Source organism: Massilia sp. DD77 (assembly GCF_036961685.1).
In the GTDB taxonomy this organism is placed as follows: domain Bacteria; phylum Pseudomonadota; class Gammaproteobacteria; order Burkholderiales; family Burkholderiaceae_D; genus Telluria.
Genome location: NZ_JBAMDH010000023.1, coordinates 1 through 98552 on the forward strand (window position 1 = coordinate 1; position 98552 = coordinate 98552).

The window sequence follows — 98552 nt, forward strand, 5'->3', positions numbered from 1 at the left end:
GGGGTTTAGCACAGTTGCGGAAGCTAGCCCTTGGCCTGTAGAGGCATCAGTGGCGTATGTAGAAGAGCTTGCACTAGCCTGCGCAAGGGCAGATCCAGATTCAGCATTGAGGTATCAGGCGAAGAAGGATTTCTTGTTCTCTGAACATATTGACCGGGTCAAGCAAGCGCAATCTGGGACAAGATATCCTGACATGAGGAAATGGGCGCATTACACGATACGAGACGCTAGTTCCAAGGAGATAGCAGAAGAGTGTCGCTCGTTTCTTACCGAGTCTAATTTCGCAGTCAAGCAAGCCGATCCTAACGAGCGGGGACTGACATCCGTTAAGGAGCATAGACGTCAGCTAAGGGTCGGATCCGGTCCTTCGTGAAAGTCTGCGATCTTTCACACTTGGCGACCTGCTATGCTGAGCTCAACGGCCGCCTTCGGCCACAAGCGGTCAGTCGAGCCGCTGCGTATTGTCTAACTGGTTTTTGAAAGGCTTGCGATGAGTGGACCACTGCCATTGAAAGAACTACTTGACGAGTGGCATCGGTGGGCCGAATGGGTCTCCTCTGAGGACCGAGATGAAACGAAGAGCGATGACCTTACTGGTTGGTTTGAGTTCAACTGGGTCGTTGAGCACGACCCTGAATTGGCTTGGAACGCAATTATCGAGGCCATTGATCAGCCAAGAATGGAGCGGTATTTAGGCACCTTGGCTGCGGGGCCTCTAGAAGATTTGTTAGACCTACACGGCCCGGCCTTCATCGATCGGATCGAGCGATGTGCTCGGTCGAATACTCGTTTCGCCAGAGTACTTGGAGGCGTGTGGCAGTCTGCAATGCCTGACTCGATTTGGAAGCGCGTGCAGGCTGTACAAATTTGTTGAGCGACCGTCCGCTTTGGGTCGAGAACAGACGCCGGTATAACATCGCCAAGCGATAGCCGCATACCATGCGCACTGATGGTCCGAGTCACACCACACTTGCCGTCAGGCGCCTGCTTGCTCCACCTCGACCGAGGCCCCCACCACGGCCCCGCGCACGCCATTGCGCCCCTCGCGCTTGACCGCATACAGTTGAATATCGGCGGTTTCGATCAGGGCGTCGAACTTGTCCGGCATGGTGTCATGCAGCGTGGGCACGCAGGCGATGCCGAAGCTTGCGGTGGCCGATACGTAAGCGCCGCCGCCGATCGGCGTGGGCGTGTTGGCGAAGGCGTGGCGGATGCGTTCGGCCAGCGATTGCGCTTCGGCCAGCTCGGCCTGCGGCAGCACCACCAGGAATTCCTCGCCGCCGTAGCGGATGACGCTGTCGTCCGTCTCGCGCGCCATCGACTGCAGCAGGCCGGCAAACCCGCTCAGCACCTGGTCGCCGGCCGCATGGCCGTAGCTGTCGTTGATGCGCTTGAAATGGTCGATGTCGCACATGATCACCGACAGGGCGGTGCCATAGCGGCGCGAACGCGCCAGCTCGGCGTCCAGCAGGCCGCTTTGCAGGACGCGGCGGTTGTAGCAGCCGGTCAGGGGGTCGCGGTCGGCCAGCTGCTGCAACAGCATGGAGGAACGGAATTGCTCGCGCTGGGCCAGGTTGAAACGGCTGGCCGCGATATAGCCGAGGGCATTGCCGAGGATGAGCATCAGCACCAGCGCCAGCAGGTCTTCCGGCAGCAGCAGGTCCTGGATCACCAGCATCGCCGCGAATTCCACGCTGGCGCCCACGCCGATCGCCACCGCATACATGAAGCGGTTCGGGAAGTTGACGTAGACCGCCATCAGGATCAGCGCGAACGACATGAGGTTCCAGGCCATCGCACTGGGCTGGTACCAGCACAGCACGGGGAAGACGGCCAGGCCCAGCACCAGGACAGCGCAGGTGGTCCGGATCGAGACGCGCACCGAGTCCGGATTGCGGGTAACGGCGATATAACCGGCCAGCGCGCCGATGCCGACGACCACGCGCAGCGCGACCATGACCCATGCGGTGGCCGTCAGGCCCAGGGTGGTGAGGTCGGTGACGCCGAAGACGATATAGAAGAACGCCGAAAACAGCAGGCTGGCCTTCAGCTGGGCATTCCGTTCCGGCAGGAAGTGGCGGACGAAGCGGTCTTCGAACTCTGGATCCGCAAACTCGGCGCGCCGGCGATCGATGGTCAGGCGAAGTGGTGACAGGTGTGAAGACGGCACAGGAACTTTCGGCAGTTGAAGCCGACTACGCGGCAAATCTGGAAGCGGGCCAGTATCGGCCGCACCATTCTAACTCAAGACCATATTAAAATTGCCATTCAGAAACGAGCTATCGTGCGCGCCGGGCCAATGCGTGGCGCGCGGGCGACGGCGCCCGCCCAGGCCCGCTACGATAGAATTGGCAACAAGGCTGATCGACCGATTCGCCAGGCGCAACAAGGAAAGGAAACGACATGGCGAAGAAAGAAGAACTTGACGAGGAAACCCTGGCATTCATCCACTGGTGCATCGAAGTCGAGAAGTTCCTGGTTGCCGGCGGCGCCACCGTGCAGCAGGCGCAGGAGCATATCGAAGAGCAGGTCGAATGGTTTACCGACCAGTTCTACGACGGGTTGACGCCGGAAGAAGCGGCCAAGGAAGCGCTGGCCTGAGGCGCACGAAGACCGGCGCACCGGCGCAAGCCGGCGGCCGGTTGGCCGAATGGCCTGGGCAGGCAAGGCGGGCCCAGGCCGATGGAGCGCGGTGTCCGGCCGCTCAGGCCGCGGCTTTCTCCAGGTGCGGCAGGGGCTGCGGCACGGCCGCCTGCGGCGCGGCCGGCACGCGCGCCAGGTGCACCGTCTGCGCCGGCAGCGCCAGCCTGACTCCCTGCTCGGCCAGCATCGCCACGATGCGCAAGTAAATCTCCTGCTGCACATCCATGAACACCCGGTAGTCGGCGGTATCGACGAAGTACACCACCTCATAACTGAATGCCGGCGCCGCCATGCCCTTGAAGTGGGCGCGGTCGAAGCGTACCTGCGGCTGCCCCGCGACAATGGCTTCGATCAGGCCGGGCAGGGCGCGCAGGGTAGGCTCGGGCGTCTCGTGGCTCACCTCCAGCCCGAACACCACGCGCCGCGCTTCCATCCGGCGCAGGTTGTGGATGCGGCTCTTGAGCAGGGCGGCGTTCGAGAACACGATCTGCTCGCCGCCCAGGCTGCGCACGCGCGTGGTCTTCAGGCCCACGTGCTCCACCGTGCCCATGGCGTTGTCGACGATGATGAAGTCGCCGGTCACGAAGGGCTTGTCGAGCACGATCGACAGCGATGCGAACAAATCGCCCAGGATGCTTTGCATCGCCAGCGCCACCGCGATGCCGCCGATCCCCAGGCTCGCCACCAGGGTCGTGATGTCGACCCCGAGGTTATCGAGGATCATCAGCACCACCACCGCCCACAGCAACACGCGCAGCAGGAAGCCGATCGCGGCGGACGAGGTGGCGCGGCCCGGATCGTCCGCCTGCTGGGCGCGGGTGGAGGCCAGCCAGCTGCGCAGGCCATGGTCGCCCCAGATCGCGCATTGGACCAGGATGGCGGCGATGGCGGCGCGGCTGATGAAGAGCTGGGCCTTGTCCGGCAGCGTCAGCAGGCTGGCGCCGGCGTACAGGCCGAGGATGGCCAGCACCAACAACCGGGTCGAGGACAGCGCCGCCACCAGCACGCCGCGCGGGCGCGAGGCCCGTTCGGCGGTCCGGCTGCGGATGCGGCGCACCAGGATGGACTTGACGGCGTCCAGGCCCGCCGCCACGGCGACGGCGGCAAGCAAGGCGATCAGCCAGTCGGTCACGGGATTGCCGAGGATGATGTGGTTCATGATGCTCTCTTCAGGTCAGTGGCGCATTGCAGGCGAGGGTGGGAGCGCCCGGCCGCCAGGCGAAAGGGGAAAGACGGGGAGCCGGCCCAGCGCCGGCCAGGCCGCATGCGAACGGGCCGGCCGGGTGTCCGCCTCTAAGTGCATTTGTACAATAGCATTGTAAATCGGCATCGACAACCCGCGTCACGATTGCGCCGTGCGGTGGAGGCGGAAGGGCGGATGTCGAAAAATTGCCGCAGCATGAAAAAAGCTATTGCAAAACTTCAAGCAAGCTTCGTATAATGCGGCTCCCCGGGCGGTTAGTTCAGCTGGTTAGAATACTTGGTCGACATCCAAGGGGTCGCAGGTTCGAATCCTGCACCGCCCACCAGACTTCCATATCGCAAGTTCTCGAAACTTGCAGAGAAAAGACGCAGCGGTGTGTCTCTTCTGTGCCGGGCCAGCAAGGTCCGGATTCCTCGCTCTCTCCACTATGCGAAAAACGCAACAGACCCGGCTACTCGCCTGATTCTTCTGTTGCGCCGTTGTCGTTTGCACGCTATACTAGCCGGCTTCGGTATGGGTCTATCTTTTTTGACCCATATTTTTTAGTAGTTCAACTACCCCCGCCCAATCGTAGGTGGGAATGGAGAAAAAATGAGCCTGGGCCTTCTCGGTCGCAAGGTTGGCATGATGCGTATCTTTACGGATGACGGCGATTCGATCCCTGTCACCGTCCTGGACGTGTCGAACAACCGTGTTGCGCAAGTCAAAACTCCTGAAACTGACGGTTATACCGCTGTTCAGGTCGTCTTCGGTCAGCGTCGCGCTTCCCGCGTGAACAAGGCCGCCGCCGGTCACTACGCCAAAGCTGGCGTCGAAGCCGGTACGATGCTGAAGGAATTCCGCATCGATTCCACCAAAGCCGCCGAACTCAAAGCCGGCGACACCATCAACGCTTCGATGTTCGAAGTGGGCCAGAAAATCGACGTGCAAGGCACCTCGATCGGTAAGGGCTACGCCGGTACCATCAAGCGTCACAACTTCGCCTCGGGTCGCCAGACCCACGGTAACTCGCGTTCGCACAACGTTCCTGGCTCCATCGGTATGGCGCAGGATCCGGGCCGCGTGTTCCCAGGCAAGCGCATGACCGGTCACATGGGCGACGTTACCGTCACCACCCAGAACCTGGAAATCGCCCGCATCGACGCTGAGCGTCAACTGCTGATGGTCAAAGGTGCCGTTCCTGGCGCCAAGAATGGCCAAGTGGTTGTCAAGCCGGCGATCAAAACCAAAGCCAAGAAAGGAGCTTAAATATGGAACTTCAGCTCCTGAATGAGCAAGGTCAAGCTGGCGCAGGCGTTGCAGCTGCCGACACCGTGTTCGGCCGTGAATACAACGAAGCCCTGATTCACCAGATCGTGGTCGCTTACGCCGCCAACGCACGTAGCGGCAACCGCAAGCAGAAAGACCGCGAAGAAGTCAGCCACACCACGAAGAAGCCATGGCGCCAAAAGGGCACCGGCCGCGCTCGTGCTGGTATGTCGTCGTCGCCTCTGTGGCGCGGCGGTGGTCGTATCTTCCCGAACACCCCGGACGAGAACTTCTCGCACAAGGTCAACAAGAAGATGTTCCGTGCAGGTATCTGCTCGATCTTCTCGCAGCTGGCCCGCGAAGGCCGCCTGAACGTGGTTGAGAACCTGTCGATCGAAGCTCCGAAAACCAAGCTGCTGTCGCAAAAGCTGCAGGGCATGGGCCTGGAATCGGTCCTCGTGATCACCGACACCATCGACGAAAACCTGCTGCTCGCCTCGCGCAACCTGCCGAACGTGCTGGTCGTCGAGCCGAAGGCGGCTGACCCGATGTCGCTGGTGTTCTACAAGAAAGTCCTGGTCACCAAAGCTGCTCTGGCCAAGATCGAGGAGATGTACGCATGAGCGCCGCAATCAAATTTAGCGAAGAGCGCCTGATGAAGGTGCTGCTGGCTCCGATCATTTCCGAAAAAGCGACCTTCGTCGCGGAAAAGAACGAGCAGATCGTGTTCAAGGTTCTGCCGGACGCGACCAAGCCAGAAATCAAGGCTGCCGTCGAGCTGCTGTTCAAGGTCGAAGTGGAATCGGTGCAAACCGTGAACCGCGAAGGCAAGCAGAAGCGCTCGGGCCGTTTCAACGGTCGCCGCAACCACACCAAGCGCGCTTTCGTGTGCCTGAAGCCAGGCCAGGAAATCAATTTTGTCGAGGAGGCTAAATAATGGCACTCGTTAAGATGAAGCCAACCTCCCCAGGCCGTCGCGGCATGGTGAAAGTTGTGACCGAAGGCCTGTACAAAGGCCGTCCGTTCGCAGCCCTGGTTGAAAAGAAATCGAAGACCGCCGGCCGTAACAACAACGGTCACATCACCACCCGCCACATCGGCGGTGGCCACAAGCAGCACTACCGCCTGGTTGACTTCAAGCGCAACAAGGACGGCATTCCTGCCAAGGTCGAGCGTATCGAATACGACCCGAACCGTACCGCGCACATCGCTCTGCTGTGCTACGCCGACGGTCACCGTGCGTACATCATCGCCACCAAAGGCATGGCTGTGGGCGACACCGTCATGAACGGCTCGGAAGCGCCGATCAAGGCCGGTAACTGCCTGCCGATCCGCAACATCCCGGTTGGTACCGTGATGAACTGCGTCGAAATGCTGCCGGGTAAAGGCGCACAGATGGCCCGCACCGCCGGCGCCGCTGTGGTCCTGATGGCCCGTGAAGGCACCTACGCCCAGGTTCGCCTGCGTTCGGGCGAAGTGCGCCGCGTGCACATCGAGTGCCGCGCCACCGTGGGTGAAGTCGGCAATGCCGAGCACAGCCTGCGCAAGATCGGTAAAGCCGGTGCGATGCGTTGGCGCGGTGTGCGTCCGACCGTCCGTGGTGTCGTCATGAACCCGATCGACCACCCGCACGGTGGTGGTGAAGGCCGTACGGCAGCAGGTCGCCATCCGGTGTCCCCATGGGGCCAGCAGACCAAGGGCAAGAAGACGCGTTCGAACAAGCGCACTTCGTCGATGATCGTCTCGCGCCGCGGCAAGAAATAAGGGATAAAACATGACTCGTTCATTGAAAAAAGGGCCGTTCATTGACGCCCACCTGGTGAAAAAAGTCGAAGCCGCGCAAGCGACCAAAGACAAGAAGCCAGTCAAAACCTGGTCGCGCCGCTCGACGATCTCTCCTGACTTCATCGGTCTGACGATCGCTGTCCACAACGGCAAGCTGCACGTGCCGGTGTACGTCTCGGAGAACATGGTCGGCCACAAGCTCGGCGAATTCGCGCTGACCCGTACGTTCAAGGGCCACGCCGCTGACAAGAAGGCGAAAAAATAATGGAAACTAAAGCTATCCTCAAAGGCGTGCGCCTGTCGGAACAGAAGGGCCGCCTGGTTGCTGACCTGATCCGTGGCAAGAAAGTTGACGCAGCACTCAACATTCTGCAGTTCAGCCCGAAGAAGGGCGCGACCATCATCAAGAAGGTGCTCGAGTCGGCAATCGCCAACGCCGAGCACAACGATGGCGCGGACATCGACGAGCTGAAGGTCACCCAGATCTACGTCGAAAAGGGCCCGATCCTGAAGCGCTTCACCGCACGTGCGAAGGGCCGCGGCGATCGCATTTCGAAACAATCCTGTCACATCTACGTGACTGTCGGTAACTAAGGGGTCATACGATGGGTCAGAAAATCCACCCAACCGGCTTCCGCCTGGCGGTCACCCGTAACTGGGCATCGCGCTGGTACGCTGGCAACGGCAACTTCGCCGCGATGCTGAAGGAAGACCTGGAAGCGCGCGCTTTCCTGAAAAAGAAGCTGAAGAACGCTTCGGTCGGCCGTATCGTCATCGAGCGTCCTGCCAAGAACGCACGCTTCACGATCTACTCGTCGCGTCCGGGCGTCGTGATCGGCAAGAAAGGCGAAGACATCGAAGTCCTGAAGACTTCGCTGGCGAAGATTATGGGCGTGCCTGTGCACGTCAATATCGAAGAGATCCGCAAGCCGGAAATCGATTCGCAGCTGATCGCCGATTCGATCTCGCAGCAGCTCGAAAAGCGCATCATGTTCCGTCGCGCCATGAAGCGCGCGATGCAGAACGCAATGCGCCTGGGCGCTGTCGGCATCAAGATCATGTCGTCGGGCCGTCTGAACGGCATCGAAATCGCACGTACCGAATGGTACCGCGAAGGCCGTGTGCCTCTGCACACCCTGCGCGCCGATATCGACTACGGCACCAGCGAAGCCTCGACCACCTACGGCATCATCGGCGTCAAGGTCTGGGTCTACAAAGGCGACCGTTCGGTCACCGGCGAAGCCCCAGTCATCGACACCCCGCCGGATGAGAAGAAGCCACGCGGCCCGCGTCGCGACGACGGCAAGCCGTCGCGCGGCCCGCGCCCGGCTGGCGGCGGCCGCCCAACCTCCGCTGCGCCTAGCGTCCGTGCGCGTCCTGCCGTCAAGGCAGCGACCCCGGCTGCTGCGCCAGCTGAGAAAGCAGGAGAATAAGAATGCTGCAACCATCGCGCAGGAAGTATCGTAAAGAGCAGAAAGGCCGTAACACCGGCATTTCGCACACCCGCGGCACCGCGGTCTCGTTCGGCGAATTCGGTCTGAAGGCAGTTGCCCGCGGCCGTATCACCGCACGCCAGATCGAAGCGGCACGTCGTGCGATGACCCGTCACATCAAGCGTGGCGGCCGTATCTGGATCCGTATCTTCCCGGACAAGCCGATTTCGAACAAGCCGGCTGAAGTCCGTATGGGTAACGGTAAGGGTAACCCGGAGTACTACGTCGCTGAAATCCAGCCAGGCAAAGTCCTGTACGAGATGGACGGCGTCGCAGAAGAACTGGCGCGCGAAGCGTTCCGCCTGGCCGCTGCCAAACTGCCGCTGGCAACCACCTTCGTGGTGCGCCAAGTCGGCCAATAACAGGAGTTGAATATGAAAGCATCGGAACTCCGCGGCAAAGACCAGGACGCCCTGCAGAAGGAGCTGAATGAGCTGCTGAAGGCCCAGTTCGGCCTGCGCATGCAGCTGGCTACCCAGCAGCTGGCGAACACCGCGCAGCTCAAGAAAGTACGTCGCGATATCGCGCGTGTGAAGACTGTGATGAACTCGAAGGAAGCCAAATGAACGACACCACTAAAACGGCGCTGAAGCGTACGCTGGTCGGCAAGGTCGTGTCCGACAAAATGGACAAGACGGTGACCGTCCTGATCGAGCGTCACGTGAAGCACCCGCTGTATGGCAAGATCATCGTGCGCTCGAACAAGTACCACGCGCACGACGAGACCAACCAGGTCAAGACCGGCGACACGGTCGAGATCACGGAAGGTCGCCCGATCTCGAAGACGAAGGCCTGGACCGTGACTCGTGTTGTGCAACAAGCACAAGTCATCTAAGCCTTAAAAATTTGTCTTGCGTGGCCCGCTGGTATCTGGGATACTAGCGGGCTTCGTTCATGTGTTGCCGCAGTATGTCCCCGCGATGTCGGCGGCCTGTGTAGCGAAAGTTATTGGAAAGTCCAATCACCCAAACGTCATGCTCCAGCAGGGGCGTGCCGACGGGACCAAGACTGACCGCAGGCCCACGGTTTTCCGTGGGGTTTTCTACGGCTTAAGTTGGGAAAGAAAATACTATGATTCAAACCGAAAGCCGGCTCGAAGTGGCCGACAATACCGGTGCCAAGGAAGTTCTGTGCATCAAGGTGTTGGGCGGCTCGAAACGCCGTTATGCGAGCATTGGCGACATCATCAAGGTCACCGTCAAGGTGGCTGCGCCGCGTGGTCGCGTCAAGAAGGGCGAAATTTACAACGCCGTGGTTGTGCGTACCGCTAAAGGTGTGCGCCGCCAGGACGGTTCCCTGGTCAAGTTCGATGGCAATGCCGCTGTCCTGCTGAACGCCAAGCTGGAGCCGATCGGCACCCGTATCTTCGGACCGGTCACGCGCGAACTGCGTACCGAGAAGTTCATGAAGATCGTGTCGCTGGCACCTGAAGTTCTGTAAGGAGTCGACATGGATAAGATTCGTAAAAACGACGAAGTCATCGTTCTGGCCGGGAAAGACAAGGGCAAGCGTGGCGTCGTTCAGAAGCGTGTAGACGCTGAGCACGTCATCGTTGAAGGTGTCAACGTCGCCAAGAAAGCGACCAAGCCGAACCCGATGACCGGTAACACTGGTGGTATCGTCGACAAGACTATGCCGATTCACGTCTCGAACGTCGCGCTGTTCAACGCAGCGACCGGCAAGGCGGATCGCGTTGGCTTCAAAGATGTGGATGGCAAGAAAGTCCGCGTCTTCAAGTCGAACGGCGAAGTAGTGAAGGGGTAAGAACAATGGCCCGTCTCCAAGCAATTTACAAAGAAAAAGTCGTCGCCGAGCTGACCGAGAAATTCGGTTACAAGTCGGTGATGGAAGTGCCGCGCCTGACCAAGATCACCCTGAACATGGGCCTGTCGGAAGCTGTCGCTGACAAGAAGATCATCGAGCACGCAACCGGCGACCTGACCAAGATCGCTGGCCAGAAGCCGGTCGTCACCAAAGCGCGTAAGGCAATCGCAGGTTTCAAGATCCGCGAAGGCTACCCGATCGGTACGATGGTGACCCTGCGCGGCGCCCGCATGTACGAATTCCTGGACCGTTTCATCACCGTGGCCCTGCCGCGCGTGCGTGACTTCCGTGGTGTCAGCGGCAAATCCTTCGATGGCCGCGGCAACTACAACATCGGCGTCAAAGAGCAAATCATCTTCCCGGAAATCGATTACGACAAGATCGATGCGCTGCGTGGCATGAACATCTCGATCACCACGACCGCTAAGACCGACGAAGAAGCCAAAGCGCTGCTCGCCGCCTTCAAATTCCCGTTCAGGAACTAAGAGCATGGCAAAACTTGCACTGATTAACCGCGAACAGAAGCGTGCAGACCTGGTGGAGAAATTCGCCGCAAAGCGTGCAGCTCTGAAAGCGATCATCAACGACCAGTCGAAGTCGGAAGAAGAGCGTTACGAAGCACGTCTGAAGCTGCAGGCGCTGCCGCGCAACTCGGCCCCGACCCGCCAGCGTAACCGCTGCGCCATCACCGGCCGTCCACGTGGCACTTTCCGTAAATTCGGTCTGGCCCGCACCAAAGTCCGTGAATTCGCCATGAAAGGCGAAATCCCGGGTATCACCAAAGCCAGCTGGTAATAGGAGAATAAGCAATGAGTATGAGCGATCCTATCGCCGATATGCTGACCCGCATTCGCAACGCACAAGTTGTCCAGAAAACCACGGTCGCAATGCCGTCGTCGAAAGTCAAGGTTGCCATTGCCAACGTCCTGAAGGACGAGGGTTACATCGAAGATTTCGCCGTGTCCACCGAAGGTGGCAAGTCGGAACTGAAAATCGGTTTGAAGTATTACACCGGCCGTCCGGTCATCGAGCGCATCGAGCGCGTGTCCCGTCCTGGCCTGCGCGTCTACAAGGGCAAGGATGAAATCCCGTCGGTCATGAATGGCCTGGGCGTGGCAATCGTCTCGACCCCGCAGGGCGTGATGACCGACCGCAAAGCACGTGCTACCGGCGTCGGTGGCGAAGTGCTGTGCTACGTGGCTTAAGGAGTAGACATGTCTCGAGTAGCTAAGATGCCAATCGCCGTCCCGGCAGGTACCGATGTCGCGATCAACGCGTCGTCGATCACCGTCAAGGGCCCGCTCGGCACCCTGACCCAGTCGCTGAACGGCCTGGTCAAAGTGGAAAACAACAACGGCACGCTGACCTTCGACGTGGTGGACGATTCGCGTGAATCGAACGCCATGTCGGGTACCCTGCGCGCCCTGGTCAACAACATGGTTACCGGCGTCACCAAGGGCTTCGAGAAGAAGCTGAACCTGGTGGGCGTGGGCTACAAGGCAGCTGTGCAGGGCAACGCCCTGAACCTGTCGCTGGGCTTCTCGCACCCGGTGCTGCACGCGATGCCGGAAGGCGTCACTGCCGTCACCCCGACCCCGACCGAGATCCTGATCAAGGGTATCGATCGTCAAAAGGTCGGCCAGGTTGCCGCAGAAGTGCGCGCTTACCGCTCGCCTGAGCCTTACAAGGGCAAGGGTGTCCGTTATGCGGACGAAGTGGTGAAGCTTAAAGAAACCAAGAAGAAATAATCGGAGCTGACGATGGACAAGAAACAATCGCGTCTGCGTCGCGGACGTCAAACTCGCATCAAGATCGCCCAGCTGGGCGTGAACCGTCTGTCGGTTCACCGCACCAACCTGCACATCTATGCGAACCTGATCAGCCCGGACGCAAAGGTGCTGGTGTCGGCTTCGACGCTGGAAGCAGAAGTGCGCGCCGAACTGGCTGGCAAGAGCGGTGCAGGCGGCAACGCTGCCGCTGCCGCCCTGGTTGGCAAGCGCGTCGCCGAGAAGGCACTGAAAGCAGGAATCACCGAAGTTGCGTTCGACCGCTCGGGTTTCCGTTACCACGGCCGTGTGAAGGCGCTGGCGGAAGCCGCGCGTGAAGCCGGTCTGAAGTTCTAAGGAAGAATCGTCATGGCAAAAATGCAAGCGAAAATGGCAAGCGACAAGCCGGATGATGGCATGCGCGAGAAAATGATCGCGATCAACCGCGTGACCAAAGTGGTCAAGGGTGGTCGTATCATGGGTTTTGCAGCGCTGACCGTTGTCGGTGACGGCGATGGCCGCATCGGCATGGGCAAAGGCAAGTCGAAGGAAGTTCCTGTCGGCGTGCAAAAAGCGATGGAAGAAGCCCGCCGCAACCTGATCAAGGTGCCCCTCAAGAACGGTACGCTGCACCACACCGTTACCGGTCGTCACGGCGCCTCGCGCGTCATGATGTCGCCGGCCAAGCCGGGTACCGGCGTGATCGCTGGTGGCGCAATGCGCGCTATCTTCGAGGTGATGGGCGTGACCGACGTGGTCGCCAAGTCGACCGGTTCGTCGAACCCGTACAACCTGGTTCGCGCTACCCTCGACGGTCTGTCGAAGATGAGCACTGCTTCCGATATCGCTGCTAAGCGCGGCAAGTCGGTTGAAGATATCCTGGGTTAAGGGGAACAAACATGGCAAACACTGTCAAAGTCAAGCTCGTCAAGGGCCTGATCGGTACCCGTCAGGATCACCGTGCCACCGTGCGCGGCCTGGGTCTGCGTCGTGTCAACTCGGTCTCCGAGCTGCAGGACACCCCGTCCGTGCGTGGCATGATCAACAAAGTCGCGTACCTCGTTAAAGTTGTTTCGTAAGCCGCGGCTTACGTACGGAGAAATCAATGGAACTCAATACCATTCAACCAGCTGACGGCGCCAAGCACGCGAAGCGTCGCGTTGGCCGCGGTATCGGCTCGGGCCTGGGCAAGACTGCCGGCCGCGGTCACAAGGGTCAGAAATCGCGTTCGGGCGGCTTCCACAAAGTCGGCTTCGAAGGCGGTCAGATGCCTCTGCAGCGTCGTCTGCCGAAGCGCGGCTTCAAGTCGCTGAACGCTACGTTCAAGGCTGAAGTGCGTCTGTCGGACCTGAACGCCCTGGCTGTCGGCGATGTCGACATCCTGGTGCTGAAGCAGGCAGGCATCCTGCCGGTCGTGGCACGCGACGTGCGCGTCATCCTGTCCGGCGAGATCACCAAAGCGGTGAACCTCAAGGGCCTGAAGGCGACCGCCGGCGCGAAAGCGGCGATCGAAGCAGCTGGCGGTTCGGTCGCTTAATTGCGACCTGCCTGATCGGAGCAAAAATTGGCGACTAATTCACAACTTGGTAAAAGCGCCGCTTCCGGCTTCCCCTGGGGCCGGCTGTGGTTTTTGCTTGGCGCATTGGTCGTGTACCGCATCGGTGCTCATATCCCGGTTCCCGGGATTGACCCGGTGCAGCTTGCGTCGCTGTTCAAGCAGAACGAAGGCGGCATCCTGGGCATGTTCAACATGTTCTCGGGCGGCTCCCTGTCCCGCTTTACCGTGTTCGCTCTCGGCATCATGCCCTACATTTCGGCTTCGATCATCATGCAGCTCGCATCGATCGTGTCGCCGCAACTGGAGGCGCTGAAGAAGGAAGGTGAAGCCGGCCGCCGCAAGATCACCCAGTACACCCGTTACTTCACGGTGGCACTGGCGCTGTTCCAGGCGTTCGGCATCGCGGTCGCGCTCGAGGCGCAGCCGGGACTCGTGCTCGATCCGGGCATGGGCTTCCGCTTCGTCACGGTGACGACGCTCCTGACCGGCACCATGTTCCTCATGTGGCTGGGCGAGCAGATCACCGAACGCGGTCTTGGCAACGGTATCTCGATCATCATCTTCGCCGGTATCGCAGCAGGTCTGCCGTCGGCCCTGGGCGGTTTGTTCACCCTGGTGTCGAATGGTTCGATCGGCAGCTTCTCCGCGATCCTGATCGTGCTGCTGGTGGCTGGCGTGACCTGGGCTGTCGTGTTCGTCGAACGCGGTCAGCGCAAGATCCTGGTCAACTACGCCAAGCGCCAGGTCGGCAACAAGATCTACGGTGGCCAAACCAGCCACCTGCCCTTGAAGCTGAACATGGCAGGCGTGATCCCGCCGATCTTCGCTTCGTCGATCATCCTGTTTCCAGCAACGATCGTCGACTGGTTCACGCGCGGCAAGGACTCCAGTGGCCCGGTTATCGGGTTCCTGAAGGATCTCGCAGCGTCGATGGCGCCGGGCGAGCCGATCCACGCGTTGCTGTATGCGGTGGCGATCGTGTTCTTCTGCTTCTTCTATACTGCGCTGGTATTCAACAGCAAGGAAACGGCGGACAACTTGAAGAAGAGCGGTGCATTCGTTCCGGGCATCCGTCCGGGCGAGCAGACTGCCCGCTACATCGACAAGATCCTGATGCGCCTGACCCTGGCCGGTGCGGTCTATATCACCCTGGTGTGCCTGGTGCCGGAGTTCATGACTGCCAAGTGGAAGGTTCCTTTCTACTTCGGCGGCACGTCGCTCCTGATCATCGTGGTGGTGACGATGGACTTCATGGCACAAGTGCAGAACTACGTCATGTCGCAGCAATACGATTCACTGCTGCGCAAGGCTAACTTCAAGGGCGGAATTCCGACGCGATAAGCGGGGAGTGCATAGAGCGAATGGCAAAAGACGACGTCATCCAAATGCAGGGGGAGATTCTCGAGAATCTCCCGAACGCGACCTTTCGCGTGAAGCTGGAAAACGGGCACGTGGTGCTGGGGCATATCTCGGGTAAAATGCGGATGAATTACATCCGCATTCTCCCGGGCGACAAGGTAACGGTGGAATTGACCCCGTACGACCTTTCCCGGGCCCGCATTGTGTTCCGCACCAAGTAAAAAAATCATCAAGTAAACGAACCGAAGAGAGTGCAAAATGAAAGTTAACGCTTCAGTCAAGCGGATCTGCCGCAACTGCAAGATCATCAAGCGCAAGGGCGTGGTCCGTGTGATCTGCGTCGAGCCGCGTCACAAGCAGCGTCAAGGTTAATACGAGGAATATCGAATGGCACGTATTGCAGGGGTTAACATCCCAAATCATCAGCACACTGTTATCGGCCTGACGGCGATCTACGGTATTGGCCGTCCGCGTTCGCAGAAGATCTGCGACGCAACCGGTATCGCGACCAACAAAAAGGTCAAGGACCTGGACGATAACGAACTCGAGAAGCTGCGCGACGAAGTTGCGAAGTTTGTCGTGGAAGGCGACCTGCGCCGCGAACTGTCCATGAACATCAAGCGTCTGATGGACCTGGGCTGCTACCGCGGCATGCGTCACCGTAAGGGTCTGCCAGTGCGCGGCCAGCGTACCCGTACCAATGCACGTACCCGCAAAGGTCCGCGCAAGGCCGCACAATCGCTCAAGAAATAATCTAGGAACCTGACCATGGCCAAGCAACAAAGCAGCGCGGCAGCAGCTCGCGTACGCAAGAAAGTCAAGAAGAACGTTGCCGAGGGCATCGCCCACGTGCACGCGTCCTTCAACAACACGATCATCACGATCACCGACCGTCAGGGCAACGCTCTGTCGTGGGCAACCTCCGGCGGCGCCGGCTTCAAGGGCTCGCGCAAATCGACCCCGTTCGCAGCGCAGGTTGCTGCCGAAGCTGCTGGCAAGGTCGCTCAGGAGTCGGGCGTGAAGAACCTGGAAGTGCGTATCAAGGGCCCAGGCCCGGGCCGTGAGTCGGCTGTGCGCGCGCTGAACAACCTGGGCATCAAGATCACCGAGATCCAGGACGTGACCCCGGTTCCGCACAACGGCTGCCGTCCGCCGAAGCGTCGTCGTATCTAATACGACACGCTGGAGCGCTCGCTCCGTTGTGTTGCAAAGATTGCCGGTGCAGTTGCCCGAAATAGGGTATACTGCCCGGCTCTTGTCGCCTGCCATTTCGTTTGGCGGGCGATTTGTTTAAGCCACGTCCGGCCGATTGCGGATCGGACTAGCGCCTGGGTGCACTGCACCGCTGGGGCGTGATCAATTATTCATAAAGGTATCTAACGTGGCACGTTATATCGGACCAAAAGCAAAACTGTCGCGCCGTGAAGGCACTGACCTGTTCCTGAAGAGCGCACGCCGCTCGCTCGATTCGAAGTGCAAACTGGACATCAAGCCAGGCCAGCACGGCGTCAAGTCGGGTGCCCGCACCTCGGACTACGGCAACCAGCTGCGTGAAAAGCAGAAGGTCAAGCGCATGTACGGCATCCTGGAACGCCAGTTCCGCCGCTACTTCGCCGAAGCGTCGCGCCGCAAGGGCAACACCGGCGAAACCCTGCTGAAGCTGCTGGAGGCGCGTCTCGACAACGTCGCTTACCGCATGGGCTTCGGCTCGACCCGCGCCGAAGCGCGTCAGCTGGTGAGCCACAAGGCCTTCACCGTGAACGGCAACGTCGTGAACATCGCTTCGTACCAGGTCAAGACCGGCGACGTCGTCGCTGTGCGCGAAAAGGCCAAGAAGCAGACCCGTATCCAGGAAGCCCTGTCGCTGGCTGAACAAGTCGGCATGCCGAGCTGGGTGTCGGTCGACAGCAAGAAGATGGAAGGCACCTTCCGTTCGTTCCCGGAACGTAACGAGATCGCTGCTGACGTCAACGAAGCGCTGATCGTCGAACTGTACTCGCGTTAATTGACATTTTGGGTGGCGCGAGCCGCCCACAATGTCATCCCCGCGAAGGCGGGGACCCAAGTTTGCTGGCTTAGCTACGAACTTGGGTTCCCGCCTTTGCGGGAACGACGGGCGTGGTGGTGCGGCCGCAGCAACCTAGGGTTGGCGCCGCAACGAGTCCTGAACTTACACCATTCCCATCGCAATCCGAATCCGTATCACCGCCTGCCACCCGCAGGCGTTCTCATTAATGCCATCAGCCTTATCGGTGTAACGAGCCGAGGGTATTGAAAAGGACATTTCATGCAAAATAGTCTGTTGAAGCCACGTATCATCGATGTCGAAGCACTGGGCGCCGGTCACGCAAAAGTCGTGATGGAGCCGTTCGAGCGTGGCTATGGTCACACCCTGGGCAACGCGCTGCGCCGCGTCCTGCTGTCGTCGATGGTCGGCTATGCCCCGACCGAAGTGACGATCGCCGGCGTCGTGCACGAGTACTCGTCGCTGGACGGCGTGCAGGAAGACGTGGTCGACCTGCTGCTGAACCTGAAGGGCGTCGTGTTCAAGGTGCACAACCGTGATTCCGTCACCCTGACCCTGAAGAAGGAAGGCGAAGGCGCCGTCCTGGCATCGGACATCGACCTGCCGCATGACGTGGAACTGATCAACCCGGATCACGTCATCGCTCACCTGACCGCCGGCGGCAAGCTGGACATGCAGATCAAGGTCGAGAAGGGCCGCGGCTATGTGCCTGGCAACGTGCGCCGCCTGTCGGAAGACACCAACAAGACCATCGGCCGCATCATCCTGGACGCTTCGTTCTCGCCGGTGCGCCGCGTGTCCTACGCCGTCGAATCGGCCCGTGTCGAGCAGCGTACCGACCTGGACAAGCTGATCATCAACATCGAAACCAACGGCGTGATCACCCCGGAAGAAGCGATCCGCCAGTCGGCACGCGTCCTGGTGGACCAGCTGAACGTGTTCGCCGCCCTGGAAGGTACCGAAGCCGCCGCCGAAGCACCGTCGCGTGCTCCGCTGGTCGATCCGATCCTGCTGCGTCCGGTGGACGACCTGGAGCTGACCGTCCGTTCGGCGAACTGCCTGAAGGCCGAGAACATCTACTACATCGGCGACCTGATCCAGCGTTCGGAAAACGAACTGCTGAAGACCCCGAACCTGGGCCGCAAGTCGCTCAACGAAATCAAGGAAGTCCTCGCATCGCGCGGCCTGACCCTGGGCATGAAACTCGAAAACTGGCCGCCGGCTGGCCTCGAGAAGTAATTCCGTCGTTTTGCTGTACCCCGCCTGGACGCTTTGTCCGGGCGGTTTTAACCCCCGAACCGGTCCGCGGTCACGCGCAAGCGTGAACGATCGAAGAACTGGAATTGAAAACACTCGAAAGGATTTACCATGCGTCACCGTCACGGCCTTCGTAAACTGAACCGTACCTCGTCCCACCGTCTGGCAATGCTGCGCAACATGACCGTTTCGCTGCTGCGTCACGAGGCGATCAAGACCACCGTGCCGAAGGCAAAGGAACTGCGCCGCGTTGTCGAGCCGATCCTGACCCTGGGCAAGACCGACACCCTGGCAAACAAGCGCCTGGCTTTCGCTCGCCTGCGCGACCGCGAAATCGTCCAGAAGCTGTTCGCTGAACTGGGCCCGCGCTACGCCAACCGCAACGGCGGCTACCTGCGCATCCTGAAGATGGGCTTCCGCGTTGGCGACAACGCACCGATGGCCTACGTCGAGCTGCTGGACCGTCCGGAACCGGGCACCGCTGAAGAAGCACCGACCGCTGAGTAATCAGCCAGGTCTTCAAGAAACCAGGCTTCGGCCTGGTTTTTTTTCGCCCTCACGCGGCGCGTCAAGCGCTACGACCACAGGCGCAGAGGCAGCAGGTCCCACGCCGCCAGGACCAGGCTCAAGTGCAGTACCGCCAGCATCGCCAGCGATTCCGCGTGCCGGCCGCTCGCGCTGCGCCATACCCGCCACAATCCGAGCAGCATGGCCAGCGGTAGCATGGCCGTCACGACCGCCAGCAAGCCGCTCGCCAGCGTCAGGTCGCCCAGCTGGAGCAAGGACTGGCGGTAGAAGAAGGGCAGGGGAAGCAGCAGCGCCAGCGCGCCGGCGAAAGGCGGGAGCAGAGGGTCCCTGGCCGCCATGCGCCGCCTGGCGATGCGCCCGAGGCCCAGGGCCATGATGGCCGCCAGGCCCAGCAAACCGGCCGCCACACCGCACCATCCGTACGCCAGCCACATCAGGGAAACCTTTTCGTAGCTCTGGGTCCCGGTGGTGATCACGCGCGCGCCCTCGCGCGAGGTGAGGAGGGCATGCGATGGCAGCAGCTTGCCGGGAGCGCGGAACAGGCCGTCCGAGACATGGCTGAGTTCCTGCGCCGGGGACTGGAAAGGCTGGAGCCGCAGCAATGGTCCGCGCGCCGACACCCGCATAAAGTTGAACACGGTATCGAGGAAACGCATGCTCTCGAAACGGCTGGGCGAGGGAATGTAGAAACCTTCCCAGGGCCGGACGTCGACGCTCCCGGTGAGGCCAGGCGCCGGCGCCTCCCCGCCCAGGCCCAGTGTCCGGACGAGCAGGGCATCGATGCGCCGGTAGTCGGCGGTTTCGCTATCGGTGTTGACGGCCATGAAGAAGGCCTGCCGCGTTGCCGGAAACAGGCACAGCTTCGCGCGGAACCCGACCGTGCTGCCCCCGTGGCACTTGGCCAGCACCCCATGGTGGTCCTCGGCCCGCAGGCCCAGGCCGTAGCCGGCGCGCAATCCCGCGCGCGCGGCGTCGGTGCCGGCCGGCTCTCCCATCCGGCGCAGCAGTGCAGGGGCGATGAACGGCTTTCCGCCAAGGCTGCCGTCGCTCATGAGAAAGCGCGCGAAGCGGCCCATGTCCGCCGTCGTGGTGATGAATTGGGCGGCCGGGCGCAGGGCGACGGGTTGCGCCGCCTGCCCGACGCTGTCCTCGAAGTGCCCCATGGCCAGCCGCGCGTCGTGCTCCTGCGAGACAAAAGCGAAGCTGCTGTCATGCATGCCGAGCGGCCTCAGGAGTGCGGCGTCCAGGTAGCGCTCGTAGCGCTGCCCCGTGACGGTCTCGACGATCATGCCGAGCAGGGTGTAGCCCATGTTGGAGTACGAGAAGCGGCTTCCTGGCCGGTGCCGGACGCGCAACAAGCCTGCTCCTCGCGGGAAGGCGTCCGCGAGCGGCATGTCGGGCCGCCGTTCCATGCTGAAGACCTGCCAGAAGCGGGCGTCGTCGAGGCCGGCGCTGTGATCGAGCAAATGCCGTACGAGCAGCGGATCGCTCGCCTCCCAGGGATTGACGAACTCCAGGCCGGGAAGCAGGCTGGACACCCGCGTATCCAGGGACAGGCGACGCTCGCTGACCAGGCGCAGGATGCCGGTTGCCAGCACGGTCTTGGCGACAGAGCCGACATGCACCCGCTGGTCCACCCGCATCGGTGCGCCGCTGCGCGCGTCGCTGACGCCGGCGGCGCCTTCGGCGGCGAGCGTGGTCCACACCGCGCCGTCGAGTCCCTCTTCGCGCAGCAAGGCGCTCAGCTGGGGTGCCAGGTCCGGCGCGGCGCGCAGCGGCATGGAAAGGAGCAGCATGCCCAGCAGGGCGAACAGGGTTTTCAATGTATGCACCCAGGAAGATGGCCAGTCCCAAGGATAGCCACCCCGAGGTGAAGCCGAGGTGAAATCCGGGCATGTTCCTCAGGCCGTCTTAAGCCTCGCCACAGGCGCGAACAGCCCAGCCGGTGTACCATGCCGGTGCGCTGTAACAACTGACCCGACACCATGACCCGTTTCTCTATGCGTGGCCTGCTGCAGGCCTGCCTGACGCTGTTCGCCGCCTTCGCCGCATTGGCCTTCCTCGCCGCAGCGCCCGCACGCGCGGAGGAGGACTTCCTCGATCCCTCCCTGGCCTTCCGCTTCGCCGCCCGCATGGCCGATCCGCAGACCCTGGAAGTGACCTACCAGATCGCCGACGGCTATTATATGTACCGCGAGCGCTTCGGCTTCAAGGCCAGCGGCGCCACCCTCGGCGCGCCGCAGATCCCGCCGGGCAAGGTGAAGTTCGACGAGACCTTCCAGAAGGAGGTCGAAACCTACAAGGGCACGCTGACGATCCGCATCCCGGTCGAAGGCGGCGGCAGCTTCACGCTGGCCGCCACCAGCCAGGGCTGTGCGGACGCGGGCCTGTGCTATCCGCCCCAGGAGCACACGGCGTCCCTGAACGCAGGCGCCGCCGGAGCAGCGCAGGCGCCGCCGCTGCCGATCGGCGCCGCGGCGGGGCAGGGGCCGGCGATGTCGGTGCCGCTGTCGTCCACCCCCGCTGCCGAGCGCGCGCCGGCCGCTGCGGCGAACCCCGCTCCGGCGCCCGCAAGCACGGCGCCCGAATCCGACCTCTCCACCATCGCCGGCATCCTCCATGGCGGGCGCCTGCTGGCCATCGTTCCCGCCTTCGTGCTGCTCGGCCTGGGCCTGGCCTTCACGCCCTGCGTCCTGCCCATGGTGCCGATCCTGTCCTCGATCATCGTCGGCGAAGGCCGGCAGGTACGCCGCTCGCGCGGCTTCGTGCTGTCGCTCGCCTATTCGCTCGGCATGGCCATCGTCTACACCGCGCTCGGCATCGCCGCCGGCCTGGTCGGCGAGGGTCTGGCCGCGGCCCTGCAGAACCCCTGGGTGCTGGGCGCCTTCGCCGTGCTGATCGTCGGCATGGCCCTGTCGATGTTCGGCTTCTACGAATTGCAGGTTCCCGCCGCCTTGCAGACGCGCCTGGCCCACGTATCGGGCCGCCAGGCCTCGGGCAAGCTGGCCGGCGTGTTCGGGATGGGGGCGATCTCGGCCCTGATCGTCGGCCCTTGCGTGGCCGCGCCGCTGGCCGGCGCCCTGGTCTACATCAGCCAGACGCGCGATGTGCTGATCGGCGGCGCCGCCCTGTTCGCGATGGCGATCGGGATGAGCATTCCGCTGCTGCTGGTGGGCGTCTCGGCCGGCTCGCTGCTGCCGCGCGCCGGGGCCTGGATGGAAGGCGTCAAGCGCCTGTTCGGCGTGCTGATGCTGGCCATGGCCCTGTGGCTGGTGTCGCCGGTGATTCCGGCCGCGGCCCAGATGCTGCTGTGGTCGGCGCTGCTGTTCGGCTACGGCTTCTACCTGCTGCGCCGCCGCCACTGGGCGTCGATGGCGGCCGGCGCCGCCTTTGCCGTGCTGGGAGCGATGCAGCTGGTCGGCGTGGCCAGCGGCGGGCGCGACGCCCTGGCTCCGCTGGCCCACCTGGGCGGCGGCGCGCCCCGGCATCTCGAATTCAAGCGCGTGAAAAACGTGGCCGAGCTCGATGCCGTGCTGGCGAATACCGGCGGCAAGACGGCCATGCTCGACTTCTATGCCGACTGGTGCGTGTCCTGCAAGGAGATGGAAAAACTGACCTTCGTCGACCCGGCGGTACAGGGCAAGCTGGCCAACACCATCCTGCTGCAGGTCGACGTCACGGCCAACAATGCGGACGACAAGGCGATGCTCAAACGCTTCGGCCTGTTCGGACCGCCGGGCATCATCCTGTTCGACAAGGAAGGGCGCGAGATTCCGGACAGCCGCGTGATCGGCTACCAGGATGCGCGCAAGTTCCTGGCGTCCCTGCAAAAGCTGGACGGCTGAAAACGACATGATGAGCAATTCGAAAGGCGGCCTCGTCTATTCCACCGATGGCGGGCGCATGTGTCCCGAATGCCGGCGTCCCGTGGCAGCGTGCCTGTGCCAGACCAAGCCCATCATCGCAGGCGACGGTGTGGTGCGTGTGTCGCGCCAAACGAAGGGCCGCGGCGGCAAGAGTGTCACAGTGGTCAAGGGGCTCGCCCTCGACGCTGCGGCGCTGGCACTGCTGGGCAAGCAGTTGCGCACCGCGTGCGGCTCGGGCGGGACCGTGAAGGACGGCGTGATCGAGGTCCAGGGAGACCACTGCGAACTGGTGATGGACACACTCAGGAAGCATGGTCATCACCCGAAGCGTGCCGGCGGCTGACGTCCGGAAAGAAGGCCGGACGCGGGCCCGGAGGCGTCCTTTGCCATCCAGGGCCCGGTAGACCCGGGCACGGGCACGCTCAATGCAGGAGCGCCGGGTGCGGGTAGCGCGCTTGCGGGGCGCCGTCCAGCGCACGCGCCTCGCCATCGCCCAGCTTGAAAATGGCGACCACGTTGCCCAGCTTTTCCGCCTGGGCCTGCAGCGCGCCGGCCCCGGTGGCCGCCTCTTCGACCAGCGCCGCGTTCTGCTGCGTCACCTGGTCCATCTGGCTGATCGCGCGGTTGACCTGCTCGATACCTGCGCTCTGCTCCTGGCTCGCGGCCGTGATCTCGGCCATGATGTCGGTCACTCGGTTCACGCTGTTGACGATCTCGTTCATGGTGGAGCCCGCGTCGGCGACCAGCCGGCTGCCGGCATCGACCTTGTCGACCGAGTCGCCGATCAGCGCCTTGATCTCCTTTGCGGCCGCCGCGGAGCGCTGCGCCAGGTTGCGCACTTCGGTCGCCACCACGGCGAAGCCCCGCCCCTGTTCGCCGGCCCGCGCCGCTTCCACCGCCGCGTTCAGCGCCAGGATGTTGGTCTGGAACGCGATCCCGTCGATCACGCTGATGATGTCGACGATCTTCTTGGCCGAGGCATTGATCGAGTCCATGGTCTGCACCACTTCCGACACGACCGTGCCGCCCTTGCGCGCCACGGTGGCGGCGGAAACGGCCAGCTGGTTGGCCTGGAGCGCGTTGTCCGCATTCTGCCTGACCGTCGCGGTCAATTGTTCCATCGACGAGGCGGTTTCCTGCAGCGACGATGCCTGCAGCTCGGTGCGCGCAGACAGGTTGAGGTTGCCGGAGGCGATCTCGCCGGCCGCGGCGGAGATCGTCTGCGCACTGAGGCGGACCTCGGCCACGATCCTGAGGAGGCTGTCGCGCATCTCTCCCATGGCGTGCAGCACGCTCGCGCGCTTGCTGCCGTCGGTGTCGATCGTCACCGCCAGGTTGCCGGTGGCAATGCTGTTGGCGATGGCGCTGGCCTTGGCCGGCTCCCCACCGAGCGCCCTCAGAATCGCGCGCACGATGACCGCGGCCACCAGTACCCCGGTGATGACGGCGGCCGCACACATGATCAGCATGAGCGCCTGGAACCCGCTCGCCACTTCGCGCGCGCGCGCCGACTCGGACTGGTTCGCCTCTTCCTTCAAGTCGATATACTGGTTGATCCGGGCCAGCCATTCGACGAAGGCAGGGCGGGCATCCTTGAGCATGACTTCTTTCGCGCGATCGAGCTCGCCTGCTTCGCGCAAGGCGATGACCTGGGAAACCAGCGGCAGCGTACGGGCTTCGATTTCCTTGATGCCGGCAAGGATCTGCCGCTCTTCAGGGCTAGTATCGCTCCCTTCGGCAATCATTTTGTCCAGCAACACGGCGGACTTTTCATAGTCGGAAGCCAGGCGCGCGATGTCGGCCAGCGCCGCCTTCAGTTCGCTGTCGCTGTCGACCAGCGTCACATCGCGCAGGCTGATCGCACGATCGTGTACGCTGCCGCGGAAGTTGATGGCATAGCGCTGCTTGACGCTGTTGACGTCGCCAATGGTGATCAGGCTGGAAGACACCGTGTTGACCCGGCTGACGCCGATTGCTGTTAGAAGCATCATGAGCAGAAGGATTGCCGCGAAACCGATGCATACCTTTGCCTTGATGGTCATACCTTTTGATTCATTACTGTGCATGATGAGTCCTGGGAAGCGATCACGGCGGTGGAAAAACAAGTTTGTTGCCGTACGGAAAATACTATAACATGCGTTTTGTCTTAGACAAACTGAATTTTGAGGTTGATGTATGAGCGTGCCGATATCTGTAGTCTCGGAGGAGACAGGTATTGCCAAAGAAGTATTAAGAAAGTGGGAAGACCGCTACGGCTTCCCCGTCCCGGGACGGGACGCAGCGGACAAGCGCGTGTATTCGGGGGCGCAGGTGGCACGCCTCAAGCTGATCAAGGCGCTGCTCGATGCGGGCATGCGTCCGGGCGCGGTCGTACCCCTGGACGAAGCGCAGCTGCAGGCGTTGCTTGCCATGAACCGGCCGCCGGTCCAGGCCGGCGCCGGGGACGGGCGCCTGGTCGAGGTGTTGCGCGCGAAGGAGCCGAACCGCTTGCGCGAGCACCTGCATGCCGAGCTGGCCCGGCTCGGCCTGGAAGGCTTCGTCCTGGACCTCTTGCCCGGCCTGAACAAGCAGGTCGGCGATGCCTGGGCCGAGGGCAGCATCGCGGTCCATGAAGAGCACCTGTACACCGAGATGGTGCAGGCCCTGCTGCGCGAAGCGGTGCAAGCGGTGTACGCGCCGCTGGGCTGGCCGCGCGTGCTTCTGACGACGGTGCCGGGCGAACTGCACATGCTCGGCAACCTGATGGTGGAAGCCGTGCTCACGCTCGCCGGCGCGCGCTGCATTTCCCTCGGGACGCAGTCTCCCCTGCAGGATATCGTGGCGGCGGCCGAGGCCTACCAGACCCAGGTCGTCGGCCTGTCGTTCAGCGCCGCGCTTCCGCGCAAGACCATCGCGCCCATCCTCCGTGAGCTGCGCCAGCGACTGCCGGGCGAGGTGCAATTGTGGGCCGGGGGCGCGGGCGTTGCCGGCCTCGAGAAAGTGCCGAGAGGAGTGCGGATTTTCCAGGGCTTGCACGAGGCCCGCGCCGCGATCCGGGAATTCAAGCCGCGCCGGGACTGAATACAGGCCAGGCAAAAAAAGGACGCCCGCAGGCGTCCCGGCTTGCGCGCGCAGGCGGATCAGCCGTGCATCATGCCATGAGCGCCGTGGCCGCGATGATGACGGCCGCCGCGGCGCTGCTTGGCCTGCTCGTCGAACACCTTGCGCTGTTCCGGCGTGAGGACCGAGTAGAAGCTGTTCAGGGCCGACAGGCGCGCTTCCATGCGGGCGGTGCGCTGCTTCTGGCGCTCGATGCGCATCTGCAGGCGCTGCGGGGCGCTCAGGCTGGCCAGCTGGGCGCGGTCCGGGCGGGCTGCGCGATCGCCCTTGTGTGCCGGCGCCATGCTGGCGACAAAGGCGTCCCAGGCCGGCTGCTGGGCCGGGGTCAGCTTGAGCGCGTCGCGCAGCTGGGCCTGGCGCTCGGCGCGCTTGGCCTGGCGCTTGGCCTTGAACTCGGCCATCTTGGCCTGGCGCTGTTCCACGCTCAAGGCATGGCCATGGCGGCCTTCGGCAGGGGCGTGGGTTTGGGCTTGCACGCCAATGGCGGCGCCGGCCAGGCCGAGAGCGGTGAAAGCGATCACGATGTTCTTGCGGATGGTGTTCATTGTGTTTCCTTCAGGTGAGTTCAGTTTGGATGTGCAACTGAACCGCTCGCTGCACAGGACCCATCTTCGCCAAAACTTGTAACCGTGGGATTTCCCCTGTCTGGTACTTTGTATCAATATGTTTCGCCGGTATCGGCTTATACATACCGATACAAAACGGCTGTCCACCCTTGCCATAGATGCGGATAATTGCGGTTATGGATAATCCCTCTACGATTTTGATCGTCGATGACGACCGCGACATCCGCAGCCTGCTGGCCGACTACCTCGAAGCGAACGGCTACCGCACCCTGGCGGCCGCCGACGGCACCGGCATGTGGAAGGCGCTCGACGAGGCGCGTCCCGACCTGATCGTGCTCGACCTCAACATGCCGGGCGACGACGGCCTGACCCTGTGCCGCAAGCTGCGCGCCACCTCGACCCTGCCGGTCATCATGCTCACCGCCCGCAACGAGCCGCTCGACCGCATCCTGGGCCTGGAGATGGGCGCCGACGACTACCTGCCGAAACCCTTCGAGCCGCGCGAGCTGCTGGCGCGCATCCGCAGCGTGCTGCGCCGTTCGCACGCCATGCCGTCCAATTCGCCGCTTGAAAACGTGCAGCAGATGAAGTTCTCCGGCTGGACCCTGGACCTCACCGCGCGTCACCTGGTCAATCCGCAGGGCGTGGTCATCATGCTGTCGGGCGCCGAGTTCCGCCTGCTGCGCGTGTTCCTGGAGCATCCGAACCGCGTGCTCAACCGCGACCAGCTGCTCAACCTGACCCAAGGCCGCGACGCCGACCCGTTCGACCGTTCGATCGACATCCAGATCAGTCGCTTGCGCCAGAAACTGGGCGAGGATGCGCGCATGCCCCAGATCATCAAGACCGTGCGCAACGGCGGCTACGTGCTGGCCGGCCAGGTCACGGTGGAGCCCGCGGCGTGAAGGCTTTCCTTGGTTCCATGACCGGCCGCGTGTTCATCACGCTGCTGCTGGGCGTGGTCACTTCCGCCGCGCTGACCCAGCTGGCCGCCGACTACGAACGCCTGCACCTGTTCGAACAGCAGCGCGACCAGCATCTGCTCGAACGCGCCGAGCAACTGGTGATGGCGACCGAGATCGTGCCAGCATCGGCACGCTCGGTCTACCTGTCGGTAGCCAACCGGCCTGGACTGCGCCTCGAAGTCGGCACGCCACTGCCGCTGGCCACTACGCACAGCTGGTTCGCGCGCTCGCTGGCCGCCCGCCTGGGGCAGGGCTATACGATCAGTTCCGCCGCCACCCGTCCGCCCTCGTGCGAGCTGCCGAACCAGCAGCCGGTGTTATACGGGCTGATCCATGCCGAATGGCGCGGCGCCTGCGAGCTGCTTAACATCCGCCTGCGCGACGGCGCTGAGCTGCGCCTGTCGGTACTGCCGCCGCGCCAGTCGCCCGCGCTCCAGACCGATTACCGCACCGTGATCGCCCTGTTCCTCCTGAGTATTGGCTTCCTGGCCTACCTGGTGGCGCGCATGACCACGCGTCCGCTCAAGCAGCTGGCGCAGGCGGCCCAGGACCTGGGCCAGGACATCAACCGCGCGCCCCTCGACCTGACCGGCGCCAGCGAAATCCGCCAGGCCAGCGCCGCCTTCAACGCCATGCAGGCGCGCATTCGCCAGTACATCTTCCAGCGTACGCAAATGCTGGCCGCCATTACCCACGACCTGCAGACCCCGCTCACCCGCATGCGCCTGCGCCTGGAAAAAGTGTCCGAGGCCGAGCTGCAGGAACGCCTGATCGGCGACCTGTCGGCGATGCAGCAAATGGTGCGCGAGGGCCTGGACCTGGCGCGCAGCATGGACACCACCGAGACGATGCAGATGCTCGATCTCGATTCGCTGCTCGAGGCCGTGTGTGCGGACGCCGTCGATGCCGGCCAGCAGGTGGACCTGGCCGGCCGCGCCGGCATGGCCCTGCTGGGCCGTCCGCTGGACCTGCGCCGCTGCCTGGGCAACCTGATCGACAACGCGGTCAAGTACGGCCGCGAAGCGCGCGTGAACGTCGACCGCATCAACGGCGCCGCGCGCGTGCGCATCCGCGACAGCGGGCCGGGCATTCCCCAGGCCGAGATGAAACGGGTGTTCGACCCGTTCTACCGTGTCGAGACCTCGCGTTCGCGCGAGTCCGGCGGCACCGGGCTGGGATTGACGATCGCGCGCAATATCGCCGAGCAGCACGGCGGCAGCATCGCGCTGGCGAACCATCCGGAAGGCGGGCTCGAAGTCACGCTCATGCTGCCGGAGTACTATCCAAACAAATAAGCGCGTAATAATGGTTTGCGAGAATGCGGCCCGGCCGCGTTGTCGCGCCAATCACCATATGACAGCGCCGCCTGGGCAGGTGGCCAAGGGACAGGAATGAAAAAGAAGAATGTGGCAGTGATTGCCGGCATCGCCGCGCTGGCGATGGCCGGCGCGTGGTACGTGAACGGGGGCGGCGGCGCCCATGCCGACAATGGCAAGGACGGCCAGGGCGGCCCCGGCGGCGGCCAGCCGCCTGTCACCGTCAACGTGGTGGCGCCGCAGCGCCAGGACGTGGGCGTGGAGCTGCTCGCCAACGGCACCGTCACGCCGCTGCGCACGGTCGACCTGCATCCCCAGACCACGGCCACCATCCGCCAGGTACACATCAAGGAAGGCGACTTCGTCAAGGAAGGCCAGCTGATGTTCTCGCTCGACGACCGCGCCGACCGCGCCGCCGTCGCCCAGGCCCAGGCCCAGGTGGCGCGCGACCGTGCGACCCTGGCCGACCTCGAGCGCCAGTTCAAGCGCAGCCAGGAACTGGTGGCCCAGAAATTCCTGGCCCAGAGCGCCCTCGATTCGCTGCAGAGCCAGGTCGAGGCCCAGCGCGCGCTGGTGCAGAGCAACAGCGCCGCCGCCCGCGCCAGCCAGGTCGCGGCCAGCTACACCACGATCCGCGCTCCGATGTCGGGCCGCGTGGGCGCCATCGACGTGCATCCGGGCGCCCTGGTGCAGCCCACCACCTCGCTGAGCACGGTCACCCAGCTCGACCCGATCAATGTGTCGTTCACCCTGCCGGAATCCTCGCTGGCGTCGCTGCTGGCGGCGCAGCAGCAGGGCAAGGTCGAGGTGCGCGCCCAGGTCAACGACGCGTCGCCGCAAGTTGCAGGGCGCCTGAGTTTCATCGACAACACCGTCGATCCGCAAGCCGGCACCATCCGCGTCAAGGGCGAGTTCGCCAACCCGGGCGCCAGCCTGTGGCCGGGCCAGTACGTGACCGCGCGCGTCACCGTGCAGACCCTGAAGGACGCCGTGGTGATCCCGCAGGCGGCCATCATCAACGCCACCAACGGCACCTTCGTGTACGTGGCCGGCGAGGACAACACGGCGCGCCAGGTGCCGGTCAAGCGCCTGCACGGCTTCGGCGACTACGCGGCCGTGACCGGCCTGGCGGGCAATGAAAAAGTGATCACCGAGGGCAAGCAGAACCTGCGTCCGGGCGGCAAGATCCGGATGGCCGGCCAGCAGGGCGGTAAAGGTAGCGGCAAGACCGAAGCGGGCCCGAAAGCCAAGAAGGAATCGGCATGAACCTGTCCGAACTGTGTATCCGCCGGCCGGTGATGGTGGTGCTGCTGTCGATCAGCCTGGTGCTGGTCGGCGTGCTGGCCTACCTGCACATCCCGGTCGCCGCGCTGCCGAGCTATAACACGCCGGTCATCAACGTCAACGCCAACCTGCCGGGCGCGAGCCCGGAAACCATGGCGTCCTCGGTTGCGCTGCCGCTCGAGAAGCAGTTCTCCACCATCGCCGGCATCAACCTGATCACCTCGACCAGCACCCAGGGCAATACCAACCTGACCCTGGAATTCGACACCAAGATCGACGTCGACCGCGCCGCCGTGGACGTCCAGGCCGCCCTGCTGGCGGCCCAGCGCCAGCTGCCGCAGGAAATGACCGACCTGCCGTCCTATCGCAAGGTCAATCCGGCCGATGCGCCGATCCTGTTCATGCACGTGACCTCGCCCTCGATGGATTTGTCGCAGCTGAACGACTACGCGGAAAACCTGATCTCGCCTGCCATTTCGACAGTCGCCGGCGTGTCCCAGGTCACGATCAACGGGCAGAAGCGCTTTGCCGTGCGGGTCCGCGCCAAGTCCGACCTGATGAACGCGAGAAATATTTCGATGGACGAGCTGGCGGCGGCCCTGCGCGCGGCCAACTCCAACACCCCGCTGGGCATCCTCGACGGCCCAACCCAGACCCTGACCATCCAGGGCGGCGGCCAGCTGATGCGCGCCAGCGATTTCGCCGGCCTGATCGTCGCTACCCGCGACGGCATGCCGGTGCGCCTGCGCGACGTGGCCGAGGTCGAGGACAGCTACCAGTCGGTCAAGGCCGCGGGCAGCCTCAACGGCGAGCGTTCGATTTCGCTGATGGTGCAGCGCCAGCCGAACGCCAACACGGTGCAGGTGGTGGACGCGGTGCGCGCCCTGATTCCGCGTTTCGAGCAGCAACTGCCGGCTTCGATCCAGCTGCATCTGGTCAACGACCGCTCGACCTCGATCCGCGAGGCGATCCACGACGTCAACCTGACCCTCGCCGGCACCGTGGTGCTGGTGATCCTGGTCATCTTCCTGTTCCTGCACCGCCTGGCTGCGACCTTCATCCCGGCCGTGACGGTGCCGATCTCGCTGCTGGGCGCGCTGTCGCTGCTGTATGCCTTCGGCTACAGCCTGGACAACATTTCCCTGCTGGGCATCACGCTGGCGGTCGGCCTGGTGGTCGACGATGCTATCGTGGTGCTGGAAAACATTGTGCGCCACATGGAGATGGGCAAGAAGCCGATGCAGGCAGCCCTGGTCGGCGCGCGCGAGATGGGCTTCACCATCATCTCGATCTCGATCTCGCTGGTGGCGGTGTTCATCCCGATCTTCTTCATGCCGGGCGTGATCGGCCTGCTGTTCCGCGAATTCGCCGTCATCGTCGGCCTGGCGGTGCTGGTATCGGCGGCGGTGTCGCTGACCCTGGTGCCGATGCTGTGCTCGCGCCTGCTCAAGGGCGGCGGCCATGTCGCCCCGCACGAGATGTCCTGGGTCGGCCGCCGTTTCGAAGCCATGTTCGTCAACGTGCGTGACGCCTATGGCCGCACCCTCGATGTGGCGCTGCGCCACCGCTTCCTGGTGCTGATGCTGGCGCTGGGTACCTTCGTGCTGACCGCCGTGCTCTATATGACCATGCCGAAGGGCTTCTTTCCGGAAGAAGACATCGGGCAGATCCGCGTTTCCGTCGAGGCGTCGGAAGACACCTCGTCCGTCAAGCTGGCGGAACTGCAGGGCAAGGTGGTGGACATCGTGCGCGCCAATCCCTATGTGCAGGACATCAGTTCGTTCACCGGCGGCGGCAACACCGGCCGAATGTTCCTGGTCCTGAAACCGCGCGGCGAACGTCCGCCGATGCCCATCGTGGTCGACGAGCTGCGCAAGGCAACGCGCCAGGTGGCCGGCGTGCAGGTGTTCCTGTCGCCGGTGCAGAACCTGCAGCTGGGCGGCCGTCCGAGCAAGAGCCGCTACCAGTACACCCTGCAGAGCGTGTCGGGCGGCGAGATCGGCGAGTGGGCCGAGCAGTTCCTGGAGCGCATGCGCGCCGACCAGCGCTTCCGCGACGTCACCAGCGATTCGCAGAACAAGGCCTTGCAGGCAACGATCGACATCGACCGCGACAAGGCCGCGCTGCTGGGCGTGGAAATGGCCGACGTGCGCACCGTGCTGTACGCCTCCTTCGGCGAGCGCCAGGTCTCGACCATCTACTCGACCGCCGCCAGCTACTTCGTGATCCTGGAAGCGGCGGCCGTCGACCGCTACTACGACGAAGCACTGTCGCGGGTATCGGTGCGCTCCAAGTCCGGCGACCTGGTCAAGCTGTCCAGCTTCGCCAGCGTCAAGCGCACGGTCGGCCCGCTGGCCGTCAACCACCAGGGACAGCTGCAGGCGATCACGCTCTCCTTCAACCTGGCGCCGGGCGTGCCGCTGGGCGACGCCACCGCCGCCATCGACGAGATGGGCCGCGAGATGAAGCTGCCGGCCTCGGTCATCACCAACTACGGCGGCGACGCCGCGGTGTTCAAGGACACCCAGTCGAGCCAGCTGATCCTGATCGTGGCCGCGATCGGCGTCATCTACGTGCTGCTGGGCGTGCTGTACGAAAGCTACATCCACCCGCTGACCATCCTGGCCGGCCTGCCGTCGGCGGCGGTCGGCGCGCTGCTCACCTTGTGGCTGTTCGACATGGACCTGACCCTGATCGCCATGATCGGCATCCTGATGCTGATCGGTATCGTCAAGAAGAACGCGATCATGATGATCGACTTCGCGCTCGAGGCCCAGCGCAGCCACGGCCTCAAGCCGCAGGAAGCGATCCGCGAAGCCTGCATCCTGCGCTTCCGTCCGATCCTGATGACGACCCTGGCGGCCATGATGGGCGCGCTGCCGATCGCGCTGGGCATCGGCGCCGGCGCCGAACTGCGCCAGCCGCTCGGCCTGGCGGTGGTGGGGGGCCTGATCTTCTCGCAGGTGATCACGCTCTACATCACCCCGGTCATCTATTTGTACCTCGACAGGTTTAGCGGCACCGGCCCCATGACCGACGAACAACTGGCCAAGCTCGAAGCCGTGCATTGATGGCAAGGGCCGGCATGGGGTTCCATGCCGGCCGGTATTCGCTCGCCGGAAACATTCTGTAACATCCTTCAAGGTCGGCCGGGCCAGGCTGTGCAGCAGATCAGGTGCGCCGCCGACCCAAAACGGTTAGACTGCGCTTTCTCTGCCGCTTTTACAGATGTCGCTTCCAGGAAACCGTACGACCTTGCGTGACCATTCCCATACCTACGACGAGGACAGCGATGTGTGCGCGCATTGCGGGCAGCCGCTCTCGTCGCGCCCGGCGCCGACCTATGGCCGGCAGGGACCGAACCGTCTGGGCCTGGCGGGCACGATCGGCCTGCACCTGCTCTTGATCGCCCTCTACCTGTTCAAGCCCGAGAGCGAAGACAAGAAAGCGCGCCCGGCGGCCGAGCGCGAGAGCGAGGTGGTGTACGTGGCCCCGCTGCAACAGCCGAAGCCGGCGCCGCGCCAGCAGGCGCCCAAGCCGGTCCCCAAGCCTTCGCCCAACAAGAACGCGCCGCGCCCGAAGCCCGAGCGGATCGAGGTGCAGCGCCTGCCGGATACGATCACCCTGCCGGACGAAAAGCCGGAAGAAGTCGCCAAGCCCACGCCCCAGCCCAGGACCGAGGCGCCGCCGGAGATGGACATGGCCGCCGCGATCGAAGCGCGCCGCAAGCAGCGCGGCGCCACGAGCGGCAGCGACACCCCGAGCGAGGAAAGCGAGGCCGCGCGCGGCCAGGCCCGGGCACTGGCCAACATCGCCGCCATCAACGGCCGCGGGCGCGACGACCGCAACGAGACCGGGGGCATCTTCTCGGTGTCGAACAAGACCTTCCACAGCATGGACTTGCGCTTCCGCGGCTGGAATCCGAACTTCAAGCGGCGCTGGCTGACCCAGGTAACGGTGGAGCAGGGCAGCGAGCCGGATGTCGAGACGGCGGTGGTCAAGAAGATGATCGAGCTGATCCGTCGTGAAAAGACCGGGGACTTCGAGTGGGATTCACATCGCCTGGGGCGCGTGGTGAAGCTGAGTGCAAGGCCGCAGGATACGGAGGAGCTGATGCAGTTCCTGTACAAGGAGATGTTCCCGGAGTACAAGCCGCCGCGGGGGTAAGCAGTTTACTGGCTGATCAGGCAAACGTGGGTCCCCGCCTTCGCGGGGATGACGGAGCGTAGGGTGGTGGCAGGATTGGCAGTACCACTGCCCTTAGAACCGTCACCCCCGCGAAGGCGGGGGCCCAAGTTTCCAAGCAGACCACCAGCTTCAATTCCCGCCCAAGGTCTTCAAGCCCGCAATCCCCACGAAAATCAGCCCCATGCACACCAGCCGCGCCAGCGACAGGCTCTCGGCAAAGAATACGCACCCCGCCAGCGTCACCCCCACCGCCCCGATCCCCGTCCACACCGCATACGCCATTCCCAGCGGCAGCGCGCGCAGGGCACCGGCCAGCAGATAAATGCTGCCCAGCGCCGCCAGCACCGCCAGCAAACTCGGCGCCGGCCGTGTCCAGCCCTCCGAGGCCTTGAGCGCAAAGGCCATCCCCACCTCGACCAGCCCCGCCGCCAGCAGCAGGATCCAGGCCGCCAGGCTAGACATGGGCTGCCTCCCGCGCCCTGAGCATTCCGCGCTGCACGCCGGGCCGCTCGCCCACCCGCCGCAGCCAGTCCGCGACGGCGGGATAGGCGCCCATGTCGATGCCCAGCTCCTCGTGCGTGGCCAGCCAGGGGTAAAAGGCCAGATCCGCGATCGTGAGCCCGTCGCCGGCGATATGGCGCGACTCCGCCAGCCGGCGCTCGAGCACGCCATAGATCCGGTGCGTCTCGCGCGTATAGCGTTCCAGCGCCATGGGGTTCGGCGCGGGGGCCGCATGCCGGAACCACCATAGCTGGCCCAGCATCGGTCCGGCGCTGGCCGCCTGCAGGAACAGCCACTGCAGCACCAGGTCGCGCGCCAAGCCCTGCCTCGGCAGCGCCTTGCCCGCCGCATCGGCCAGGTGGACCAGGATGGCGCAGGACTCGAACAGGCTTTGCCCGCTCCGCTCGTCGAGCAGCACGGGAATCTTGTGATTCGGGCTGAGCCGCACGAAGGCGGGCGCGTGCTGCTCTCCCGCGTCCAGGTCCACGAAACGGAGCTGGTAATCCAGTCCCAGCTCCTCGAGTGCGATGGTGATCTTCCTGCCGTTCGGCGTGTCGGCGACGTAGACGGTGTACATGTCCGCTCCTTCAGGGTTAGCAATGCCTGCCAGCGTAGCTTGTGCAAGAATGGCGAACAATTCGACGTTTTCGCATATCGCTTCGCCATATTTGCACAGCCATGAACTGGGACGACTGCCGCTATTTCCTCACCGTCGCCGAGGCCGGATCGCTGTCGGCCGCCGCGCGCCGCCTCGGCCAGAGCCATTCGACCATCCTCCGGCGCCTGGACAAGCTCGAGGAAGCGCTGGCCACCCGCCTGTTCGAGCGTTTCCAGAGCGGTTATGTGCTCACCGCGAGCGGCGAAGAACTGCTGGCGCTGCTGGCGCCGGTGGGCGAAGGCATGGACGAGGCCGAGCGCAGGATGAGCGGGCGCGACAGCGAGCTGCAAGGCACGATCCGCGTCACCACCACCGACACCCTGCTGCACGGCCTGCTGCTGCCGGCGCTGGCTGCCTTCCGCCAGGCCCATCCCGGCATCCGGCTGCAGCTCACGGTCGACAACAGCTTCCTCAACCTGACCCGGCGCGACGCGGACGTCGCCGTACGGCCCACCAATGCGCCGCCGGAGAATCTCATTGGCCGCAAGCTCGGCAGCCTGAAGACGGCGCCCTACGCGTCCAAGCTCTATCTGCAGCGCACCCGCGAAGAGGGCAGGCAGGACCACGACTGGGCCGCGCACGACTGGGTGGCGCCGGACGACGCCCTGGCCCGCCTGCGCCAGGCGCGCTGGCTGCGCGAGCACGTGCCTGAGGAGAAGCATGTGGTGAGCGTGGACTCGCTGCTGGGCATGACGCAGGCCGTGGAGGCGGGCATGGGTGTAGGGATGCTGCTGGACCTGCTCGCGGCCGGGCGGCCGGAACTGGTGCAACTGGTCCCACCCGATCCGGCGCTCGATACCGAGGTCTGGATCCTCACCCATCCCGACCTGCGGCGGCTCAAGCGAATCCGCAGCCTCACCGAATTTCTCCATGCGCAGCTGTCCAGGCATCCGGCCTTTGCCTAGCACGGGCTTTCCGCATCGGCCGTCGGGAAGGCAAGATGCGCCGCCACGCCGGGTGACAAAATTGTGGTCGTTCGAGAGACTCTTTGCGCAAGGCCAGCGTATCATTTCATCAAGCGGCACATCCAGGGGCCGAATTCAAGCAGGGTGCCTATGCCTAAGTCGCACTATCCGGGCTCCGGTGAGCCGATCGTCTTTTTCGATTTCGAAACCACGGGCTTGTGCCCGAAGAAGGACAGGATCATCGAAGTCGCGGCAGTCAAATACATTCCCGGCGCGGAGTCGCATCCGCACATGCAGCGCCTCATCGCCATCGACAAGCCGCTCCCTGGTTTCATCACCGCGCTGACCGGGATCACGGATGACATGCTGCAGGCCTCCGGTGCGCCCATGGATACAGTCCTGGATGAGTTCATCGATTTCGTCGGGGATCATCCCGTGGTGGCATTCAACATCAATTTCGATGCGCGCTTCCTGAACGCCGCGATAGAGCGCCACGGTCGCCGGCCGATCACCAACGTCGGGCATTGTGCGCTTGCACGGGCGCGCGCCGCTTGGCCAGACCTGGCCAGCCATAAGCTCGTCAACGTCGCCAGGCACCTGGATCTGCCGCTGGGGGCTGCGCACAGGGCGCTGGATGACACGCTGCTCGCACTCGAAGTGTATTTCCGCTCGCTCCAGGTTGACCGCGGAGGTGATCCGCAGCCGCCCCCCAATAAGGCGATGGCGAGTGGCGAACCATCGGTCATCCCCGTCATCACCGGGCCGCGGCAGTTCAGGATCGAAGCCCTGGGTACCCGGCGTTATCAGGAAGTGTTCGAGCGCGTATGCGGACCGCGCACCGTCAAGGGGGCGGCGCTCGACATCCAGGTGCAACTGCGCGTCGAGAGCGGCTCGAACGCTGTGCGCGTGCTGCTGCAAGAGGAGGTGGTCGGCAACCTGGCGCCCCGCGTGGCGCTCGACTTCCGGCGCGCCCTGGCCGCCGGCGGCCTGGCGGAGTTCAAGCACTTCGAGTGTTCAGCCAAGATTCGTGGCGGAAGAATTGTCGACTCCTCGGATGGCGGCGATTATGTGATGTGGCTCGATATTCCTCAAGACGATGACTGACGCGGAGCTGTCGTGGACTGAAGGACGGCCGATTGTGCCGCATCATGCGGTATGTCGCGTCGTGTCGGAAGAGGCGCCAAACGGCCGGCATGCGGGGCTTAAACTGGTGCTTTAATAACAGAGCATGCAGGGTCTCAGGACGAAAGATGGACGACAAGCAAAGAAGCGAATTAGTACGGATGGGCTGGGAAATCCATGGCGCCGTCGAGGAAAGTTATCACGCCCACCCCGCTGGAAAGGGCGACGGGGCTGCCTGGCTGGACAAGCAGCGCCTGCTGCTCGCCGACATGGCGATCCACCTGCTGCAGACCGCGGTCGCGCCCGGAGACATCGCGCTGGAGAAGCTCAGGAACAACCTGAACGCGATCCTCGTGGTCGCGGACCGTTTCCTGCCGGATGCCGCGTTGAGGAACGCGGCCGAAAAGCTCTACCCGGCATCGGATCGGGGCGACGCCGGCCCCGGGTGATCCAGGCTATTTCAGTACGGCCCGGAAGCTGATTTCGATGAGCTGCACGGGCAGTGCGAGCCGGGAAACTCCGATGAGGTTGCTCGCGCATAGCGGGCGCGCCCTTCCATACATGTCACTCCTGACCTTGCTGGCAACGGCAAAGGCCGCATCGACATCCAGCACGAACAAGGTCTCTTCAACGACGTCATCCAGGGTGGCGCCGAATTCAGCAAGCATGGAAATGGCGTTCTTGTAGGTCTGCCGCATCTGCGCTTCCATTGCAGAAAAATCAGCCGGTTTGCCTTGGGTATCGAGCGTGGCGGGAGCGACGAAATTGCCCTCCTTGTCGTGGCTGAGCTGGCCGGACACGTAGATCACATCCTTGACCTGGACGGCCTGGTAATAAGCGTAAGCGTCTTCCCACGGCACGCCGTGGACGGCGGTCTTTCTTTCGAGCTGGGCGGTCGTATTCATGCGGGTTCCTCATCATGCAAAGTCGCATTCTGCATGCGCCCATCCCGACACGCTTGTACTTTTCTGCTTAGCGCGCCAGATCGACCGCCCCGAGCTTGTCGGGATTGCGCATCGCGTAGATGGCCACGATCCGCTCGCCGTCGGTCACGAAAGCCTGGGCCGACTCCAGCTGCCCGCCGACATAGCGCAGCAGGCCGGGCTCGCCGTTGACGAGCGCCATGCGGTATGCCAGGCGCGCCGCATTGCGCAGGTAGACAGCCAGGTAGAGGTTGGCGATGCGTTCCGCGCCGCGCACGATCTTCATGAAGGACGGCACCTTGCCGCCGCCGTCGGCTACGATGGCGACGTCGTCCGCCAGCATGCCCTTGAGCGCGGCCTGGTCGCCCCGGCCGGCAGCCTGCACGAAGCGTTCGAGCAGGCTGCGGTGCGCGTCGCGCGTCACCCGGAAGCGCGGCCTTTCCCGGCGCACCCGTTCGGTGGCGCGGTGCACCAGCTGGCGGCAGGCGGCCTCGCTCTTGCCCAGGGTCGCCGCCAGTTCGCCGTAGTCCTGGTCGAAAGCCTGGCGCAGCAGGAAGGCGGCGCGCTCCTCGGGCGCCAGGCGTTCCAGCACCCACATCAGCGCCACCGACAATTCGCTGGCCAGCTCGGCGGCGTCCTCGGGCGTGCGCTCGTCGACGCCGACCAGCGGTTCCGGCAGCCATTCGCCGATGTAGTGGCTGCGCTGGACCTTGGCCGCGCGCAGGCGGTCGATGGACAGGCGGGTCACCACCGAGACCAGCCAGGCTTCGCTTGACTGCACGGGGCCGCGCGCCGGATCGCTCCAGCGCAGCCAGGCATCCTGCACCACGTCCTCGGCGTCGGCGCGGATGCCGAGCATGCGGTAGGCGACCGAGAACAGGCGCGGGCGCAGGGCCGTGAATTGCCGGGTGTCGTCGTGCTGATCCATCGCGATGTCAGTCGGGGAAAGCGGCCCGGGCGACAGGCTGGCGGAAGCCGATCGCCATGCGGTTCCAGGCATTCATCAGGGCCGTTGCAAAGCCCAGGTCGGAGATCTCCTGCTCGGTGAAATGCTCGGTCAAGGGCAAGAATACGCTATCCGGCACCTCGCCGTGCTCGAGGCGGGTGGCCGCTTCGGCCCAGGCCAGGGCGGCGCGCTCGCGGGCGGTATAGAACGCCGTTTCGCGCCAGGTCACGAGGCTGTTGATGCGCTGGAAATCCTCGCCGCCCTTCGCCAGGTCGCGCGCATGCTTGTCGACGCAGAAGGCGCAGCCGTTGATTTGCGAGACGCGCAGGAAGACCAGGCGCACCAGCTGCTTGCCGAGCGGCGAGGCTTCGACGGCGGTTTCGGCGGCGGCCAGGGCGCGGTAGGCGGCGGGGGAGAGGGAGTAGTAGGGGAGGCGGAGCGAAGTCATGGGGTGTCCTTGGTCAAAGTGCTTGCGACACTCCTTAGACGTTTCAGCTACCACCCTTGTGACAGCTGGCCCAAAAAACGTCATCCCCGCGAAGGCGGGGACCCAAGTTCTGCGAGCATCATGGATACGAATGCAAACTTGGATCCCCGCCTACGCGGGGACGACGGGTTTAATGCAGTGGTGTTACAGGCGGATCTGGTGGCGATTCAAGCCTGTGCCTTGAGCTTGCGCGCGATCTCCAGCGCAAAATACGTCAGCACGCCATCGGCCCCGGCGCGCTTGAAGGCCATCATCGATTCCATCATGACCTTGTCATGGTCCAGCCAGCCGTTCTGGGCCGCCGCCTTGATCATCGCGTATTCGCCGCTGACCTGGTAGGCGAAGGTCGGCACCTTGAATTCATCCTTCACGCGGCGCACCACGTCCAGGTAGGGCATGCCCGGCTTGACCATCACCATGTCGGCGCCTTCGGCGATGTCGAGCGCCACTTCGCGCAGGGCTTCGTCGCTGTTGGCCGGGTCCATCTGGTAGGTATTCTTGTCGGCCTTGCCCAGGTTGGCCGCGGAACCCACCGCGTCACGGAAGGGACCGTAGAAGCTCGAGGCGTACTTGGCCGAATAGGCCATGATGCGGGTATGGATGTGGCCGTTCTCTTCCAGCGCGCCGCGGATCGCGCCGATCCTGCCGTCCATCATGTCCGACGGCGCCACCATGTCCACGCCGGCTTCGGCCTGGGCCAGCGACTGGCGAATCAGCATCTCGATGGTCTTTTCGTTGACGATGTAGCCGTTCTCGTCCGGCAGGCCGTCCTGGCCATGGGTCGTGTACGGGTCCAGCGCCACGTCGGTCATGATCCCCAGTTCCGGGAAATTGCGCTTGAGCTCGCGCACCGCGCGCGGCACCAGGCCTTCCGGATTGGTCGCCTCGACGCCGTCATAGGTCTTGAGCGAGGCGTCGACCACCGGGAACAGCGCCATCACCGGGATCCCCAGCGCCACGCATTCCTCCGCCACCTTCAGCAGCAGGTCCACCGACACCCGTTCCACGCCCGGCATCGAGGCCACCTGCTGGCGCTGGTTCTGGCCGTCGAGGATGAAGACCGGGTAGATCAGGTCCGACGCGGTGACGACGTTTTCGCGCATCAGGGCGCGCGAGAACGGGTCGCGGCGCATGCGGCGCATGCGGGCGGCGGGATAGGAGGCGGGGGTGATGATGGGCATGGCGTGTTCCTCGATTTATGCTTCCGGCTGCTCGTCCGCCGGCGGCGCGTCCTGGCCTTCGTCGTCGTGGTCCAGGCCCAGCAGCTCGATGATCTTGTCGTTCGCCTCGTCGATCCCGACGCGCTTCAGGGCCGAGAACAGCTGCACCGTGAACGGGAAGCCGTTGCCGTCCTCGTCGACATAGCTGTCCAGGATCTGGCGCGCCTGGCGCAGGGCGTTGGTCGATTCGTTGCGGTTGAGCTTGTCGACCTTGGTCAGGATGCAGTGGATCGGCTTGCCGGTCGGGGCGAACCATTCGAGCATCTGGATGTCAAGGTCGGTGAACGGACGGCGCGAGTCCATGATCAGGACCAGGGCGGCCAGCTGCTCGCGGCGCTGGACGTAGTCGCCCAGCAGCTTTTGCCAGTGCAGCTTGGCGTTGCCCGAGACTTCGGCATAGCCGTAGCCCGGCAGGTCGACCAGCAGGGCCTGGATCTCGTCGACCCGCACGGCATCCTTGCGGTGCTGGCCCACGTGGGCGCCGCCGATCGAGAAGAAATTGATGTGCTGGGTGCGGCCCGGCGTCTTGGACGCGAAAGCCAGCCCCTTCTGGTTGGTCAGAATATTGATCGCCGTGGATTTGCCCGCGTTCGAGCGCCCGGCGAAGGCGATCTCTGGAACCTGGGTGTCAGGGAGATCGCGCAGCTGATTAACGGTCGTGAAAAACCGGGCCTGCCATAATTTGGACATGGAAAGAGGTGTAAGTGACAACAGAATGGCGATATGGAAACAAAGCTATTGTACAATAAGGGGTTGTTTGCTGTCCGCCGGGTGACTACGCCTTGGACGGCAAGTAGGGCCTGCTGCATGACATTCCGATTTTGTTTTCGACTTTTTCAGGGTGCTTGAATGAATCGTTTGACGTTTGCGTTGGTGAAATCTTTGTTTGCCCTGGCTGTCTGCGGTAGTGCTGCTGTCGCGGCCGAAGCACCGAAGGCCGCCGCTGCCAAGCCGGACCCGGCCAAGGGCGGCACCCTGTACGACGGCGGCGACGCCGCGCGCGGCCTGCCGGCCTGCATGTCCTGCCACGGGGCCGCGGGCAACTCCACGATCGTGGCCAACCCCAAGCTGGCCGGCCAGATCGAAGCCTACACCTATAAGCAACTGGTCGACTTCACGACCCCGAACCGCCAGCAGCCGGTCATGACGACCTACGCCAAGATGCTGACGGACGACGAGAAGAAGCATATCGCCGCCTACCTGGGCGCCCAGAAGCAGAAAGCCGGCGCGGCCAAGAACAAGGACACCGTGGAGCTGGGCCGCAAGATCTACCGCGGCGGCATCGCCGAAAAAGGCGTGGCGGCGTGCGCCTCCTGCCACGGCGCCAACGGCGGCGGCATCCCGGCGCAATACCCGCGCCTGTCCGGCCAGCACCAGGACTACACCTATGCCCAGCTGGAGGCCTTCAAGGGCGGCGGCCGCAAGAACAGCATCCAGATGACCACGCTGGCGCAGCGCATGTCGGCGGAAGAAATGAAGGCCGTGGCGGATTACATCGCCGGCCTGAAATAAGCGGCATACCTCAAGAGCGCCTAACAAAATTCTCAGGGCGAGGGATGCGGCCGCCCGACGCAGCGTCGAAGACAGTACTCTAGTACGGCAAGACGATGCAACGCAGCCATGAGAGTTTTGTCGGGCGCTCTAGAGAAAGGGCGGCAGCGTCGAGCTGGCTGCCCTTTTTGCTGTATGCTCAGGCGTTTGCGTGTGCCTTACTGGGTTGTAGAAGATGAGTACCACCGGAATTGAACTGAAGACCCGCCGCCGCGGCCTGGCCGAGGCGGTCGAGCTGGTGTCCTCGATGCGTTTCGCCATCAGCCTGCTCACGGTCATCGCCATCGCCTCGGCGATCGGCACCGTGCTCAAGCAGAACGAACCGATGCCCAACTACGTCAACCAGTTCGGGCCGTTCTGGTTCGAAGTGTTCGGCAAGCTGGGCCTGTACAGCGTGTACGCGAGCTGGTGGTTCCTGCTGATCCTGGTGACCCTGATCGTTTCCACCGGCCTGTGCGTGGTGCGCAATACGCCGAAGATGCTGCGCGACATGCGCAGCTGGCGCGAACAGGTGCGCGAGGAGTCGCTGCGCAATTTCCACCATAAAGTCGAATGGGAAGCGCCGCTGCCGCGCGCCGAGCTGGCCGCCCAGACCGCGACGCGCCTGGGCCACGCCGGCTATGCCACCAAGATCGTCGAGAAGGACGGCGGCATCCTGGTGGCGGCCAAGAAGGGCGCCGGCAACAAGTTCGGCTACATCTTCGCCCACAGCGCCATCATCGTGATCCTGCTGGGCGGCATGCTCGATTCCGAACTGCCGGTCCGCTTCCAGCAATGGTTCCTCGGTAAAACACCGTTCACGGGCGGCGGCGTGATCGCCCAGATTCCGGACCAGCACCGCCTGAGCGCGGCCAACCCCAGCTTCCGCGGCAACACCGCGATCGCCGAAGGCCAGACCAGCCATACCGCCATCCTGACCCAGCCGAACGGCGTGCTGGTGCAGGACCTGCCGTTCTCCATCGAGCTGAAGAAATTCATCATCGAGTTCTACTCGACCGGCATGCCCAAGCTGTTCGCCAGCGAAGTCGTGGTGCGCGACCTCGAGAACGGCAACACCTTCCCGGCCAGCATCAAGGTCAACCAGCCGCTCATCTACAAGGGCATCGCCGTCTACCAGTCGAGCTTCGACGACGGCGGCAGCAAGCTCAAGCTGACCGGCCACCCGATGGCGGGCAGCAGCGCCGACACTTTTGCCTTCGCAGGCGAGGTCGGCGCTTCCACCGAACTGAAGGCGGGCGGCGAGACCTATGCCGTCGAGTGGTCGGGCTTCCGCCCCTTCAATGTCGAGAACGTGAACGCCGCCAACGACGTGCGCGCCGTCAAGCAGGCTGGCTCGCTCGAGGAGCAGTTTGCCGCCACCCTCGGCAAGGCGTCCGGCTCGGCCGCCAAGAACGCCAACAACAAGGACCTCAAGAACGTCGGCCCGAGCGTGCAGTACAAGTTGCGCGACAAGACCGGCCAGGCGCGCGAGTTCCTGAACTACATGCAGCCGGTGACCCTGGAAGGCTCGCAGGTCTACCTGGCCGGCGTGCGTTCCAGCCCGGCGGACCAGTTCAGCTTCCTGCGCATCCCGGCCGACGAGCAATATGGCGTAGGGCAGTGGATGCGCCTGCGGGCCGCCCTGAACGACCCGGCCGCCCGCCTTGAGGCCGCGCGCCGCTACGCCCAGCGCGCGCTGGCGCCGGAACAGCGCGGCACGGCCCTGGCAACCCAGTTGCAGGAATCCAGCGCCCGCACCCTGGAGATCTTCTCGGGCCAGGACGGCGGACGCGGCGGCTTCGTGGCCGTGGCCCAGTTCCTGGAAAAGATTCCCCAGGCCGAGCAGGAAAAAGCGGCGAATATCTTCATGAAAATGCTCAACGGCACCCTGTGGGAGCTGTGGCAGGTGGCCCGCGCCCAGGCCGGCCTGGCGGCGGCCGAGCCGACCGAAGCGAATGGCCGCTTCCTGCAGTTGGCCACCAATGCGCTGTCCGACAGCTTCCTGTACGGCTCCCCGGTCTACCTGCAGCTGGACGAATTCACCGAGATCAAGGCCTCGGTGCTGCAGCTGACCCGCTCGCCGGGCAAGAAGGTGGTCTACCTGGGCTGCCTGCTGCTGGTAGCCGGCGTGTTCGCAATGTTTTATATTCGTGAACGACGCATGTGGGTCTGGGTGACCGGCCGCGAAGGCGGCGCCCATGCCATGATGGCGATGAGCACCCAGCGCAAGACGCTCGACTTCGAGCGCGAATTTGACGAACTGAAAGCCAAGCTGCCGCAAGCCTGATGGCTTGAACGGCAGCGGCCTGGAGAACACCATGGAATTGTCCCAAGCAAGCCCGTCCATCTACAAGGAAGAGCCCGGCTACTTCCGCCGCCTGAACGCCGTCGACTGGCTGTATGCGCTGGCCCTGTGCGCGGCGGCCCTGTTCGCGCTGAACCGCTACGCGGACTACATGGACATCTACGAAAAGGTCATCCTGCTGTGCACCGCGCCCGTGTTCGCGGCGCTGGGCTGGCACTGGAAGCCGATGCGCTGGCTGCTGCCGCTGGTGGGCCTGCTGTCGCTGTGGGCGATCGCCATGTACGACGGCAGCCTGGCCGCCGCCAACCAGAAATTCTTCCTGAAGTACATGCTGTCGAGCCAGTCCGCCATCTTGTGGATGAGCGCGCTGTTCGTGTTCTCGACCGTGTTCTACTGGATCGGCTTGCTGAGCAAGCAGGGCTTCAGCGGCGCCGGCGCCAAGCTGTGCTGGGCCGCGGTGGTGCTGGGCGCGGTCGGCATGATGGTGCGCTGGTACGAGTCCTACCTGATCGGGCCGGACGTGGGCCACATCCCGGTGTCGAACCTGTACGAGGTCTTCATCCTGTTCGCCCTGATCACCGCGCTGTTCTACCTGTACTACGAACAGCGCTATGCCACCCGCCAGCTGGGCGCCTTCGTGATGCTGATCATCTCGGCCGCGGTCGCCTTCCTGCTGTGGTACACGGTGTCGCGCGACGCCGCCGACATCCAGCCCCTGGTGCCGGCGCTGCAAAGCTGGTGGATGAAGATCCACGTGCCCGCCAACTTCATCGGCTACGGCACCTTCGCCCTGGCCGCGATGGTCGGCACCGCCTACCTGCTGAAATCCCACGGCATCCTGGCCGACCGCCTGCCGGCGCTGGAAGTGCTGGACGACGTGATGTACAAGTCGATCTCGGTCGGCTTCGCCTTCTTTACGGTCGCCACCATCCTGGGCGCGCTGTGGGCGGCCGAGGCCTGGGGCGGCTACTGGTCCTGGGACCCGAAGGAAACCTGGGCCCTGATCGTCTGGCTCAACTACGCGGCCTGGCTGCACATGCGCCTGATGTCCGGCCTGCGTGGCCGCATGGCGGCCTGGTGGGCGCTGGTGGGCCTCCTGGTGACCACCTTCGCCTTCCTGGGCGTGAACATGTTCCTGTCGGGGCTGCACTCCTACGGCGCGCTCTAGGCACTCCGCCATGGAGCACGCGTCCATGGCCTCGGCCTACGACGCCCTGGCCGAGCGCTGGACGGATGCGGCCTTCGACCGCGGCAACGGCCTGCGCCTCGAAGGGATCGACATCTCCGAACGCATGCTGGCGCTGGCGCGCGCGGCGGATCCCGATGTCCTGCTGCACCATGGCGACGTGTGCGCCTGGCAGCCGCCCCGCGCCTACCGCTTCATCTCGGCCTGGGACAGCATCTGGCATGTCCGGCTCGCGCAGCAGCGGCCGCTGATGCTCAAGCTCATGCGCGCCTTGGCGCCCGGCGGCATGGTCCGGCACCTGGAGTTCGACCAGCATCTGGAAAAACACCTGTGCCTCATCGTGCAGCGCGCCGCCTGAAGGGGCGGCTACTCCTCGGAACGGCCCGCCGCTTCGCGGTTGCGTTCGTAATGCCGCGCGAGCGGGAAGGGCGGCAGCCAGGATTCGCGCCGGACGGTCCAGTTCTCGTAGGTGGGCATCAGCTGGTCCGGGGCGTCGAGTGCGCCCAGGTGCACTTCGATCTCGTCGCCGCTGCGCGCGAACACCGATGAGCCGCAATGCGGGCAGAAGTGCCGGCCTGCGTAGTCGCGCGTCTCGCCCGTGATCGTCACCGTGTCTTGCGGAAAGACCGCGGCGGCGTAGAACAGGGCCCCATGGTGCTTGCGGCAGTCCAGGCAGTGGCAGATGCCGACGCGGTAGGGCCGCCCAACCGCCACGATGCGTAGTTTGCCGCACAGGCAGCCGCCGGTGAACCGCTCCATGTGAAGTCTCCTGTATCTGGCGCCGCGGTGATATGCTTCATCCATGACTACTGATTCCGACATTGAACTGTCCGGCCCTTTCCAGGCCAAGGACGGCACCGGCCGACTGCTCGACGTCAAGGCGATCCGCATCTTCGACGAGGGCTACGGGATAATCGACGTGTACGTCGAGTTCAAGAACAAGCTCGACACCGGCGCGTACAAGGATAGCGTACTCGTGCGTCAGATCATCGATCGCCTGCGTGCGGTCGGGTACAAGGGGCCGGACTTCGGTCACAGCGACCCGGGCCTGCAGGAGAGCCGGCTGATCGTGCTCGAGGCGCCCGAGGAATTCGCCCCCTTCGCCAAGAGCCGGGGCTGGAAGAACCTGGCGGAAGACTTCGACGAATAAGATGGCGCCGTGTCATTTCGTTTCAATATAGCTTTTCACGGAACGAGACTGTTTCGTGATGCCCGCGCCTGCCCAGCTTGTCCTTGCCGGCCACTGACCTAGACTGAACTATCCGCAAGCCGCATCGGCGGCATTGCGGCATCCGACGCCCGCCAGAGGCTGATTCGGCGCGACGCCTGTCTCAAAGGTATGCACTTTGTGAAGGAACGATCATGCGTCCCTACTCCCTTCTGATCCCCGCATCCCTCTTGGTGCTTGCCGCCAGCGTGGGTGCGCAGACCCCGGCCCAGACCTATCCCCGGCCCGACACTGCGCCGATCTCGACCGTGACCGTGACGGCCCCGGCCAAGGCGGTGCGGCTCAAATCCGACGAAGTCAAGCAGATTGCGGGATCCTATGCCATGCGAAACGGCTGGCAATTGGACGTGCGTGGCTACCCGGAATACATCGACGCGACCATCGACAATGAAAAGCCGATACGGCTGCGTGCAGTCTCGAAGAACAAGTTCGTGTCCGGTGACGGCAACGTGACCATGGAATTCAACCAGGGCACGGGTGACGACATGAAGCTGAGTTATGTCCCCGACCCCAGCCAGCCGTCGATGATCTCCATCCCCGCGCAGAAGACCAAGCGCTGAGCGCGGCAGCCGGAACGCCAGCCCGAGGGTTGGCGTTTTTATGGGAAGACGCATGGGCCGGCTCAGTAAGTGGGCGTGCTAACGTTCACTTAAGACAATCCGTGTAAGCTGACGCTTCCACTGCTCGCGGAGCCGACCATGCTTATCAAACGCAATCCGAACGGGATCGACCTCCCGTTTCCGTCCGAGATCACGCCCCGCGAGGTCTACGAAGAACGACGCCGCTTCATCGCCCGCATCGCGGCCACGGCCGCCGTCGGCACTAGCCTGTGGGAAATGGCCAACCGCGAGGCCCTGGCCCAGAACGCGGCCCAGCGCCTGGCTGCCAGCGCCAACCCGGCGCTGTCGACCAAGGAGCCCCAGACGGCCTTCAAGGACGCCACCCGCTACAACAACTTCTACGAGTTCGGCACCGACAAGTCCGATCCGGCCGAGAATGCGCACAGCCTGCGCACCCGGCCCTGGACCGTGACCATCGACGGCGAGGTCAAGAAGCCGCTGACGCTCGACATCGACCGCCTGCTGAAGCTGGCGCCGCTGGAAGAACGCATCTACCGCCTGCGCTGCGTGGAAGGCTGGTCGATGGTGATTCCCTGGGTCGGCTATTCGCTGTCCAACCTGCTCAAGCAGGTGGAGCCGACCGGTAACGCACGCTATGTCGAGTTCACCACCCTGAACGACCGCAGCCAGATGCCGGGCCTGCGCAGCCCGGTGCTCGACTGGCCCTATGTCGAAGGCTTGCGCATGGACGAGGCCATGCACCCGCTCGCCTTGCTCACCCTGGGCATGTACGGCCAGGTGCTGCCGAACCAGAACGGCGCGCCGGTGCGCCTGGTGGTGCCCTGGAAGTACGGCTTCAAGTCGGCCAAGTCGATCGTGCGCATCCGCCTGACCAGCCGCCAGCCGCGCACCGCCTGGAACGATTCGGCGCCCAACGAATACGGCTTCTATTCGAACGTGAATCCGAACGTCGACCATCCGCGCTGGTCGCAAGCCAGCGAGCGCCGCATCGGCGAGGACGGTTTCTTCAAGCCCAAGCGCAAGACCCTGATGTTCAACGGCTACGACCAGGTCGCCTCGCTGTATTCGGGCATGGACCTGAAGAAGTTCTTCTGACGATGGCCTTCAATCCGTCCCCGAAGCAGCTGGGCGCCATGAAGGTGGCGCTGTTCGTCCTGGGCCTGCTGCCTTTCGCGAACATGGCCTGGCTGACGGTGCAGGGCGCGCTCACCGAGCCGCTCGAATACATCACCCACCAGACCGGCGACTGGGCGCTGTACTTCCTGTGCATCACCTTGGCGGTGACGCCGCTGCGCCGCTTCACGGGCTGGAACTGGGTGATCCGCCTGCGCCGCATGCTGGGGCTGTTCTGCTTTTTCTACGCGCTGCTGCACTTCACCACCTTCCTCTGGTTCGATCATTTCTTCGACTGGGGCGCGATGTGGAAGGACGTGCTCAAGCGCCCCTTCATCACGGTGGGCTTCATCGCCTTCCTGATGCTGGTGCCGCTGGCCGCGACCAGCACCAACGGCATGGTCAAGCGCCTGGGCGGCAAACGCTGGCGCTGGCTGCACCGGCTGATCTACCTGATCGCGCCGCTGGCGATCCTGCATTTCTGGTGGATGAAGGCGGGGAAGAACGATTTCGCCGAGCCGATCCTGTTCGGGACGATCGTGGCGGTGCTGCTGGGACTGCGCGTATGGTGGAGCCGGACGAATGTTCAACCGGCTGCAGTGAAATCGTAGGGTTGGCGGCTCCGCCGCCGACGCGGTGGCCGGCGGTCGTTGATATGTCGCGGTCGTGCCGGCGTCCGCTGAACGCGTCGGCGGCCGAGCCGCCAACCCTACCAATGAAAAGGCCCGCCTTCGCGGGCCGGGTTTATTTCAGCATCGACTCCAGCGCGAACAAATCGGCCGGATTCTCACGCTGGCGCACCAGGTGCACCTGGTCGCCATCGACGATCACCTCGGCCGCGCGGCCGCGGGTGTTGTAGTTCGAGGCCATGGTCATGCCATAAGCGCCGGCGGTCATGATCGCCAGCAGGTCGCCCGGCTCGACCGCCAGCTCGCGTTCGCGCGCCAGCCAGTCGCCCGATTCGCAGATCGGTCCCACCAGGTCGTAGGTCAGCTTGTCGCCCGCGCGCGGCGCCACTTCCTGCACGCCCATCCAGGCCTGGTACAGGGTCGGGCGCATCAGGTCGTTCATCGCGGCATCGACGATGCAGAAGTTCTTTTCCTCGCCCGGCTTCAGGAACTCGACCTTGGTCACCAGCACGCCGGTGTCGGCCACGATCGAGCGGCCCGGCTCGAAGATCACCTTGATCGGCCGGCCGCCGTGCTGCTCAAGACGCCAGGCGTCGATGCGCTGGAACAGGCGGGCCAGGTAGTCGCCCACCGGGACCGGCGGCTTGTCGCCCTCGGCGCCGTAGTTCACGCCCAGGCCGCCGCCGATGTCCAGGTGGTGCAGCACGATGCCTTCCTTGCCCAGCGTGTCGATCAGCTCGATCAGCTTGTCCAGGGCTTCCAGCAGCGGCGCGTCGTCCAGCAGCTGCGAGCCGATGTGGCAGTCGATGCCGACCACGTCCAGGTACGGCAGGGCGGCGGCGGTGCGGTAGGTTTCCAGCGCGTCGTCGAAGGCCACGCCGAACTTGTTGGCCTTCAGGCCGGTGGCGATGTAGGGGTGGGTCTTGGCGTCCACGTTCGGGTTTACGCGCAGCGACACCGGCGCGCGCTGGCCCATGCTGCCGGCCACCTCGTTCAGGCGGTGCAGTTCGGGGATCGACTCGACGTTGAAGCACAGGATGCCCTTCTCCAGCGCCAGGCGCATTTCCTCGACCGTCTTGCCCACGCCCGAGAAGATGGTCTTGCCCGGGTCGCCGCCGGCCGCGATCACGCGCAGCAGTTCGCCGCCCGAGACGATGTCGAAGCCCGCGCCTTCGCGCGCCAGCAGGTCGATGATCGCCAGGTTCGAGTTGGCCTTCATCGCATAGCAAACCAGGGCGTCACGGCCGCGGCAGGCGTCGTGGTAGGCGCCGAAGTTGCGCAGCAGCGCGCTCTTGGAGTAGACGTAGGTCGGCGTGCCGAACTGCTCGGCGATCGCCGGCAAAGCGGCGGCTTCGGCGTGCAGGACGCCGTCTTGGTACGAGAAATGCGACATGGCGGTGGTTTACTTGGTGGGGGCGGGGACGGAGGCGTTGTTGGACGGGACGGGCTGGGCCGGCTGTTCGACAGGGGCGGGGGCCGGCTTGGCGGGCGGATTCGGCATGTACAGCGGGCCGGTCTGGCCGCAGCCGCTCAGGGCCGTGGCTAGAAGAAGAAGCGCGATGGAGGACTTCACGATTAAAATCAGGTTTTATTGGCAGATTTTGGAGTTTAGCATGACCGAAACCGAATTTTTGGCGCTGGCCAAAAGCACCCTCGACCAGATCGAACAGGCGCTCGACCGCCTGAACGACGAAGACGCGATCGATGTCGAGTGCAAGCGCAGCGGCAACGTGCTGGAAATCGAGTTCCTCGACAACGGCTCGAAGATCATCGTCAACAGCCAGGCGCCGCTGCAGGAGATGTGGGTGGCGGCGCGCTCGGGCGGGTTCCACTACAAGCGGGTGAATGGGGAGTGGCGCAATACGCGGGATGAGTCGGAGTTGTTTGCGTCGCTGTCGAAGTATGCGAGCGAGCAGGGTGGGGCGGTGGTGTCGCTGGTGTGAAAGTAGAAACGGCGCCGATGGCGCCGTTGTTGCGATTGTGGCGCTGCGAACTTGGGTCCCCGCCTTCGCGGGGATGACGTTGATTAAGGGAGGATGAACTGCCACGTTGGACTTCGGCCACGTCCCCAAGAACGTCATCCCCGCGAAGGCGGGGACCCAAGTTGACGTAAAGCTTAGAACAACTCATTCCTCACAGCATCCCTCGCCTTCTGCTCAGCCGCCGCCGGCGGCGGCCCCACATCGAGCGTCTGGACGCCGGTTCCGGGTGGGCTCTCCGCGTAGTAGTAGTCGTTCCCGTACAGCACCAGCCCAGGCGGCACTTCGCGCTCCACCATCGGCTCGTTCTTGAGCGCCTTGCCCATGTAGCTGATCCAGATCGGCAGCGCCAGGCCGCCGCCGGTTTCGCGGTTGCCCAGGTTCTTGGGCTGGTCGTAGCCGATCCAGGCGATGCCCACCAGTTTCGGGTTGTAGCCGGCGAACCAGGCGTCGATCGAGTCGTTGGTGGTGCCGGTCTTGCCGGCCAGGTCGGTGCGCTTGAGCGACAAGGCCTTGGTCGCGGTGCCGAAGCGCACCACGTCCTTGAGCATGCTGTCGACCAGGTAGGCGTTGCGCGCGTCGATCACGCGGTTGGCTTCCACGCCGGCGCGTTCCGGGCGCGCCTCGGACAGCACCTTGCCGTCGGCGTCGGTCACCTTCGAGATCAGGTAGGGACTGATGCGGTAGCCGCCGTTGGCGAACACGGCATAGGCGCCCGCCATCTGCAGCGGCGTGGTGGCGCCCGCGCCCAGGGCCAGGGTCAGGTAGGCCGGGTTGCGGTCCGGATCGAAGCCGAAGCGGGTCGCGTATTCCTGGCCGTAGCGCGCGCCGATCTTGTTCAGGATGCGGATCGAGACCATGTTCTTCGATTGCGTCAGGCCGCGCCGCATGGTCATCGGGCCTTCGTACTTGTTGTCGTAGTTCTTCGGCTCCCAGGCCTGGCCGCCGGTCTGGCCGGCGTCGAAGGAGATCGGGGCGTCGTTGACGATGGTCGCCGGCGACAGGCCGCGTTCCAGCGAAGCCGAGTAGATGAAGGGCTTGAACGAGGAACCCGGCTGGCGCCAGGCCTGGGTCACGTGGTTGAACTTGTTGCGGTTGAAGTCGAAGCCGCCCACCAGCGCGCGGATCGCGCCGTCCTCGGTGCTGGTCGCAACGAAGGCCGATTCCACTTCCGGCATCTGCGTGATCAGCCACTTCGAGTCGTCGTCCTGCATCACGCGGATCACGGCGCCGCGGCGCAGGCGGCGGTTCGGCGCTGCCTTCTCGGCCAGCCAGGTCTTGGCGAAGGCCAGGCCCCGACCGCTGATCTCGATTGTCTCGCCCGAGGCGACCGTGGCCGACACCTTGGACGGCGAGGCGCGCAGCACGATGGCGGCGACGATGTCGTCGCTGTCCGGATGCTCGGCCAGCTCGGCCTCGATCGCTTCGTCGGCCTCGGTCTTGTCGCTCGGGATCTCGATATAGCCTTCCGGGCCTCGGTAGGGATGGCGGCGCTCGTACTCCATCACGCCGCGCCGCACGGCCAGGTAGGCGGCGTCCTGGTCGGCCTTGGTGATGGTGGTGAACACGTTCAGGCCGCGGGTATAGGTGTCTTCCTTGAACTGCTCGTAGACCAGTTGGCGCGCCATCTCGGCCACGTACTCGGCATGCACGCCGAAGGCGTTGCTGTCGGACTTGATCTTGAGCGGTTCTTCCTTCGCCTCCTTGTACTGGGCGTCGGTGATGTAGCCGAGCGAATGCATGCGCTGCAGGATGTACTGCTGGCGCGTCTTCGCGCGGGTCGGGTTGACCACGGGGTTGTAGGCCGACGGCGCCTTCGGCAGGCCGGCCAGCATGGCCGCTTCGGCCACGCTGATGTCGCGCAGGTCCTTGCCGAAGTAGATCTGGGCCGCCGACTGGAAGCCGAAGGCGCGCTGGCCCAGGTAGATCTGGTTCATGTACAGCTCGAGGATCTGGTCCTTGGAGAGGTTCTTCTCGATCTTCCAGGCCAGCAGGGCTTCATAGGCCTTGCGCTTGAAGGTCTGTTCCGAGGACAGGAAGAAGTTGCGCGCCACCTGCTGGGTGATGGTCGAGGCGCCCTGGCGCGATCCGCCGGTGGCGTTCTTGAACACGGCGCGCAGGATGCCCCAGTAGTCGATGCCGCTGTGTTCGTAGAAACGGTCGTCCTCGATCGACAGCACGGCCTTCTTCATGACGTCCGGGATGTCCTTGAAATGCACCAGGGTGCGCCGCTCCTCGCCGAACTCGCCGATCAAAACATTGTCCGCAGTAAAGATACGCAGTGGCATCTTGGGGCGGTAATCGGTGATGGTGTCCAGGGCCGGCAGGTTGGGGTAGGCCATCGCGAGCGCGAACACGACCACCAGTACGCCGATCACGGCCAGGCCGGCCAGGGCGCCGATCGCCATCAGGACCAGGCGCTTGGGGCTGTATTTCGAGGGAGAAGGCTTGGATGCTGCGTGGTTCTCTTTCATGCTGACTTTCGCTTTATTGATCCGCCTCATTATAAGGCAGCGGTATCGCGTCTGATACTGGATCTACGGCAACAGAACAGTGCAATATTGCCTTGCAGTACAGAAGCGTTGCAACCCAGAACACAGTGATTGCACGGGTGACTAGACCTTTCGTAACTATGTGGCGCGCATGACGCAGTCGAGCCCCGGATTGTAATGTTCCAGTACAGAAATTTCTTGTCGCTGGTCAACCTTATTGCTACGATTCATCGCAGTGCCTCAACATATGTGCACTAAATACCGGTTTTATAAGACAATTTTTCCCGCGCGGGCGTTCAAGCGACACTGCAGGGCAGGAAGAGCAGCTGAGGGAGTGCGCTCGTGATCAATCTAGGTTCCTTGTTTGGAAAGTCGAGTCCGCCACTCGCCGGCCTCGACATCAGCACATCGGGTGTCCGCCTGGTCGAGCTGGGCGATGCCGGCAAGGGCGAGCTGCGCCTGGAACGCTACGCCGCCGAGCCGCTGCCGCGCGGCGCGGTAGTGGACGGCAACATCGAGAATATCGACCAGGTCGCCGAAGCCGTGCGCCGGGTCTGGAAGAAGAGCGGCACCCGCGCGCGCCACGTCGCGCTCGGCATGCCGCCGGCTTCCGTCATCACCAAGAAAATCGTCCTCCCGGCCGGCCTGGCGGAAGACCAGCTCGAAGTGCAGGTCGAATCCGAAGCCAGCCAGTACATTCCCTTCGCGCTCGACGAGGTCAGCCTCGACTTCGACGTGATCGGCCCGGCGCCGAACTCGCTGGAAGACATGGAAGTCATGCTGGCCGCCGCGCGCCGCGAAAAGGTCGAGGACCGGGTCGCGATCGCCGAGGCCGCGGGCCTGACGGCGACCGTGATGGACATCGAATCGTATGCCGCCCGCAGCGCGCTGGAACGCACGGCCGGCAGCCGTCCGGACCAGATCGTCGCCCTGTTCCAGATGGGCGCGCAAGCCACCCACGTGTCGGTGATGCTGGGCGGCGAGACCGTCTACGAGCGCGAGCAGCCTTTCGGCGGCAACGGCCTGACCCAGGACATCGTGCGCGCCTACGGCCTGTCCTTCGAGGAGGCCGAGACCCGCAAGAAATCCGGCGACCTGCCGGAAAACTACCGCGCCGACCTGCTCACGCCTTTCCTGGAGAACGCGGCGCTGGAAGTCACGCGCGCCATCCAGTTCTTCTACACGTCCACGCCCTACACGCGCATCGACCAGCTGTTCCTGGCAGGCGGCAGCGCGCTGGTGCCTGGACTGCTCGACATCATCGCCGGCCGCACCCGGATCCCGAGCGCGCTCGTGAATCCGTTCGAGGGCATGCTGATCGGCGCCCACGTGCGCGAACAGCAGCTGCGCCAGGAAGGCGCCGCCTACCTGGTGGCCTGCGGCCTGGCGATGCGGAGGTTCGGCTGATGATCCGTATAAATTTGTTGCCTCACCGCGAGGCCAAGCGCAAGCAGAAGCAGGCCGCGTTCTACGCCCTGCTGGCCCTGGGCGGCGCCGCCGGCATCGCCGTCGTGCTTGCCGTTGGCGGCTACAACGCGCGCCAGCTGTCGGTCCAGGACGAACGCAACCTGGTGCTCAAGAAAGCGAACGCCGAGCTCGACAAGCAGATCGCCGAGATCAAGACCCTCAAGGAAGAAATCGAAGCGCTGAAAGCGCGCCAGCAGGCGGTCCAGGACGTGCAGGGCGACCGCAACATGCCGGTCTACCTGCTCGACGAACTGGTGCGCCAGACGCCGGAAGGCATGCACCTGAAATCGCTCAAGCAGGACGGCCGCCGTGTGGTGCTGACCGGCTACGCCCAATCGCAGGAACGGGTCGCCGACCTGCTGCGCAACCTGTCCGGCAATTCGCCCTGGCTGGAGCGTCCGGAACTGACCGAGGTGAAGGCCGCCACCCTGGCGCAGAGCAAGACCGGCCGCAAGGTGGTCGAGTTCACGCTGTCGGTGTCGATCAAGCGTCCGACCGATGGCGAGGGAGAAGGCCAGGAAGAGGCGGCAGCCAATGACGCGAAGGCCGGCAAGGGCGCGCAGCAAAGCGGCAAGGGCGCGGCCGGGGTGAAATCATGAACATCGACCTGAAAGACATCGGCCCGCGCCTGGCGGAGCAGTTCCAGGGCCTGCAGGGCCGCCATCCCGGCCAGTGGCCGCTGGCGCCACGCTTGCTGTGCGCGGCCGGCGTGATGGCGCTGGTGACCGGCCTGGGCTACTTCTTCTACTGGAGCGGCCAGTTCGAGCAGCAGGAAAAAGGCGCGCGCGAAGAACAGAAGCTGCGCGACGAGTACAAGACCAAGATGGCCCAGGCGATCAACCTGGAAGCGCTCAAGCAGCAGAAGATCGAGGTCGACAAGTCGGTCGTGCTGCTGGAAAAGCAGCTGCCGAGCAAGTCGGAAATGGCGCGCCTGCTGTCGGACATCAACCAGGCCGGCGTCGGCCGCGGCCTGCAATTCGAGCTGTTCAAGCCGGGCCAGGAAGTGGTGCGCGACTACTACGCCGAGCTGCCGATCGAGATCAAGGTCAGCGGCAAGTACCACGACATCGGCGCCTTTGCCGGCGACATGGCCAACCTGCCGCGTATCGTCACCTTGAACAACATGTCGGTGACCACCGACAAGGACGGCAGCACCCTGCGCCTCGACGCCGTGGCCAAGACCTTCCGCTACCTGGACCAGGACGAGCTGAGCGCCCAGCGCAAGGCGCGCGAGGACAAGAAGGCCAAGGGCAAGAAGAAGCCCAAGGGCAAGGGCAAGAAAGCCGAAGGAGAGGGCAAATGACGCGCAACATGATGCGCCTGCGCCGCATGGCGCCGCTGCTGGCGGCCCTCGTGCTCGCCGGTTGCGGCGACGGCGGCGTGAACGAAGTCCGGACCTGGATGAAGAAGGTCCAGAAGGACACCAAGCCCTCGGTCAAACCGCTGCCGGCGGCCAAGCCCTTCTTGCCCTACGCCTACAACCCGGGCGGCGCGCCCGAGCCCTTCAGCCCGGACAAGCTGCTGACCGAAATGGCGCGCGTGGCCGAGGCCTCGGGCAGCCAGTACAAGCCGGACACCAGCCGCCCGAAAGAGCTGCTGGAGAACTATCCGCTCGACACCATGCGCATGGTCGGCACCCTGCAGAAAGCCGGCGTGCACTACGCGCTGGTGCAGATCGACAAGGCGGTGTACCAGGTCCGGGCGGGCCAGCGCATCGGCGAAAACTACGGCGTCGTCACCCGCGTGACCGACGGCGCCATCCAAATCAGGGAAGTGATGCAGGACGCCACCGGCGACTGGGTCGAGCGCGAAGCGACGATCGAACTGCATGACAGTAAGGAGACTGGGAAATGAACCCTCAAGCAATGATTCGCCTCGTGGTCCCGGCGTGGATGGCGCGCGGCGCCGGCGCCATGCTGCTGGCGCTCGCCGCCGGCGGCGCCCTGGCGCAAGGCAATGCGATCGAATCGATCACCGCCAACCAGCAGGGTTCGAACGTCGTCATCAATGTGGCGATGCGCGCGGCGCCCGAGAAGGCGCCGATCGGCTTCTCGATCACCAACCCGGCGCGCATCGCGCTCGACTTCGGCGCCACCGGCAACGCCACCGGCAAGACCTCCCAGGACATCAACCTGGGCGAGGTGCGCGGCGTGAACGTGGTGCAGGCCGGCGAGCGCACCCGCCTGGTGCTGAACCTGACGCGGCCGCTGAACTACGCCACCGCGATCGACGGCAAGTCCGTGATCGTCACCGTGGAAGGCTCGGGCGGCGTGGCCCAGGCCGTGAACGCGGCCGGCATGCCCGCCGCAGCGGCAGCCCCGGCCCAGCCGCGGGCGGCCGCCAGCCGCCAGATGTTGCGCGGCCTCGATTTCCGCCGTGGTAACAACGGTGAAGGCCGCGTCGTGGTCGACCTGCCGAACAGCCAGGTGGCCGTGGACGTGCGCCAGGCCGGCAACCAGATCCATGTCGACTTCCTGCGTACCGGCCTGCCGGAAGCCCTGCGCCGCCGCCTGGACGTGACCGACTTTGGCACCCCGGTGTCGCGCGTGACCACCAGCGCCAACGGCGAGAACGTGCGCATGACCATCGACGCGCAAGGCGCCTGGGAACAGGCGGTCTACCAGAGCGACACCCAGCTGGTGGTTGACGTGCGTCCGATCAAGGAAGACCCGAACAAGCTCGGCCAGGGCACGCAAGGCTACCGCGGCGAGAAGCTGTCCTTCAACTTCCAGAACGTGGAAGTGCGCGCCGCCCTGCAGGCGATCGCCGACATTTCCAGCCTGAACATCATCACCAGCGATTCGGTCACCGGCAACCTGACCCTGCGCCTGCGCGACGTGCCATGGGACCAGGCGCTCGACGTGATCCTGCAGGCCAAGGGCCTGGACATGCGCAAGAACGGCAACGTGCTGTGGATCGCGCCCAAGGAAGAAGTCCTGACCAAGGAAAAGCTCGAACTCGAGCAGCGCGCCCAGATCGCCGAGCTCGAGCCGCTGCGCTCCGAGATCTTCCAGCTGAACTACCAGAAGGCGGAAGCCTTCCGCACCGTGTTCGGCCTGGACGCCAACGGCGGCTCCACCGGCGACAGCAAGAACCGCGTGCTGTCCAAGCGCGGCAGCGCCGTCATCGACCCGCGCACCAACCAGCTGTTCGTGACCGACATCGCGGCCAAGATCGAGGACATCCGCAAGCTGATCCAGAAGACCGACGTCGCCTCGAAGCAGGTGCTGATCGAGGCGCGCCTGGTCGAGGCCAACGACGGCTTCTCGCGCAACCTGGGCGCCAAGCTCGGCTTCGCCGACATGCGCACCATCCGTGGCGGCGACGCGGGCTGGCAGATCAACGGCAACGAGCGCCTGGCCATCGGCGGCAACCTCACCGGCGTGGGCCAGACCACCGGCCAGGTCGAGCTGAGCAACGACAGCTTCAACAACACCACCATGGTGAACCTGCCGGCGGCAGCCATCGGCGGCGTCTCGGCTTCCTCGCTGGCCTTCAGCTTGTTCTCTTCGGCCGCCAACCGCTTCCTGAACCTGGAACTGTCGGCGCTGGAAGCCGACGGCAAGGGCAAGATCATCTCCAGCCCGCGCGTGGTCACCGAAGACAAGCAGATCGCCGTGATCGAGCAGGGTATCGAGCTGCCTTACCAGGTGGCGACCAGCAGCGGCGCGACCTCGATCACCTTCAAGAAAGCCAACCTGCGCCTGGAAGTGACGCCGCAGATCACGCCGGACGGCAACGTGGTGCTGGACGTGGACGTGAACAAGGATTCGAAGGGCGAGGAAACCCGCGCCGGCTTCGCCATCAACACCCAGCACGTCAAGACCAAGGTCATGGTCGAGAACGGCGGCACCGTGGTGCTGGGCGGTATCTACCAGCAGTCCGAGCGCAACAACGAGACCAAGGTCCCGCTGCTGGGCGACGTGCCGGTGCTGGGCCATCTGTTCAAGACCACCGGACGCGAAAATACCAAGACCGAACTGCTGGTGTTCATCACACCAAAGATCGTGACCGAGCGCAGTAGTAACGTGCGCTAATGGTCTCGCCGGCCGGGGAAACCCGGCCGGTTGCCGTTTACCAGGACGGTTTTACCCATACGACATACAACAACAGGAATACGACGTCATGCATCACACTTCAGCACAGGAAGCCCGGACTTCGCTCGGGCGCTTGACCATGATCGCGCTGGTCGCCGCCACGCTGGCCGCCTGCGGCGGCGGCGGCGGTTCGCCGGGCGTCGGCGGCGCCACCGGCAGCCCCGGTACCGGCACCGGCACTCCGACGACGCCGGCCAGCGCGGCCGTCACGGTCGCCTTCGTCAACGCTGCCGGGCAGACCAGCAATACCCTGAGCGGCGCCACCCCGCTGACCGTGCGCGCCACCGTGCTCGACGCCGCCGGCAAGCCGGTGCCGAACGCGCTGGTGTCCTTCGCCACCGATACCAACCTGGCCGTGTTCTCGGCCAGCGCCGGCACCGCGCTGACCGACGCCAGCGGCGTCGCCACCATGACCATGCGTACCGCCAGCCTGTCCGCCAGCGGCGCCGGCAAGGTGACTGTCACCGCCGCCGTGGGCGAGACCACCCTGAGCGGCTCGGCCAACTATTCCGTGGGCGCCACCGCGCTCGCCCTGGGCAACCTGACGGTCAGCCCGGCCAGCATCTCGGCTTACGGCACCACCGAAGTCTCGGTCGACCTCCTGGCGAATGGCGCCAAGTACACCGGCCAGCAGGTCAACGTCAATTTCAGCTCGGCCTGCGCAAGCGCCGGCAAGGCCACCCTGGCCAGCACCGTGGCCACCAACAACGGCACCGCGCGCGCCACCTACCGCGACCTCGGCTGCGGCAACAACGACGTGATCACCGTGTCCTCGGATGCGGCGCCGAGCTCGGCCACCGCGACCCTGGCGATCGCCGCCCCGGCGGCCGCGTCGGTCCAGTTCGTGTCGGCCACCCCGGCCGACCAGTCGATCGTGATCCAGGGGCAGGGCGGCATCAACCGTTCCGAGACCGCGACCCTGAAGTTCAAGGTCATCGACGTGTTCGACCGTCCGCTGGCCGGCAAGCAGGTCAACTTCAGCGTCTCGCCGGCCGGCGTGGTGCGCCTGAACAAGAGCACCGACAGCACCGACCAGAGCGGCGAGGTGATCACCACCGTCAATTCGGGCACCGTGCCGACCTCGTTCCGCGTGACCGCGACCCTGCCCGGCACCGCCTCCGGCGGCCGTCCGGACATCTCGACCAGCTCCGACTCGATCGTCGTGACCACCGGTCAGACCACCCAGCGCGCGATGTCGCTGAGCGTGACCGACCCGAACCCGGAAGGCTGGAACTTCGACAGCGGCACCACCGAACCGGCGACCGTCTTCAACATCCTGCTGGCCGACCAGTTCGGCAATCCGGTGGCCGACGGCACTCCGGTCGTGTTCCAGACCAACCTGGGCGCCATCGGCAGTTCCAGCCGCGGCGGCTGCCTGACCGAGAACGGCGGCTGCTCGGTCGACTTCCGCACCCAGAACCCGCGCGTGGCGATCCCGGGCCAGCCTGCCACGGCCTGCAACAGCGGCGGCGCCGCCGGCGTCAGCGCCGACAGCACCCGTGCGGGCGTGGCGACCATCTGCGCCAGCACGACCGACGGCGTCAGCACCCAGTTCCGCAAGGCGGCGATTTTCTTCAGCGGCAGTTTCGTGCAGAAGGTCTACCTGAACGGCTCGACCACGCCGCTGAACCTCGCGGCCACGACCACGCTCAGCACAGTCTCGTCGGCCCTGGCCAAGACCTTCCGCCTCCAGCTGAACGACTTGAACGATAATCCCTTGCCTTCCGGCACGAAAGTCGAGGTCACCGGCTTGAACAACGCCAGCCTGGTCGACGCCCAGCCGGCCGAGGTGCCGAAGATCTTCCCGCATTCGAGCAGTGGCGACGATCCGACCGGCAACAATATCAGCGGTCCGCAGGGTTCGACGCACGTGTTTTCGCTCAAGAGCCCCAATGCGGCGAACTGCACGGTGGCAACCACGGCGAGCTTCAACGTCAAGGTCACTACGCCGAACGGGAACGTCAGCCTGATTCCGTTCCAGTTCAACTTCAGCTGCCCGTAAGCGCAAGCGAAAACCCCGCAAAACCGAACGGCCAGTCTATACTGGCCGTTTTACTATCTGAGCGGGTCTGGTAGTGCCTCATCCCAAGAACAACAACATCTTCCTCGTCGGCCTGATGGGTGCGGGGAAGACCACCATCGGCAGGCTGCTTGCACGCAAACTGAACAAACGCTTCGTGGATTCGGACCATGAGATCGAAGCGCGCACCGGCGCCTCGATTCCGTGGATCTTCGAGATCGAGGGCGAAGGCTGTTTCCGGCGCCGCGAGGCGGACGTGATCCGCGACCTGACCGCCCAGCACGACCTGGTACTGGCCACCGGCGGCGGCGCCGTGCTCAATCCGGCCAGCCGGGCCCTGCTGGCCGAGCGCGGCACCGTGGTCTACCTGCGCGCCTCGATCAACAGCGTCCTGCAGCGCACCGCCCACGACAAGAACCGCCCGCTGCTGCAGACCGCGGACCCGCGCGCGAAACTCGAGGAACTGCTGGCCCAGCGCGACCCCCTGTACCGCGAGATTGCCGACCTGGTCATCGACACCGGCCGTCCTAACGTACAATCGATGGTACAGACCATATTGGACCAGATCGAAGCGCTGGAAGCAGCACGGGCGCGGCGGCTGGCGAAGACATCGATGAACGAACAGGCACACCTCACCCTCAACGTCGAACTCGGCGACCGCAGCTATCCGATCGTGATCGGCCCCCACCTGCTGGACGACGGCGCGCTGCTGGGCCGCCACATCGGCTCCGGCAAGGCCGCCATCGTCACCAACACCACCATCGCGCCGCTCTACCTCGAGCGCGTGGCCGGCCACCTGCGCGCCGCCGGTGTCGAGGTGGTCGAGATCGTGCTGCCGGACGGCGAGGAGCACAAGAACTGGCAGTCGCTGAACCTGGTGTTCGACGCGCTGCTGGCCGCCAAGTGCGACCGCAAGACCACCCTGGTGGCCCTGGGCGGCGGCGTGATCGGCGACCTGACCGGCTATGCGGCCGCCAGCTACATGCGCGGCGTGCCCTTCGTGCAGATCCCGACGACCCTGCTGTCGCAGGTCGATTCCTCGGTGGGCGGCAAGACCGGCATCAACCACCCGATGGGCAAGAACATGATCGGCGCCTTCTACCAGCCGCGCGCGGTGCTGGCCGACACCGCCACCCTCGACACCCTGCCGGCGCGCGAGCTGTCGGCCGGCCTGGGCGAGGTGATCAAGCATGGCGCCATCCTCGACGCCGCCTATTTCGAGTGGATCGAGCAGAACATCGCCAAGCTGGTCGCGCGCGACCCGGAAGCGCTGGCGCACGCGATCGCGCGCTCCTGCGAGATCAAGGCCGAAGTCGTGCGCAAGGACGAGCGCGAAGGCGGCCTGCGCGCGGTGCTGAACTTCGGCCACACCTTCGGCCACGCGATCGAATCGGGCCTGGGCTATGGCGCATGGCTGCACGGCGAAGCGGTCGGCTGCGGCATGGTGATGGCGGCCGACCTGTCGGCGCGCCTTGGCCTGGTCGACGAGACCACCGTCGAACGCGTGCGCAAGCTGGTGGCCGCGACCGGCCTGCCGACCGTGGCGCCCGACCTGGGCGAGGCGCGCTGGATCGAGCTGATGGCGGTCGATAAAAAGAACGAGGGCGGCGAGATCCGCTTCATCCTCCTGAAACCCCTGGGCAGCCCGTCCATCGCCACCGTGCCGCTGGACACCCTGCGCGCCACCCTGGCGGCCTGCACGGCATGATGGACTTCGACGCCCACCTCGCAGAGTATGCGGCGCACTCGTCGAAGTCGCGCGGGCGTCGCTACCCGGAACCGGCCCCGGGCTCGCGCAGCGAGTTCCAGCGCGACCGCGACCGCATCATCCACTCGACGGCCTTCCGCCGCCTCGAGTACAAGACCCAGGTCTTCCTCAACCACGAGGGCGACCTGTTCCGCACCCGCCTGACCCATAGCATCGAAGTGGCGCAGATCGGCCGCACCCTGGCGCGCAGCCTGCGCCTGAACGAGGACCTGGTCGAGGCCACCGCGCTGGCCCACGACCTGGGCCACACGCCTTTCGGCCACGTCGGCCAGGACGTGCTCAACGAATGCATGCGCGACTACGGCGGCTTCGAGCACAACCTGCAAAGCCTGCGCGTGGTGGACCACCTGGAAGAGCATTACGGCGCCTTCGACGGCCTGAACCTGAGCTTCGAGACGCGCGAGGGCATCCTCAAGCACTGCTCGCTCACCAATGCGCGCCAGCTGGGCGAATTGGGCCAGCGCTTCATCGACAAGACCCAGCCCAGCCTGGAAGCGCAGCTGACCAACCTGGCCGACGAGATCGCGTACAACAACCACGACATCGACGACGGCCTGCGTTCAGGCCTGCTGACGATGGCGCAGATGGAAGAGGTGGAGCTGTTTGCGCGCCACCGCCATGCGGTGGAGGCGCAGTATCCGGGCTTGCCGGGGCGGCGCGCGCTGTACGAGACGATCCGCCTGATGATCACGGCGATGACGGCCGACCTGGTGGACACCACGGCGGCGCGCCTGCTGGATGCAGCGCCCAGGAGCATCGACGACGTGCGCGCCGCGCCGCCCCTGGTCCGTTTCTCCGACGCGATGCGCGCCGAGACCACGGCGCTCAAACGCTTCCTGCACGCGAATTTGTACCGCCACTTCCAGGTCAACCGCATGCGCGTGAAGGCCAGCCGCGTGGTGCGCGAGCTCTTCGACGCCTTCATGGCGGACCCGGTACTGCTGCCGCCGGATTACCAGGTGCAGGGCGATGTGATGAAGCAGGCGAGGAAGATTGCGGATTACATTGCGGGGATGACGGACCGGTATGCGATCCGGGAGCACAAGCGGATATTTTCGCTGGATCAGTTTTGATTGGGCTGCAGGGTTGCACGCAAACTTGGGTCCCCGCCTTCGCGGGGATGACGTTTCAAGGTACGTAGCCTCAAGACCGTCATCCCCGCGCAGGCGGGGACCCAAGTTTCGTAGAACAGCCACTCAAACAAACAAACTCGGCCTTCCCAACTCCACCAGCAGTTTCTTGACCGGCGCCGGCAGCGGCGCCTCGCCGATCGCATCCAGCTTCCACCACAGATGCCGTCCGGTAGCGCCCCCGCGCGAGACGAGCCTCACCACGAACGGCGCGATATGCAGCTTGTAGTGCGTGAACACATGCACCAGATGCCCCAGCGCCTGCACCTCTTCGACGGCCCCGAACTGCGCCGCTTCCGCAGCAATCCGCGCCGTGTCGTAGTGGTCGGCTTCCTCATCCACCGCCACATGCCCGCCGACTTCCGGCAGCGACATCAAGCCGCCCCAGATCCCGGTCCCCGGCCGTTGTTCCAGCAGCACCTGCCCGTTGTCGATGACGACCAGCAGCGCCGTGCGCTTCTCCGGCGTCGCCTTTTTCGGCTTGCGCACCGGCAGCTCCGCCGTGCGGCCGGTAGCATAGGCCACGCAGCGTGCCTGCAGCGGGCAGCGGCCGCAGTCGGGTTTCGAGCGCGTGCACAGCGTGGCCCCCAGGTCCATCAGGCCCTGGGTGTACGCCTCCATGCCCTCGCCGGCGGGCAGCAGGGCGTCCGCACGCCGCCACAGCGCATCTTCGACCGGCTTGGCGCCGGGATAGGCGTCGATGCCGAATACCCGCGCGAACACGCGCTTGACGTTCCCGTCCAGGATCGCGGCGCGCGCGCCGCTGGAAAACGCGGCGATCGCCGCCGCCGTGGAGCGCCCGATGCCCGGAAGCCCGGCCAGCAGGGCCGGATCGCTGGGAAACACGCCGCCGAAGTCCGCAACCACGCGCTTGGCGCAGGCGTGCAGGTTGCGTGCCCGCGTGTAGTAACCGAGGCCGCTCCAATGAGCCATTACATCCTCGGACGGCGCCTCGGCCAGCGCCTGCACCGTCGGGAAGCGCTCCAGGAAGCGCCCGTAGTAGCCCAGCACCGCGGCGACCTGGGTCTGCTGCAGCATGATCTCGGACAGCCAGATGCGGTAGGCGTCGCGCGTGTTTTGCCAGGGCAGGGTGTGGCGGCCGTGCGCGCGTTGCCAGCCGATCACCGCTTGCGAAAACGTCGGGTCGGCCAGGTCGTCGAATTCGGTCAGTCGCTTCATGCGGCGGCCCTCCGTTCAGCCGCCTCGGCATCGAGGCTGGCGCTGACCTGCGCCGCCATGTCGGCCAGACAGGCGCGGGTGCGTTCGAGTTCGGCCTGGCTGGTTTCGAAGGCCGCGATCTTCTGCTCCAGGCTGTCGGTCGCCTCGAAGATGCGCTCGATCGAGGCCTGGCGGTGGCGCAGCTGGTCGCGGTGCTGGCGGATCTGCGCTTCCAGCGGCGCCATGATCACCTTGAGCCAGTTCTCCGCGTCCAGGTTGGCGGCGCGGAAGGCGCGCCGCACGCGCGACGCGATCGAGTCGAAGAAGCGCTCGAGCAGGGTCGCGCGGCTGGTCATCAGGAGGGTGGCGGTGCCGAACTGCTTGGCGAACAAGGCCTCGATCTGGTCCATCTCCTCGCGGTAGCGCGCCAGGGACAGCGACATCGGCAGGTTCAGCGCCAGGCCGTGCTCGGCCGAGAACTTGCGGTACATCGAGTCCATCATGGCGCCGATCTCGTCGATCTTGGCCTGGGACGCGTCCAGGGTGGCGCGCAGCAGCTCGAAATAGGTGCGCACCGGCGCGCGCATGCCGGTGGCGAAGCGCGCCGCCTGCATCGCCGCGCGCACCGACTCGGTCTGCTCCTGCACCACGTCCATGCCGAGCGTCGTGTACAGCTCCGTCGACAGGCGCGCGAACACGGCGCGCGTGCCCTGCAGCTTGAACAGGCTGGCGTCGAATTCCTTCTTCTCGGCCTCGACCCGGCGCATCATGTGGGCGATCACGCCCTGGTTCTTGCCGCGCAGGCTCTTGAGTTCCTGCTGCTGCTCGACCAGGTCGCGCAGGCGGGCGTTCGACAGCGCCTGCTGGCCGGCCAGGATGGCCTCGAGGTCGGCGCGCAGCTGGCGCGCGATGATCTCCTTGCGCGCGGGGATCAGGTCGTGGAACAGGGCCGCTTCGAGCGCGCCCAGGCGGCTCTTCTCGAACAGGGCCAGGTCGCCGTTGATCTTGCCGACCAGGGCCTTCTGCGCCGACACCGGATACACGCGCGCCGGATCCAGGCCCAGCAGCTGGGCCACGCCGCGCTGCTGGCGCGCGATCTCGGCGTCGTTGTCGACGCCGCTTTTCAGCTCGTCCCACATGGCGTCGATCTTGTTCAGCACCGCCAGCCGGCCCGGCCCGGCGCCGATGTGGGTGCGCCAGACTTCGATGTCGCTCTTGGTCACGCCGGTCTCGGCGGCCAGGATGAACAGCACCGCGTGCGCGTTCGGAATCAGGTTCAGGGTCAGTTCCGGCTCGGTGCCGATGGCGTTCAGGCCCGGGGTGTCGAGGATCACCAGCCCCTGCTTGAGCAGCGGGTGGGGCAGGTTGATGATGGCGTGGCGCCATTGCGGGATCTCGACCGTGCCGTCCGGGCCCAGGCCGGCGGTCAGGTCGGGGTCGGCCGGGTCGTACAGGCCGTAGCGCTCGGCCTCGGCCTGGGGCACCTGGCGGGTCTGGCTGACCTGGCGCAGGCTGGCGCTCATGCGCTCGGGCGCGTCCAGGTCCAGCGGCAGCACGGTCCAGGCGCCGGCATCCTCGCGGAAGTCGCTGGTCGAGAGCTGCTGGGCGCGCGTCTCGATTGGCAGCAGGCGGATGCAGGGCGGCAGCGCCGGATCCCACAGCAGCTCGGTCGGACACATGGTGGTGCGCCCGGCGCTGGAAGGCAGGATGCGCTGGCCGTAGTCGGCGAAGAACAGGGCGTTGATCAGCTCGGTCTTGCCGCGCGAAAATTCTGCCACGAAGGCGACCGAGAGCCGGTCATCGCGCAGGCGCGCCAGCGCCCGCGCCAGCTGCTGCTCGCCGGCGCCATCGATCAGCGACGCATCCTGCAGCGCCGCGCCGTAGCCGTCCAGCGCGGCGGCCACCTGTGCACGCCATGCTCCATACTGTTGAAAATCCTGCATCTTTGCCTGCCTGTCAAGTCGAGCCTAGCGCTGGCACTGCGCGCAGTAGAAGGTCGAGCGCTGGCCCTGCTTGATCTGGCGGACCGGCGCCCCGCAGTTTCGGCAAGGCACTCCAGCACGATCATAGACGAAATATGTCTGCTGGAAATATCCAGACTGACCATTTACGGCAATAAAGTCACGCAGGGTGGAGCCGCCTTGCACGATGGCGGCCGCCAGGATCTCCTTGATGGCCTCGGCCAGCTTGTCGTAGCGGGCCCGGCTGATGCGCGAGGCCGCGGTCTTCGGACTGATGCCGGCCCGGAACAGGCTTTCGCAGGCGTAGATGTTGCCGACCCCGACCACGATGTCCCCTGCCAGCAGTACCTGCTTGATCGGTGCATTGCGGCGCCGCGTCTCCCGGTGCAGGAGGGCGCCCGAAAAGCCCTCGCCCAGCGGTTCCACGCCCAGGCCGCGCAGCAATGCATGCTCGTCCAGCGGCCCGGCGTCGTTGCCGTGCCAGAGCACCGCCCCGAATCGGCGCGGATCGTGCAGGCGCAGCACCTGGCGGCCTTCCGGCCCGCTGACGACGAGGTCGACATGGTCGTGCTTGCGCGGCTCGATGCCGGGCGGGAGCACGCGCAGGTGGCCGGACATGCCCAGGTGGACGATCAGGGTGCCGTGTTCGAAGCAGATCAAGAGATATTTGCCGCGCCGGTCGGTGTGTGTGATACGGCGCCCGGCGAGCAGTTCCGACAGGCCCGGCGGGAAGGGCCAGCGCAGGCCTTCGCGGCGGAAAATCGCCTGCTCGACGATGCGGCCTTCGATATGGGGCGCGACACCGCGCCGGGTGACTTCTACTTCTGGCAATTCGGGCATGGGGGAGGGGATTCGTGTAAAGTTGGCGCAGTAGAGCGAGGAGCTGGAAAGCCGTGGCGGCGCCGGCTTGAGCGTAGAATCAGACATCATCTCAGACCGTGGACTTGCCTTGGAAAACGCTTTCGTCATTGTAACCCTGTCCGGCCTCCTGACGGCGTGTGCTGTCGCGCCGCAACAGCAACTGCAGCAGCCGGTGGCGTCTGTCAAGGAAGAGGCGGTCCCGCTCGCCCAGGAGCAGGCGGAAGATCTCGCGCTGGACGAGGAGGAAACCCTGGCCAAGGCCCGTGCCGAACTCGAGGCGCGCCTGCCCAAGGTCGAGCTCAGCAGCACCATGCTCTACCAGCTGATGAAGGCCGAATTCGAATTCCGCACCGGCGAATGGCAGGGCCCCTACCTGACGATGCTGAGCCTGGCCCAGCAGACCCGCGATCCGCGCCTGGCGCGCCGCGCCGCCGAGATGGCGGTGGCCGCCAAGCAGGCCGACGACACCCTGGCCGCGGTGCGCCTCTGGCACGATCTGGACCCCGAGTCCGAGGAAGCGACCCAGTATTTCGTCGGCATGGTGGTCACGTCCGAGAACATCGCCGATATCGAGCCGATTTTCGAAAAACGCCTGCGCGAGGCCACGCCCGGACGGCGCGGCCTGCTGATGTTCCAGATGCAGCAGCTGCTGACCCGGGCCAAGGACAAGGACGCGGCCGGCGCGATGCTGGAGCGCCTGATCGCGCCCTATGGCGAGACCATGGAAGCGCGCATCGTGCGCGCCCAGTCCTTGCTAGCGCGCGGCGACAAGGCCGGCGCCCAGCAGCAGGCGCGCGCGGCCCTGGCCGCCAAGCCCGATTCCGAGATCGCCGCCCTGATGCTGGCCCAGGCCATCGAGGACGAAGACCAGATCATGGCGCTGTTCGACCAGTTCCTCAAAAACAACCCGAACGCGCGCGAGGTGCGCGCGGCGCGCGCCCGCATCCTGGTCAACCGCAAGGATTACCCGGCCGCGCGCCAGGAGTTCGAGGTGCTGCTGAAGGACCAGCCGGACAATGTGGCGCACCTGTACGCGATCGGCATCCTGGCCACGCAGATGAACGACGCCATCGGGGCGGAAAACTATTTCACCCGTTTCGTCGAGGTGCTCGGCCGCAATCCGGAAGACGAGCGCGACCCGTCGCGCGCGCTCCTGATCCTGTCGCAGCTGGCGGAGGAGCGGGGCGACCTGAACGGCGCCCTGCAGTGGCTCGACAAGGTGCCCGACGGCACCGACCAGCAGACCCTGTTCAGCAGCCAGCTGCGCCGCGCCCACGTGATCGGCAAGCAGGGCGACCTGAGCAGCGCGCGCCGCCTGCTCGCCGGCCTCAAGACCGAGGACGCGTCCCAGCAGGCCCAGGTGGCCGTGGCCGAATCGCAGCTGCTGCGCGACGCCGGCCGCACCCAGGAGGCCTACAAGCTCATGGAAGCCGCCGCCAAGCGCTTCCCCAAGAACGCCGACCTGCTCTACGACTTCGCCCTGCTGGCCGAGAAGATGGGGCGGGTGGACGTGATGGAACAGCAACTGCGCGAAGTGATGGCGCAGGCGCCGGACAATCACCACGCCTACAACGCCCTCGGCTACTCGCTGGCCGAGCGCAACGTACGCCTGCAGGAAGCCTACGGCCTGATCGCCAAGGCCATGGAGATGGCGCCGGGCGATCCCTTCATCATGGACAGCATGGGCTGGATCCATTACCGGCTGGGCAACCTGGAAGAAGCGGAAAAGCACCTGCGCCGCGCCTATTCCCTGCGGCGCGATCCCGAGATCGCGGTGCACCTGGGCGAAGTGCTGTGGAAGAAGGGCGACAAGCTCGCGGCCCAGCAACTGTGGCGCGAAGCGCGCGCCAAGGATCCGCACAACGATACCCTGCGCACCACGCTGGCGCGGCTTGGGCTGTCCTTGTGAAATAATCTACATTGCACGCGGACATTATTGCGTGCATCCGTAGGGTTGGCGGCTTTGCCGCCGACGCGGTGATCGTGATCGCGCGATCAACCGCCACGGCCGATCCGGCTATGCCTATCACCGCGTCGGCGGCGAAGCCGCCAACCCTACCGAACCTTTACCGATGCTGATTACCCGACGCCTTTCCCTGATCGTTTTCGCCGCCACCCTGGCCGGCTGCGCCACCACCGGCGCCCCCCTGTCCACCGCCACCGTCGGCGCCTACCGCGAAACCATAGACCTGGACGGCAAGCTGTCGGTGAACTACATCAAGGACGGCCGCCAGGAATCGCTCACCGGTAACTTCAGCTGGGAACAGCGCCCCGGCCGCATCGACGTCAGCCTGGCTTCTCCCCTGGGCCAGACCCTGGCCACCATCGCCGTGACGCCGGAAGGCGCGACCCTCACCCAGGCCGACCGCGCGCCGCGCACGGCCGCCGACATCGACAGCCTGACCCAGCAGACCCTGGGCTGGACCCTGCCGGTCTCGGGCCTGCGCGACTGGCTGCAGGGCTATGCGCTAGGCGCCGACGGCAAGCGCTTCGCCGCCTCGCCCGCCAACAACAGCGTGTTGACCAAGGATGGCTGGCGCCTGCGCTTCGTGTCCTGGCAGGACGAGGCCAGCGCCCAGCCGCTGCCGCGCCGCATCGACGCCGAGCGCAGCGCCGCCGGCGACATCCAGGACCTGGCGATCCGCATCGTCATCACTCCGGCGGGCTGATCCATGCGTTCGCTGCACCATTGCCCGGCGCCGGCCAAGCTCAATCTGTTCCTGCACGTGGTCGGCCGCCGCGCCGACGGCTACCACCTGCTGCAAAGCGTGTTCCAGCTGATCGACCGCGCCGATACCCTGCATTTCGACCTGCGCGAGGACGACCAGATCGTCCGCACGACCGAAGTGAAGGGCGTGCCCCAGGAGCAAGACCTGATCGTGCGCGCGCTGCGCCTGCTGCAGGCCGAATACCAGCGCCGCCACGGCCGCCTGCCGCCGGGCATCGATGTCGCGGTCGAGAAGATCCTGCCGATGGGAGGAGGGCTGGGCGGCGGTTCGTCCGACGCGGCCACCGCGCTGATGGCGGCCAACCACCTGTGGCAGGCGGGCTTGAGCCGGCAGGAGCTGATGGATCTCGGCCTGCCGCTTGGCGCCGACATTCCCTTCTTCCTGTTCGGCGAGACGGCGTTCGCGGAAGGGGTGGGCGAGGCGCTGCAGGCGGTGCCGGGTCCCGACTGCTGGTACGTGGTGATCGAGCCGGGCGTCGCGGTGCCGACGCCGGCGATTTTTTCGGCGCCTGATTTGACAAGAAATACCGAGCCCGTCATAATAGCGGACTTTTCCAGCAGCTACGCCGATTCAGGCAGTCGGTTGAGCTTCGGAAAGAATGATTTGCAGGACGTGGCCATGCGCCTGTTCCCGCCGGTAGCAGAGGCGGCTGAATGGTTGGGCGGCTACGGCGATGCCAGGATGACTGGCTCAGGGGCGTGCGTGTTCTGCGCGTTCTCCAGCGAAGCCGCTGCCGACCAGGTGTTGGCGGCCATGCCAGGAAAGTGGACGGCATGGAAGGCGAGGTCGCTGAAGAGTCACCCACTGATGAAATCGCTCTTGCAAAATCAGTGAGTTATAGAATAAAATCCTGCCTGTCGACGCGTTAGACGCTACAATGTAGAACGCAGCGACAAGCAGTAAAGTTCGTGTAGGGGAATCGCCAAGCTGGTTAAGGCACCGGATTTTGATTCCGGCATACCAAGGTTCGAATCCTTGTTCCCCTGCCAAAGTTTTCTTGATCTGTCGATGCGAATGCGTCCAGCAAGGAAACCCCGGCGGCGACAACGCCCGCCACAAGCCTAATCAGCCGGACTTTTCCGGCTGATTGTTTTTCCAGATCAAACCTTCATCTCTTGGGACTCCCATGGCTTACGAAAACCTGATGGTTTTTACCGGCAATGCCAATCCGGCACTAGCAGAAGGGGTCGCAAAAAACCTCGGTATCCCTCTCGGCAAGGCCGTGGTTTCGAAGTTCTCTGACGGCGAAGTCATGGTCGAAATCAACGAGAACGTTCGTGGCAAGGACGTGTTCGTTCTGCAGTCGACCTGTGCTCCCACCAATGACAACCTGATGGAAATCATCCTGATGGTTGACGCGCTCAAGCGCGCGTCGGCGGGCCGCATCACCGCCGCCATTCCTTATTTCGGCTATGCCCGCCAGGATCGTCGTCCGCGTTCGGCGCGTGTGGCGATCTCGGCCAAAGTCGTGGCCAACATGCTGGAAGAAGCCGGCGTCGAGCGCGTCCTGATCATGGACCTGCACGCGGACCAGATCCAGGGCTTCTTCGACATCCCAGTCGACAACATCTACGCTTCCCCGATCCTGCTGGGCGACCTGCAGAAGCGCAACTACGACGACCTGCTGGTCGTGTCGCCGGACGTCGGCGGCGTGGTGCGCGCCCGTGCGCTGGCGAAGCGCCTGGGCTGCGACCTGGCGATCATCGACAAGCGCCGCCCGAAGGCGAACGTGTCGGAAGTCATGAACATCATCGGTGAAGTCGAAGGCCGCAACTGCGTGATCATGGACGACATGGTCGACACCGCAGGCACGCTGTGCAAGGCTGCCGAAGTGCTGAAAGAGCGCGGCGCCAAGAAAGTGGTTGCTTACTGTACGCACCCGGTGCTGTCGGGCCCGGCGATCGAGCGTATCTCGAACTCGCCGCTGGACGAACTGGTCGTCACCGACACCATCCCGCTGAGCGCCGCCGGCGCCGCCTGCACCAAGATCCGCCAACTCACCAGCGCACCGCTGCTGGCCGAGACCTTCAAGCGGATCGTGAAGGGCGACTCGGTGATCTCGCTGTTCGTCGACTAAGCACGACCGCTGGATTTTTCGCGGCGCGCCTGGCTGAAGAGCCGGCGCGCCGTTGATGTAAGTAATATTCGTATTCTTGAGTGCGCTGTACGGCGCTCATTTCTGGCTGTCCCTGGTCGCGGGGATGGCCGCCACTCTGGGCAACCGGGCCGGGGAAGGTTCTCCGGCATGCGGGGCCCGTTTATTTTTGGAGTTTCACATGAAAGTAGTCGCATTCAACCGCACTCAGCAGGGGACCGGAGCGAGCCGCCGCCTGCGCAACGCTGGCCAGACCCCAGGCATCATCTACGGTGGCGCCGATGCCCCGCAACTGATCGCCCTGGACGGCAACGCGTTGTACCACGCGCTCAAGAAAGAAGCTTTCCACGGTTCGATCCTGGACCTCGAAATCGACGGCAAGGCCCAGCAAGTCCTGCTGCGCGACTTCCAGATGCACGCATACAAGCAACTGGTCCTGCACGCTGACTTCCAGCGCGTCGACGCATCGAAGCCGATCCACACCAAGGTCACCCTGCACTTCGTCAACGCCGAGATCTCGCCGGCCGTCAAGCTGAACAGCGCTGTCATCTCGCACGTGCTGAACGAGCTGGACGTCGCCTGCCTGCCGGGCAAGCTGCCTGAGTTCATCGAAGTCGACCTGAGCAAGCTGGAAGCCGGCCAGTCGGTCCACGTGAGCGACCTGACCCTGCCGGAAGGCGTGACCGCGCTGACCCACGGTCAAGACCTGACCATCGCCACCTCGACCATCCCGCGTGGCGCGGCATCGGCTGAAGCCGCTGCTGAGTAATACCTTTCTTGCGGGCCGCTGCGGCGGCTTGCTGGATACCGAAACCCGCCGCGGCCTCGCCCGGCGGGTTTTTTTGTTTGGACGCCCGCGGAATCACACCGGACGAACGGATGCCGGCGCCGGCCACATCGCCAACCCAAAAACCGTCACCCCCGCGAAGGCGGGGGCCCAAGTTTGCAGCCAGCCCGCGGCACCGAAGAGCACCAATTAGGCCCCACGCCCCCTTTGAGCGATAATCGCTTTTTTCCTCAAACGAACCCAGCATGTCCATTCGCCTGATCGTCGGCCTCGGCAACCCCGGCCCCGAATACGAACAAACCCGCCACAACGCCGGCTTCTGGCTGGTCGACAACCTGGCCAATTCGCTGCCGGGCTGCCGCCTGCAGCGCGAAGCGCGCTTCAACGCCATGGTCGCCAAGACCCGTATCGCCGGCAACGAAGTGTGGCTGCTCGAGCCCCTGACCTACATGAATCGCTCCGGCCAGTCGGTCGGCGCCCTGGCGCGCTTCTACAAGATCAATCCGGACGAAATCCTGGTCGTGCACGACGAGCTCGACATGCTGCCCGGCGTCGCCAAGCTCAAGAAAGGCGGTTCGTCCGGCGGCCACAACGGCCTGAAGGACATCACGTCCGCCCTCGGCACCCAGGATTACTGGCGCCTGCGCCTGGGCATCGGCCACCCGCGCAGCCTCAACCTGCAGCAGGGCGTGGCCGACTTCGTGCTGCACCGCCCGCGCCGCGAAGAACAGATCTTGATCGAGGAATCGATCGACAAGAGCCTGCGCATCATTCCGCTCGCCTGCGAAGGCAAGCTGGACGTGGCAACCATGCAGCTGCACACCAACTAGCGGTCTCCCGCGGGTTTCACATCCTGGGCATAGTAGTAGTCGCGCACCGCCGTGTAACCCGCATGGGCGCCGAACAAGAAGGCCATTACCCAGACGAGTACGATCGCGGAAGCTGTGATGTACACCCCGTTGGGGTCCTTGGTGAAAAATTCCATCTGTGGCTACCTGTCGAAAGAATGCGCCCCCCATGCGGCGCCTGTCGGCTTCAGTGTACGAGGCCTATGGCGCTCGCAGCAAGCTGGCGATTCTGCCAGGGACAGCCTCGGCTCTTCTGCTCAGCTTTTCTCGATCACCACCTGCGTCCGCAGGTCGCGCATGATTCTTTCCAGCGCCGGCCGCATGCGCCGGTAGTCGTCCGGCGAGCAGGTCGCTTGCGTGTGCCGGAACTGCAGGCGGCGCGTCACCGATACCGTATTGCCGCGCCGCGCATAGCGTGAGCGGTAGGCAAAATTCCCATCCTCGACCGCCAGCGGACGCGGCAGCGCCAGCACCCGCGCGCGCGGCGGCAGGCGGAACTGCAGCTCATCCTCGGCGTCGATGGCCGGGCAGACGAAGTCCTGCCGGCGCTCCGGTTCCTGGATGAAGCCGGACACCGCATCGCCCAGCCCGCCCCAGAAGTTGTAGGTGGTCGCCAGGCCGACCGGCCCCGGGAAGTGGGCGAAGGCCCCGCTGCTGCCCGAGAACGAGAGCGTGTAGTCGTCGCTCGCGCCGTCGGTGTCGCCCGGCTCGAACACGCCCGCTCCCTGCTGTCCCAAGCCCTGCAGCATGCGCTCGACGAAGCGCTCGCGCTCGGCCTGCGGGGTGGCGCGCACCACGCGCCGGTAGGGCTCGGCCGAGGCGCCGCTGCTGGTGCGCGTGACCTTGAAGCGGCTGCTGCCGTCGGCCAGGATGTCGAAGCGGGTGCTGGTCCGGCTGCGCGAGGGCTGCCAGCTTGGCGTCATGGCGAAGGCGCCGCTATTGCTCAGCAGGACAGGCTTGCCGAGCAGGGCGGGCGGCAGGAATCCGCCCGCCACCGATTCGGCGGTCGGGTCCAGGAACAGCTGCAGGGCGGGGATGTAGACGATCGCATGGTTCAGCACGCCCAAGGTGGGTACTTCCGGCAGGCGGTAGGCGTCGCCGTTGTTGACCAGCCCGGCCGTCGCCTCGATGCCGCTGGCGCGCAGCAGCGCTTCGAGCAGGGCGGCGTGGTCCTTGCAGTCGCCGTAGCGGTTGATCAGGACGCTGGACGCCTCATGCGGCACCACCCCGCCCGGGCCGAGGTAGACGCCGACGTAGCGGATGTTCCGCCGCACCCAGTTCGACAGCGCCACGGCGCGCGCCTGCGGGTCGGCGATGCCGCGCGTGACCGAGGCGGCCAGGGCGGCGATGTTGGTATTGGGAAGAGCCTTGGCGGCGGCGCGCGCATGATAGGCGCGTGCGAAAGCCGCGTAGTCGGGGAAGGTGGAGACGGCCAGGCGCTTGCCGTAGTCCAGATAGCTGACCGAGTCGAGCTCGATGCGGGCATTCTCGCCGTCCACGTAACGCCACTGGTAGCGCCGGCGCCCGGGCGGGCTCGCGTCCGGCTGCGGCGCGAAGCCGGCGGCGTCGGCATAGAGCGTCATCCCCGGCGGCATGTCGTAGATCAGGCGGTAGTCGCGGTGGGGGTGGAAGCGCGCCGAAGACAGGTCTTCGAACTGGCCGGGGAAGAGCGGCGTGTGGCGCCGCAGCACGTAGCGCACCGCCACCCGGTCGCCGGGCTGCACGTCCGGGAACACGATGATTTTCAAGCGCGTGTCCTGGAACATGGGCGCTTCCACGCTCGCGCTTTCCTGCTGGTCGCGGATCTGGTGCGGCTGCACCGCCAGACGGCGGCCGTCGGCCTTTTCGGTATGGGCGTCGATGGCAACGACTGCGTCGAGCGACTGGTTGTAGCCGATGTAGTACTGCGCATGATCGCGCACCGCCTCGTGCGCCGCCAGGGTCTTGACCTGCTCGACCGTAAGCAGGTAGCTGCCGTCCGGCTCGACCACGAAATGCTGGACGTAGCGGTCGACGATGACCGAGTGATCGGTGCCGGTGTCGCGTCCGAAGGCCGGATGCGCACACAGCAATAACCACAACAAGGCGACGAGGCGGATGGACATGGGCATTCCCCAAGCACGCGACCGATCCATGTTACGTACGGGCCGCAGGGACCCCTTGAGCCGGCGCAAGGACGCGCCTCCTGCGATCCTGCCGGGCCCAGGCCTCGCCCCGTGCTCAGCCTGTCCGGCGCCTGAGAAGGTGGCGGATACGCGCGCTGAGCGTAGCGAAGTCATACGGCTTGCGCAGGAGATTGACGCTGGCCGGCAGCCTGCCTTCGTGGGTCAGCACGCCTTCCGCATACCCCGACGTGTACAGGATCTGCACATGCGGCAGGCGCGCGCCCACGATTTCGCCAAGCTGCAGGCTGCTGATCGGCCCGGGCATGATGACGTCGGTGAACAACAGGTCGATGGCCAGGCCGCTTTCGATCATGTCGACCGCTACCGAGGCGCTGGACGCCTGCAATACCTGGTAGCCAAGCACGGACAGGCTCGCGCAGGTCGCCTGGCGTACGCTCTCTTCGTCTTCCACCACCAGGATGGTTTCCGGGCCGCCTTCCAGCAGTGCCGCGGCCGGCAGGTCCTGGGATATGGGCTCGGCATCGGTGCGCGGCAAATAGATCTTGACGCTGGTCCCCTCTCCAGGCGTGCTGGACAGCAGGATTTCCCCACCCGACTGTTTCACGAAGCCATAGACCATCGATAGGCCGAGGCCGGTTCCCTGGCCGATCGGCTTGGTCGTGAAAAACGGCTCGAAGACCCGCGCCATCACTTCCGGCGTCATGCCCTTGCCGTTGTCGGCGACTTCGATCATCACCCAGCGTCCAGCCGGCACGTCGGGCGGCAAGGCGTCGCCCGGATCGACGTTGGCGGCCCGGATGGTCAGGGTGCCGCTGCCGGCCATCGCGTCGCGTGCGTTGATGGCCAGGTTCAGCAAGACATTATGGAGCTGGTTCGGGTCCACCAGGATACTGCCCAATCCAGGCTGAATTTCTGTGCGCACACTGGCGCCCGGCCCGAACAAGCGGCGCGTCATGTCATCCAATTCCCGCAGCAGATGCGCGGGATTGGTGGGGGCTGCCTGCAGCGGCTGCCGGCGCGCGAAAGCCAGCAAATGCGAGGCCAGTTCGGCGCCGCGCCTCACTCCGGTCAATGCCGTGTCCACGCGCACCTTGCCGAATTCCTTCACGCCGTCGCTCAGCTTCAGGAGCTGCAAATTGCCGCCGATGATCTGCAGGACGTTGTTGAAGTCATGGGCCACGCCGCCGGTCAACTGGCCGATCGCTTCCATTTTCTGGGACTGGAGCAAGGCCGACTGGCTCGCCGCCAGCTCCTTCTGGCTTTGGCGCAGGGAGCTGAAGGCGGCATCGCGCTGGCGCCGCGCCACGCAGGCATTGCTGTGGAAGCGCACCCGTGCGACCAGTTCGCGCGGGTCCGGCCACTTGACGAGGTAATCGCTGGCGCCGATCTCGAAGGCCTGCGCCTTCATGTCCGGATTGTCTTCCGCGGACAGGATGATCACGGCGACGTGTTCGGTGTCCTTGTCGGCGCACAGCCGGCGTGTCACCTCGAAGCCATCCATGCCAGGCATGCGCATATCCACCAGGACGACGGTGGCGGCCATCTCCCTGGCCGCGTCGACAGCCCTTGCCGCATCGGGCGTGAAGCGGAAGGTATGCGGCCCGCACGCCTTCAAGCCGTGGGAAATGATTTCTTCGGAAAAGGATTCGTCGTCGACGAGGAGAACGGAAGGATGTTGTAGCGTGCGTGCGGTCATTACAACAGCCGGGAGAGGTTAGAGTGCGGCTCATCAAGAAAACGAGGAATCGTGGATTCTACTACCTTGGAACCCGATTTTTTGTCGTCGAGACATCGACAAGCACGTCGTATATTGACGACAAGTATGGTCGTCCAGGTGCTGCGAACGGCTGTCCAGGGCAAGTCCGCTCATCGGGCCACGGCCCGTCCTCATGCGGCGCTCAGGCCACCAGCCCGTGCTGGATGGCGTAGCGGATCAGATCCGCATTGTTTTTGAGCTGCAGTTTGCCAAAGATGCGGCTGCGGTAGGTGTTGACCGAACTGATGCTGATATCCAGCTTGGCCGCCACCTGCTTGACCGGCTGGCCCACCGCCAGCAGGTGCAGCACCTGCAGTTCACGGTCGGTCAGGCGCTCATGCGCGTGGCGCGGATGGGGCGAGGACACTTCGCGCGCGAGTATGTCCGCCAGGTCTTCGCTCAGGTAGCGTCCGCCCGCATGCACCTTATGGATGGCCTTCAGCATGACATCGACGGTCAGCGATTTCGGAATGTAGCCCGCGGCGCCGAGTTTCAGGACCGGGATGCCGAAACGCTCTTCGCTATGTGAACTCAGCACGAGTACCCGGAGGCCGGGAAAACGCTCGACAACCTTCCGCAGCGCATCCAGTTCGTGGATGGGGCTGAGGGTAAGGTCGAGCAGCAGCAGGTCGGTTTCTACCGTTTCCAGCACGGCAAGCGTCGATTTCAGGTCAGCCGCTTCTCCCACCAGGACGATCTCCGGGTCGACGGACAAGACCTTCTTGACACCCTCGCGCACCAGCTGATGATCGTCGGCAATAACTACTCTGATCATTTATGGTTGACGCCCAGGAAAAGTGTCGTATGGGACGATATTAGCAAGAATGGGCTCATCGTGAAGTGGGGAATGGCGGCGCCGTACGATTGAAGGGAAGGACGCTAGCGGATTGAGGCAAGATGCCTGGGTGGCCCGGGCCATGGAAACGGCAGGGCCGGATGATACGGCAGTGCGCGATGATAATGGCTTACGCAAGGCGACGCGATGGGTAAGCTTGCGACAGCATGACGCAATCCGTGCGACGCCGTGTAGGACTACGCCGCAAGGCGGGTGGCGGCCATGCATGGGAAGACGCCATGCGCCAGCCCGGCGCCGGCGACGCGGCGGGCCCGGCCGAGGCCGCAGTCACGCGGGTTGCCGGTGACATCGCGTCGCAATCCATCCGACTTCGCCTGCCGGCCTGATCCCGGTAAGCTGCGCGCTCCCATTCCCCGATGCTGCTTCTCAGCAATGCCTACCTTGGACAACATGACTCCGCAAGCGACGAATCTCCGCGTCCTGGTCGTCGACGACAATGCCGACGCCGCCGACACCCTGGCGTCCTTGCTGGCGATCTTCGACTGCACGGTGAAGGTCGCCTATTCCGGCATCGAGGCGCTTGCTGTAGGGGACATGCTCTGCCCGCAATTCGTGATCATCGATGTCGCGATGCCGCGCATGGACGGCTGCGAGACGGCGCGCCGCATGCGCGCACGGCCCTGGGGCGAGCAAGCCTGCATCGCCGCCTTGACGGCATGGGGGGATGACGACAGCCGGCAGCGCACGGTACAGGCGGGTATCGATTTTCACCTCGTCAAGCCTGTCAGTGCCGAGGTGCTGCTCGGGGTCCTGGCCTGCGCCCGCGCATGAGCGCCGTGTGTCGTATGTCGTGTGTGCATCTTCCAGGCGCTGTGCTATCTTGGAATTATTGATCGACAATCACACAAAGCGTCCAGGGAAGGCTTGCAAGCATGGCGAATGACGCAGCCAGCATGGAGAAAGCCGCTCGGCTGGCGCTGACCGCGACCGGAGACGACTGGGCGATGGTCAGCATTCATCTGCCTGACGGGGCGGCTCCGCAACGCCTTTGCACGGCGGAAGCCCCGGTGCTTAGCGCAGCGCTCGAAGCGCTCGAAGCGCAGGTCGCCGATGACGAGTGCAACCTGCCGGACCTGCGCCTCGCCCGCTTGCCTGCGGGATGCCTTGAATTGATGGAACGTTCCGGCCTGCGCAGCTATCGGGCGGTGAGGCGCAGCTTTCCGTACGGGGCGGGGAAGGGCAGCTGCGTGCTGGCCGTCGCCGGCGCATGTGCGCGGGATCCGGACGCCGGCCGCGAACTGGGCCTGGTGGCCGACCTGTTCGTGGACAGTGTGCCGGGCCGCGTCGCCGGCATGGCCAGCGAGGACGCGGCGATGTTCGGGTTCCGCCCGGCTGCCGGCGCCGAAGGCGGCGCGGACGGCGATACCGGCCAGGCGCAGGAACAATTCCGGCTGCTGTTCGAGTCCGCTCCCGGACTCTACCTGGTGCTGACGCCGGACCACTTCCGCATCGTGGCGGCGAGCAATGCCTATCTTGAGGCCACCATGGTCACCCGCGAGCAGATCGTCGGACGGACCCTGTTCGATGTGTTCCCCGACGATCCGGCGGATGAAGCCGACAGCGGCGTCGCGGCGCTCAATGCGTCGCTGCTCCGCGTCCGGCAAACCCGTGTTCCCGACGTGATGGCGGTGCAGCGCTATCCGATCCGCCGTCCGGACGGCGGCTTCGAGCTGCGCTACTGGAGCCCGATCAATTCGCCGGTCCTCGATCCGGATGGAAGAGTGATGTTCATCATCCACCGGGTGGAGGACGTGACCGATTACGTGCTCACACACAGGCCCTCTGGCGCCGATGCCTCCCAGGCCAAGACCACCCGGCTCGAAGCGGAAATCGTGCTGCGCTCGTACGAGCTCAAGCACATGGCCGATTCGCTGGCGCTGAGCGAGCAGCGGCTGCGCTATGTCACTCGCGCCACCAACGACGTCGTCTGGGACTGGAGCATGGCGGACGATGCCCTGTGGTGTAGCCGCAGCGCCCTGGAGCCGCTCGGCGGCGTGCTGGCGCGCTCGACCCGCCTCGAGGACTGGGAGGCCTGCATCCATCCCGACGATCGCGCGCGGGTCGGCGCCAGCCTGCGTGCGGGCGTGGCGGCGGGGCGCGAAAACTGGGCCGCCGAATACCGGCTGCGCCTGTCCGGCGACGTCGAGCGCCATGTGCTGCACCGCTGCTTCATGGTGATCGACGAGCAGGGCCGTCCGCAACGGATGGTCGGCAGCATCGCCGACCTGACCGAGCCGAAGCGGCAGGAAGCGCGCCTGCGCATGCAGGCCGAAATGCTCGACTATGCGACCGACGCCATCCTGGTGCGCGACCTGGACAACCGGGTGCTGTACTGGAACCAGGCCGCGGCCGCGCGCTACGGCTGGAGCAGCGAGGAAGTCATCGGCCGGCCGGTGGCCGAGACTCTGTACGCCCAGTGCGCGCCTTCCGATTTCCAGCATGCGATGCAGGTGCTGATGCGGCACGGCGACTATTCTGGACGGATGGTGCATTCGGCGGCGGACGGCCGCAAGTTCGTCGTGCACGTGCACTGGATCCTGGTGCGCCGCGAAGACGGCACGCCGCGGGCCATCCTCTCGGTGGTGACGGACTTGAGCGAGCGCATCGCGCTGGAACAGCGCCTGCTGCAAATCCAGAAGCTCGAATCGCTGGGCCGGCTGACCGGCGGCCTGGCGCACGACTTCAACAACTGGCTGACCGTTATTCTCGGCAACGCCGAAGAGCTGGTGGATGCGCTCGAAGACCAGCCCGAGCTGCGCGACATCGCCCACATGATCCGGATGGCCGGCGAGCGCGGGGCGGAGCTGACGCGCCGCCTGCTGGCCTTCGGACGCAGGCAGCCGCTGACGCCGCAGATCCTGGCCGTCGGGGAAGCGATCGCGTCGATCCGCCCCCTGATCGCGCGCAGCCTGCCGGAGAATATCGATCTTCAGCTGCTGGACATGGAGCGCCACTGGTGCGTCTACGCCGACCGCGCCCAGCTCGAAGCCGCCATCCTGAACCTCTGCATCAATGCGCGCGACGCCATGCCCGAGGGCGGGAAGCTGACCATCCAGCTGCTGCTGGTCGAAATGGAAGAACAGAAGACTGAACTGAACAAGCCGCTGCCGCCCGGCGAATATGTCGTGATCGCGGTCGCGGACAACGGCCATGGCATTCCCCAGGACGTGATGGACCACGTGTTCGAACCCTTCTTCACGACCAAGGACGAAGCTTCCGGCAGCGGGCTGGGCCTGAGCATGGTCTACGGCTTCGTCAAGCAGTCGAACGGCGACGTGACGATCTACTCGGAACCGGGGCGCGGCACGCAGGTGAAACTCTACCTGCCGCGTGCGCATGCCGAACCCGAGGCGCGGCCCGGGCCGGCGGCGGACGCAGGCGCGCGGCCCCCGGCCGGATCCGCCATCCTCCTGGTGGAGGACGACCCGATCGTTCGCGCCCACATTTCCGCCCAGTTGCGCGAGCTGGGATGCGAGGTCGCGGAAGCATCCCGGGCCGAGGAAGCGCTGGCGCAGCTGGCGGAGGGCGCCCATGTCGACCTGCTGTTCACGGATGTGGTCATGCCGGGCATTTCCGGCATCGAGCTTGCCCGGCGCGCCCGCGAACTGCGGCCCGGACTGCGTGTCCTGCTCAGCTCGGGGTACACCTTCGAAGCCATGCGGCACCAGAATGAGCTGGGGCCGGATGTCCGCTTCCTGAACAAGCCGTATGGAAAGATTGTCCTGGCGCAGGCACTGTCGGAAGCGCTGGGCAGTCCCGGGGTTGCGCAATGAACTCGCCGGCGGACGGCAAGCGCGAGCGTGACCTCGTGTGCCGCAGGATGCTGGCCTTCGCCAGCGTGGCCGAGCACCTTGCCGTCCCGAACGATCTGTCCGCCCTGGGAAGCCAGATCCTCGCTTCGCTGCGCGACGACGTCGAAGCGCTGGCCGTCTACCAGGCCGTGGAGGACCACGGCCTGGCCCTGCTGCTGCATGCCGGATGCCGGCAGCCGCCGCCCGAGCGGGCGGCCGATGCGGCGCAGATCTGCGGCGTGGAGCCTGACGGCGCCGCCGCCTACGACGGGGGAGCACGCATCGTCGACCTCGGCGCGGCGCGCCCGGAATGGATCGGCGAAGGCCCCTCCACGCTGGCGGCCGTCCGGTTCGGCGGCCGCGGTGAGCAGGACACGCCGGGACTGGCGCTGTTCGTGCTGCGGCATCCCGGCCATACCCCGTCGCTGGCGGCGCTGCTCGAGTTGACCGTGCACCGGATTTCCCAGGCGCTGATGCGCGACATGGCGCCGCCCGGCGGCCAGTCCGGCGCCGGCGCGGGCAAGATCCGGGTCCTGCTGATCGACGACGAGGCCCTGCTGGTCGCCCACCTCAGGCGCATCCTGGAACGGGCCGGCTTCGCCTTCCATGCGGCGCAGAGCGCGCAGGCCGGCTTCGACCTGGCGGTGTCGATCCAGCCGGATGTGATCCTGATCGACAAGGTCATGCCGGACCTGGACGGCGTCAAGCTGCTGCGCAGGATGCGCAGCCACGAATTGCTCAGCACCGTCCCCGTCATCATGCTGTCCGGTCAGGCCGACGAGGCGGCGCGCGTCGCGGCGCTGGGCGAGGGCGCGGACGATTTCGTGGTGAAGCCGTTCAGCGCGAAAGACCTGGTGGCGCGGATCGACGCCAATGTCCGGCTGGTGCGGCTGCGGCGAAACGCGGTATGGCGCCAGGGCGAGCTGCTGCGCCTGCGGCAGTCGCAACAGGAGCTGCGCACCCTGCTCGACACGGTCCAGCGGGTCCGCGACGACGAGCGGCGCATGCTGGCGCGCGAAGTCCACGACCAGCTCGGCCAGTTATTAACGGCGGCGAAGATCGACATCCGGCTGCTGCAGGACCGTATCGCGGAACCCGAGCGGCTGCCGCCCGTGCGCGACATGCTGGGAGAGCTGAGAGCGGTACTTTCGAGCGTAGACTTGGCTATTGCCGCAGTGCAAGACATCGCGGCGCTGCTGCGCCCGCCCGAGCTCGAGGAGGGCGGGCTGGTCGGCGCGCTGCGCTGGCAGGCGGCGGATGTGCAGCGCCGCACCGGCATCGACTGCGCCGTCCTGCACGACCCTGCGAGCTACGTCGAGCAGCCGCCTTTCGTGGCTGGGGAGCTGCTGCGGATGTGCCAGGAAGCCCTGACCAATGTCTTGCGCCATGCGGGCGCCACGCGGGTCGTCATCCAGGTCGCGATGCGCAACGCTTCCCTGCTCGTCAGGATCTGCGACAACGGCGCCGGTATCCCGAGGGAGCGTTTGCACGATCCGGCGTCCCTGGGCCTGAAGGGCATGCGCGAGCGCGCCGCCAGCATCCGCGCGAGCATCCATATCTACGGACGTCCCGGCCGGGGGACGATGGTCGCCATCCGGCGCAGGCTGGCTTACCGTTGAGCGCTCGGAACCGCGGCCGGTCGCCTTCCCCGGCTGAACACCAACGCAAGCCTGCGCTTCCTGCGATAATTTCGGCCATGAAGCCGCTTACCTTCCACGCCGGGCCGCTCGCCCTCGCGCGCATCCGCGCGCAGGGCCTGCGCGCCCAGGACATCGCCATCGTGCCCGCCGCGGCGGGCGGCCCGAAAGGCCTGATCTTCCAGTCGCTCGACCAGTGGATGTTCGGCGAATGGTTCGCCGGCGCCCCGCGCGAGCGCACCCTGATCGGGTCCTCGATCGGGGCCTGGCGCATGGCCGCCGCCTGCCAGAAGGACCCGGTCAAGGCCTTTGCGCGCCTGGGCGAGCTGTACGCCGGCCAGCGCTACACCAGCAAGAAGCCGACCCAGCACGAGATCGACGAGGTGGTCCAGGGCCTGCTGGGCGAATTCGTGCGCGGGCACGAGGACGACATCGTCAACCACCCGCACCACCGCCTGCACCTGCTGACCGTGCGCGGGCTGCGCTCGCTGGCCGCACCGGCGCACCGCTATGCCGAGCTGCGCGGCTTCGCCTCGGCGGCGCTGCACAACATCGGCTCGCGCGCCTGGCTGGGTCGCCTGATGGAGCGCGTGGTGATCGGCGACCGGCGTTCCAGCGCCCCCTGGCTGCGCGAGCGCTTCGACGCCTTCACCACCCATTTCTCTGCCTTGAGCCGCGAAAACCTGGCGTCGGGGCTGCTCGCCTCGGGCACTTTACCCCTGATCATGAAGCCGGTGACCGCCATCGCGGCGCTGCCGCCCGGCCATTACTGGGACGGCGGCATCATCGACTACCACCTGGCGCTGCCGTATGCGCGCGCGGCGGGGGAAGGGCGCAGCGACATCGTGCTGTATCCGCACTTCACGCCGCACATCGTGCCTGGCTGGCTCGACAAGGGCCTGCCGTGGCGCAGGGCTGCGCGCGGCGCGAACCGCGGCTGGCTGGACAACGTCGTGATCGTTGCCCCGTCCGAGGAATTCCTGAAAACCCTCCCGCGCGGCAAGCTGCCGGACCGGAACGATTTCGGCTTCTACGGTCTCGACCACGATGCGCGCATCCGCGACTGGCAGCGCGCCATCGGCGAAGGCGAGCGGCTGCGCGACGAGCTGGCGGCCTTCGCCGAACGCCCGGACCTGGCGCGTGTAGAGCCGATCTGACCCGGCAGGAGCCCATCCCATGACCCTTCCCGTGCGTTTCGCCCAGGCGCAGGCGCAGCACCGCGATGCAATGGCCGCCCTGTTCCGCGAGGTGTGCCGCGCCGGCGATGCGCTGCCGTTCACCGAGGACACGCCCGACAGCCTGTTCGACGCGATGTGGCTGGGTGCGGGCGTGCAGGCCCATGTGGTCCTGCTCGAGGGCGAGATCGTCGGCATGTACAAGCTCAATGCCAATCTCCCGGGCCGGGCCTCGCACGTCGGCAGCGCGACCTATCTGGTGCGGCCCGACGTGCAGGGCAGGGGCATCGGCGGCGCGATGCTGCGCGAATCGCTCCGGCAGGCCGGCGCCGCGGGCTTTCGTTCGATGCAGTTTAATTTTGTCGTTTCGACAAACCGGCCCGCGGTTGCGCTCTACGAAAAGCACGGGTTCCGGATCGCGGGAACCCTGCCTGAAGCCTTCCTGCACCGGGAGCTGGGCTATGTCGACGCCTACGTCATGTCGCGTCCGGTCGGGCAGTCCGGTCCCTGAGGGCCCGCCTGTCGTTTTCGCGACGCATCCCGCGCGCCCGCAAGCGGCCGTTTTTTTCGGCAACGGGCCTTCCGGGGTTACAATGTGAGGTTTGAAGGCGGCGCCTATGCCGCCTGCGTCTACAGAGAGAAAGAGTTCCCATGAGCCTCAAATGCGGCATCGTCGGCTTGCCCAACGTCGGCAAGTCCACCCTGTTCAATGCGCTGACCAAGGCCGGCATCCCGGCTGAAAACTACCCGTTCTGCACCATCGAGCCGAACGTGGGCGTGGTCGAGGTGCCGGATCCGCGCATGCAGGCGCTGGCCGACATCGTCAAGCCGGAACGCATCGTGCCGGCGATCGTCGAATTCGTCGATATCGCCGGCCTGGTGGCCGGTGCGTCGAAAGGCGAGGGCCTGGGCAACCAGTTCCTGTCGCACATCCGCGAGACCGACGCCATCGTCAACGTCGTGCGCTGCTTCGAGGACGACAACGTGATCCACGTGGCCGGCAAGGTCAGCCCGATCGACGACATCGAAGTCATCCAGACCGAACTGGCGCTGGCCGACCTGGGTGCCGTCGAGAAGGCGATCCACCGCGAAAACAAGAAGGCGCGCTCGGGCGACAAGGATGCCGCCAAGCTGGTCGCCATCTGCGAACGCCTGCTGCCGCACCTGAACGAAGGCCAGCCGGTGCGCACCATGGGCCTCGACGCCGACGAGATGGCCATGATCAAGCAGCTGTTCCTGATCACGGCCAAGCCGGCCATGTACGTGGCCAACGTCTCCGACACCGGCTTTACCAACAACCCGATGCTGGACCAGCTGACCGCCTTCGCGCAGAAGCAGAACGCGCCGATCGTCGCGATCAGCGCCGCCATCGAATCGGAAATCGCCGACCTCGACGACGCCGACAAGGCCGCCTTCCTGTCCGACATGGGCATGGAAGAACCGGGCCTCGACCGCCTGATCCGCGCCGCCTATAAACTGCTCGGCCTGCAGACCTATTTCACGGCCGGCGTGAAGGAAGTGCGCGCCTGGACCGTGCCGGTCGGCGCTACCGCCCCCCAGGCGGCCGGCGTGATCCACACCGACTTCGAACGCGGCTTCATCCGCGCCCAGACGATCGCCTTCGATGACTACATCGCCTTGAAGGGCGAGACCGGCGCCAAGGAAGCGGGCAAGATGCGCGCCGAAGGCAAGGAATACATCGTCAAGGACGGTGACGTGCTGAACTTCCTGTTCAACGTCTGATCCAGAATGCATTGCAAAGGGTCCTTCGGGGCCCTTTTTTTATTCTCGAGAGTGCCGCGTCATGAAGAAGAACATCCCCTCCCTTGCAGTGGTCCTGTCCCTGGCCGCCATGCCCCTGGCCGCACCCGCGGCGCCGGCCGGCAAAGCGATCCGATGCGGCATGTGCGACGAATGGAACCAGCCCGCCGCCCCCTTCAAAATCCACGGCAACACCTGGTACGTCGGCACCGCCGGCCTGTCCTCGGTGCTCGTCACCAGCCCTGAAGGCCACGTGCTGATCGACGGCGCGCTGCCCCAGTCAGCTCCCCTGATCCGCAAGAACATCGAGGCGCTGGGATTCCGCATGCGCGACATCAAGGTGATCCTCAATTCGCACCCGCACTTCGACCACGCCGGCGCCATCGCCGAACTGCAGCGCGCCAGCGGCGCGACCGTGATCGCCAGCCCGCACGCGGCCCAGGTGCTGCGCGACGGTACGCCCGGTGAGGACGATCCGCAATACGACCCGAAGGACCGCTATCACATCCCGAAGGTCGCCGGGGTGCGCGAGATCGCCGACGGCAAGAGCGTCGCGGTCGGCCCGCTGCGCCTGACCGTGCATTACACGCCGGGCCATACGCCGGGCGGCACCAGCTGGAGCTGGGAGTCCTGCGAGCAGGGCGCATGCGCGGTCATCGTCTACGCCGACAGCCTCACGGCGGTATCGACCGACGGCTTTTACTACAGCGGCGATGCCACCCGCCCGGACCTGAGCGCAAGCTTCCGCAAGACCATCGCCCGCATCGCCGACATGCCCTGCGACGTCCTGGTCACGGCCCATCCGTCCTTCAGCGACCTGTTCGCCAAGGCGGCGAACAGGAAGGACGGCGCCAATCCCTTTGTCGATCCACAGGCCTGCCGCAAGCTGGCCTCGGCCAGCAGCCGCAACTTCGAGGCGCGCCTCCAGCGCGAGCGTGAGGAAAAGGCAAAGACGGCCGCCGCCGGACGCTGACGCCGATTGCTGCGATACTAATGGCCTTTCCCCGCATGTGAACGCCATGGCCATCCTGACCGAACTCGTCGTCTATCCGATCAAATCCTGCGCCGGCCTGTCCGTGCCGCAGGCCACGCTGGCGCGGTCCGGCCTGGTGGCCGAGGGTGTGCACGACCGCGAATGGATGCTGGTCACGCGCGAGGGACAATTCCTGACCCAGCGCGAGTTTCCGCGCATGGCCCTGGTCACTCCGCGCGTCGAGCATGAATTCCTGGTGGCCGAGGCGCCCGGCATGCCGCCGCTGCGCCTGCCCCTGGCCCACGACGCTCATGCGCCCACCCTGCCGGTGCAGATCTGGGACCACAGCGTGGCCGCCGCCGATTGCGGCGACGCCGCCGCGGCCTGGTTCGCCAACGCCTTGCAGGCCGCCTGCCGCCTGGTGCGCTTCCGCCCGGAGGTGCAGCGCCCCACCAGCACCAAGTGGACGGGCGGTACGCCCGCCGAGACCCGCTTCGCCGACGGCTATCCCTTCCTGTTGATCGGCCAGGCCTCGCTCGACGACCTGAATGCGAAACTGCGTGCCGCCGGCCGCGCGCCGCTGCCGATGAACCGCTTCCGGCCCAACCTGGTCGTGGACGGCATCGACGCCTTCGAGGAGGATTTCGTCGAAGCCTTCACCGCCGACGGCCTGTCGCTGCGCCCGGTCAAGCCCTGCGCGCGCTGCCCGATTCCCGCCATCGACCAGGCCACCGGCATCCCCGGCCCCGATCCGATGGACATCCTCCAGACCTACCGTGCCAATCCGCGCATGGAGGGCGCCGTCTGCATCGGGCAGAACTGCATCGTCCAGGACGGCGCCGGCGCGGTCCTGCGCGTCGGCCAGGAACTGGACGCCAGCATCGCCTTCTGACGCCGCGCCGGGCGAACCCGTCCGGCCGTTGCCAAGGCCATAACAGGTGTCGCAAATTCGACGACAACGCGGCCCTTTCGCGCCCCTCCGGGGGCGTTTTTCGTTTCCAAGCAAGGACAGATGGCGTAATGTTACGGGTATTGCTGAAAGGAATTCCCATGCACGAGCCAGACGCGTCGACGCGAGAACTGATGGCGGAAAACGAAAGCCTGCGCGCGCGCATGGCCTACCTGCTCGAGCAGGCGGAACGCAATCACGAGATCATGTGCCGCCACCAGGCCTTCGATTTGCAGATCGTGGGCGCCGGCAGCTTTCCCGAGCTGGTGGGCACGATCTTCCGCACCTTGCCGGTGATTTCCGAGCTCGACATCGTCACCCTGTCGCTGGTGGACGAGGACGCCGACATCTATACCGTGATGCACAAGCTGGGCGTGGATTTCGAGCAGTTCCCGCACCTGATGTTCTGCGAGCAGGCGGTGGAGCTGGGCTTCGACCTGGCGAGCGGGCGCCGCGTGCGTCCGCTGCTGGGCGCCTACGCGCCGGCCCAGCATTGCGCGATGTTCCCGCACCCGCCGGCCGGGCTGCAGAGCGTGGCCCTGGTGCCCCTGATGCGCAACACGCGCCTGATCGGCAGCCTGAACCTGGGCAGCGTCGATCCCAACCGCTTCACGCCGAACCTGGGCACCGATTTCGTCGAGCACATGGGCTCGATCATCGCGATCTGCCTGGAAAACGTGATCAGCAACGAGATGCTGAAGTACATCGGCCTGACCGATTCGCTCACCGGCGTCTATAACCGCCGCTACATGGACCGCCGCCTGCTGGAAGAAATCGCGCGCGCGCGGCGCCAGGGCTACCGGCTGTCGTGCATGTACATCGACATCGACCACTTCAAGCGGGTCAACGACACGGTCGGCCACCAGGGCGGCGACGAGGTGCTGCGCGAAGTCTCCGCGCGCATCAAGGCCGAGCTGCGCATGTCCGACGCGCTGGGGCGCTTCGGCGGCGAGGAATTCGTGGTGCTCCTGATCGACGCCGACCTGGAGGCGGCCACCATGGTGGCCCAGCGCATCCGCGCCAGCGTGGCGGCGCAGCCGGTGGATTTGAGCACGGGCGAGCGGGTAGGCGTGACGGTGTCGATCGGGGTGGCGGGCTTGTCCGATTTCGACCGCGAGCATGCGATCGAAGGCGTGGCCCAGGAGCTGGTGGCGACGGCCGATTCGGCGCTGTACCAGGCCAAGGCGGGCGGGCGCAACAAGGTGGTCACCATCGCGTAAGCGGGTCCGTGCCGTTTGATGATCGTAGGGTTGGCGGCTTCGCCGCTAACCCTAGAGTAGCCGGCCCTCGGCGCGGCTGACCGCATCCCCTTCGCCCCGCAGCACCACCACGTCGCCCACGTGCAGCACCGTCTCCGGCCCGGCCTCGAGCTTCTCGCCGCTGCGGCGCAGGGTCGTCACCTCGGCCCCCACTTCATCCAGCCGCAGTTCCGCCAGCCGCTTGCCGACCGCCGCGGCGCCATCGCTCAGGGTCACCGAATGCAGGCGCACATAGGTGTGCTCGGGATCGTCCGTGATGTCGCCGGACCCGTGGAAGTAACCGCGCAGCGCCGCATAGCGTTCGTCGCGCGCGGCTTGCACCCGGTGCACCACGCGCCGCAGGGGCACGCCCAGCATCACCAGCGCGTGCGAGGCGAGCATCAGGCTGCTCTCCAGCGCTTCCGGCACCACCTCGGTGGCGCCGGCGGCCTTGAGGAGATCGAGGTCGCTGTCGTCGTGGCTGCGCACGATCACCGGCAGGTTCGGCGCCAGCTCGTGCACCAGGTGCAGCAGCTTGAGGGCCAGGCGGGTGTCGGCGAAGGTGATCACCAGGGCGCTGGCGCGGTTGACGCCGGCCGCGATCAGGGCTTCGCGGCGCGAAGCGTCGCCGTAGGAGACATTGGCGCCGGCGGCGCGCGCTTCCTGCACCCGTTCCGGGTCCAGGTCGAGCGCGTACCAGGGCAGCTTTTCCTCGCTCAGCAGGGTCGCCAGGCTCTGGCCGCTGCGCCCGAAGCCGGCGATGATCACGTGTTTTTGCGTCTTCATGGTGCGCGTCGCCAGCTGGGTCAGCGCCAGCGACTGCATCATCCACTCGTTGGCCGCGACCTTCATGACGATCTTGTCCATGTTGGCGATCATGAAGGGCGCCACCAGCATCGACAGCACCATCGAGGCCAGCACCAGCTGCATCAGGAAGGGATCGATCAGCTTCGAATCCGAGGCCAGGTTGAGCAGCACGAAGCCGAATTCGCCGGCCTGGGCCAGCGCCAGGCCGGTGCGCATCGAGACCCCGTCCGAGGAGCCGAACAGCTTGGCGAGGCCGGCGATCAGCGCGAACTTGAGCAGCACCGGCAGCACCAGCAGCGCCAGCACCAGCCACCAGTTGGCCAGCACCATCTGCAGGTCGAGCAGCATGCCGATGGTGATGAAGAACAGCCCCAGCAGCACGTCGCGGAAGGGTTTGATGTCTTCTTCCACCTGGTGCTTGTACTGGGTCTCGGAAATCAGCATGCCGGCCACAAAGGCCCCCAGCGCCAGCGACAGGCCGGCCTGCTCGGTGATCCAGGCCCCGCCCAGGGTCACCAGGAGCAGGTTGAGCATGAACAGCTCCTGCGAGCGGCGCTTGGCCACCACCGTGAACCAGCGCCGCATCAGCTTCTGGCCGAAGAACAGCAGCAGGGCCAGCACCGCGGCCGCCTTCAGGGCCGCCAGGCCGAGGGTGGCCGGCAGGTCTTCCGGGTTGCGCGCCAGCGAGGGAATCAGGATCAGGAGCGGCACCACCGCCAGGTCCTGGAACAGCAGGATGCCGATGATGCGGCGTCCGTGCTCGCTCTCGAGCTCGAGGCGCTCGGTGATCATCTTGACCACGATCGCGGTCGAGGACATGGCCAGCGCCCCGCCCAGGGCGAGGGCGGCCTGCCAGCTGATGTTCAGCTGCGGCGTGAGCATGGAGATCAGCTGCCCGAACAGCATGGTGGCCACAATGGTCAATACGACTTGCGCCATGCCCAGCCCGAAGACGATGCGCCGCATCGCCTTGAGCTGGGCCAGGGAGAATTCCAGTCCAATGGAGAACATCAGGAACACGACGCCGAATTCGGCCAGCGCGTGGGTGGCCGGGCTGTCGTCGGCCAGGGCCAGGGCATGGGGGCCGATCAGCACGCCGACGGCGAGGTAGCCGAGCATCGGCGGCAGGTGGAGCATGCGGAAAGCAACCACGCCGAGCACGGCGCAGCCCAGCAGGAGCAGGGTCAGTTCAAGTCCGGAATGCATCGGCCCTGTTCCAGTCCTTAGGACGGTCGGTGTTGTTGTTTGTTATGACTGGCAAGTTTTTTGCTTTCCCAATTCGTTTATACTTCTGGTATGAGTGTAACCGATGAAAAAACAATGCTGAAAAGTTTTGACGAGAGCCAGGCGCGCCGGCTCCTGGAACTGGGCCGCGAGACCCTGGCCATCGAGGCCGACGCGATCCGCGCCCTGCATGCGCGCCTGGGCGACGACGACAGTTTCGTGCGCGCCGCCGACCTGCTGTACGCCTGCAAGGGCAGGGTGGTGGTGTCCGGCATGGGCAAATCGGGCCACATCGCCCGCAAGATCGCCGCCACCCTGGCCTCGACCGGCACCCCGGCCATGTTCGTCCACCCGGGCGAGGCCGCCCACGGCGACCTGGGCATGGTCACGCCGAACGACGTCTTCATCGCCATCTCGAACTCGGGCGAGTCGAGCGAGCTGCTCGACATCCTGCCGGCGGTCAAGCGCATGGGCACCCACGTGATCGCCCTGACCGGCAAGCCGGCCTCGCGCCTGGCGCTGCTGGCCGAGGTCCACCTGAACATCGCGGTGGACAAGGAAGCCTGCCCGCTGAACCTGGCCCCGACCACCAGCACCACCGTCACCCTGGCCATGGGCGACGCCCTGGCCGTGGCCCTGCTCGATGCGCGCGGCTTTCGCGAGGAAGACTTCGCGCTGTCGCACCCGGGCGGCGCCCTGGGCCGCCGCCTGCTGACCCACGTGCGCGACGTGATGCGCAGCGGGGCGGCGATCCCGGTCGTGGCGCCCGAGGTGCCGCTGGCCAAGGCCCTGCTCGAGATCACCCAGAAGGGCATGGGCATGACCGCCGTGGTCGACGCCGACAACCGCCCGATCGGCGTGTTCACCGACGGCGACCTGCGCCGCCTGATCGAGCGCATGCACGACTTCTCGAACCTCACCATCCGCGACGTCATGCACGCCAACCCGCGCCGCGTGCATCCGGAGCAGCTGGCGGTGGACGCCGTCGCCGTGATGGAGGAATTCCGCATCAACCAGATGCTCGTGGTGGACGCGGACGACCGCCTGGTCGGCGCCCTGCACATCCACGACCTGACCCGCGCCAAGGTGATCTGATGCTGCCGCTCGCACACATGGAACGGGCCGCGCGCGTCAAGGTGATGATCTTCGACGTCGACGGCGTGCTCACCGACGGCAGCCTCACCTACGGCCCGGACGGCGAAGTCACCAAGACCTTTAACGTGCTGGACGGCCTGGGCATCCAGCTGCTGAACAAGACCGGCGTCCAGACCGCCATCATCAGCGCGCGCAACTCGCCGATCGTGGTCAAGCGCGCCGCCGACCTGGGCATCACCCACGTCTGGCAGGGCTTCCACGACAAGCGCATCGGCTTCGCCGAGCTGCTCGCCAAGACCGGCGTGACGCCGGAAGAGTGCGGCTACATCGGCGACGACGTGATCGACCTGCCGCTGTTCACGCGCGTGGGCTTCGCGGTCACCGTGCCCTCGGGCCACCCGGAAGTCCAGCACCGCGCCCACTACGTGACGCGCAACGCGGGCGGCCGCGGCGCCGTGCGCGAGGTGTGCGACCTGGTGATGCGCGCCCAGGGCACCTACGAACAGGCGCTCGCGCCTTACTTCGCCTGAGCATGCGATGGTCGGCTACCTGAACAACAAGCGCACCGCGCACCGCTGGAAGCTCCTGACGATCATGATGATCGCGGTCTTCTGCGCCTTCGGCAGCTTCTGGCTGCTGCAGGCCTTCGACGGCGACGACGCCGGCGCGCGCCTTGGCGGGCCGCCGACGGAGCCCGACTACATCGTCGAGAACTTCTCCTTCGTGCGCATGACCGAGGGCGGCCAGCCGAGCTACGTGGTGTCGGGCAAGCGCCTGACCCATATCCCCGAGGGCGACGTCTCGACCGTGGTGCAGCCGGTGCTGCGCGGTGTCGAGCCGGGCCGTCCGCCGATGACGGTCACCGCCGACCGCGCCCGCATTTATCACCAGGAACACCGCGTCGACATGCTCGGCAACGTCGACCTGCAGCGTGCGCGCACCGCCAGGTCGGAAGCGCTGCGCGTGCGCACCCAGGCGCTCACCGCCTTGCCGGACGAAGAAATCCTCAAGACCGATCAGCCGATCGAGATGCAGCTGGGCGCTTCCAGCGTACGCGGCACCGGCATGGTGGCCAACAACGCGACCCAGAAGATGCACATCGCCAGCCGCGGCCAGATCGTCTATCCGCCACGCGCGCGCCAATAGGCCGTTCATGACAGCGCCGCGTCAACCCAGGACCAGAACATGATGAAGAAACACCTCGCTGCCCTTTGCCTTTCCCTGCTGTCGCTCCCGGCTTTCGCCGAGCGCGCCGATTCGCTCAAGCAGGCCGTCATCAATTTCGACTCGCTCGACGTCGACGAGGTCACCCAGACCCGTATCCTGACCGGCAACGTGGTCGTCACCCGCGGCACCCTGGTGCTCAAGTCGGACCGCGCCCTGGTCAAGGAAACGCCGGAAGGCTACATGAGCGTGACCCTGACCGCGAACCCGGGCAAGGTCGCCACCTTCCGCCAGAAGCGCGACGGCGGCCCCGACCTGTGGGTCGAAGGCCAGGCCCAGCGCATCGAATACGACGAACGCATCGAGATGGTCAAGCTTTTCTCGGACGCCGTGGTCAAGGAACTCGAGAGCAAGCGCGTGACCAACGAGATCAATGCGCCCTTCATCTCCTACGACAACCGCAAGGAAGTCGCCAGCGTGCGCAACGACGCCAGCGGCCAGAGCAAGGTCGGCGGCGGACGCGGCACCCTGATCCTGGCGCCCAAGCGCGCCGCGCCGGCGCCGGCGGCGGCACCCGCGGCGGGCAAGCAATGATGGAGGCACGCGACAGCGGCAGCACCCTGATCGTCAAGGGCCTGCAGAAGAGCTACGGCAAGCGCCTGGTGGTGCGCGACGTCTCGCTGCAGGTCGAGTGCGGCGAGGTGGTCGGCCTGCTGGGCCCGAACGGCGCCGGCAAGACCACGTCCTTCTACATGATCGTCGGCCTGGTGCCTTCAGACGCCGGCTCGATCGACATCAACGGCACCGACATCTCGAGCCTGCCGATCCACCGGCGCGCGGTGCTGGGCCTGTCCTACCTGCCGCAGGAAGCCTCGGTGTTCCGCAAGCTGACCGTGGAGGAGAACATCCGCGCGGTGCTCGAGCTGCAGCAGGTCGACGGCCGGCCGCTGAGCAAGGAACAGATCGGCGAACGCCTCGACACCCTGCTGGCCGACCTGCAGATCGAGAAGCTGCGCGAGAACCCGGCCATGTCGCTCTCGGGCGGCGAGCGCCGCCGCGTGGAAATCGCGCGCGCGCTGGCCACCAACCCGCGCTTCGTGCTGCTGGACGAGCCCTTCGCGGGCGTCGACCCGATCGCCGTGATCGAGATCCAGCGCATCGTGCGCTTCCTGAAAGAGCGCAAGATCGGTGTCCTGATTACCGACCACAATGTCCGCGAGACGCTCGGCATCTGCGATCGCGCCTACATCATCAACCAGGGGGCCGTGCTGGCCTCGGGCCGGCCGGACGACATCATCGCGAATGAGTCCGTGCGCCGCGTCTACCTGGGCGAACACTTCCGCATGTAGAAGACATGAAACAATCCCTGCAACTCCGCACATCGCAGCATCTTGCACTGACGCCCCAGCTGCAGCAGTCGATCCGCCTGTTGCAGTTGTCCACGCTCGAACTGCACCAGGAGATCGAGCAGATCCTGTCCGATAACCCCTTGCTCGAACGGCTGGACGATCCGCTCGACCGCTCGGTGCGGCTGCTGGCCGACGGCGCGATCAACAACGCGCCTCCCAACGGCGAGGCGCCGGCGCCGGCCGCCCCGGCGCAGGAAGGCGAAGCCGCGCCCGCGGCATCCAGCGAAGCCGGCGAGGGTTTCGAGGGCGGCGACGCCGAACGCGACGCGTCGGACGCCGACTGGGGCTCGGGCGGCGGCTCCGGCGGGGGCGAGGACGAGGATGGCCGCCCGCAGCTGGAGGCGAGCGCCATCAACCTGCGCGAGCACCTGATGGAACAGATCCGCGTCACCGGCTGCTCCGCGCGCGACCGCGCGCTGGCCGAGCTGGTGATCGACGCGCTCGACGACAACGGCTACCTGGAAGAACCGCTGGACGAGATCCATGCCCGCCTGCCGGAAGAGCTCGAGATCGACATGGACGAGCTGCGCTGCGCCCTGGCATTGGTGCAGAGCCTGGATCCGGTGGGCGTGGGTGCGCGCAGCGCGGGAGAATGCCTGGCGCTGCAGATCCGCCGCATGCCGGGCGTGCCGATGGTGACGCGGCGCCTGGCGCTGAAGATCGTCGAAGGCTACCTGAGCTGGTTCGCCCAGCGCGAGTACAGCAAGCTCAAGAAGGCGCTGGACTGCGACGACGAAGACCTGCGCGAAGTGCAGGCCGTAGTGCGCCAGTGCAATCCTCACCCGGGCGCGGCCTTCGCGTCGAACGTGTCAGACTACGTGGTACCGGATGTGATCGTGCGCCGCGCCAAGAACGGCTGGGCCGTGATGCTGAACCCGGATGTGATGCCGCGCCTGCGCGTGAACAGCCTCTACGCCTCGCTCATGAAGCAGGGCAAGTGCGAAGGGCAGATGAATTCGCAGTTGCAAGAAGCCAAGTGGCTGATCAAGAACATGCGCCAGCGTTTCGATACCATCCTGCGCGTGGCCGAGGCCATTGTCGAGCGACAGAAGAACTTTTTCTCCCACGGCGCGGTTGCCATGCGGCCCCTTGTTTTACGTGAGATAGCTGATACACTAGGCCTACACGAAAGCACAATTTCTCGTGTTACAACGCAGAAGTACATGCTGACCCCGCACGGCATGTTCGAGTTGAAATACTTCTTCGGAAGCCATGTCGCCACCGAAGCGGGGGGAGAAGCCTCCTCGACGGCGATCCGCGCTCTCATCGCGCAATTGACAGGAGCAGAAGACCCTAAGAATCCTTTATCCGACAGCAAGATCGCGGAGATGCTCGGGGAACAAGGCATGGTCATTGCGCGCAGGACGGTCGCCAAATACCGTGAAGCGCTCAAGATCCCTCCCGTCAGCCTCCGCAAAGCTTTGTAACAGCGTTGCCCACTCCCGCCTTGTGCCTGGGCGGCGCGCCTTTTCAAAGGAGTGTGTATGAACCTCACAATCAGTGGCCACCATCTCGAAGTGACTCCCGCTATCCGTGAATATGTTCAGAATAAGCTCGAGCGCATCATCCGGCATTTCGATCAAGTGATCGACACCCACGTCTTCCTTGCCGTCGACAACCTCACTGAAAAAGAAAAAAGGCAAAAAGCTGAAATCAATGTCCAGGTGTCCGGCAAGACCCTGCACGTGGCCAGTGTCGCCCAAGACCTGTATGCCGCAATCGACACGCTGATGGACAAGCTGGATCGACAGGTTCTGAAACACAAGCAGATGTTGAAAGACCATAACCACCAAGCGATCAAACGCTTGCCGGATCAAGGAAGCGAAGAAGCCGCTGCAGCCTGACCTGACAGGCAGCAGGGCACACCAGCTAAGGGCGTCTGAGGGGACG

106 protein-coding genes and 2 tRNA genes are annotated in these 98552 nt (G+C 65.2%); 83 read left to right on the top strand and 25 right to left on the bottom strand.

Annotated elements, in window-relative coordinates; all coding sequences use genetic code 11:
* Nucleotides 1–490: 490 nt before the first annotated feature.
* A complete protein-coding gene (locus V7778_RS25170) occupies nt 491–874 on the top strand; it encodes a DUF6869 domain-containing protein (protein ID WP_442920728.1) in 384 nt (127 codons plus the stop codon).
* A 102-nt stretch (nt 875–976) separates the two neighbouring features.
* Here the strand turns inward: V7778_RS25170 and V7778_RS15065 are convergent, their stop codons facing one another.
* The gene (locus V7778_RS15065; protein WP_335556587.1) at nt 977–2170 is read right to left on the bottom strand and encodes a GGDEF domain-containing protein; all 1194 of its coding nucleotides are present in this window, start codon (nt 2168–2170) and stop codon (nt 977–979) included.
* Nucleotides 2171–2403: 233 nt separating this feature from the next.
* Here V7778_RS15065 and V7778_RS15070 point away from each other — a divergent pair, with 233 nt between their 5' ends.
* The gene (locus V7778_RS15070) at nt 2404–2601 is read left to right on the top strand and encodes a hypothetical protein (RefSeq protein WP_335556589.1); all 198 of its coding nucleotides are present in this window, start codon (nt 2404–2406) and stop codon (nt 2599–2601) included.
* A gap of 103 nt (nt 2602–2704) precedes the next feature.
* Here the strand turns inward: V7778_RS15070 and V7778_RS15075 are convergent, their stop codons facing one another.
* A complete protein-coding gene (locus V7778_RS15075) occupies nt 2705–3802 on the bottom strand; it encodes a mechanosensitive ion channel family protein (protein ID WP_335556591.1) in 1098 nt (365 codons plus the stop codon).
* Between the two features lie 293 nt (nt 3803–4095).
* Here V7778_RS15075 and V7778_RS15080 point away from each other — a divergent pair.
* From V7778_RS15080 to rplQ, 29 genes are all read left to right on the top strand, one after another.
* Nucleotides 4096–4172 (top strand) — tRNA-Val (locus V7778_RS15080).
* A 266-nt stretch (nt 4173–4438) separates the two neighbouring features.
* Nucleotides 4439–5095, top strand: coding sequence for a 50S ribosomal protein L3 (rplC, locus tag V7778_RS15085; RefSeq protein WP_335556593.1), 657 nt, complete (start codon nt 4439–4441; stop codon nt 5093–5095).
* A 2-nt stretch (nt 5096–5097) separates the two neighbouring features.
* Nucleotides 5098–5718, top strand: coding sequence for a 50S ribosomal protein L4 (gene rplD / locus V7778_RS15090; protein WP_211519069.1), 621 nt, complete (start codon nt 5098–5100; stop codon nt 5716–5718).
* The gene (gene rplW / locus V7778_RS15095; RefSeq protein ID WP_211519068.1) at nt 5715–6032 is read left to right on the top strand and encodes a 50S ribosomal protein L23; all 318 of its coding nucleotides are present in this window, start codon (nt 5715–5717) and stop codon (nt 6030–6032) included. The genes rplD and rplW overlap by 4 nt, the downstream gene beginning before the upstream one ends.
* Nucleotides 6032–6859: a 50S ribosomal protein L2 gene (rplB, locus tag V7778_RS15100; protein ID WP_211519067.1), complete on the top strand. Its 828-nt coding sequence runs from the start codon at nt 6032–6034 to the stop codon at nt 6857–6859. The genes rplW and rplB overlap by 1 nt, the downstream gene beginning before the upstream one ends.
* Before the next feature lie 10 nt (nt 6860–6869).
* On the top strand, nt 6870–7145 hold the full coding sequence (rpsS, locus tag V7778_RS15105; RefSeq protein ID WP_335556596.1) for a 30S ribosomal protein S19: 276 nt from the start codon (nt 6870–6872) through the stop codon (nt 7143–7145).
* Nucleotides 7142–7474, top strand: a complete 333-nt coding sequence (rplV, locus tag V7778_RS15110) for a 50S ribosomal protein L22 (RefSeq protein ID WP_174348348.1) — start codon at nt 7142–7144, stop codon at nt 7472–7474. Before rpsS ends, rplV begins: the two co-directional genes overlap by 4 nt.
* An 11-nt stretch (nt 7475–7485) precedes the next feature.
* Nucleotides 7486–8313, top strand: a complete 828-nt coding sequence (rpsC, locus tag V7778_RS15115) for a 30S ribosomal protein S3 (protein WP_335556598.1) — start codon at nt 7486–7488, stop codon at nt 8311–8313.
* A gap of 2 nt (nt 8314–8315) precedes the next feature.
* The gene (gene rplP, locus V7778_RS15120) at nt 8316–8735 is read left to right on the top strand and encodes a 50S ribosomal protein L16 (RefSeq protein WP_005663456.1); all 420 of its coding nucleotides are present in this window, start codon (nt 8316–8318) and stop codon (nt 8733–8735) included.
* A 12-nt stretch (nt 8736–8747) separates the two neighbouring features.
* A complete protein-coding gene (gene rpmC / locus V7778_RS15125; protein WP_211519065.1) occupies nt 8748–8939 on the top strand; it encodes a 50S ribosomal protein L29 in 192 nt (63 codons plus the stop codon).
* Complete coding sequence (rpsQ, locus tag V7778_RS15130) at nt 8936–9208, top strand: 30S ribosomal protein S17 (RefSeq protein WP_027867253.1); 273 nt, start codon at nt 8936–8938, stop codon at nt 9206–9208. The genes rpmC and rpsQ overlap by 4 nt, the downstream gene beginning before the upstream one ends.
* Nucleotides 9209–9444: 236 nt before the next feature.
* Nucleotides 9445–9813, top strand: coding sequence for a 50S ribosomal protein L14 (gene rplN, locus V7778_RS15135; protein ID WP_005663451.1), 369 nt, complete (start codon nt 9445–9447; stop codon nt 9811–9813).
* A gap of 9 nt (nt 9814–9822) precedes the next feature.
* Nucleotides 9823–10137, top strand: coding sequence for a 50S ribosomal protein L24 (gene rplX / locus V7778_RS15140; RefSeq protein ID WP_211519063.1), 315 nt, complete (start codon nt 9823–9825; stop codon nt 10135–10137).
* A 5-nt stretch (nt 10138–10142) separates the two neighbouring features.
* Nucleotides 10143–10682, top strand: coding sequence for a 50S ribosomal protein L5 (rplE, locus tag V7778_RS15145; RefSeq protein WP_211519062.1), 540 nt, complete (start codon nt 10143–10145; stop codon nt 10680–10682).
* Nucleotides 10683–10686: 4 nt separating this feature from the next.
* The gene (gene rpsN / locus V7778_RS15150; RefSeq protein WP_211519061.1) at nt 10687–10992 is read left to right on the top strand and encodes a 30S ribosomal protein S14; all 306 of its coding nucleotides are present in this window, start codon (nt 10687–10689) and stop codon (nt 10990–10992) included.
* 14 nt (nt 10993–11006) lie between these two features.
* Nucleotides 11007–11402, top strand: a complete 396-nt coding sequence (gene rpsH, locus V7778_RS15155) for a 30S ribosomal protein S8 (protein WP_335556614.1) — start codon at nt 11007–11009, stop codon at nt 11400–11402.
* Nucleotides 11403–11411: 9 nt separating this feature from the next.
* Nucleotides 11412–11945: a 50S ribosomal protein L6 gene (rplF, locus tag V7778_RS15160; RefSeq protein WP_335556616.1), complete on the top strand. Its 534-nt coding sequence runs from the start codon at nt 11412–11414 to the stop codon at nt 11943–11945.
* A gap of 12 nt (nt 11946–11957) precedes the next feature.
* Nucleotides 11958–12320 (top strand): 50S ribosomal protein L18, encoded by a 363-nt coding sequence (gene rplR / locus V7778_RS15165; RefSeq protein WP_335556618.1) that lies wholly within the window; start codon nt 11958–11960, stop codon nt 12318–12320.
* A gap of 12 nt (nt 12321–12332) precedes the next feature.
* Nucleotides 12333–12851, top strand: coding sequence for a 30S ribosomal protein S5 (gene rpsE / locus V7778_RS15170; RefSeq protein ID WP_036208946.1), 519 nt, complete (start codon nt 12333–12335; stop codon nt 12849–12851).
* 11 nt (nt 12852–12862) lie between these two features.
* Nucleotides 12863–13042 (top strand): 50S ribosomal protein L30, encoded by a 180-nt coding sequence (rpmD, locus tag V7778_RS15175; RefSeq protein WP_036246278.1) that lies wholly within the window; start codon nt 12863–12865, stop codon nt 13040–13042.
* Nucleotides 13043–13068: 26 nt separating this feature from the next.
* The gene (gene rplO / locus V7778_RS15180) at nt 13069–13500 is read left to right on the top strand and encodes a 50S ribosomal protein L15 (protein WP_312550077.1); all 432 of its coding nucleotides are present in this window, start codon (nt 13069–13071) and stop codon (nt 13498–13500) included.
* A 27-nt stretch (nt 13501–13527) separates the two neighbouring features.
* On the top strand, nt 13528–14862 hold the full coding sequence (gene secY, locus V7778_RS15185; RefSeq protein WP_335556627.1) for a preprotein translocase subunit SecY: 1335 nt from the start codon (nt 13528–13530) through the stop codon (nt 14860–14862).
* A gap of 20 nt (nt 14863–14882) precedes the next feature.
* On the top strand, nt 14883–15101 hold the full coding sequence (gene infA, locus V7778_RS15190) for a translation initiation factor IF-1 (RefSeq protein ID WP_005663428.1): 219 nt from the start codon (nt 14883–14885) through the stop codon (nt 15099–15101).
* A 37-nt stretch (nt 15102–15138) separates the two neighbouring features.
* Nucleotides 15139–15252, top strand: coding sequence for a 50S ribosomal protein L36 (rpmJ, locus tag V7778_RS15195; RefSeq protein ID WP_005663407.1), 114 nt, complete (start codon nt 15139–15141; stop codon nt 15250–15252).
* Between the two features lie 15 nt (nt 15253–15267).
* Nucleotides 15268–15633, top strand: coding sequence for a 30S ribosomal protein S13 (rpsM, locus tag V7778_RS15200; protein WP_036208931.1), 366 nt, complete (start codon nt 15268–15270; stop codon nt 15631–15633).
* Between the two features lie 15 nt (nt 15634–15648).
* A complete protein-coding gene (gene rpsK, locus V7778_RS15205; RefSeq protein WP_005663404.1) occupies nt 15649–16053 on the top strand; it encodes a 30S ribosomal protein S11 in 405 nt (134 codons plus the stop codon).
* Nucleotides 16054–16261: 208 nt separating this feature from the next.
* Nucleotides 16262–16885: a 30S ribosomal protein S4 gene (rpsD, locus tag V7778_RS15210; protein ID WP_335556761.1), complete on the top strand. Its 624-nt coding sequence runs from the start codon at nt 16262–16264 to the stop codon at nt 16883–16885.
* Between the two features lie 282 nt (nt 16886–17167).
* Nucleotides 17168–18145 carry a DNA-directed RNA polymerase subunit alpha gene (locus V7778_RS15215; protein ID WP_005663401.1) on the top strand — a complete coding sequence of 326 codons (978 nt, stop codon included), beginning with the start codon at nt 17168–17170 and terminating at the stop codon, nt 18143–18145.
* A gap of 129 nt (nt 18146–18274) precedes the next feature.
* Entirely contained in the window at nt 18275–18670 is a 396-nt protein-coding gene (rplQ, locus tag V7778_RS15220) for a 50S ribosomal protein L17 (protein WP_211519055.1), read from the top strand.
* A gap of 68 nt (nt 18671–18738) precedes the next feature.
* Here rplQ and V7778_RS15225 read toward each other — a convergent pair whose 3' ends face one another.
* The gene (locus V7778_RS15225) at nt 18739–20514 is read right to left on the bottom strand and encodes a serine hydrolase domain-containing protein (protein WP_335556766.1); all 1776 of its coding nucleotides are present in this window, start codon (nt 20512–20514) and stop codon (nt 18739–18741) included.
* A gap of 162 nt (nt 20515–20676) precedes the next feature.
* On the opposite strand from V7778_RS15225, the gene dsbD reads away from it, so the two are divergent.
* Both dsbD and V7778_RS15235 read left to right on the top strand, forming a co-directional pair.
* On the top strand, nt 20677–22536 hold the full coding sequence (gene dsbD / locus V7778_RS15230; protein WP_335556768.1) for a protein-disulfide reductase DsbD: 1860 nt from the start codon (nt 20677–20679) through the stop codon (nt 22534–22536).
* Nucleotides 22537–22543: 7 nt separating this feature from the next.
* Nucleotides 22544–22900: a translation initiation factor Sui1 gene (locus V7778_RS15235; RefSeq protein WP_335556769.1), complete on the top strand. Its 357-nt coding sequence runs from the start codon at nt 22544–22546 to the stop codon at nt 22898–22900.
* Between the two features lie 79 nt (nt 22901–22979).
* Here V7778_RS15235 and V7778_RS15240 read toward each other — a convergent pair whose 3' ends face one another.
* Nucleotides 22980–24599, bottom strand: coding sequence for a methyl-accepting chemotaxis protein (locus tag V7778_RS15240; RefSeq protein WP_335556771.1), 1620 nt, complete (start codon nt 24597–24599; stop codon nt 22980–22982).
* Nucleotides 24600–24732: 133 nt separating this feature from the next.
* On the opposite strand from V7778_RS15240, the gene V7778_RS15245 reads away from it, so the two are divergent.
* Nucleotides 24733–25617: a MerR family transcriptional regulator gene (locus V7778_RS15245; protein WP_335556773.1), complete on the top strand. Its 885-nt coding sequence runs from the start codon at nt 24733–24735 to the stop codon at nt 25615–25617.
* Between the two features lie 59 nt (nt 25618–25676).
* On the opposite strand, the gene V7778_RS15250 is transcribed toward V7778_RS15245, so the two are convergent.
* A complete protein-coding gene (locus V7778_RS15250; protein ID WP_335556774.1) occupies nt 25677–26201 on the bottom strand; it encodes a Spy/CpxP family protein refolding chaperone in 525 nt (174 codons plus the stop codon).
* A 197-nt stretch (nt 26202–26398) separates the two neighbouring features.
* Between V7778_RS15250 and V7778_RS15255 the strand changes: the two genes are divergently transcribed.
* From V7778_RS15255 to V7778_RS15275, 5 genes are all read left to right on the top strand, one after another.
* Complete coding sequence (locus tag V7778_RS15255; RefSeq protein ID WP_335556776.1) at nt 26399–27127, top strand: response regulator; 729 nt, start codon at nt 26399–26401, stop codon at nt 27125–27127.
* On the top strand, nt 27124–28482 hold the full coding sequence (locus V7778_RS15260; protein ID WP_335556778.1) for an ATP-binding protein: 1359 nt from the start codon (nt 27124–27126) through the stop codon (nt 28480–28482). The genes V7778_RS15255 and V7778_RS15260 overlap by 4 nt, the downstream gene beginning before the upstream one ends.
* A gap of 96 nt (nt 28483–28578) precedes the next feature.
* Nucleotides 28579–29769 carry an efflux RND transporter periplasmic adaptor subunit gene (locus tag V7778_RS15265; protein ID WP_335556780.1) on the top strand — a complete coding sequence of 397 codons (1191 nt, stop codon included), beginning with the start codon at nt 28579–28581 and terminating at the stop codon, nt 29767–29769.
* On the top strand, nt 29766–32858 hold the full coding sequence (locus V7778_RS15270) for an efflux RND transporter permease subunit (protein WP_335556782.1): 3093 nt from the start codon (nt 29766–29768) through the stop codon (nt 32856–32858). Before V7778_RS15265 ends, V7778_RS15270 begins: the two co-directional genes overlap by 4 nt.
* Nucleotides 32859–33042: 184 nt before the next feature.
* On the top strand, nt 33043–33954 hold the full coding sequence (locus tag V7778_RS15275; protein WP_335556784.1) for a hypothetical protein: 912 nt from the start codon (nt 33043–33045) through the stop codon (nt 33952–33954).
* Between the two features lie 150 nt (nt 33955–34104).
* On the opposite strand, the gene V7778_RS15280 is transcribed toward V7778_RS15275, so the two are convergent.
* Nucleotides 34105–34437, bottom strand: coding sequence for a DMT family transporter (locus V7778_RS15280; protein ID WP_335556786.1), 333 nt, complete (start codon nt 34435–34437; stop codon nt 34105–34107).
* Complete coding sequence (locus tag V7778_RS15285; RefSeq protein WP_335556788.1) at nt 34430–35053, bottom strand: glutathione S-transferase family protein; 624 nt, start codon at nt 35051–35053, stop codon at nt 34430–34432. The genes V7778_RS15280 and V7778_RS15285 overlap by 8 nt, the downstream gene beginning before the upstream one ends.
* A gap of 101 nt (nt 35054–35154) precedes the next feature.
* Between V7778_RS15285 and V7778_RS15290 the strand changes: the two genes are divergently transcribed.
* The 3 genes from V7778_RS15290 (at nt 35155) to V7778_RS15300 (ending at nt 37610) form a co-directional block, all read left to right on the top strand.
* A complete protein-coding gene (locus V7778_RS15290) occupies nt 35155–36039 on the top strand; it encodes a LysR family transcriptional regulator (RefSeq protein ID WP_335556789.1) in 885 nt (294 codons plus the stop codon).
* 150 nt (nt 36040–36189) lie between these two features.
* Nucleotides 36190–37143: a 3'-5' exonuclease gene (locus V7778_RS15295; protein WP_335556791.1), complete on the top strand. Its 954-nt coding sequence runs from the start codon at nt 36190–36192 to the stop codon at nt 37141–37143.
* 146 nt (nt 37144–37289) lie between these two features.
* Entirely contained in the window at nt 37290–37610 is a 321-nt protein-coding gene (locus V7778_RS15300) for a hypothetical protein (RefSeq protein ID WP_335556793.1), read from the top strand.
* A 6-nt stretch (nt 37611–37616) separates the two neighbouring features.
* Here V7778_RS15300 and V7778_RS15305 read toward each other — a convergent pair whose 3' ends face one another.
* From V7778_RS15305 to yihA, 5 genes are all read right to left on the bottom strand, one after another.
* Nucleotides 37617–38066, bottom strand: a complete 450-nt coding sequence (locus V7778_RS15305) for a RidA family protein (RefSeq protein WP_335556794.1) — start codon at nt 38064–38066, stop codon at nt 37617–37619.
* A gap of 67 nt (nt 38067–38133) precedes the next feature.
* The gene (locus V7778_RS15310; RefSeq protein ID WP_335556796.1) at nt 38134–39012 is read right to left on the bottom strand and encodes an RNA polymerase sigma-70 factor; all 879 of its coding nucleotides are present in this window, start codon (nt 39010–39012) and stop codon (nt 38134–38136) included.
* Nucleotides 39013–39019: 7 nt separating this feature from the next.
* The gene (locus tag V7778_RS15315) at nt 39020–39478 is read right to left on the bottom strand and encodes a carboxymuconolactone decarboxylase family protein (RefSeq protein ID WP_335556798.1); all 459 of its coding nucleotides are present in this window, start codon (nt 39476–39478) and stop codon (nt 39020–39022) included.
* A gap of 206 nt (nt 39479–39684) precedes the next feature.
* Nucleotides 39685–40698 (bottom strand): porphobilinogen synthase, encoded by a 1014-nt coding sequence (hemB, locus tag V7778_RS15320; RefSeq protein WP_335556800.1) that lies wholly within the window; start codon nt 40696–40698, stop codon nt 39685–39687.
* 15 nt (nt 40699–40713) lie between these two features.
* The gene (yihA, locus tag V7778_RS15325; protein ID WP_335556802.1) at nt 40714–41427 is read right to left on the bottom strand and encodes a ribosome biogenesis GTP-binding protein YihA/YsxC; all 714 of its coding nucleotides are present in this window, start codon (nt 41425–41427) and stop codon (nt 40714–40716) included.
* A 159-nt stretch (nt 41428–41586) separates the two neighbouring features.
* On the opposite strand from yihA, the gene V7778_RS15330 reads away from it, so the two are divergent.
* The 4 genes from V7778_RS15330 to V7778_RS15345 all read left to right on the top strand — a co-directional run bounded on the left by V7778_RS15330 (nt 41587) and on the right by V7778_RS15345 (nt 46116).
* On the top strand, nt 41587–42249 hold the full coding sequence (locus tag V7778_RS15330) for a c-type cytochrome (protein ID WP_335556804.1): 663 nt from the start codon (nt 41587–41589) through the stop codon (nt 42247–42249).
* Between the two features lie 214 nt (nt 42250–42463).
* Complete coding sequence (locus V7778_RS15335) at nt 42464–44554, top strand: cytochrome c biogenesis protein ResB (RefSeq protein WP_335556806.1); 2091 nt, start codon at nt 42464–42466, stop codon at nt 44552–44554.
* A gap of 31 nt (nt 44555–44585) precedes the next feature.
* Nucleotides 44586–45740 (top strand): c-type cytochrome biogenesis protein CcsB, encoded by a 1155-nt coding sequence (gene ccsB, locus V7778_RS15340; RefSeq protein ID WP_335556807.1) that lies wholly within the window; start codon nt 44586–44588, stop codon nt 45738–45740.
* A 10-nt stretch (nt 45741–45750) separates the two neighbouring features.
* Nucleotides 45751–46116: a class I SAM-dependent methyltransferase gene (locus V7778_RS15345; RefSeq protein ID WP_335556809.1), complete on the top strand. Its 366-nt coding sequence runs from the start codon at nt 45751–45753 to the stop codon at nt 46114–46116.
* A gap of 8 nt (nt 46117–46124) precedes the next feature.
* Here V7778_RS15345 and V7778_RS15350 read toward each other — a convergent pair whose 3' ends face one another.
* Nucleotides 46125–46517 (bottom strand): GFA family protein, encoded by a 393-nt coding sequence (locus tag V7778_RS15350; RefSeq protein ID WP_335556811.1) that lies wholly within the window; start codon nt 46515–46517, stop codon nt 46125–46127.
* A gap of 43 nt (nt 46518–46560) precedes the next feature.
* Between V7778_RS15350 and V7778_RS15355 the strand changes: the two genes are divergently transcribed.
* The 4 genes from V7778_RS15355 to V7778_RS15370 all read left to right on the top strand — a co-directional run bounded on the left by V7778_RS15355 (nt 46561) and on the right by V7778_RS15370 (nt 49291).
* Complete coding sequence (locus tag V7778_RS15355; protein ID WP_335556812.1) at nt 46561–46908, top strand: hypothetical protein; 348 nt, start codon at nt 46561–46563, stop codon at nt 46906–46908.
* Nucleotides 46909–47120: 212 nt separating this feature from the next.
* Nucleotides 47121–47546 (top strand): hypothetical protein, encoded by a 426-nt coding sequence (locus V7778_RS15360; protein WP_335556813.1) that lies wholly within the window; start codon nt 47121–47123, stop codon nt 47544–47546.
* A gap of 138 nt (nt 47547–47684) precedes the next feature.
* Nucleotides 47685–48662 (top strand): protein-methionine-sulfoxide reductase catalytic subunit MsrP, encoded by a 978-nt coding sequence (gene msrP / locus V7778_RS15365; RefSeq protein ID WP_335556815.1) that lies wholly within the window; start codon nt 47685–47687, stop codon nt 48660–48662.
* A 2-nt stretch (nt 48663–48664) separates the two neighbouring features.
* Nucleotides 48665–49291: a sulfite oxidase heme-binding subunit YedZ gene (locus V7778_RS15370; protein WP_335556817.1), complete on the top strand. Its 627-nt coding sequence runs from the start codon at nt 48665–48667 to the stop codon at nt 49289–49291.
* A gap of 133 nt (nt 49292–49424) precedes the next feature.
* Here the strand turns inward: V7778_RS15370 and lysA are convergent, their stop codons facing one another.
* Both lysA and lptM read right to left on the bottom strand, forming a co-directional pair.
* A complete protein-coding gene (gene lysA / locus V7778_RS15375; RefSeq protein WP_335556819.1) occupies nt 49425–50702 on the bottom strand; it encodes a diaminopimelate decarboxylase in 1278 nt (425 codons plus the stop codon).
* Between the two features lie 9 nt (nt 50703–50711).
* Entirely contained in the window at nt 50712–50882 is a 171-nt protein-coding gene (gene lptM, locus V7778_RS15380; protein WP_335556822.1) for an LPS translocon maturation chaperone LptM, read from the bottom strand.
* A gap of 40 nt (nt 50883–50922) precedes the next feature.
* Between lptM and cyaY the strand changes: the two genes are divergently transcribed.
* Nucleotides 50923–51252: an iron donor protein CyaY gene (gene cyaY / locus V7778_RS15385; RefSeq protein ID WP_335556824.1), complete on the top strand. Its 330-nt coding sequence runs from the start codon at nt 50923–50925 to the stop codon at nt 51250–51252.
* Nucleotides 51253–51425: 173 nt separating this feature from the next.
* On the opposite strand, the gene V7778_RS15390 is transcribed toward cyaY, so the two are convergent.
* The gene (locus V7778_RS15390) at nt 51426–53762 is read right to left on the bottom strand and encodes a penicillin-binding protein 1A (RefSeq protein WP_335556826.1); all 2337 of its coding nucleotides are present in this window, start codon (nt 53760–53762) and stop codon (nt 51426–51428) included.
* Between the two features lie 360 nt (nt 53763–54122).
* Between V7778_RS15390 and V7778_RS15395 the strand changes: the two genes are divergently transcribed.
* The 8 genes from V7778_RS15395 to V7778_RS15430 all read left to right on the top strand — a co-directional run bounded on the left by V7778_RS15395 (nt 54123) and on the right by V7778_RS15430 (nt 64205).
* Nucleotides 54123–55187 (top strand): pilus assembly protein PilM, encoded by a 1065-nt coding sequence (locus V7778_RS15395; protein ID WP_335556827.1) that lies wholly within the window; start codon nt 54123–54125, stop codon nt 55185–55187.
* A complete protein-coding gene (locus V7778_RS15400; protein ID WP_335556829.1) occupies nt 55187–55846 on the top strand; it encodes a PilN domain-containing protein in 660 nt (219 codons plus the stop codon). The genes V7778_RS15395 and V7778_RS15400 overlap by 1 nt, the downstream gene beginning before the upstream one ends.
* Nucleotides 55843–56550 (top strand): type 4a pilus biogenesis protein PilO, encoded by a 708-nt coding sequence (locus V7778_RS15405; protein WP_335556831.1) that lies wholly within the window; start codon nt 55843–55845, stop codon nt 56548–56550. Before V7778_RS15400 ends, V7778_RS15405 begins: the two co-directional genes overlap by 4 nt.
* Nucleotides 56547–57101 carry a pilus assembly protein PilP gene (locus V7778_RS15410; RefSeq protein ID WP_335556832.1) on the top strand — a complete coding sequence of 185 codons (555 nt, stop codon included), beginning with the start codon at nt 56547–56549 and terminating at the stop codon, nt 57099–57101. Before V7778_RS15405 ends, V7778_RS15410 begins: the two co-directional genes overlap by 4 nt.
* Before the next feature lie 11 nt (nt 57102–57112).
* Nucleotides 57113–59284: a type IV pilus secretin PilQ gene (pilQ, locus tag V7778_RS15415; RefSeq protein ID WP_442920729.1), complete on the top strand. Its 2172-nt coding sequence runs from the start codon at nt 57113–57115 to the stop codon at nt 59282–59284.
* A gap of 88 nt (nt 59285–59372) precedes the next feature.
* Entirely contained in the window at nt 59373–61346 is a 1974-nt protein-coding gene (locus V7778_RS15420) for an Ig-like domain-containing protein (protein WP_335556834.1), read from the top strand.
* 73 nt (nt 61347–61419) lie between these two features.
* The gene (aroKB, locus tag V7778_RS15425; RefSeq protein ID WP_335556836.1) at nt 61420–63072 is read left to right on the top strand and encodes a bifunctional shikimate kinase/3-dehydroquinate synthase AroKB; all 1653 of its coding nucleotides are present in this window, start codon (nt 61420–61422) and stop codon (nt 63070–63072) included.
* On the top strand, nt 63072–64205 hold the full coding sequence (locus V7778_RS15430; protein WP_335556894.1) for a deoxyguanosinetriphosphate triphosphohydrolase: 1134 nt from the start codon (nt 63072–63074) through the stop codon (nt 64203–64205). Before aroKB ends, V7778_RS15430 begins: the two co-directional genes overlap by 1 nt.
* 123 nt (nt 64206–64328) lie before the next feature.
* Here V7778_RS15430 and mutY read toward each other — a convergent pair whose 3' ends face one another.
* Genes mutY through mutM form a run of 3 tightly spaced genes read right to left on the bottom strand, consistent with a single transcriptional unit; the run spans nt 64329 to nt 68221 of the window.
* The gene (gene mutY, locus V7778_RS15435) at nt 64329–65441 is read right to left on the bottom strand and encodes an A/G-specific adenine glycosylase (RefSeq protein ID WP_335556838.1); all 1113 of its coding nucleotides are present in this window, start codon (nt 65439–65441) and stop codon (nt 64329–64331) included.
* Nucleotides 65438–67363 (bottom strand): dynamin family protein, encoded by a 1926-nt coding sequence (locus V7778_RS15440; protein ID WP_335556839.1) that lies wholly within the window; start codon nt 67361–67363, stop codon nt 65438–65440. Before V7778_RS15440 ends, mutY begins: the two co-directional genes overlap by 4 nt.
* A 24-nt stretch (nt 67364–67387) precedes the next feature.
* Nucleotides 67388–68221 carry a bifunctional DNA-formamidopyrimidine glycosylase/DNA-(apurinic or apyrimidinic site) lyase gene (mutM, locus tag V7778_RS15445; protein WP_335556841.1) on the bottom strand — a complete coding sequence of 278 codons (834 nt, stop codon included), beginning with the start codon at nt 68219–68221 and terminating at the stop codon, nt 67388–67390.
* A gap of 109 nt (nt 68222–68330) precedes the next feature.
* On the opposite strand from mutM, the gene V7778_RS15450 reads away from it, so the two are divergent.
* The 7 genes from V7778_RS15450 to pth all read left to right on the top strand — a co-directional run bounded on the left by V7778_RS15450 (nt 68331) and on the right by pth (nt 74683).
* Nucleotides 68331–70151: a tetratricopeptide repeat protein gene (locus V7778_RS15450; RefSeq protein ID WP_335556842.1), complete on the top strand. Its 1821-nt coding sequence runs from the start codon at nt 68331–68333 to the stop codon at nt 70149–70151.
* A 163-nt stretch (nt 70152–70314) separates the two neighbouring features.
* The gene (locus V7778_RS15455; RefSeq protein ID WP_335556844.1) at nt 70315–70911 is read left to right on the top strand and encodes an outer membrane lipoprotein LolB; all 597 of its coding nucleotides are present in this window, start codon (nt 70315–70317) and stop codon (nt 70909–70911) included.
* A gap of 3 nt (nt 70912–70914) precedes the next feature.
* Entirely contained in the window at nt 70915–71805 is an 891-nt protein-coding gene (gene ispE / locus V7778_RS15460) for a 4-(cytidine 5'-diphospho)-2-C-methyl-D-erythritol kinase (RefSeq protein WP_335556846.1), read from the top strand.
* A gap of 78 nt (nt 71806–71883) precedes the next feature.
* Nucleotides 71884–71960 (top strand) — tRNA-Gln (locus V7778_RS15465).
* A gap of 137 nt (nt 71961–72097) precedes the next feature.
* Nucleotides 72098–73048: a ribose-phosphate pyrophosphokinase gene (locus V7778_RS15470; protein ID WP_211520427.1), complete on the top strand. Its 951-nt coding sequence runs from the start codon at nt 72098–72100 to the stop codon at nt 73046–73048.
* 199 nt (nt 73049–73247) lie between these two features.
* On the top strand, nt 73248–73835 hold the full coding sequence (locus V7778_RS15475; protein ID WP_335556850.1) for a 50S ribosomal protein L25/general stress protein Ctc: 588 nt from the start codon (nt 73248–73250) through the stop codon (nt 73833–73835).
* A 263-nt stretch (nt 73836–74098) separates the two neighbouring features.
* Complete coding sequence (gene pth, locus V7778_RS15480; RefSeq protein ID WP_335556851.1) at nt 74099–74683, top strand: aminoacyl-tRNA hydrolase; 585 nt, start codon at nt 74099–74101, stop codon at nt 74681–74683.
* Here pth and V7778_RS15485 read toward each other — a convergent pair.
* The 4 genes from V7778_RS15485 to V7778_RS15500 form a co-directional block, all read right to left on the bottom strand.
* On the bottom strand, nt 74680–74838 hold the full coding sequence (locus tag V7778_RS15485) for a hypothetical protein (protein ID WP_335556853.1): 159 nt from the start codon (nt 74836–74838) through the stop codon (nt 74680–74682). The two genes, pth and V7778_RS15485, sit on opposite strands and share 4 nt — an antisense overlap.
* A gap of 120 nt (nt 74839–74958) precedes the next feature.
* Entirely contained in the window at nt 74959–76806 is a 1848-nt protein-coding gene (locus V7778_RS15490) for a DUF3857 domain-containing transglutaminase family protein (RefSeq protein WP_335556855.1), read from the bottom strand.
* Between the two features lie 115 nt (nt 76807–76921).
* Nucleotides 76922–78523: a response regulator gene (locus V7778_RS15495; RefSeq protein ID WP_335556858.1), complete on the bottom strand. Its 1602-nt coding sequence runs from the start codon at nt 78521–78523 to the stop codon at nt 76922–76924.
* A gap of 202 nt (nt 78524–78725) precedes the next feature.
* Nucleotides 78726–79358, bottom strand: a complete 633-nt coding sequence (locus tag V7778_RS15500) for a response regulator transcription factor (protein ID WP_335556860.1) — start codon at nt 79356–79358, stop codon at nt 78726–78728.
* Between the two features lie 239 nt (nt 79359–79597).
* Here V7778_RS15500 and V7778_RS15505 point away from each other — a divergent pair, with 239 nt between their 5' ends.
* Entirely contained in the window at nt 79598–79765 is a 168-nt protein-coding gene (locus tag V7778_RS15505; protein ID WP_335556861.1) for a hypothetical protein, read from the top strand.
* A gap of 64 nt (nt 79766–79829) precedes the next feature.
* Nucleotides 79830–80210 carry a response regulator gene (locus V7778_RS15510; protein WP_335556863.1) on the top strand — a complete coding sequence of 127 codons (381 nt, stop codon included), beginning with the start codon at nt 79830–79832 and terminating at the stop codon, nt 80208–80210.
* Between the two features lie 55 nt (nt 80211–80265).
* Here the strand turns inward: V7778_RS15510 and V7778_RS15515 are convergent, their stop codons facing one another.
* On the bottom strand, nt 80266–80394 hold the full coding sequence (locus tag V7778_RS15515; protein ID WP_335556865.1) for a hypothetical protein: 129 nt from the start codon (nt 80392–80394) through the stop codon (nt 80266–80268).
* A gap of 52 nt (nt 80395–80446) precedes the next feature.
* Here V7778_RS15515 and V7778_RS15520 point away from each other — a divergent pair, with 52 nt between their 5' ends.
* From V7778_RS15520 to V7778_RS15555, 8 genes are all read left to right on the top strand, one after another.
* Nucleotides 80447–83212 carry a PAS domain-containing protein gene (locus tag V7778_RS15520; protein WP_335556867.1) on the top strand — a complete coding sequence of 922 codons (2766 nt, stop codon included), beginning with the start codon at nt 80447–80449 and terminating at the stop codon, nt 83210–83212.
* Nucleotides 83209–84849, top strand: a complete 1641-nt coding sequence (locus V7778_RS15525) for an ATP-binding response regulator (protein WP_335556868.1) — start codon at nt 83209–83211, stop codon at nt 84847–84849. The genes V7778_RS15520 and V7778_RS15525 overlap by 4 nt, the downstream gene beginning before the upstream one ends.
* Nucleotides 84850–84926: 77 nt before the next feature.
* Nucleotides 84927–86024 carry a patatin-like phospholipase family protein gene (locus V7778_RS15530; RefSeq protein WP_335556870.1) on the top strand — a complete coding sequence of 366 codons (1098 nt, stop codon included), beginning with the start codon at nt 84927–84929 and terminating at the stop codon, nt 86022–86024.
* A 19-nt stretch (nt 86025–86043) separates the two neighbouring features.
* Complete coding sequence (locus V7778_RS15535; RefSeq protein ID WP_335556872.1) at nt 86044–86553, top strand: GNAT family N-acetyltransferase; 510 nt, start codon at nt 86044–86046, stop codon at nt 86551–86553.
* A gap of 140 nt (nt 86554–86693) precedes the next feature.
* The gene (gene ychF / locus V7778_RS15540) at nt 86694–87785 is read left to right on the top strand and encodes a redox-regulated ATPase YchF (RefSeq protein WP_335556873.1); all 1092 of its coding nucleotides are present in this window, start codon (nt 86694–86696) and stop codon (nt 87783–87785) included.
* Between the two features lie 61 nt (nt 87786–87846).
* Nucleotides 87847–88776: a subclass B3 metallo-beta-lactamase gene (gene bla / locus V7778_RS15545; RefSeq protein WP_335556875.1), complete on the top strand. Its 930-nt coding sequence runs from the start codon at nt 87847–87849 to the stop codon at nt 88774–88776.
* A 46-nt stretch (nt 88777–88822) separates the two neighbouring features.
* The gene (locus V7778_RS15550; protein ID WP_335556876.1) at nt 88823–89668 is read left to right on the top strand and encodes an MOSC domain-containing protein; all 846 of its coding nucleotides are present in this window, start codon (nt 88823–88825) and stop codon (nt 89666–89668) included.
* Nucleotides 89669–89826: 158 nt separating this feature from the next.
* A complete protein-coding gene (locus tag V7778_RS15555) occupies nt 89827–90945 on the top strand; it encodes a GGDEF domain-containing protein (protein WP_335556877.1) in 1119 nt (372 codons plus the stop codon).
* A 51-nt stretch (nt 90946–90996) separates the two neighbouring features.
* Here the strand turns inward: V7778_RS15555 and V7778_RS15560 are convergent, their stop codons facing one another.
* Nucleotides 90997–92976 (bottom strand): monovalent cation:proton antiporter-2 (CPA2) family protein, encoded by a 1980-nt coding sequence (locus V7778_RS15560; RefSeq protein ID WP_335556878.1) that lies wholly within the window; start codon nt 92974–92976, stop codon nt 90997–90999.
* Between the two features lie 90 nt (nt 92977–93066).
* Between V7778_RS15560 and V7778_RS15565 the strand changes: the two genes are divergently transcribed.
* The 7 genes from V7778_RS15565 to hpf are packed head-to-tail and all read left to right on the top strand — an operon-like array spanning nt 93067 to nt 98506.
* The gene (locus tag V7778_RS15565) at nt 93067–94089 is read left to right on the top strand and encodes a KpsF/GutQ family sugar-phosphate isomerase (protein ID WP_335556880.1); all 1023 of its coding nucleotides are present in this window, start codon (nt 93067–93069) and stop codon (nt 94087–94089) included.
* On the top strand, nt 94089–94619 hold the full coding sequence (locus tag V7778_RS15570) for a KdsC family phosphatase (RefSeq protein ID WP_211520457.1): 531 nt from the start codon (nt 94089–94091) through the stop codon (nt 94617–94619). Before V7778_RS15565 ends, V7778_RS15570 begins: the two co-directional genes overlap by 1 nt.
* Before the next feature lie 7 nt (nt 94620–94626).
* Nucleotides 94627–95235, top strand: a complete 609-nt coding sequence (gene lptC, locus V7778_RS15575; RefSeq protein ID WP_335556883.1) for an LPS export ABC transporter periplasmic protein LptC — start codon at nt 94627–94629, stop codon at nt 95233–95235.
* A gap of 39 nt (nt 95236–95274) precedes the next feature.
* Nucleotides 95275–95847: a lipopolysaccharide transport periplasmic protein LptA gene (gene lptA / locus V7778_RS15580; RefSeq protein WP_335556885.1), complete on the top strand. Its 573-nt coding sequence runs from the start codon at nt 95275–95277 to the stop codon at nt 95845–95847.
* Nucleotides 95847–96602 (top strand): LPS export ABC transporter ATP-binding protein, encoded by a 756-nt coding sequence (lptB, locus tag V7778_RS15585; RefSeq protein WP_335556896.1) that lies wholly within the window; start codon nt 95847–95849, stop codon nt 96600–96602. Before lptA ends, lptB begins: the two co-directional genes overlap by 1 nt.
* A 5-nt stretch (nt 96603–96607) precedes the next feature.
* Entirely contained in the window at nt 96608–98089 is a 1482-nt protein-coding gene (locus V7778_RS15590) for an RNA polymerase factor sigma-54 (RefSeq protein ID WP_335556886.1), read from the top strand.
* 57 nt (nt 98090–98146) lie between these two features.
* Complete coding sequence (gene hpf, locus V7778_RS15595) at nt 98147–98506, top strand: ribosome hibernation-promoting factor, HPF/YfiA family (protein WP_211524229.1); 360 nt, start codon at nt 98147–98149, stop codon at nt 98504–98506.
* Nucleotides 98507–98552: the final 46 nt, after the last annotated feature.

Excerpts from the sequence above, each read along its gene's own strand:
- V7778_RS25170 (WP_442920728.1), top strand. The coding sequence starts at position 491 with ATGAGTGGACCACTGCCATTGAAAGAACTACTTGACGAGTGGCATCGG.
- V7778_RS15070 (WP_335556589.1), top strand. The coding sequence starts at position 2,404 with ATGGCGAAGAAAGAAGAACTTGACGAGGAAACCCTGGCATTCATCCAC.
- V7778_RS15075 (WP_335556591.1), bottom strand. The coding sequence starts at position 3,802 with ATGAACCACATCATCCTCGGCAATCCCGTGACCGACTGGCTGATCGCC.
- rplC (WP_335556593.1), top strand. The coding sequence starts at position 4,439 with ATGAGCCTGGGCCTTCTCGGTCGCAAGGTTGGCATGATGCGTATCTTT.
- rplD (WP_211519069.1), top strand. The coding sequence starts at position 5,098 with ATGGAACTTCAGCTCCTGAATGAGCAAGGTCAAGCTGGCGCAGGCGTT.
- rplW (WP_211519068.1), top strand. The coding sequence starts at position 5,715 with ATGAGCGCCGCAATCAAATTTAGCGAAGAGCGCCTGATGAAGGTGCTG.
- rplB (WP_211519067.1), top strand. The coding sequence starts at position 6,032 with ATGGCACTCGTTAAGATGAAGCCAACCTCCCCAGGCCGTCGCGGCATG.
- rpsS (WP_335556596.1), top strand. The coding sequence starts at position 6,870 with ATGACTCGTTCATTGAAAAAAGGGCCGTTCATTGACGCCCACCTGGTG.
- rpsC (WP_335556598.1), top strand. The coding sequence starts at position 7,486 with ATGGGTCAGAAAATCCACCCAACCGGCTTCCGCCTGGCGGTCACCCGT.
- rplP (WP_005663456.1), top strand. The coding sequence starts at position 8,316 with ATGCTGCAACCATCGCGCAGGAAGTATCGTAAAGAGCAGAAAGGCCGT.
- rpmC (WP_211519065.1), top strand. The coding sequence starts at position 8,748 with ATGAAAGCATCGGAACTCCGCGGCAAAGACCAGGACGCCCTGCAGAAG.
- rpsQ (WP_027867253.1), top strand. The coding sequence starts at position 8,936 with ATGAACGACACCACTAAAACGGCGCTGAAGCGTACGCTGGTCGGCAAG.
- rplN (WP_005663451.1), top strand. The coding sequence starts at position 9,445 with ATGATTCAAACCGAAAGCCGGCTCGAAGTGGCCGACAATACCGGTGCC.
- rplX (WP_211519063.1), top strand. The coding sequence starts at position 9,823 with ATGGATAAGATTCGTAAAAACGACGAAGTCATCGTTCTGGCCGGGAAA.
- rplE (WP_211519062.1), top strand. The coding sequence starts at position 10,143 with ATGGCCCGTCTCCAAGCAATTTACAAAGAAAAAGTCGTCGCCGAGCTG.
- rpsN (WP_211519061.1), top strand. The coding sequence starts at position 10,687 with ATGGCAAAACTTGCACTGATTAACCGCGAACAGAAGCGTGCAGACCTG.
- rpsH (WP_335556614.1), top strand. The coding sequence starts at position 11,007 with ATGAGTATGAGCGATCCTATCGCCGATATGCTGACCCGCATTCGCAAC.
- rplF (WP_335556616.1), top strand. The coding sequence starts at position 11,412 with ATGTCTCGAGTAGCTAAGATGCCAATCGCCGTCCCGGCAGGTACCGAT.
- rplR (WP_335556618.1), top strand. The coding sequence starts at position 11,958 with ATGGACAAGAAACAATCGCGTCTGCGTCGCGGACGTCAAACTCGCATC.
- rpsE (WP_036208946.1), top strand. The coding sequence starts at position 12,333 with ATGGCAAAAATGCAAGCGAAAATGGCAAGCGACAAGCCGGATGATGGC.
- rpmD (WP_036246278.1), top strand. The coding sequence starts at position 12,863 with ATGGCAAACACTGTCAAAGTCAAGCTCGTCAAGGGCCTGATCGGTACC.
- rplO (WP_312550077.1), top strand. The coding sequence starts at position 13,069 with ATGGAACTCAATACCATTCAACCAGCTGACGGCGCCAAGCACGCGAAG.
- infA (WP_005663428.1), top strand. The coding sequence starts at position 14,883 with ATGGCAAAAGACGACGTCATCCAAATGCAGGGGGAGATTCTCGAGAAT.
- rpmJ (WP_005663407.1), top strand. The coding sequence starts at position 15,139 with ATGAAAGTTAACGCTTCAGTCAAGCGGATCTGCCGCAACTGCAAGATC.
- rpsM (WP_036208931.1), top strand. The coding sequence starts at position 15,268 with ATGGCACGTATTGCAGGGGTTAACATCCCAAATCATCAGCACACTGTT.
- rpsK (WP_005663404.1), top strand. The coding sequence starts at position 15,649 with ATGGCCAAGCAACAAAGCAGCGCGGCAGCAGCTCGCGTACGCAAGAAA.
- V7778_RS15215 (WP_005663401.1), top strand. The coding sequence starts at position 17,168 with ATGCAAAATAGTCTGTTGAAGCCACGTATCATCGATGTCGAAGCACTG.
- rplQ (WP_211519055.1), top strand. The coding sequence starts at position 18,275 with ATGCGTCACCGTCACGGCCTTCGTAAACTGAACCGTACCTCGTCCCAC.
- dsbD (WP_335556768.1), top strand. The coding sequence starts at position 20,677 with ATGACCCGTTTCTCTATGCGTGGCCTGCTGCAGGCCTGCCTGACGCTG.
- V7778_RS15235 (WP_335556769.1), top strand. The coding sequence starts at position 22,544 with ATGATGAGCAATTCGAAAGGCGGCCTCGTCTATTCCACCGATGGCGGG.
- V7778_RS15240 (WP_335556771.1), bottom strand. The coding sequence starts at position 24,599 with ATGACCATCAAGGCAAAGGTATGCATCGGTTTCGCGGCAATCCTTCTG.
- V7778_RS15245 (WP_335556773.1), top strand. The coding sequence starts at position 24,733 with ATGAGCGTGCCGATATCTGTAGTCTCGGAGGAGACAGGTATTGCCAAA.
- V7778_RS15250 (WP_335556774.1), bottom strand. The coding sequence starts at position 26,201 with ATGAACACCATCCGCAAGAACATCGTGATCGCTTTCACCGCTCTCGGC.
- V7778_RS15255 (WP_335556776.1), top strand. The coding sequence starts at position 26,399 with ATGGATAATCCCTCTACGATTTTGATCGTCGATGACGACCGCGACATC.
- V7778_RS15265 (WP_335556780.1), top strand. The coding sequence starts at position 28,579 with ATGAAAAAGAAGAATGTGGCAGTGATTGCCGGCATCGCCGCGCTGGCG.
- V7778_RS15270 (WP_335556782.1), top strand. The coding sequence starts at position 29,766 with ATGAACCTGTCCGAACTGTGTATCCGCCGGCCGGTGATGGTGGTGCTG.
- V7778_RS15280 (WP_335556786.1), bottom strand. The coding sequence starts at position 34,437 with ATGTCTAGCCTGGCGGCCTGGATCCTGCTGCTGGCGGCGGGGCTGGTC.
- V7778_RS15285 (WP_335556788.1), bottom strand. The coding sequence starts at position 35,053 with ATGTACACCGTCTACGTCGCCGACACGCCGAACGGCAGGAAGATCACC.
- V7778_RS15290 (WP_335556789.1), top strand. The coding sequence starts at position 35,155 with ATGAACTGGGACGACTGCCGCTATTTCCTCACCGTCGCCGAGGCCGGA.
- V7778_RS15295 (WP_335556791.1), top strand. The coding sequence starts at position 36,190 with ATGCCTAAGTCGCACTATCCGGGCTCCGGTGAGCCGATCGTCTTTTTC.
- V7778_RS15300 (WP_335556793.1), top strand. The coding sequence starts at position 37,290 with ATGGACGACAAGCAAAGAAGCGAATTAGTACGGATGGGCTGGGAAATC.
- V7778_RS15305 (WP_335556794.1), bottom strand. The coding sequence starts at position 38,066 with ATGAATACGACCGCCCAGCTCGAAAGAAAGACCGCCGTCCACGGCGTG.
- V7778_RS15310 (WP_335556796.1), bottom strand. The coding sequence starts at position 39,012 with ATGGATCAGCACGACGACACCCGGCAATTCACGGCCCTGCGCCCGCGC.
- V7778_RS15315 (WP_335556798.1), bottom strand. The coding sequence starts at position 39,478 with ATGACTTCGCTCCGCCTCCCCTACTACTCCCTCTCCCCCGCCGCCTAC.
- hemB (WP_335556800.1), bottom strand. The coding sequence starts at position 40,698 with ATGCCCATCATCACCCCCGCCTCCTATCCCGCCGCCCGCATGCGCCGC.
- yihA (WP_335556802.1), bottom strand. The coding sequence starts at position 41,427 with ATGTCCAAATTATGGCAGGCCCGGTTTTTCACGACCGTTAATCAGCTG.
- V7778_RS15330 (WP_335556804.1), top strand. The coding sequence starts at position 41,587 with ATGAATCGTTTGACGTTTGCGTTGGTGAAATCTTTGTTTGCCCTGGCT.
- V7778_RS15335 (WP_335556806.1), top strand. The coding sequence starts at position 42,464 with ATGAGTACCACCGGAATTGAACTGAAGACCCGCCGCCGCGGCCTGGCC.
- ccsB (WP_335556807.1), top strand. The coding sequence starts at position 44,586 with ATGGAATTGTCCCAAGCAAGCCCGTCCATCTACAAGGAAGAGCCCGGC.
- V7778_RS15345 (WP_335556809.1), top strand. The coding sequence starts at position 45,751 with ATGGAGCACGCGTCCATGGCCTCGGCCTACGACGCCCTGGCCGAGCGC.
- V7778_RS15350 (WP_335556811.1), bottom strand. The coding sequence starts at position 46,517 with ATGGAGCGGTTCACCGGCGGCTGCCTGTGCGGCAAACTACGCATCGTG.
- V7778_RS15355 (WP_335556812.1), top strand. The coding sequence starts at position 46,561 with ATGACTACTGATTCCGACATTGAACTGTCCGGCCCTTTCCAGGCCAAG.
- V7778_RS15360 (WP_335556813.1), top strand. The coding sequence starts at position 47,121 with ATGCGTCCCTACTCCCTTCTGATCCCCGCATCCCTCTTGGTGCTTGCC.
- msrP (WP_335556815.1), top strand. The coding sequence starts at position 47,685 with ATGCTTATCAAACGCAATCCGAACGGGATCGACCTCCCGTTTCCGTCC.
- V7778_RS15370 (WP_335556817.1), top strand. The coding sequence starts at position 48,665 with ATGGCCTTCAATCCGTCCCCGAAGCAGCTGGGCGCCATGAAGGTGGCG.
- lysA (WP_335556819.1), bottom strand. The coding sequence starts at position 50,702 with ATGTCGCATTTCTCGTACCAAGACGGCGTCCTGCACGCCGAAGCCGCC.
- cyaY (WP_335556824.1), top strand. The coding sequence starts at position 50,923 with ATGACCGAAACCGAATTTTTGGCGCTGGCCAAAAGCACCCTCGACCAG.
- V7778_RS15390 (WP_335556826.1), bottom strand. The coding sequence starts at position 53,762 with ATGAAAGAGAACCACGCAGCATCCAAGCCTTCTCCCTCGAAATACAGC.
- V7778_RS15400 (WP_335556829.1), top strand. The coding sequence starts at position 55,187 with ATGATCCGTATAAATTTGTTGCCTCACCGCGAGGCCAAGCGCAAGCAG.
- V7778_RS15405 (WP_335556831.1), top strand. The coding sequence starts at position 55,843 with ATGAACATCGACCTGAAAGACATCGGCCCGCGCCTGGCGGAGCAGTTC.
- V7778_RS15410 (WP_335556832.1), top strand. The coding sequence starts at position 56,547 with ATGACGCGCAACATGATGCGCCTGCGCCGCATGGCGCCGCTGCTGGCG.
- pilQ (WP_442920729.1), top strand. The coding sequence starts at position 57,113 with ATGATTCGCCTCGTGGTCCCGGCGTGGATGGCGCGCGGCGCCGGCGCC.
- V7778_RS15420 (WP_335556834.1), top strand. The coding sequence starts at position 59,373 with ATGCATCACACTTCAGCACAGGAAGCCCGGACTTCGCTCGGGCGCTTG.
- V7778_RS15430 (WP_335556894.1), top strand. The coding sequence starts at position 63,072 with ATGGACTTCGACGCCCACCTCGCAGAGTATGCGGCGCACTCGTCGAAG.
- mutY (WP_335556838.1), bottom strand. The coding sequence starts at position 65,441 with ATGAAGCGACTGACCGAATTCGACGACCTGGCCGACCCGACGTTTTCG.
- V7778_RS15440 (WP_335556839.1), bottom strand. The coding sequence starts at position 67,363 with ATGCAGGATTTTCAACAGTATGGAGCATGGCGTGCACAGGTGGCCGCC.
- mutM (WP_335556841.1), bottom strand. The coding sequence starts at position 68,221 with ATGCCCGAATTGCCAGAAGTAGAAGTCACCCGGCGCGGTGTCGCGCCC.
- V7778_RS15455 (WP_335556844.1), top strand. The coding sequence starts at position 70,315 with ATGCTGATTACCCGACGCCTTTCCCTGATCGTTTTCGCCGCCACCCTG.
- ispE (WP_335556846.1), top strand. The coding sequence starts at position 70,915 with ATGCGTTCGCTGCACCATTGCCCGGCGCCGGCCAAGCTCAATCTGTTC.
- V7778_RS15470 (WP_211520427.1), top strand. The coding sequence starts at position 72,098 with ATGGCTTACGAAAACCTGATGGTTTTTACCGGCAATGCCAATCCGGCA.
- V7778_RS15475 (WP_335556850.1), top strand. The coding sequence starts at position 73,248 with ATGAAAGTAGTCGCATTCAACCGCACTCAGCAGGGGACCGGAGCGAGC.
- pth (WP_335556851.1), top strand. The coding sequence starts at position 74,099 with ATGTCCATTCGCCTGATCGTCGGCCTCGGCAACCCCGGCCCCGAATAC.
- V7778_RS15485 (WP_335556853.1), bottom strand. The coding sequence starts at position 74,838 with ATGGAATTTTTCACCAAGGACCCCAACGGGGTGTACATCACAGCTTCC.
- V7778_RS15490 (WP_335556855.1), bottom strand. The coding sequence starts at position 76,806 with ATGTCCATCCGCCTCGTCGCCTTGTTGTGGTTATTGCTGTGTGCGCAT.
- V7778_RS15495 (WP_335556858.1), bottom strand. The coding sequence starts at position 78,523 with ATGACCGCACGCACGCTACAACATCCTTCCGTTCTCCTCGTCGACGAC.
- V7778_RS15500 (WP_335556860.1), bottom strand. The coding sequence starts at position 79,358 with ATGATCAGAGTAGTTATTGCCGACGATCATCAGCTGGTGCGCGAGGGT.
- V7778_RS15510 (WP_335556863.1), top strand. The coding sequence starts at position 79,830 with ATGACTCCGCAAGCGACGAATCTCCGCGTCCTGGTCGTCGACGACAAT.
- V7778_RS15515 (WP_335556865.1), bottom strand. The coding sequence starts at position 80,394 with ATGCTGACCATCGCCCAGTCGTCTCCGGTCGCGGTCAGCGCCAGCCGA.
- V7778_RS15525 (WP_335556868.1), top strand. The coding sequence starts at position 83,209 with ATGAACTCGCCGGCGGACGGCAAGCGCGAGCGTGACCTCGTGTGCCGC.
- V7778_RS15530 (WP_335556870.1), top strand. The coding sequence starts at position 84,927 with ATGAAGCCGCTTACCTTCCACGCCGGGCCGCTCGCCCTCGCGCGCATC.
- V7778_RS15535 (WP_335556872.1), top strand. The coding sequence starts at position 86,044 with ATGACCCTTCCCGTGCGTTTCGCCCAGGCGCAGGCGCAGCACCGCGAT.
- ychF (WP_335556873.1), top strand. The coding sequence starts at position 86,694 with ATGAGCCTCAAATGCGGCATCGTCGGCTTGCCCAACGTCGGCAAGTCC.
- bla (WP_335556875.1), top strand. The coding sequence starts at position 87,847 with ATGAAGAAGAACATCCCCTCCCTTGCAGTGGTCCTGTCCCTGGCCGCC.
- V7778_RS15550 (WP_335556876.1), top strand. The coding sequence starts at position 88,823 with ATGGCCATCCTGACCGAACTCGTCGTCTATCCGATCAAATCCTGCGCC.
- V7778_RS15555 (WP_335556877.1), top strand. The coding sequence starts at position 89,827 with ATGCACGAGCCAGACGCGTCGACGCGAGAACTGATGGCGGAAAACGAA.
- V7778_RS15560 (WP_335556878.1), bottom strand. The coding sequence starts at position 92,976 with ATGCATTCCGGACTTGAACTGACCCTGCTCCTGCTGGGCTGCGCCGTG.
- V7778_RS15565 (WP_335556880.1), top strand. The coding sequence starts at position 93,067 with ATGAGTGTAACCGATGAAAAAACAATGCTGAAAAGTTTTGACGAGAGC.
- V7778_RS15570 (WP_211520457.1), top strand. The coding sequence starts at position 94,089 with ATGCTGCCGCTCGCACACATGGAACGGGCCGCGCGCGTCAAGGTGATG.
- lptC (WP_335556883.1), top strand. The coding sequence starts at position 94,627 with ATGGTCGGCTACCTGAACAACAAGCGCACCGCGCACCGCTGGAAGCTC.
- lptA (WP_335556885.1), top strand. The coding sequence starts at position 95,275 with ATGATGAAGAAACACCTCGCTGCCCTTTGCCTTTCCCTGCTGTCGCTC.
- lptB (WP_335556896.1), top strand. The coding sequence starts at position 95,847 with ATGGAGGCACGCGACAGCGGCAGCACCCTGATCGTCAAGGGCCTGCAG.
- V7778_RS15590 (WP_335556886.1), top strand. The coding sequence starts at position 96,608 with ATGAAACAATCCCTGCAACTCCGCACATCGCAGCATCTTGCACTGACG.
- hpf (WP_211524229.1), top strand. The coding sequence starts at position 98,147 with ATGAACCTCACAATCAGTGGCCACCATCTCGAAGTGACTCCCGCTATC.